The organism is Burkholderia anthina, from assembly GCF_001547525.1.
GTDB lineage: Bacteria > Pseudomonadota > Gammaproteobacteria > Burkholderiales > Burkholderiaceae > Burkholderia > Burkholderia semiarida.
The window spans coordinates 2321619-2435745 of record NZ_CM003768.1; the positions used below are offsets into that span (position 1 = coordinate 2321619).

Below are 114127 nucleotides of genomic sequence, written 5' to 3' on the forward strand. Positions count from 1 at the left end.
TTCGGCGGCCCGCACGCCGCTTACATGGCCGTACGCGACGAATTCAAGCGGCAGATGCCGGGCCGCCTCGTCGGCGTGACGGTCGACGCGCAGGGCAAGCCCGCGCTGCGCCTCGCGCTGCAGACGCGCGAACAGCACATCCGCCGCGAGAAGGCGACGTCGAACGTGTGTACCGCGCAGGCGCTGCTCGCGATCATGGCCAGCATGTACGCGGTCTACCACGGCCCGCACGGCCTGAAGACGATCGCGCTGCGCGTGAACCGCATCGCGGCGCTACTCGCCGCCGGCGTGAAGCAGCTCGGCTTCGCGACCGTCAACGACACGTTCTTCGACACGCTGACGATCGACACCGGTGCGCGCACCGCGCAGATCCACGAATTCGCGAAAGCCAAGCGCATCAACCTGCGCCGCGTGAGCGACACGCAAGTCGGCGTGTCGGTCGACGAAACGACGACGCGCGACGACCTCGCCGATCTTCTCGACGTGTTCGCGCAGGCCGCGGGCGGCACCGCGCCGGCCGTCGACGCGCTGGACGCGGGTCTCGCCGGCATCGCCGCGCTGCCGGCCGGCCTCGAGCGCACGAGTGCGTACCTGACGCACCCGGTGTTCAACCGCCACCATTCCGAAACCGAAATGCTGCGCTACCTGCGCAGCCTGTCGGACAAGGATCTCGCGCTCGACCGCTCGATGATCCCGCTCGGCTCGTGCACGATGAAGCTGAACGCGACGTCGGAAATGCTGCCCGTCACGTGGCCCGAGTTCGGCGGCATCCATCCGTTCGCGCCGGCCGAGCAGACCGTCGGCTACCGCGAGATGATCGACCAGCTCGAACAGATGCTCGTCGCGGCCACCGGCTACGCGGCCGTGTCGCTGCAACCGAACGCGGGCTCGCAGGGCGAGTACGCGGGCCTGCTGATCATCCACGCGTACCACGCGTCGCGCGGCGAAGGCCATCGCGACGTGTGCCTGATCCCGGCATCCGCGCACGGCACGAACCCGGCGTCCGCGCACATGGCCGGCATGAAGGTCGTGGTCGTCGCGTGCGACGCGCAGGGCAACGTCGACATCGCCGACCTGAAGGCGAAGGCCGAGCAGCATTCGGCGAATCTCGCGGCGATCATGATCACGTATCCGTCGACGCACGGCGTGTTCGAGCAGAACGTGCGCGAGATCTGCGAGATCGTCCATGCGCACGGCGGCCAGGTGTACGTCGACGGCGCGAACATGAACGCGATGGTCGGCCTGACCGCGCCCGGCCAGTTCGGCGGCGACGTGTCGCACCTGAACCTGCACAAGACCTTCTGCATCCCGCACGGCGGCGGCGGCCCGGGCGTCGGCCCGGTGGCGGTCGGCGCGCACCTCGCGAAATTCCTGCCGAACCAGCGCTCGACCGGCTACGCCCGCGCGGAAGACGGCATCGGCGCGGTGTCGGCCGCGCCGTACGGCTCGGCGTCGATCCTGCCGATCTCGTGGATGTACATCGCGATGATGGGCGCGAAGAACCTGACCGCCGCGACCGAAACCGCGATCCTCAACGCGAACTACATCGCGAAGCGCCTCGCGCCGCATTACCCGGTGCTGTATTCGGGCCCGGGCGGGCTGGTCGCGCACGAGTGCATTCTCGACCTGCGTCCGATCAAGGAAACGAGCGGCATCACCGTCGACGACGTCGCGAAGCGCCTGATGGACTACGGCTTCCACGCGCCGACGATGAGCTTCCCGGTGCCGGGCACGCTGATGGTCGAGCCGACCGAATCGGAATCGCAGGAAGAACTCGACCGCTTCATCGCCGCGATGATCGCGATCCGCGAGGAAATCCGCGCGGTCGAGGAAGGCCGCGCCGATCGCGAGGACAACCCGCTGCGTCACGCGCCGCACACGGCGGCCGTCGTCACCGCGAACGAATGGCCGCACGCGTACTCGCGCGAGCAGGCCGCGTACCCGGTCGCGTCGCTCGGCACGAACAAGTACTGGCCGCCGGTCGGCCGCGCGGACAACGCCTATGGCGACCGCAACCTGTTCTGCTCGTGCGTGCCGATGTCGGACTACGCATAACGCACGTCTCGCACCGGAGCGTCCGACCGTGACCACCCCGCACGCAGCCACCGGTTGCGTGCGGTTTTTACGTTCGCCGCCCGGCCAACCGTTTCACGCTTGCGCGCCAATCCGGCTAACATCACACGCGATCCAGCCAATGAAGGAGTTCCGCATGGTGCGTCCGATGTTTCCGGGCCATGGCGCAACCGCGCGGCGGCCGCGCGTGCGCGCTGGCCGCTACGTGCCGATGCTCGTCGCATCGCTGTCGCTGGCCGCCGCCGGCCTCGGCGTGTGCGGCAGTGCGCGCGCGGCGATGAATTTCTGCGCGGCGCCCGCACTGCAGGCAAGCGAGACGACGCAGGCCGAGCCGGGCGTGCAGGCGCTGATCCGCAGCGTCGACGCACGCATCGGCGAGCAGCCGAAGGCGATGGCGCGTGTGCATACCGAGGGCACGCTGCCGCATGAAGGCATCCACGACCAGAGTGAAGCCGCGCTCAAGGACATGGACCTGATGCGCGACGCGGCGCTCGCGTGGCGCGTGACGAACGCGCCGCGCTATCTGCAGCTCGTCGACCGCTTCCTGTCCGCGTGGGTCTCGACCTACCAGCCGAGCTTCAACCCGATCGACGAGACGCGCTTCGACAGCCTGATCGTCGCGTACGACATGACCGCGAGCGCGCTGCCGGTGAAAACGCGCAACGCGACGGCCGCGTTCATCGCGAAGCTCGGCGCCGGCTACGTCGCGCAGGTCGACGCGCAGAAACGCCCGCTCACCGGCACCTGGCGCAACAACTGGCAGAGCCACCGGATCAAGCTGATCGCGTTGTCCGCGTTCACGCTCGGCGACCGCAAGATGATGAACGCCGCGCAGCGGCTGTTCGTCGAGCATCTCGCCGACAACATCGGCCCGGACGGCAAGACCTGGGATTTCGAGGAACGCGATGCGCTGCATTACGCGGTCTACGATCTCCAGCCGCTAGTGACGGCCGCGCTCGCCGCGCGCCGCTTCAACCGCAACTGGCTGCGCGAGCGCGGCGCGAACGGCGCGACGCTCGCGGCCGCGCTCGACTGGCTCGTGCCGTACGCGCTCGGCGAAAAGACGCACGAGGAATTCGTGAATTCGCCGGTGCCATTCGATGCGAAGCGCCGCGAGGCCGGCTTGCCGGGTTATACGGGGCAGTGGGACCCGAAAAACGCCACCGAACTCTTTCATCTGGCCGTGCGGCTCGACGGGCGCTATGCCCGCGTCGCGCAGCAGCTTTCCCCAACGCCGCCCGCATGGCTCGCCGCGTGCCTGCCATTGCAGGCGCGCTAGCACCATTCTTACAGCAAGGCAGGTATCGAAATGGCAGTCAGCGTGTTTGACCTCTTCAAGATCGGCATCGGTCCGTCCAGTTCGCACACGGTCGGGCCGATGCGCGCCGCGCTGATGTTCGTCCAGGGCCTCGAGCGCGACGGGCTGCTCGACGCGACGGCTCACGTGAAGGTCGAGCTGTACGGCTCGCTCGGCGCCACCGGCAAGGGCCACGGCACCGACCGCGGCGTGATGCTCGGCCTGCTCGGCGACGCGCCCGACACCGTCGATCCCGACACGATCGACGCGCGGCTCGAAGACGTCCGCAAGACGAAGCAACTCGCGCTGCTCGGCACGCACCCGGTGCCGTTCGTGCTGAAGGAGCACATCGCGTTCTACCGCCAGGCGCTGCCCGAACATCCGAACGGGATGAAGCTGCGCGCGAGCGACGCGAACGGCGCGGTGCTGGTCGAGCGCACGTACCTGTCGGTCGGCGGCGGCTTCGTCGTGACGGCCGGCGCGCCGAACACGAAGGTGCTGAGCGCGGCCGAGCAGATGACGCACCCGTTCCGCACCGGCGCGGAGCTGCTCGCGCTGACCGCGTCGACCGGCAAGTCGATCGCGCAACTGATGTGGGAAAACGAGCGCGCGTGGCACACCGAGGAAGAAACGCGCGACGGGCTGCTGAAGATCTGGGCCGTGATGCAGTCGTGCGTGTCGCGCGGGTGCGGGATCGGCAACCCGGACGCCGACGGCAACCTGCCCGGCCCGTTCCAGGTCAAGCGCCGCGCGCCGCAGTTGTACCGCACGCTGACGGGCAGCCCCGAGCGCGCGCTGCAGGATCCGCTGTCGATGATCGACTGGATCAACCTGTACGCGATCGCGGTCAACGAGGAAAACGCGGCCGGCGGCCGCGTCGTCACCGCGCCGACCAACGGCGCGGCCGGCATCATCCCGGCCGTGCTCCACTACTACACGCGCTTCACGCCCGGCGCGAACGAACAGGGCGTGATCGACTTCCTGCTGACGGCCGCCGCGATCGGCATCCTGTACAAGCTCAACGCATCGATCTCGGGCGCGGAAGTCGGCTGCCAGGGCGAAGTGGGCGTTGCGTGCTCGATGGCGGCCGGCGCGCTCGCGGCCGTGCTCGGCGGCACGCCCCAGCAGGTCGAGAACGCGGCCGAGATCGGGATGGAGCACAACCTCGGCCTGACCTGCGACCCGGTCGGCGGGATGGTGCAGATCCCGTGCATCGAGCGCAACGCGATGGCGTCGGTGAAGGCCGTCAACGCGGCGCGCATGGCGCTGCGCGGCGACGGCTCGCACTACGTGTCGCTCGACTCCGTGATCAAGACGATGCGCGAGACGGGCGCCGACATGAAGACCAAGTACAAGGAAACGTCGCGCGGCGGGCTGGCGGTGAATATCGTCGAGTGCTGATGCGGGACCCGGCGGCAATGCGAGGCCCGTCGGCCGACGTATTGCCGCCGGGCTCGACACCCGACACTAATCGTTCAGCCAGTTCTCCACGCGCAATCCCGGATAGCTGACGAAATCCCGCTCGTTGTTGGTCACCAGGACGACATCGAGCGATACCGCATGAGCGGCGATCAATTTGTCGAGGTGATCCTTCTTCCGTTCGCGGGTGGCCTCGCGGATCGGACCATACGCTTGCGCGGCCGGGGCGTCGAAAGGCGCGACGGGAATATCCTCGATCAACGCCGCGAGGTTGCGGCGCTCGCGTGCGGGATTCGCACATGCGTCCACGCCGTATTCGAGCTCCGCATAGGTGATCGCCGACATGACGACGTCGCCCGTGTAGCACTGCGCAAATCGTCTCGCGACCTGCTCCGGCTGATTTTTCATCAGATAGATGCACATGTTGGTGTCGAGCATGAAGCGCGGCATCACAAGCCCTCGCGTTCGGCCTGTTCATGGTCGCCACGCCCTTCGGTCATGAAGTCCGGCCCGAATTTCGCGAACTTCTCGAGTACGTGCGTCAAAGGCCGCCGCATCGGCCGAATGCGGATTTCGTCACCGACGCGCTCGATTTCCAGCTCGATATCGCTGCGTTCATAGGCAAGGTCCGCAGGAATACGCACGGCCTGCGAGTTGCCGTTTCTGAATACCCTAGTGGTATGCATGTCGATCTCCGCCCGGATGTACATTGTATGTACATTATCCGATGCGGGCCGAGATGTAAATCCATGTGTGTACATAACAGGTGTTCCTTCGGCTGACGAGCCGGCAGTGAATACGCGCGTCACGGCCATTGCCGTCGCGCATGCAGCACGCGGAGGATCTCCACGATGCCCTCGGCCGGCCGGATGCGATACACGAGCACATAGTTCGGCGCGACCACCAGCTCACGCGTGCCGGCCACCCGCCCTCGCCGATACAACTCGGCATGGGCCGGTAACGCCGCCGCCCTTTCTTCCAGCAGTTCGTCGAGTTCGAGGGCGGCCAGCGGGTCGTCCTCGGCGATGGTGTCCATGATCGCGGCGCGATCCTCGTGCGCCTTCGGATTCCAGTGCAACGCAAGGGTCAAGAAGCATCCCCGCGCTTGCCGGCAAGCCGGTCATGCAGCGCCGCACGTCGCGACGCGAAGTCGGCGCTGACTTCGGCGTCCGGAATCGACGCACGCGGGTCGTCCAGCGCCTGCTGCACCTGCTCGCGAAACCAGCGATCGTGGGCCGCCGCCTCGTGTGCCGCCTTCAGCGCCGCCGCGCGATCGGGCCGGGTCGCCCGGCCGGCCGCATCCGGGTCGAATGCCGACGCGTCCACATCGAATCGGCTGATACCGATATCGCGCAGAAAGCCGACCAGCGTTTCAAAACGGCGAAACACCCGAACGTCGCCGCGCTTGGCCGACAGGAAGCGTTCGTGTGCGCCGCACCGGGCCGAGAACGCCCAACCGTTGCCGCAACCGACCACGCGGGCCGCACGCACCGCGCCGGCTGCGACCAGTTCCGTCAGCGTCTTTTGATCAATCGTTTCGGTCGTCATGGCGATTCTCGCCCCCTTTCTCCACGCATTCGCTGAAATTTTACTATTGAGTGGTATCCCAATTTATTGTTATTTGGGGTGCCCGCTCCGGATCGAGACAAGCGTCCGCCCGCCATCCATAGCACTCACTTTCCGCCGTCGCGCCAGTCCGCACAAGCTGGCCGGTCGGCCAACCGAAGGCGGTGCGCCCTCGCCGAACCGCCCGGCGTTCCGACACTTTTCATCGTCCGCCGTACCGGCACGCCGCCAACCGGCGTAAGCTGTACGTCCCGCTACCCAGGGAGACGGCAGCCCATGTCGCATTCCAAGGATCTCGAGCCGCGCGCCACCACCGGTGCGCGCTTGCTCGTCGATGCGTTGCTCGCCAATCACGTCGAACGCGTGTTCTGCGTGCCGGGCGAGAGCTTCCTCGCCGTGCTCGATGCGCTGGCGGACGACACCGCCCGCATCCAGACGGTCGTCTGCCGCCACGAGGCGGCCGCCGCGAACATGGCCGAGGCGGTCGGCAAGCTGACCGGCCGCCCCGGCGTCGCGTTCGTCACGCGCGGGCCCGGCGCGACCCATGCGTCGATCGGCGTGCATACCGCATTCCAGGATTCGACGCCGATGATCCTGTTCGTCGGCCAGTGCGCGCGCGAGCATCTCGACCGCGAAGCCTTCCAGGAAATCGACTACCGCCGGATGTTCGGCCAGATGGCGAAATGGGTCGCGCAGATTGACGATCCGCGCCGCATCCCCGAATACCTGAGCCACGCGTTCCACGTCGCGACGTCCGGCCGGCCCGGCCCGGTCGTGCTCGCGCTGCCGGAGGACGTGCTGTCCGACGCGTGCGCGCCGCAGCCCGTCGCGCCAGCCGCGAAACGCATCGCGGCCGCGCCGTCGGCCGCGCAGATCGACGAGTTGCGCGAGCGGCTCGCGCGCGCGGAACGGCCGTTCGCGATCGTCGGCGGCAGCGGCTGGACGCCGGACGCCTGCGCGAACCTGCGCACCTTCGTCGAACGCTGGCAATTGCCGGTCGCGTGCGCGTTCCGCTTTCAGGACACGATCGACAACGCGCACCCGAACTACGCGGGCGACGTCGGGCTCGGAATCAACCCGGCGCTCGCGAAACGCATCCGCGACGCCGACCTGCTGCTCGTGATCGGGCCGCGCCTCGGCGAAGCGACGACGGGCGGCTACACGCTGCTCGACATCCCGAAGACACGCCAGACGCTGGTCCACGTGCACCAGGGCGCGGACGAACTCGGCCGCGTGTACGCCGCCGACCTGCCGATCGTGTCGGGCATGCCCGAGATCGCCGCGCCGCTGGCCGCGCTCGAACCGCCCGAGCGGCCCGCGTGGGCCGGTACGGCCGCCGACGCGCACCGCGCATACCGCGAATGGCATGCGCCGCTGCCGATGCCCGGCGACGTGCAGCTCGGCGACGTGATGGTGCAGTTGCGCGAGCGCCTGCCGCACGACGCGATCCTGACCAACGGCGCGGGCAATTATGCGATCTGGCTGCATCGCCACTTCGCGTACCGGCACTTCCGTTCGCAGCTCGCGCCGACGAGCGGCGCGATGGGCTACGGGCTGCCGGCCGCGCTCGCCGCGAAGTCGCTGTATCCGGAGCGCGCCGTCGTCGCGCTCGCCGGCGACGGCTGCTTCATGATGGCCGGCAACGAGCTCGCGACCGCGATGCAATACGGGCTGAACATCGTCGCAATCGTCGTCAACAACGGCCATTTCGGCACGATCCGCATGCATCAGGAGCGCAACTACCCGGGCCGCGTGCATGGCACGGGGCTCACGAACCCGGATTTCGCGGCCTATGCGCGTGCGTTCGGCGCGCATGGCGAAACGGTCGAGCGCACCCCCGATTTCGCGCCCGCGCTCGAACGCGCATTGACGTGCGGGCTGCCCGCGGTGATCGAGATCCGCATCCCGCAGGACGCGAGCACGCCGGCCGCGACGCTCGAGCAGATCCGCGAGCAAGGCCGCCGCGCGCGCGGCGCATGACGGCGATGGACATGCACGCCGCACCGCCCGCCGCCGTGCTGTCGCACGACGACGCACTGGCCTGCCCCGGCACGCTGCTCGCGCCCGACGGCACGCTCGTCGCGCCGTACGATCTCGAGCATGGCGACGAGCGCGCCAACGGCTACGTGCCTGCCGCATCCGCACTCGGCCTGCTGCACGCCGCGCACCGGCCGTTCCGGCTCGATTACGGCGACGCGCGGCACGTGCACGTGATCAACGGGATGGGCGTCGCGCTCGGCGATTCGGTGATCGGGCTGACGGCCGTCGCCGCGCTGCGTGCGGCCCATCCGGGCCTGCGCTTCACGCTGTACCGGCCCGCGCGCGCGCCGCGCTATGTCGAGGCGCTGTATGCACTCGCGGCCGACGTCGTCGCGCCGTCGCGCGCGCTGCCGTGCCCCGCGGAAGCGCTGCCCGCCGACGCGCATTGCATCGACGTCGGCAATCACCTGTACTGGCCCGCATTCGCGCGGCTGCCGATGATCGACTTCTTCCTCGACGCGCTCGGCGTCGATCCGGCCGCCGTGCCGGCCGCCGCGAAACGCAACCGCTGGCTCGCGCGGCTATCGCTGCCCGCGCTGCCGGCCGAGTGGCGGCGGCCTTACGTGCTGTTCTGCCCGAATGCGAGCACCGCGGTGCGCAGCGTGCCGCCCGCGTTGCGCGTCGCGTTCGTGGAACGGCTCGCGCAACGTTACGGGTTGCCGGTGGTCGGCTTCGGCCCGATCGCGCATCCGGCTTACGTGGACGTGAGCCGCCACGCGACCGACACCGCGCGCTTCATCGCGTGGATCAAGGGCGCGAGCCTGCTGTTCGCGCCGGACACGGCGGCGCTGCATCTCGCCGACGGTTTCGACGTGCCGACGCTCGCGTGCTTCACGACGATCGGGCCGGCGCTGCGCGTGCGCGACTATCCGCATTGCGTGCCGGTCACGCTCGACGTGCCGGCCGAATTGCACGGGCTGCATCGCAGTGAACAGCCGGACGATCTGGCGGCGGTCGACGCCGCTTACCGTGCAATCGACTGGGACGCGCAGGCGTGGCCCGCGCCGCGCGACGCGGCGGCAGCGGCCACCTGAGCGAAGTGGGCGCGTCGGCGAGCGTGGCGATCGAATCGGCAGCGGCACACGCACTGCGCCGGCACGGGCGCCGCTTCGGCTGCCCGGCTGATCCCGCCAGGCTCGCACCGGCCGCCTGAGCGAAGCCGGCGCGGCGGCGAGCGGAACGATCGAACCGGCAACAGCGCGCGCACGGCACCCCCACCGCCGCGAGCGCCGCGCCGGCCGCTTGGCTCACCGCGCCGAACGCGTCACGCGCGATCGCGCAGCGTCTCCGATGGCCGTTTGCCGAACAGGCGCCGGTAATCGGTCGCGAACTGGCTCAGATGCCAGAAACCCCACGCCTCCGCGACGTCCTGCACCGAGCCGGCCGCGCGCCCGCACAGGTCGCGCCGCGCGCCGTTCAGCCGCAACGTGCGCAGGTAGGTCGCGGGCGCCATCCCGAGCACGTCCTGGAAGCAGTATTGCAGCGTGCGCCGGCTCACGTGCAACTGTTCGCACAGCTCGGGCACGCCCACCGGCCGCGTGCGGTGCGCGAGCACGTAGTCGCGCGCCTGGTCGACGATCCAGCGGCGCGTCGACGGCGCGGCGCCGCTGCCGCCGTCGGCCGGTTGCGCGCACGCATCGAACAGCGCGGCCAGCACTTCGGCCTGCAGGTCGTCGCGCTGCGCATCGGGCAGCGGGCCGGCCATCGCCACCGCGCCGTCGAGCCGGCGGCCGAGCAGCGCGCACAGGCGCGCGAGCCGCGCGTCGCCGACCTGCATCACGCGCTGCGTGAACAGCCGCTCGTCGAGCGCACGGTGCTCGACTTCCTCCGCATAGCGGCGCAGCACGTCGCCGCGCACGACGACGCCGTAGATCGAGAACTGCGCGGGCGTCACCAGTTCGAATTCGACGTTGCCGGGCCGGAACGCGAGCGCGCCGGGGCCGATGCGGCACGCATCGACGCGCGCCGAGCCGTCGCACACGAGCGGGATGCCGAACCAGTACGCATCGCCGCGCACTTCGCAGGCCTGGCGCAGCAGGTGGCTGGTCGATTCGCGGAACAGCTTCATCGTGTCGAGCGGCAGCTCGGTCAGCGTGCCGACGAAGCGGCCGGCCGCGAGCTGGTCGTAGGTCTGCCGCCAGCCGATCAGGTTGCGCGCCTGCTCGTCCGCATCGTGCGCGACGCTGACGACGGCCTGCCCGGCGAACGCGTCGTCGCCCTGCGCGCTGCGCCGCGTGTCTTCGGCGGTCGGCTCCTCCGTACACGCCACATGTCGATTCATCGTGTCCTCCCTCACCTGCGCGGAACCCTGCGTATCACGCAAGTCCCGTGCCGAACCGCACGGCCCGGCGAACCATCCGCCATTGCACGCTGTCCGGCCGATGCCCGCCATGCGGGCGCACCCGAACGCGGCATGCCGCGCACGCCGCCGGTGCGCTCCGCGCGGCCGCCGCGCATGCGCGCCGCTGCCCGCATATGCAGCCCGGGTACCGGGCCGGCTACGGGGCGGGCTACGGGGCCGGCTTCAGCCGCACGACCCGCGTGCCGCAATTGCCGTATGCCTGCGTGATCGCCAGTTCGACGATCGCGCTGCCGGCCGCCCACGGCGCCGCGTCCGCTTCCGGCAGACCCGCGCGCAGCGTGGCGCGACCGTTGATCCGGTAGCGCAGGCCGCGCACGAAATCGACGAACAGCAATCCGACGCCGCGGCCGTCGCAGGCGGCCGCGTCGATCCGGCCGCCGTCGCCGTCATGCGCGGCGGGCAGCGCGAAGCGCAGCGTCTTCGTGTCGATCACGCGCACCACCGGCAGCAGATCGCCGTTCGCGTCGCGCCGGCTCTGCACGATGTCGCAGGTCATCGACGCACCGGCGCCCGATGCCATGCCGACGAACATGAACGGCTGCGATTCGACGAACTGCCGCACGCCGACGCTCAGCCGCGTGGTCACGGCGTCGCTCATCCGCTCGGCTTCGTCGGCGACGCCGAAGCGGTGCTGCGCGTCGAGTTCGCCCGGATGGAATACCGGGTGGCGCGGAAAGGATCGGGGCGGTTCTGCCATGCTGGGAGCGGTTGCATGCATCGGCGCACCGTGCCGCCGCGAACAGGCGGCAGCCGGCGGCGTTGCCGGCGCCGGCCGTGCAGGGAAACGCCGCCGGCGCCGACTGTCGAACAGGGAAATCGAACCGGGCGACGTGCCGGGCCCGACCGGCCACGACACGTCGCCACGGCTTCGGCGATCAGAAGAACCCGAGCGCCTCGGCCTGATAGCTGACCAGCAGGCACTTCGTCTGCTGATAGTTCGACAGCGCCATCTTGTGCGTCTCGCGGCCGATGCCCGACTGCTTGTAGCCGCCGAACGCCGCATGCGCGGGATACAGGTGATAGCAGTTGGTCCACACGCGGCCGGCCTCGATCTCGCGGCCCATCCGGTACGCACGCGTGCCGTTGCGGGTCCACACACCCGCGCCGAGCCCGTAGAACGTGTCGTTCGCGAGTTCGATCGCTTCCTGCTCGTCCTTGAACGTCATCACCGACGCGACCGGCCCGAAGATCTCTTCCTGGAACACGCGCATCTTGTTGTTGCCGAGCAGCATCGTCGGCTTCACGTAGTAGCCCGTGCCGAGCTCGGCGGCCGGCGCCGTGCGCTCGCCGCCCGTCAGGCATTGCGCGCCTTCGCCGCGGCCGATGTCGATGTACGACAGGATCTTGTCGAGCTGCTGCTGCGACGCCTGCGCGCCGATCATCGTCTGCATGTCGAGCGGGTGGCCGGCCTTGATGCGCTCGACGCGCGCGACGGCCTTCTCGATGAAGCGGTCGTAGATCGATTCCTGGATCAGGATCCGCGACGGGCACGTGCACACTTCGCCCTGGTTCAGCGCGAACATCGCGAGCCCTTCGAGCGCCTTGTCGAGGAACGCGTCGTCCTGGTCGAGCACGTCGGCGAAGAAAATGTTCGGGCTCTTGCCGCCCAGTTCGACCGTCGACGGGATCAGGCTTTCGGCCGCCGCGCGCAGCACGTGCTTGCCGACCGGCGTCGAGCCGGTGAACGCGATCTTCGCGATCCGCTTGCTGGTCGCGAGCGCTTCGCCCGCTTCCTTGCCGAAGCCGTTCACGATGTTGATCGCGCCGGCCGGGAACAGGTCGCCGATCAGTTCCATCAGCACGAGCACCGACGCGGGCGTCTGCTCGGCCGGCTTCATCACCACGCAGCAGCCGGCCGCGAGCGCGGGCGCGAGCTTCCACGCGGCCATCAGCAGCGGGAAATTCCACGGGATGATCTGGCCGACCACGCCGAGCGGCTCGTGGAAGTGGTACGCGACGGTGTTGTCGTCGATTTCGGAGATGCCGCCTTCCTGCGCGCGGATGCAGCCCGCGAAGTAGCGGAAGTGGTCGATCGCGAGCGGCAGGTCGGCCGCCATCGTCTCGCGCAGCGGCTTGCCGTTGTCGATCGTCTCGGCCACGGCCAGCAGCTTCAGGTTCTTTTCCATCCGGTCGGCGGCGGCGAGCAGCAGGTTCGCGCGTTCGGCAACCGACGTCTTGCCCCACTTGCGGCGCGCGGCATGCGCGGCGTCGAGCGCCAGCTCGATATCGTCGGCGCCGGAGCGCGGCACGCGGCAGAACGGCTGGCCGTTGATCGGCGACACGTTCTCGAAATACTCGCCCTTCACGGGCGCCACCCACTTGCCGCCGATGTAGTTGTCGTATTGCTGGCGGTACGGGTATTCGACGTCGAGGCCCAGTTGTTTCAGGTCAAACGGGTTCATACATGTCTCCTGTTCATCGTGCTTGTGTGAGTACAGCGCCGGTTGGAATGCGCTGATCCCGTTTACGCAACATGCGTGCCAAACGGAACGGGAGCATGTCGATCGCGGCCGGCGCGCGTGCGCACCGTGCGGTGTTCACGCACGCAACACGACGGGTGTACCGATTCTGAACACCGCGGTTGCGCAGCGCTGCGGCCGGTGTTCGGAATTTCCACAGTGCGCGGCTGGGCGCTGCACGCGGCGAACGCCGCGTCGCGTGGCATGTCGCTTGCGTGCTTGTTGCGGATCCACACGCCACGGCGCACGCGCCGACCGACACCATGAACGATCGCGGCCCCCTGACCGACGACGCCATCGCGTTCATCCGCGAGCAGGCTTTCCTGATCGTTGCGACCGCCGACGCGGCCGGCAACGGCGACTGTTCGTATCGCGGCCGCCAGCCGCGCGCCGACGGTTCGTTCACGCCGCTCGTCGATATCCCGGACCGCCGCACGCTGGTGCTGCCCGACTTCGCGGGCAACAACCTGCTCAACACGATCGGCAACCTGCTGGTGAATCCGGCCATCGCGTTGCTGTTCGTCGATTTCGTGCGCCAGACGACGTGGCTCGTGCAGGGCCGCGCGACGCTCGACGAGGATCCGCGACGCCACGCGGACCTGTGGCCGGATGCGCTGCGGTGTCTGGTGATCGACGTGGAATGCGCGCAGGCGCGAACGGATGCGGACTTGCCGCCGCTCGTGCTGGCGTGATGCGCGGCGGGTGAAGCGCCCGCCGACGGAGGACCATGCGAGCTGCGTCGACCGATGTGCTGATGTGCTGATGTGCTGATGTGCTGATGTGCTGATGTGCTGATACGCCGATGCGTCGATGAGTCGATGAGTCGATGGGCCGACCCGCCGAATCACCGCGCTGCAGCGCTCAACGCCCATGCGTCTCCGCACCGGCCGGCGCGACGCGGCCGCGCGCCGACGCCTCGGCATGCGCGCGGCCGTCCGCATCGTCACCCGCTTCGTCGGCAACCGGCCGCCCACCGAGGAACCCGAACACCACCACCGCGCAGAGCACCGTGACGACGGCCAGCCCGATCAGCAGCCGGTCGAACGCGTGCGCGTAGCTCGCGATCAACGCCGCACGGCCGACACCCGGCAACGCGGCAGCCGCGCCCGCGAGATCGCCGGTCGCAAGCCGCGCGGCGGCGCGCAGCGTCGCGTCCGGCGCGCCGACAGCTCCTGCCGCCTGCGCGAGGCCGGTTTGCGCGAGCGCGGCCAGCACCGCGCCGACGATCGCCAGCGCGATTCCCTCGCCGGCCACGCGCGTCGTGCTGAAAATGCCCGTCGCCATCCCCGCGCGCTCCTTCGGCACGACGCTCACCGACAGCCCGTCCATCAGCCCCCACGGCATGCCGGCGCCGACGCCGATCGCGAGCATCGGCGCGATCGCCGCCGGCCCCGCGCCGCCGCGCAGCGCGATGCCGAGCCACACGAGCCCGCCCGCCGCGACCAGCAGCCCGAGCCCCGAGATCACGCCGGCCGACAGCCAGCGCGTGAGCGTCGCCGCGACGAGCGGCACGAAGAGCATCGGCGCGGAGATCGCGAGCATCAGCCAGCCGGCGTCGATCTCGCTGAAGCCGTCGATGCCGATGAAGCGCAGCGGCAGCACGACGAGCAGCACGATGTAGCAGCAGCAGGTCGACACCGGCAGAACCTGCACGCCGACGAAGCGCGCGATGCGAAACAGCGACAGGTCGAGCATCGGCCGCGCGACGCGCGTCTCGATCGTCACGAACGCGCACGCGCCGAGCGCCGCGCCGGCCAGCAACGCGATCACGAGCGGGCTCGACCAGCCGCGCGCGGGCGCTTCGATCACGCCGAACGTGAACAGCGTCAGCGCGGCCGTGAATGCGGCCGTGCCGGGCCAGTCGAGCCCCGTCGCGTGCGGGTCGCGCGACTCGTGCATGCGCGGCAGCCCGAACGCGAGCGACAGCACGCCGGCCACCGCGCTCGTCACGAAGATCGCGCGCCAGCCGTAATGCCCGATCAGCCCGCCGGCGAGCACGGGCCCGAACGCGAGCCCGATCCCGAAGGTCGTGCCGAGCAGGCTGAACGCACGCGTGCGCGCCGCGCCGTCGAATTCCTGCGCGAGCGCGGCCGTGCCGCCGGCCAGCGCCGCCGCCGCCGCGAGCCCTTGCGCGGCGCGCAGCAAATCAACGGCGAGCATCGACGGCGCGAACGCGAGCGCGACCGACATCAGCGTGAAGCCGCCGACGCCGATCGCGAACAGGCGCTTGCGGCCGAACTGGTCGGCCAGCGCGCCCGACGCCATCAGAAAGCTGCCGAACGCGAGCATGAACGCGTTGGTGATCCAGTTCATCGCAACCGGGCTGCCGTGCAGGTCGCGGCCGATCGCCGGCGTCGCGACCGCGCCGCCGGAAAACGACAGCGGCAGCGCGACGGCGGCCATGCAGACGGCGGCCAGCACCCATGCGCGCCGGCGCGCGGCCAGGGCTGCAGCAGTGGAAACAGGGTGATCCATCATCGCTCCTCGAAAAGCCGGCGCGGATGCGCCATCAGAGCGACAGAAGATAAATCGGATTCAATTCGCGAAAAACCACGCGAAGCTCCGTATATAACGGACTAGAATTCCGCAATTGACCTGCTGGCGTGCGTCGCCGCACGCCCTTCGATTCGATGGAAAACCTCACCGGCATCGTCGCGTTCGTCCGCACCGCCGAAGCGCTGAGCTTCGTCGCGGCCGGCCGCACGCTCGGCATCTCGGCGTCCGCGGTCGGCAAGACGATCGCGAAGCTCGAGCAGTCGCTCGGCGTGCGCCTGTTCAACCGCACGACGCGACGCGTGACGCTCACCGACGAGGGACGGCATTTCTACGAGCGCTGCCAGCGGATCCTCGAGGATTTCCGCGACGCGGAGGCGACCGTGACGGCGTCCGCGCAGCGCCCGCGCGGCAAGCTGCGCGTGAGCCTGCCGGTGATCGGCTACCGCTTCCTGCTGCCGGTGCTGCCCGAATTCCGGCGGCGTTATCCGGACGTCGAGCTCGATCTCGATTTCAACGACCGAATGGTCGACGTGGTCGAAGGCGGCTTCGACGCGGTGATCCGCAGCGGCCCGCTGTCCGATTCGAGCCTGATGTCGCGGCGGCTCGGCCCGTTCGCGTTCGTGCTGTGCGCGACGCCCGCATATCTCGCGCAAGCCGGCACGCCGCGCACGCCGCGCGAACTCGAAGCGCACGACTGCGTGCGCTACTGTTTCCCGACCACCGGCAAGCTGCAGGACTGGGCGCTCGCGGCCGACGACGGCACGCCGCTCACGCTGCGCACCGCGATGACCTGCAACAACATGGAGGCGCTGCGCGGCGCCGTGCTCGCGGGGCTCGGCATCGGCTACATGCCCGACTTCCTCGCGCGCGACGCGCTCGAACAGGGCGCGCTCGTCACCGTGCTCGACGACTACCGGATCGCGCCGGGGCAGTTCTCCATCGTGTGGCCGTCGAGCCGGCAGTTGTCGCCGAAGCTGCGCGTGTTCGTCGATTTCCTGTGCGAGCGGCTGTTCAGGTAGTCGCCCCGATCCGCTCGGCCTGCGCCGGCGGCAACAGCGCGTCGCTGTCGTCCTTCAGCCCGACGCCCGTCAGCCCGAGCCTGCGCGCATGCGTCATCAGGTAATGCAGCTTGTGCGCGGCGGCCGCGTGCGGCAGCCCTTCGGGCCGCACATTCGAGATGCAGTTGCGCAGCGCGTCGTGACAGCCGACCTTCGGCGCCCACGTCAGGTACACGCCGAGGCTGTCGGGCGAGCTGAGCCCCGGCCGTTCGCCGATCAGCACCGCGACCACCTTCGCGCGCAGCAGCTCGCCGATCTCGTCGCCGAGCGCGACGCGCGCCTGCGTCGCGACCACCACGGGGCCGATCCGCCAGCCGTCCGCGTCGAGCCGCGGCCGCACGGCCTGCAACAGCGGCAGCGCCTGCTTCGCGGCCGCGAACGCCGACAGCCCGTCGCCGACCACGAACACGACGTCGGGCGCCTCGTCGAGCGCCGCGCCGTAGCCGGCCAGCAGCCCGCGGCTGTCGTCCGACAGCTTGCGGCCGAGATCGGGCCGGCGCAGGTAGTGGTCGCGGTCGGGCGCGGCGCTCTGCACGCGCAGCGTCGGCAGCAGGCCGGCCGCCTCGATCTCGCGCCGCAGCGCATCCGCGTCGAGCGGCTGGTGCACCGCGTCGCGCGCCTGCGCATGCGACAGGTTGAAGGCCAGCAGCGGCGCGGTCGGCAGGCTGTTGCCCGCACGGCCGAGCGCGATCCGCGCGTTCGTGAACGACTTCAGTTGCGCCCACGGATTCTTCTCGACGGCGTCGCTCATGCGGAAATCCCCATCCAGTCGTTCGCGCCCGCGAGCAGCGGCACGCGTGCCGACGCCGCGCGCAGCGCGCCGTGCGCGTCGGCGATCTCCATCGTCTCCAGCCATTCCTCGAATTCGGGCGCGCGGCGCAGGCCGAGCACCTCGCGCACGTAGAGCTGGTCGTGGAACGACGTGCTCTGGTAGTTCAGCATCACGTCGTCCGCGCCCGGAATCCCCATGATGAAGTTGATGCCGGCCGCCCCCAGCAGCGTCAGCAGCGTATCCATGTCGTCCTGGTCGGCTTCCGCGTGGTTCGTGTAGCAGATGTCGCAGCCCATCGGCACGCCGAGCAGCTTGCCGCAGAAGTGATCCTCGAGGCCCGCGCGAATGATCTGCTTGCCGTCGTACAGGTATTCGGGCCCGATGAAGCCGACCACCGTGTTCACGAGGAACGGCTCGAACTTGCGCGCGACCGCATACGCGCGCACTTCGCAGGTCTGCTGGTCGACGCCGAAATGCGCGTTCGCCGACAGCGCGCTGCCCTGTCCCGTCTCGAAGTACATCAGATTGTTGCCGACCGTGCCGCGCTTCAGCGCCAGCGCGGCCTCGCGCGCCTCGCCGAGCAGCGCGAGCGAGATCCCGAAGCTCGCGTTCGCCTTCTCGGTGCCCGCGATCGACTGGAACACGAGATCGACCGGCGCGCCCTTCTCGATCGCCGCGATCGTGTTGGTCACGTGCGTGAGCACGCACGACTGCGTCGGCACGCCGTAGCGTTCGCGGAAACCGTCGATCATCGCGAGCAGCTTCACGATCGCCGCGAGGCTGTCGGTGGCCGGGTTGATGCCGATCATCGCGTCGCCGCAGCCGTACATCAGCCCGTCGAGCATCGACGCGGCGATGCCCTTCACGTCGTCGGTCGGGTGGTTCGGCTGCAGCCGCACCGACATCCGGCCGGCCAGCCCGACCGTGTTGCGAAAGCGCGTGACCACGCGGCGCTTCCTCGCGGCCGCGATCAGGTCCTGGTTGCGCATCAGCTTCGACACGGCCGCGACCATCTCCGGCGTGAGGCCCGGCGCGATCCGCTCGAGCGCCGCGCCGTCGGCCGCGGGCGACAGCAGCCAGTTGCGGAAATCGCCGACGGTGAGGTGCGAGATCTCCGCGAACGCGTGCGCGTCGTGATCGTCGATGATCAGGCGCGTGACCTCGTCGTCTTCATACGGGATCACCGCGTCGTTCAGGAACGCCTTCAGCGGCACGCCCGCGAGCGCGATCTTCGCGGCGACGCGCTCCTCCTCGCTCGCCGCCGCGACGCCGGCGAGCTGATCGCCGGAACGCAGCGGGCTCGCCTTCGCGAGCAGCGTCTTCAGGTCCGCGAAGCGGTACGTGCGCGGACCGATCGTCTCCGTATAGGACATCGTTCGAATCTCCTTGCCAAAAGCCGACGGCGCGCCCGTTCGACGGGGCGCGCCGGATGCCGTCAGGAACGGCCTTTCACGTTCGCCGTCGTCATCCTGCTCACTCCTCCAGCAGTGCGTCGCCGGGCGCGCTCGCGCGCTGCGATCGGGTCGCGAGGAAGTACGCGTAGCCGACCGCGAGGAAGCCGACGAACACCAGCGCGACCAGCCCGTTGAAATACACCATCGTACCGAGGCAGACGAGCGCCGCCAGGATCGCGAACGCCGGGAAGATCGGGTACAGCGGCGCGCGGAACGGCCGCGCCATGTTCGGCTGCGAGCGGCGCAGCTTGAACAGCGCCGCCATGCTGACGATATACATCACGATCGCCCCGAACACCGACATCGTCACGATATTCGCGGTGAGCGTCTGCCCGCCGAACTGGATCAGCTCGTCGCTATAGATCGCGGCGATCCCGACCACGCCGCCGGCGAGGATCGCGCGATGCGGCGTCTTGAAGCGCGGATGCACCTTCCCGAGCCATTCGGGCAGATAGCCTTCGCGGGCCAGCGCGAAGATCTGGCGCGAATAGCCGAGGATGATCCCGTGAAACGACGCGACGAGCCCGAACAGCCCGAGCCACACCAGCATGTGCATCCAGCCGCTGTTCGCGCCGACGATGTACTTCATCGCCTGCGGCAGCGGGTCGTTGATGTTCGCGAGCTTGGTCCAGTCGCCCGCGCCGCCGGCGAACACCATCACGCCGATCGCGAGCGCCACGAGGGTCAGGATCCCGGCCACGTACGCGATCGGAATCGAGCGCTTCGGGTTCTTCGCTTCCTCGGCCGCCATCGCGACGCCCTCGATCGCGAGGAAGAACCAGATCGCGAACGGAATCGCCGCGAACATCCCGTGGAACGCGCCCAGGCTGAAATGGTCGGCGCCCGACCAGCCGCCCTTCGTGAAATTGCTCCACGCGAAGCCCGGCGACACGACGCCCATGAACACCAGCAGCTCGAAGATCGCGAGCAGCGTGACGACGAGCTCGAAGGTCGCCGCGATCTGCACGCCGACGATGTTCAGCGCCATGAACACGAGATACGCGCCCATCGCCGCGTGTTTCGGCTCGAGCCCCGGAAACTGCACGTGCAGGTACGCGCCGATCGCGAGCGCGATCGCGGGCGGCGCGAACACGAACTCGACGAGCGTCGCCGCGCCGGCCAGATAGCCGCCGGTCGGGCCGAACGCGCGGCGCGCATACGCGAACGGGCCGCCCGCGTGCGGGATCGACGTCGTCAGCTCGGTGAAACTGAAGATGAAGGTGGTGTACATCGCCGCGACGAACAGCGCGGTGATCACAAAACCCAGCGTGCCCGCGCTCGCCCAGCCGTAGCTCCAGCCGAAGTATTCGCCGGAAATCACGAGGCCGACCGCGATGCCCCACAGTTGCCAGGTCCCGAGCGTCTGCTGCAGCGCGGGCTGGCCGGAGGACTTGGCGCCGGCGGCGGGCCGGCCATTCGACTCTGCTTTCATCGGACTCTCTCCTCAAGGGCGCCGGGCCTGCGGGCCCGCGCGACTGAGAATCGATGCTAGAGAGTCATTAAACGACGTGTTATCGAAATTCGGCAAAGATCGCGGCTGACATTTCGCTTGCGGAAATGCTCGCTGAAACGCCAGCCGCGCGGGTTGCCGAAGGCTTGCGGAAACGCCGGCCGCGCGGGCTGGAACGCCGATCCGGCCCTTCCGATGCGGGCCGGATCGCGCGTGCTTACTGGCCGCCGCCGCGCTGGTTGAACCAGCGGTCGAGCAGCTTGCCGGCCGCTTCCCGGCCGCCGAGGCCGAACGACAGCGCAACGGCCACCGCGATCGCGCCGAGCACGAGGCCGAACGCGAGCTGGACGATTTCGTTCGCGATGCCCATCGCGCGCAGCCCCATCGCGAACACGAGGCCGAGGATCGCGAACTGCGCGATGCGCGCGAACAGCACGCTGTGCTCGCGGTCGGCCTGCTCGATCACGCGGCGCGCGAGGCCGGCGAGCCATACGCCGATCACGAGGATCACGCCGCCCATCAGCACGTGGCCGCCGAATTCGATGAACAGCGTGACGACGTCGCGCACCTGCGTGAAGCCGAGCCGGTTCGCGGCCTCGACCGACGCGAACAGCATCGCGAAGAACACGATCAGCCGCGCGACCAGCACCGACGGCTGCAGGATCCCCGAGAACACGCGCTCGACGCCGAGCACGGCCGGCAGCCCGTCGACACCGGCCGCTTCCAGCAGCTTCTGCGCGAGCGACGCGACGAAGCGCGCGAAGTAGAACGTGACCAGCACGATCACGATCGCCGCGACGATGTCCGGCACCGCGCCGAGGAACTGGTTCAGCATGTTGGTGGCGGGGATCGAGATCGCGTCGATCTTCAGCGCGTCGAGCGCGGAGATCAGCGTCGGCACGAACACGAACACGTAGACGATCGTGCCGACCAGGCTCGACACGCGCACGGGCGTCGGGCTGTCGATTCCTTGCGTGAGGCGGTCGGCGCCGGCGGCGACCAGCAGGTTCGTCACGAGGCCGCGCAGCACGCGCGCGACGACCCAGCCGACGAAGCCGATCACCGCGGCCGCGAAAAGGTTCGGCACGATCGCGAGCAGCTTGTCGACCATTCCCTGCACCGGCGACAGCAGGCCCGACAGCGCGAACGAGCCGAGGATCGCCGGCAGGAACATCAGGATCACGAGCCAGAACAGCACGTCGCCGAGATAGCCGCTCATCGGCTGCATGCCGGCGCTTTCGGACAGCGTGGCGTCGACCTTGCTCGCCTTCAGCGCGCGGTTCGCGAGGCTGCGCAGCAGCGACGCGATCAGCCACGCGATCAGCGTCAGCGCCGCGCCGCCGATCAGGTTCGGCAGGTAGTTGACGATGTGCGTGACGAGCAGCGAGAACGGATTGGACACCGCGTACAGGTTGAGCACGTTGAAGATGCCCACCGCGGTGACGAGCAGCACGAGCCAGAACAGGCCGCCGGCGATGATGCGTTCGACGCATGCGCCCTGGCCGGTGCTGTCGGTGATCCGCTGATCGACCTTCAGCGCGTTGAGCAGCCGGAGCGCACCGGCCCGCACCGCGACGGCGATCAGCCAGCCGATCACCAGGATGCCGATCGCGCCGGCGATCTTCGGCAGGTATCCGCCTAGCGTGGTCTGCAGCGACGTGATGAAGCTGGAAGCATCCATTTCTTCTTCTCCCGAAAAACGTGGCGTTGCGATTGAACATCGACGAACTACCTGCGTACTTCGAAATGCGTGCTGCCCCGTGCGAGCAACTTACCCGAGAAAAATGACGCGTTCATCCGATTTCACCGTCTTTAACTTTAGTCATAGATCGCGGAGGGACAAGACCCCATTTCGGTGAAATAAAAAGGGGACGGACTTCGGGCGGCTACGCATTTCCGCAAGATTTGTCCATTCGGCCCGTGCTACCGTGGCGTCGGTTCCAGCCCGGACACGCCGATGCCCCCAGCCGACACAAAAACCGACCCGCCCGCATGGGCCCGCTACGCGGCCAGCGTGGCCCGTGTTCACGCGTACATCGGCGCGCATCTCGACGGCCCGCTCGACCTGAACCGGCTCGCCGAAGTCGCGTGCCTGTCGCCGTATCACTGGCAGCGCGTCTACCGCGCGCTGTACGGCGAATCGATCGTGCTGACGGTGCGGCGGATGCGGATCGTGCGGGCGTCCGAGGATCTGGTCTGCACCGCGCGGCCGCTCGACGAGATCGCGCGGCGCGCGGGCTACGGGTCGACGCACGCGTTCGCGCGGGCGTTTCGCGACGCGTACGGCGTGCTGCCGGCGGAGCATCGCCGCACGGGCACACACCGGCCGATTTATCCACTACAGCGAGGAGAGGAAGACATGTTCAAGCATGAAGTCGAGATCCGGCGTCTGCCGGAACTGCGCGGCTACGCGGTGGCGCATACCGGCGCATACCTGAAGGTCGGCGACGCGTTCGGCCGGATCGGCGCGTGGGCCGGGCAGCACGGGCTGATCGGCCCGGGCGCGAAGATGATCGGGATTTTCTACGACGATCCGGACACGACGCCCGAAGCACAGTTGCGCGCGAAAGCGTGCCTGATGCCGGCCGACGGCGCGCCGGACGTCGCGCCCGTGCCGCCGGTCGAGCGTGCGACGATCGCAGGCGGCGAATACGCGGTGCTGTTGCATACGGGGCCGTATGCGGACCTGAAAACGGCCTACCAGTGGCTCTACGGCGACTGGCTGCGTCACTCGGGCCGCGAAGCCGCCGACGCGCCGCCGTTCGAGCTGTACCTCAATACGCCGATGGACGCGGCGCCGGCCGACCTGCGCACCGAAATTCACCTGCCGTTGCGCTGAGTAAAGGGTGCGTAGAGGGTGCGTCGTGGAGCCGTATCCTGACGGACCGCGACGATATTGCCGGCGCGAGCATGCCGGGGACGACATCGGGCATGCCGGTGCGCCGGCCGTCGAACGAAGCGTGCCGGCCTGTGCTCATGCGCAGCCGGCACGAACGCGCGGAAATCTTCAAGCCGCCTGCGTTCCGCAGCCGGGACAGAACCGCGCGTCGGCCGCCAGCGCCGCGTGACAGCGGCTGCAGGCCTTGCCGCGTTGCGCCGCGCCGCACTGCGCGCAAAAGCGTGCATCGGCCGCGTTGAGTGCGCCGCAGCCCGCGCACGCGAGCTGGCTCAGCGCCAGATTGCCGCCCTGGCCACCGTTGCCCACATCGGCCGGCGCCTGCCAGCCCCAGCCGTGGCGATCGCGGCCGCGCGCATCGTGGCCGCCGTTTCCGCCCTGGCGCGGCCCGCCGTGATGCCCGCCGCCGTGGCCGCCGTGGCCGCCGTGGCCGCTATTGCCGTGCCCGCCGCCGTGGCCGCCGAAGATCCGTTTCAGAAAACTCATCGCCCGCTCCTCAACGCTTGGCCGGTGCGCCGCCGAACGCCCCGGAGGACGACAGCAGCCGCAAGCCGTTGGCCACGACGATCAGGCTTGCGCCCGCGTCCGCGAAGACCGCCATCCACATCGTGCCGAGCCCCGCGACGGTAAGCCCGAGAAACACGACCTTCACGCCGAGCGCGAAGCCGATGTTCTGTACCAGCACGCGGTGCGTCGCGCGCGACAGCCGCACGAACGCGGGAATCTTGCGCAGGTCGTCGTCCATCAGCGCGACGTCGGCCGTCTCGATCGCCGTGTCGGTGCCCATCGCGCCCATCGCGAAGCCGATGTCGGCGCGCGCGAGCGCCGGCGCATCGTTGATCCCGTCGCCGACCATCCCGACCGCGCCCGCGCCGCCCGCGGACAGTTCCTCGACCGCCGCGAGCTTGTCTTCCGGCAACTGGTTGCCGCGCGCGTCGTCGATGCCCGCTTGCTTGGCGATCGCCTGAGCGGTGTGCGGGTTGTCGCCCGTCAGCATCGCGGTGCGGATGCCGAGCGCATGCAGATCGGCGATCGCGGCGCGGCTCGTGTCCTTGATCGTGTCGGCCACCGCGAAGATACCGAGCACGCGCGTTTCGTCGACCAGCACGACGACGCTCTTGCCCTGCCGCTCCAGCGCGTCGAGCTTCGTCTCGAGCGCCGCCGAGCAGCGCTCGAGCTCCTCGACGAGGCGGTGGTTGCCGAGCCAGTAGCGCGCGCCGTCGATCGTGCCGCGCACGCCGCGCCCGACGATCGCTTCGAAGTCCTGCACGTCGGCGAATGCCGTCGTGCCGGCGTCGCGCGCCGCGGCGGCAATCGCCTGCGACACCGGGTGATCGGAGCGCGCCGCGAGGCTCGCGCCGAGGTGCCGCACGCGCGCCGCATCGGCATCGTCCGCATGCACGTCGAAGTCGGTCTGCACCGGCTTGCCGTGCGTGATCGTGCCGGTCTTGTCGAGCGCGAGCCACGCGAGCTTGCGCCCTTCCTCCAGATAGACGCCGCCCTTCACGAGAATTCCGCGCCGCGCCGCGGCCGCGAGCCCCGACACGATCGTCACCGGCGTCGAGATCACCAGCGCGCACGGGCACGCGATCACGAGCAGCACCAGCGCGCGGTAGATCCAGTCGTGCCACGCGCCGCCCATCACGAGCGGCGGCGCCACCGCGACCAGCAGCGCGACCGCGAACACGATCGGCGTGTAGACGCGCGCGAACTGGTCGACGAAGCGCTGCGTCGGCGCCTTCGCGCCCTGCGCTTCCTCGACCGCGTGGATGATCCGCGCGAGCGTCGAGTGGGCCGCGACGGCCGTCACGCGGTATTCGAACGAACCCGATTCGTTGATCGTGCCCGCGTAGACGGCGTCGCCGCTCGCCTTTTCGACGGGCAGGCTCTCGCCGGTGATCGGCGCCTGGTTGACCGTCGAGCGGCCCGCGACGACTTCGCCGTCCAGCCCGATCCGCTCGCCCGGCTTCACGCGCACGACGGCGCCGAGCGCGACCTGCGCGGCCTCGATCGTGCGCCACGAACCGTCGGCCTGCTGCACGGTCGCGGTGTCCGGCGCGAGCTGCATCAGCCCCTGGATCGCATTGCGCGCGCGGTCGAGCGACTTCGCCTCGATCAGCTCGGCGATCGTAAACAGCACCATCACCATCGCGGCTTCCGGCCACTGGCCGATCGCCATCGCGCCCGTCACCGCGATGCTCATCAGCGCGTTGATGTTCAGGTTGCCGTTGCGGATCGCGATCCAGCCCTTCTTGTACGTGGTGAGCCCGCACGCGAGCACCGCGGCGAGCGCGAGCGCCGCCGACAGCCACACCGGCAGCCCGGCCCAGGTCGCGCCTTCGGACGCGATCGCGGCGACGCCGGCGAGCGCCAGCGGCCACCACGGCTTCGCCGGCGGCGGCGCGGCGGGCGCCGACGGTGCATCGGCCGTCGCGGCCTCCGGCGTCATCCCGAGCGTGCGGATCGCGCCTTCGATCGCCGGCTGCGCGCCGGGCACGTGCTCGACGGTCAGCATCCGCTGCATCAGGTTGAATTCGAGCGCCGACACTTCGCTCATCCCGCCGAGCTTCTTGCGGATCAGCGTTTCCTCGGTCGGGCAGTCCATCTGCATGATCCGGAACGCGGAGCGCACGTGGCCCGACGCGGTCGCCTGCGCGACCGGCAGCGGCGCGAGCGTCAGCGCGGCCGGCGCGCAGCAGTCGCCGGCCGCGTGGTCGTGGTCGTGGTCGTGGTCGTGGTCGTGGTCGTGGTCGTGGTCGTGGTCGTGGTCGTGGTCGTGGTCGTGGTCGTGGCCGACATGGTCATGCGCGGCGTGGTCGTGCGAACACGTGGCGCCATGCTCATGCGTATCGTCACGCGCGTCGTCGTGATCGTGGTCATGACCCGCGTCGCCGTGTGCGGCGTGATCGTGCCCGTGGTCGTGGCCATGGCCGTGCGCGCGCGCGCCGGCCGCCGGCACCGCATCGACCACGGCCGCCGTCTGCGTGTCGCGCGCATCGGCGCAGCACGCATCGGCGCCGCCGGCATGACGGTGTCGTGGGTCGGGGGTGCGCTTGGCGTCGGTCATGACAACCTCCTTTGTGGCTTGACGGTGTAGAGTTAACACCCTGAAGCCACTACAAGGTCAACCCTTGCACGGGAGAAAGGCATGAAGATTGGCGAACTGGCCAAAGCGGCCCGCTGCACGCCCGAGACGATCCGTTTCTACGAGAAAGAGGGTCTGATGCCGGACGCGGAGCGCACCGATTCGAACTACCGCAACTACACCGACGTGCACGTCGAGCGGCTGCGCTTCATCCGCAACTGCCGCGCGCTCGACATGGCGCACGACGAAATCCGCGCGCTGCTGCGGCTCACCGATACGCCGGCCGACCGCTGCGATTCGATCAATTCGCTGCTCGACGATCACATCGGACACGTCGATGCGCGCCTCGCCGAACTCACGCATCTGCGCAACCAGCTCACCGAATTGCGCCGCCAGTGCGTGGGCGAGCATTCGGTCGAGGATTGCGGCATCGTGCACGGTCTCGCGACGATGGAAACCGTCGCGCCAGCCGCAAAGCGCTCGCACCTGGGCTGAAACCCTTGTCAAACAAGATAGTCTCCTTGAGAATAGTTATATTATTACTAGACATACTTTAACTATTCATGTCCACGAGCCGCCCGTCCCCACTCGCGCTGGCCGTCCTTGCGACGCTCACCGAAGCGCCGATGCATCCGTACGGGATGCTGCAGCAACTGAAGGCCCGCGGGTACGACGAAGTCGTCAACGTGCGGCAGCGCACGAGCCTCTACCAGACGATCGACCGCCTGCTGCGCGACGGGCTGATCGCCGTGCACGACACCGAGCGCGACGGCGCGTTTCCGGAGCGCACCGTGTATGCGCTGACCGAAGCCGGGCACACCGCGGGGCAGGCGTGGCTGCATGCGTTGCTCGCGGAGCCCGCGCGTGAATTTCCGGCATTCGGCGCCGGTCTCGCGTTCCTGCCGCTGCTCGATGCCGAAGATGCGCGCCACCAGCTCGAGTTGCGCATCGCGCGGCTCGACGCCGAGCGCGAGCGGCTGGAAGCGCTGCGCGCCGCCGCGCAGGCCGACCAGGTGCCGCGCCTGTTCCTGCTGCAGAACGAACATGCGCTCGTGCTGCTCAATGCGGAGCTCGACTGGGCGCGCAGCGTCGTCGAACACCTGAAGATCGGCGCGCTGCGCTGGGTGGACGGTTGACGCGTCGCGCCGACCGTTTTCCGCCGGCGGCGGGCGGCGGGCGACGGGCGCCGGCCGCGTCACAGCACCTTGCCGGGATTCAGGATGCCGCGCGGGTCGAGCGCGGCCTTCAGGCGCCGCATCAGCCCGATTTCCGCGTCGCTGCGCGTGTGCGCGAGATAAGGACGCTTGAGCGCGCCGATCCCGTGCTCGGCCGACACGGAGCCGCCCATGTCGCGCACCGCCGCATACACGCAGTGATCGAGCGCGTCGGCGTCCGCGTCGGTCATGTCGGTCAGCGACACGCCGATATGCACGTTGCCGTCGCCGACATGGCCGAAGAACAGGCACGTGAGCGCCGGCCAGCGCGCGCGCAACGCCGCCTCGCAGCGTTCGGCGAACGCGCCGAGTTCGCCCGTCGGCAAGCTGACGTCGAAGTTGACGAGATTGGGCAGCGCATCGATCGCGAGGCCTTCGCGCAGCGTCCACAAGTCCCGCGCCTGCCGCTCGGAAGTCGCGAGCACCGCATCGTCGACGAGCCCCGCATCGAACCCGGCGGCCAGCCCCGTTTCCAGCGCCTGGTGCGCATCGCCGCCCGGCGCGCTCGTCGCGCATTCGATCAACACCACGAAGCCGCCAGCGCCGACGAACGGCGCCGACACCCCGGGTGTATGGCGCGCGACGTAGTCGTAGAACGCCGGCCACATCGCCTCGAAACTGACGACTTCCGGCAGCGTGCGGACACGATTCCACAGCGCGACCACCGCATCGTAGTCGCGCACGCGGCAAAGCGCCGTGGCCGGCGCCGCCAGCAACGGATGCAGCCGCAGCACCGCGCGCGTGACGACGCCGAGCGTCCCTTCGCTGCCGATGAAGAGCTGCTTCAGGTCGTAGCCCGCGTTGTTCTTCAGCATCCGGTTCATCGACGACACGACCGTGCCGTCCGCGAGCACCGCCTCGAGCCCGAGCACCTGCTCGCGCATCATCCCGTAGCGGATCGCGCGCGTGCCGCCCGCATTGGTCGCGAGCATGCCGCCGATCTGGCACGAGCCGCGCGCGCCGAGATCGACGCCGAACGTGAAGCCCGCCGCTTGCGCGGCTTCCTGCACCGTCTGCAGCGGCGTGCCCGCGCGCACGGTGATCGTGCCGGCCGCCGCGTCGAGCGCGTCGATGCCCGCGAAGCGCTCCATCGACAGCACGACCTCGCCGCCGAGCGCGACCGCGCCGCGCGCGAGCCCCGTCAGTCCGCCTTGCGGCACGACCGGCTGGCCGAGCCGCGTGCACAGCGCGAGCGTGCGCGACACGTCGTCGACGTTGCGCGGGCGCACCAGCGCACGCGGCCGCACGCCGGCCGGCTCGTTGTACGCGGTGAAGTAGCGCGGATCGATATCGGCCGCGCGCGTGACGAGCGCGTCGCCCAGTTCGGCGGCGAGCACGGCATCGACGGCCTCGTCCGGCAGCCGCATGCCGTCCGGTTCGCTGCCCGTGGCGCCCGGGTTCGGGGTCGGCATCGTGCGCGGCCCGCTCACTTCGTCGAGATGTCGATATCGCCGAAATACTTCACGCCGAGCGACTTCACCGTACCGTCCGCCTTCAGCTTGTCGATCGCCGCGTCGAGCTTCGCCTTCAGCGCGTCGTCGCCCTTGCGCAGGCCGAACGCGATGCCGCTGCCGAGGATCCTGTCGTCGTGCACCGGCTGGCCGACGAACGAGAAGCCCTTGCCGTCCGGGCGCGACAGGAAGCCGCGCTGGCCGGACGGCGCGAGCACGAGCGTCGCGTCGAGGCGGCCCGCGACCAGGTCCGCATACGCCTGGTTCTGGTCCTGGTACGCGACGACCGCGACGCCGGCCGGCTCCCAGTGCGCCTTCGCGAAGGTCTCCTGGATCGACGCCTGCAGCACGCCCACGCGCTTGCCCTTCAGCGATTCCGGCGTCGGCAGCAGGCCGCTGCCGGTGCGCGCGATCAACTGGGTCGGCACGCGATAGATGATCGTCGTGAAGTCGATCGCCTGGCGCCGCTGCTCGGTCGCGTTCATCGCCGAGTTGATCGCGTCGAACTTGCGGCCCTTGAGCGCCGGAATCAGCCCGTCGAACGAAGTCTCGACCCATTTGCACGACAGCTTCGCCGTCTGGCAGACGGCATTGCCGACGTCGATGTCGAAGCCCTGCAGGTCGCCGTTCGGCGCTTTCGATTCGAACGGCGGGTATTGCGCTTCGAGGCCGAAGCGCAGCGTCGGCGCATCGGCGAGCGCCGCGCCGGCGCCGCTTGCGCACGCGAGTGCGAACGCGAGTTTGAGGGTAGCCGTGTGCTTCATTGTGATCTCCTGAGTCGGGTCGATGCGACGTCTCCGCCGCCGGTTGTCCTACAGCGAACGCAGCCGCCGCGCGCCTTCGACCAGCGTCGCGTCGTCCTTCGAAAAACTGAGCCGGATCACGCCGGCGTCGGTGCCGTCGGTATAGAACGCCGACAGCGGAATCGTCGCGACCCGCGCGTCGCGGATCAGGCGCAGCACGAAGTCGCTGTCGCTTTCGTCCGAGAAGTGGCGAAAGCGCGCGAGCATGAAGAACGAGCCTTCGCTCGGCAGCAGCTCGAAACGCGACTCGGCCAGCTCGCGCGCGAGCAGGTCGCGCTTGGCCTGGTAGAACGCCGACAGGCCCAGATAGCTATCCGGCCGCGCGAGGATTTCCGCGAACGCGATCTGCATCGGCGTGTCGGCCGAGAACACCATGAACTGATGCACCTTGCGGATCTCGTCCATCAGCTCGGCCGGCGCGAGGCAATGGCCGACCCGCCAGCCGGTCACGTGGAACGACTTGCCGAACGACGACACGATCACGCTGCGCTCGGCCAGCTCGCGGTGGCGCGCGACGCTCTGGTGCCGCGCGCCGTCGAACACGACGTGTTCGTAGACTTCGTCGGACAGCACCACGATGCCCGTGTCGCGCGTGAGCTGCGCGAGCCGCTCCAGATCGTCGGCGGAGAACACGGTCGCGGTCGGGTTGTGCGGCGTGTTGACGATGATCATCCGCGTGCGCGGCGTGATGGCTGCGGCCACCTCGTCCCAGTTCACGCGGAAATGCTCGGGCGACAGCTTGATCGCGACCGGCGTCGCGCCCTGCAGCCGCACGATCGGCGCATAGCTGTCGAACGACGGCTCGAAATAGATCACCTCGTCGCCCGGGTACACGAGCGCGCTGATCGCCGCATAGAGCCCTTCGCTCGCGCTCGCGATCACCGTGATCTCGGTCGCCGGGTCGTAGCGCGCGCCGTACAGCGCCTCGGTCTTCTCGGCGAGCCGCTCGCGCAGCGCGATCACGCCGGCCATCGGCGCGTACTGGTTGTGACCGTCGCGCATCGCGCGCGCGACGCCTTCGACGAGCGCCGGATCGGGCGCGAAATTGGGCGCGCCCTGCGACAGGTTCAACGCGTCGTGTTGAGCAGCCAGTTGGCCGATCACCGTGAAGATCGTCGTCCCGACGTCGGGCAGTTTCGAACGGGGCGCGGTGGCGCTTCGCATGACTCCTCCTCCTGATGTCCTTCGGGCGGGCCGCGCCACGCGCGGCACCGCATCTGCCGCATGATTTAGCCCGAGCCAATATCGGCGGACAATCGAAAGTTCGTCATGACGGCCATGCATTTTTCTCATGGCTCGGCGGGAGAAGCACGCAACGGCAAGGCCGGCTCGACGGGCCGACATGCAAATCCGGCATTTCTCCTACGAAAGGCTAGGCGTCGGCCGCCGCGAAATACGCGAGCAGCACGGCCCGCAGTTCGCGGCGTTGCGCGGCGAAATCGAGCGCGGGCCCGAGCGTCAGCAGCGCCTGCGACAGCCCGCCGTAGCAGATCGTCTGGGCCATCCGCGCGATCCCGTCGAGCCGTTCGGCCGGCGGCGGATCGGCCGCGTGCGCGAGCGCATCGCGCCACAGCGCGACATAGGCGTCGTAATGCCGGCGATACGCGGCCAGCGGCGACACCTGCCGCTCCAGCGCGAACAGCGCGCCCCAGAGCGCCGCGTCGGCGGCGATCGCATCGACCTGGAGGTCGACCAGCGCGGCGGCGAGCGCCGCCCGCGGCGCGCCGCGCAGCCGCTGCGCCGCGTCGCGCAGCCGGTCGGCCAGCGCCAGCACGCGGCGGTGGATACAGAGCGCCGCGAGGCTCTGCTTGTCGCCGAAATACTCGTAGAAGGTGCCGATGCTGACGCCCGCGACGGCCGCGATCTCGCGGATCGTCGCCTTCGCGTAGCCGCGTTCGAGCAAAAGCTGAACGAACGCCTGTTGCAGCGCGTCGGAGCTCGCCTGCGCGCGCGACTGGCGCGGCCGGCGGCGCAACGCGGGCGCGGGTTGCGCCGCCGGCGAGCCGGGCGGCGCCGGAACCTGAACATGTCGCGGCGGCATATTTGCTACTCTGAATTCAACAGGAAACACGTTTTACCGGCACCCGGAACCCGCGCCGAAGCGCCTTGCGCGCGGCGCGACGCCGGCTGACCGCGAAGCACGAGACCGGAGACAACCGCGATGACCGACCCGACTCACGCCGTCACGAACCAGTTCGACGAACTCGTCGACTATAACCTCTTCGCGACGGATCTCGCGCTGCGCGACGCGCTCGTCCGGGCCGGCGCCGACTGGGCCGTGCCGCAGCTCGACGCGTACGGCGCGCGGCTCGGCAGCGCCGACACCGCGCAACTCGCCGACGAAGCGAACCGGCACACACCGGAGTTGAACGCGTTCGACCGGCGCGGCCGGCGCATCGATCGCGTCGACTTCCACCCCGCCTGGCACGCGCTGCTCGGCCAGTACCGCCGCGAAGGCTTCGTGTCGCTCGCGTTCCGCGAGTCGCGCCGCGGCCGCTGGGCCGCGACGGCCGCCGGCTTCTATCTGCACGGCCAGATCGAGGCCGGCACGCTGTGCCCGGCGACGATGACGCAGGCCGCGATCCCCGTGCTGAAAAAGGAACCCGCGCTGTGGGACCTGCTGCGCGACAAGCTCTACAGCGACGACTACGATCCGCGCGACGTGCCGATCGCCGCCAAGCGCGCGATCTGGTTCGGCATGGGCATGACCGAGAAACAGGGCGGCTCCGACGTGCGCGCGAACACGACGCTCGCCACGCCGGTCGGCGCGGGCGGGCGCGGCGGCGAATACCGGCTGCGCGGCCACAAGTGGTTCTTCTCCGCGCCGATGTGCGACGCGCACCTCGTCGTCGCGCGCACCGAAGCCGGCGGCCCGTCGTGCTTCTACGTGCCGCGCTGGCGGCCGGACGGCACGAAGAACGCGGTCGAGATCCAGCGGCTGAAGAACAAGGTCGGCAACCGCAGCAACTCGAGCAGCGAGATCGAACTGAACGACGCGTGGGGAATCATGCTCGGCGACGAAGGCCGCGGCATTCCGACCATCATCGAGATGGCGACGTACACGCGGCTGAACTGCGTGCTCGGCAGCGCGGCGATGCTGCGCCAGGGCGTCGTGCAGGCGATCGCGTACACGCGCCAGCGCCATGCGTTCGGCCGCGCGCTCGCCGAGCAGCCGCTGATGCGCACCGTGCTCGCCGATCTCGCGCTCGAGAGCGAAGCGGCGCTGTCGCTCGCGATGCGGCTCGCCGACGCGTTCGAACGCGACGACTCGCCGCGCGAACGCGCATGGAAACGGATCGTCACGCCCGCCGCGAAATTCTGGGTCTGCAAGCGCGCGGTCGAGCTGACCGGCGAGGTGATGGAAGTATTCGGCGGCAACGGCTACGTCGACGACGGCCCGATCGCACGCCTCTTCCGCGAGGCGCCCGTCAACTCGATCTGGGAAGGCTCGGGCAACGTGATGTGCCTCGACGTGCTGCGCGCGGTGTCGCGCGAGCCCGACGCGGCCGCCGCGCTGTTCGACGAACTGGCCGACCTCGGTGCGGGCGAACCGCGCATTCGCGCGGCGCTCGACGCGCTGCGCGCGATGCTCGCCGCCCCGGCCGACACGCTCGAAGCGTCGGGCCGCGTGTTCGCGCAACGGCTCGCGCTCGTCGCGCAGGCGTGCCTGCTGCGTCGCGATGCGCCGGCGGCGGTCGCCGACGCGTTCGTCGCGACACGGCTCGCCGCGCCCGACTGGGGCCGTATCGCAGGCGGCTTCGATCCGCATGCGACCGACGTCGCCGCGCTGCTGCAGCGCGCGTACCCGGCCTGACGCCGGCCCGTTCACCCGAATTCGCGTTCGTTCGCCCGCCCGGAGCCTCGATGAACCTCGTCGCCGCCCTCGACCGCGCCGCCCGTGCGACGCCCGACAAACCGTTCCTCGTCAGCGAATCCGCGACGATCACGTATGCGGCCGCGCGCGAGCGTTCGCACCGCGCGGCGGCCGTGCTGAGCGCGCTCGGCGTCGCGGCCGGCGACCGCGTCGCCGCGATGTGCTTCAACACGCCGGCCTTCGTCGACCTGATGTTCGGCGCATGGCGGCTCGGCGCGGCGTTCGTGCCGATCAACCACAAGCTGCAGGCGCCGGAAGTCGACTACGTGCTCGAACACAGCCGCAGCACCGCGCTGCTGTTCGACGTGGCGCTCGCGCCGGTGGTCGAGCGCGTCGTGCATCCGGCGCGGCGGCTCGTGACCGAGGGCGAGCTCGACGGCGTGCCGAACTTCGACACGATGTGCGCGACGATGGACGGCCTCGCGGGCATCGAGCCGGCCGACGGCGACATCGCGCAGATCCTCTACACGTCCGGCACGACCGGCCGCCCGAAGGGTTGCGTGCACAGTCATCGCACGGTGACGCTCGCGGCGATGCAGGCGGCGCTCGCGACCGGCATCGGCCGTGACGAACGCACGTTGATGGCGATGCCGATCTGGCATTCGTCGCCGCTGAACAACTGGTTCGGCGGCACGCTGTATGCGGGCGGCACCGTCGTGCTGCTGCGCGAATACCATCCGCTGCGCTTCCTGCAGACCGTCGAGCGCGAGCGCGTGACGCTGTATTTCGGCGCGCCGGTGTCGTACACGCTGCCGCTCGACACGATCGACGGCTTCGCGGCGTTCGACCTGTCGAGCGTGCGCGCGTGGCTGTACGGCGGCGGCCCGATCGGCGCCGCGCAGGCCGAACGGCTTGCCCGTGCGTATCGCAGTCACGCGTTCTTTCAGGTGTACGGAATGACGGAAGCGGGCCCTGCCGGCACGACGCTGTATCCGGACGAGCAGGTCGCGAAGGCCGGCTCGATCGGCCGCCACGGCGGCCCGGGCGTCGACCTGAGGGTGGTGCGGATGGACGGCGTCGATGCGCGGCCGGGCGAGACCGGCGAGATCTGGTTGAAGGCCGACAGCATGATGCTCGGCTATCTCGACGACGCGGCCGCCACGCACGCCGCGTTCGCGCCGGGCGGCTGGTATCGCACCGGCGACATCGCGCGGATCGATCAGGATGGCTATCTGTTCATCGTCGACCGGTTGAAGGACATGATCGTCACCGGCGGCGAGAACGTCTATTCGAAGGAAGTGGAGGACGTGCTCGGCGCGCATCCGGACATCGTGGAAGCGGCCGTCGTCGGCGTTCCGCATCCGGACTGGGGCGAGACGGTCGTCGCGCACGTGGTGATGCGGACGAACGCGGCACCCGATGCGGATGCGCTGCGCACGTTCTGCGGCGAGCGGCTCGCGGCGTACAAGGTACCGCGCGAGTTCGCGTTCGTGCAGGCGCTGCCGCGCACGCCGACGGGCAAGTTGCAGAAGTTCTTGCTGCGCGGGCGGCGTGAATAACGGTGACGCACGAGCGAGTCGCGCAACGGGCGTCGACGTGACACCGGCCATGTCGGTCTTCGCGCAACGACAGGTACTTCGCCGAAGCGCTCCTGATACTTGCCGGCGTATACCCTCGCCCGGTGAATCGAATTGATGCCGGAACAGGCACATCGCCGGCCTTCCGACGAAAAGCGTAAGTGCCCGACTGACGTGGATGTGGGAGCCAGTTGCGCCAACGTCCGTGTGGCCTTCATTTACCGTTTGTGACGTTTCGATCCAGCGACAAGCCGCGTCGGCTCAGGGATTCGCTTCCGTTAGCGCCAATCTCGAAAAATATCCATTCAAGCAATGTATTAACGTCGTTTCTTTCATTTTTATTTCCATATGAGAGAAACGATGCGCGAGGACCACGATGGTGAAGTTCGGGTCATACTGAGCGCGGCCCAGTTGGCTGCCGTACTGAAGCGCCAGACGATCAGTCCGGGCGAGATGTTGAGCAACCGGTTATGGGCCGGCCTGCACGTCGTGGGCGGCGTGCTTGAGATGGCAGGCGCTGCGGCGTTGTGCGTCGCGCCGGAACCGACCGGCCTCACCAAACTCGGTTGTGTCGCGTTCGGCGTACACGGCGCCGACACGGCGGCAGCCGGCCTGAACCAGGTCTGGACTGGGCGACAGACGAGCGCGCTATTGCAACACGGCGTGAGCAAGCTGGTCGAAGCGGCGAAAGCGCCGCCGGAGATGGCCGATCATGTCGGGCTGTCGCTGGATCTCGCGGTGCCGTGCGGGCTCGCGGGCGCGATCAAGGCGATTCGAGCGTCGAGTATCACCGCGGGGCGGATCAATTTGATGCAGCATGAGGCAAGCGCCGCAAACCCGCGGCTGGGTGGCCATACGATTGCCAGGCATGTGGGAAAAAGTGAAGCTTATCTCCGGTCCCGACTCAAAAACGAACCCTCGAAAGAGTTTGTATCGTCATTTTGGAGCCTGGCAGAGGCGGAATGGGCCATTTCGAGTGTCATGCAGCAAAACGCGCCCCGAATTGTTGCGTGGGCTCAGTCCACCTCGAGGGCCCCTCTCGTGCTCAATGAAAACGTCGGACGAAGCGTCGGTTATGGGTTGAGCAGGGACAATGAGATCATCGGAAATCTAAGCCGCGTTCAGATCGTCTTGAGGGCACAGTCATTCAACGGAATGCCTTTCTATATTGTCACGTCGTATTTGACCAAATGAAAATGAACGCACAGGAATACCCCCGACTTTTCACTCTTTTAGGGTCCTATCTGGGGCAGGATTCGGACCTCTGGGGAAGTACTTTCGATGAAATCATCACGTGCTACAAAAACGAAAGCACGCGAGCGGAAGCACTCGAATTGCTGCACGAAACAGAGTTATTTCAGCAGCGTTTTGGTTCCGAGCTGGATGAAGTGTTCCTGGAAACCTATGGGCATGATTTCAATCCCCAACTGTGGGGATTCACCACTGCGTCATTTTTCGACGCCCTGAGGAAAAACCTGCAATAGTAGCCATCAAATTCGCGGCGCAGAACTACTGCCACGTAACGGGAGCATGCGTGACGCCCTCCACGGAATCGCAGGGCCGCGTCAACTGACCAATGCAATCCCGGACGCTGTGATGGCAACTAACGTCATGCTGTCGCCAGCCACGGCGATAACGCATTGACGTCCACATGTGGCGGCCCTGCTTCACCGAAGAAAAAGCCACCCGGCCCAACGGCCGGGTGGCTTTTTCGCATGAATCGCGGAACGACGCATCGCGCCGCCGCCCGCTCTCCACATCACATCGAGCTGCTTACTTCCCGCCGATGCTCTTCAGCGGCTTCCACTCACCCTTCTCGACCTTGTACATCGTGATGCCGCCGTTCTTCAGGTCGCCCTTCGCGTCGTACGCGACGTGCGTCGACGTGACGCCGGCCATGTCGGTCTTCGCGAGCACCGGCAGGTACTTCGCCGGATCGGTCGAATCGGCCTTCTTCATCGCGTTCAGCATCGCCATCGCGCCGTCGTACGCGTACGGCGAGTACGTCTGCACGTCTTCGCCGAAACGCTTCTTGTACTTGTCGGCGTAAGCCTTGCCGCCCGGCATTTCTTCCAGCGGCAGGCCGGCCAGCGACGCGATCGTGCCTTCGGCCGCGTTGCCCGCGATCTTCAGGAACGTCGGCGTCTTCACCATTTCGCCGCTCATCAGCGGAGCGGTGATGCCGAGCGCCTTCATCTGCTTGACCATCGGCGCTGCCTGCGAATCCGCGCCGCCGTAGTAGACGAGGTCCGGCTTCGCCGCCTTCAGCTTCGTCAGAATCGCCTTGAAGTCGACAGCCTTGTCGTTCGTGAATTCACGGTCGACGATCGTCGCGCCGCCGGCTTTCGCGGCCTTCTCGAACTGGTCGGCGAGACCCTGGCCGTAGGCCGTGCGGTCGTCGACGATCGCGATCTTCTTCATGCCGAGATCCTTCGAGGCGAACGTGCCGGCCACCGAGCCCTGCTGCGTGTCGGACGTCATCATGCGGAAGGTCGTCTTGTAGCCTTGCTGCGTGTATTCCGGCGCCGTCGCCATCGCGATTTCCGGAATGCCCGCGTTCGCGTAGATGCGCGAGGCGGGAATCGTCGTGCCCGAGTTGAAGTGGCCGAGCATGCCCTTGATGCCGTCGTCGACGAGCTTCTGCGCGACCGTCGTGCCCGTGCGCGGGTCAGCCTGGTCGTCCTGCGTGCTCAGCACGAACTTCACCGGCTTGCCGCCGATCTTCGGGTTCGTCGCGTTGAAGTCTTCCAGCGCGAGCACGATCCCGTTCTGCATATCCTTGCCGTAGTGCGCCTGCGCGCCCGTCATCGGCCCTGCGTAACCGATCTTCACGTCATCCGCATGGGCCGTCCCCGCCAGCGACATGACCGCGACGAACGTCGCGCCTGCCACCTTTTTCATCGTGTGTTGCATAGCATCTCCTTGGTACCAGGGTAAATGAAGCAGCTTCGGGATCGCCTTGCCGCTTCCTTTGTTTGATCCGAACGGCAAGGATGATCAGCCGATCGTCATCAAATTCGCATTGCCGCCCGCCGCGGCCGTATTCACGCTCACCGAGCGCTCCGTCAGGAGCCGTTCGAGCGCGTAGTCTTCCGCATCGCCGTTCTCGAACGCGCCCGCCGACACGCCCTGCACCGACACGATCGGGCCCGGCCGCTGCGCGACGTCCTTCACGAGCGTCTGCAGCTCGTCGCTGTCGCCCTCGAACAGCACCGCGTCGAACGGCGCGTCGGCCTGCTTGCGCACGGCCGCGTGCGCCTTCAGCGACGCCGGCAGCGCGGCCACCAGCGCCTCGCCCGCCGCGCCGGCGAACAGCGCGCGGTTGCCCGTCGCCAGCACCGCCGCGAACTGCGCACGCGCGCCGCCCGGCGTCGCCGCGACACACAGCACCGTGCCGCGCGGGCCGAGTGTATACGTGTTTCGCTCGCCCGTCGGCCCGCTCAGCACGGCGGTCGCGCCGGCCGGAACCTGTGCGAGGTAGCCGTCGCAGCGTGCGGCCAGCGCCGGCTCGCGCTGCTCGATCAGCCAGTCGCGCAGCGCCGTGAGCGCCGCCGCCGGGTTGCCGCGCGCATCGCTTTCGGTCGCGCCGTCCGCCACCAGCGACTGCGCGAGCGAGCGCGGCAGGCCCGACGGACGCGTCGCGAGCAGGCGCTGCAGGTACAGCGCGCCGCCGGCCTTCGGGCCCGTGCCCGACAGCCCTTCGCCGCCGAACGGCTGCACGCCGACCACCGCGCCGATCACGTTGCGGTTCACGTAGATGTTGCCCACGTGCGCATTCGAGATCACGTGCGCGATCGTCTCGTCGATCCGCGTGTGGATGCCGAGCGTCAGCCCGTAGCCCGTCGCGCGAATCTGCTCGAGCAGCTTGTCGAGCTGGCTGCGGCGGTAGCGCACCACGTGCAGCACGGGGCCGAACACTTCACGCTTGAGCTCGTCGATGCTGCCGATCTCGATCAGCGTCGGCGGCACGAAGGTGCCGTGCGCGCACGCGTCCGGCATCGGCAGTTGCGTGACCGCGTGGCCCTTGTCCTTCATCGCCGCGACGTGCGCATCGATCGTCTGCTTCGCTTCGGCGTCGATCACCGGGCCGACGTCGGTCGACAGGCGGTCGGGGTTGCCGAGCGACAGCTCGTGCATCGCACCCTTGAGCATCGTCAGCGTGCGGTCCGCGACGTCGTCCTGCAGACACAGAACGCGCAGCGCCGAACACCGTTGACCGGCCGAGTCGAACGACGACTGCATCACGTCCGCGACGACCTGCTCCGCGAGCGCCGACGAGTCGACGATCATCGCGTTCTGGCCGCCCGTCTCCGCGATCAGCGGAATCGGCTTGCCGTCCGGGTCGAGGCGCGCGGCGAGCGTCTTGTTGATCAGGCGCGCGACTTCGGTCGAGCCCGTGAACATCACCGCCCGCGTGCGTGGATCGGCGACCAGCGCCGCGCCGACGGTCTCGCCGGTGCCCGGCAGCAGTTGCACCGCGCCGGCCGGCACGCCGGCCTCGCGCAGCAGCCGCACGGCCTGCGCGGCGATCAGCGGCGTCTGTTCGGCCGGCTTCGCGAGCACCGTGTTACCGGCGGCGAGCGCCGCGGCCACCTGGCCCATGAAGATCGCGAGCGGGAAGTTCCACGGGCTGATGCAGACCACGGGGCCGAGCGGACGGTGCGTGTCGTTCGAGAATTCGCCGCGGATCTGCGCCGCGTAGTAGCGCAGGAAGTCGACCGCTTCGCGGATCTCGGCGATCGCGTTCGGCAACGACTTGCCAGCTTCGCGCACGATCAGGCCCATCAGCGTGTGCATCTGCGCTTCGAGCAGGTCGGCCGCGCGCACCAGGCAATCGGCGCGCGCATCGACCGGCGTCGCCTGCCAGATCGGCGCGGCGGCCACCGCGTGCGCGAGCGCCGCGCTCACGTGTTCGGCCGTCGCTTCGCTGACCGTGCCGACCACGTCGCGCTGGTCGGCCGGGTTGCGCACCTCGCGCGCCGGTGCGTCGGCGAGCGCGTCGTCGGCGAGCATCGGCGCCGCGCGCCACGGATGATGCGCGCTCGCGAGCAGCGCGGACGACAGCGACGCGAGACGGTGTTCGTTCGACAGGTCGAGGCCCATCGAATTGGGACGCTCGTCGCCGTACAGGTTGCGCGGCAGCGGGATCTTCGCGTGCGGCGCGCCGAGCGGCACGACCTTCGACGCTTCATCGACCGGGTCGGCGACCAGTTCCTTCACCGACACCGTTTTATCGGCGATGCGGTTCACGAACGACGTGTTCGCGCCGTTTTCCAGCAGGCGGCGCACGAGGTACGCGAGCAGCGTCTCGTGCGTGCCGACCGGCGCGTACACGCGGCACGGGCGGTTCAGCTTGTCGCGGCCCGTGACTTCCTCGTACAGCGGCTCGCCCATCCCGTGCAGGCACTGGAATTCGTACTGGCCCGGGTAGTAGTTCTGGCCGGCCAGGTGATAGATCGCGGCCAGCGTGTACGCGTTGTGCGTCGCGAACTGCGGGTAGACCGCGTCGGGCGCCGCGAGCAGCTTCTTCGCGCACGCGAGGTACGACACGTCCGTGTAAATCTTGCGCGTATAGACCGGATAGCCTTCGAGGCCGTCGACCTGCGCGCGCTTGATTTCGGTATCCCAGTACGCGCCCTTCACGAGGCGGATCATCAGGCGGTGGCGGCTGCGGCGCGCGAGATCGATCAGGTAGTCGATCACGAACGGGCAGCGCTTCTGGTAGCCCTGCACGACGAAGCCGATGCCGTTCCAGCCCGCGAGCTCCGGATCGAAGCACAGCGCCTCGAGCAGGTCGAGCGACAGTTCGAGCCGGTCGGCTTCTTCCGCGTCGATGTTCAGGCCGATGTCGTAGCGGCGCGCGAGCAGCGCGAGCGCGCGCACGCGCGGCAGCAACTCGCTCATCGTGCGGTCCTGCTGCGAGCGCGAGTAGCGCGCGTGCAGCGCCGACAGCTTGATCGAGATGCCCGGGCCTTCGTAGATGCCGCGGCCGCCGGCCGCCTTGCCGATCGCGTGGATCGCCTGTTCGTACGACGCGTAGTAGCGCTGCGCGTCCTCTTCGGTCGTCGCCGCTTCGCCGAGCATGTCGTACGAGTAGCGGAAGCCGCGCGCTTCGTACTTGCGGCTGTTCGCGAGCGCTTCGGAAATCGTCTCGCCGGTGACGAACTGCTCGCCCATCAGGCGCATCGCCATGTCGACGCCCTTGCGGATCAGCGGCTCGCCGCCGCGGCCGATCAGGCGCGTGAGCGCCGACGACAGCCCCGCTTCGCTGTTGGTCGTCACGAGCTTGCCGGTGATCATCAGCCCCCAGGTGGCCGCGTTCACGAACAGCGACGGCGCGTGGCCGACGTGCGAGCGCCAGTCGCCCTTGCTGATCTTGTCGCGGATCAGCGCGTCGCGCGTCGCGCGATCGGGAATGCGCAGCAGCGCTTCGGCGAGGCACATCAGCGCGACGCCTTCCTGGCTCGACAGCGAGAACTCGTGGATCAGCCCTTCGACGCCGCCGCCCGAGCTTTTCTCGCGCAGCGCCTCGACCAGCTTCGTCGCGAGCGTCTGCACGTCCGCCTGCAGGTTCGCGGGCAAGCGCGCCTGGCCGAGCAGGAACGGCACGCACTCCGGTTCCGGGCGGCGGTACGCGGCCGTGATCGCCGCGCGCAGCACCGATTGCGGCTGCACGTTCTGCGCGAACTCGAGGAACGGATGCGGCGAGTTGTCGTCGTCGCCGTCCGCGGACTGACCGTCGGCGAGCTCCGTCACGCCGCTGTGGCCCGACAGCTCGGGCGGCAACTGGCCGTGCTCGATCCGCTCCAGATACGCGAAGATCGCCTGCTTGATCAGCCAGTGGGGAGTGCGCTCGAGACGCGCGGCGGCGTCCTTGAGGCGCGAGCGAAGAAGGTCGTCGACCTTGACGCCGAGAGTCGTGCTTGCCATGGTGGGTTCGTGCGCCGGTGCGAGCCCGGCAGTGTGGTGTAAGAGGATGCGCGAAATCCTACGGCACGCAATAAAAAGGTGCAACCAAATAAAGAGATGGGTTGCACCCATAAGTTAGTCAATATAATCAGCCACTTATGCGGTTGCAACCTAGGGGTTGCCCGTGGTCCGGGGATCGGTGTTTTCCCTGATCGGGCCGGTTCGGCACCCGTGTGCAACCTTCGACACGCGCGAAATCGGCCGAAAGCAGGTTGCACTGGATGAGGTGACGTGCCGCGGCGCCCGCGTTGGGCACGCGTTGGGCACGCGCTGGAGACGTTCGGGGCGGCGCCGCGCGGCCCACGCTTGCGGTATCGGACACCGCGTCGCGCGACGGTCGCGCGGCCCGTCGCTCAGATATCCAGCGGATCGACCTCGACGCTCCACCGCAGCACGCCCTTCAGCGCGCGCAACTCCGGCTGCCAGGCGCGCAGCGCATGCTGCAGCGCCGCCCGCGACGCGCTTTCGAGCAGCAGTTGCGCGCGATGGACGTTCGCGACCTTCACGATCGTCATCGGCACCGCGTCGTACACGGTCACGCGATCGGCGCCCGGCAGCCCCGGCAACGCAGCCGCGGCCTGCAGCAGGAACGCGAGCGCCGCATCGAGCGAGCGCCCTTCGGCGCGCAGCAGCGCCTGGTAGACGAACGGCGGCAGGTGCGCGTCGCGGCGCTCGCCGAGCGTCGAATTCGCGAAGCCCACGTAGTCCTGCCGCCCGAGCGCGTGGTACAGCGCGTGACGCGGGTAGCGCGTCTGCACCATCACTTCGCCCGGCAGCCCGGCGCGCCCCGCGCGGCCGCTCACCTGCATCAGTTGCGCGAACAGCCGCTCGCTCGCGCGGAAGTCGTGCGAGAACAGCGCGGTATCGGCGTTGAGCACGCCGACGAGCGACACGCGCTGGAAGTCGTGCCCCTTCGCGATCATCTGCGTGCCGACCAGGATGTCGACCTCGCCCGCATGCACGTCGGAAAAAAGCGCCTGCGCGCTGCCCTTGCGGCGCGTGCTGTCCGCGTCGATCCGCAGTATCCGCGCGCCCGGCACAGCTTCGGCGAGCGCCTCCTCGATACGCTGCGTGCCGCGCCCGAGCGGCGCGATGTCGACGTTCCCGCACTCGGGGCAGGCGCGTGGGATGCGCGCTTCCCAGCCGCAGTGATGGCAGCGCAGCGCGTGCTCGGGCTTGTGCAGCACGACGTACGCGCTGCAGCGCGGGCAGCCGGCCACCCAGCCGCATGCGTCGCACGCGAGCTGCGGCGCGTAACCGCGCCGGTTCAGGAACACGAGGCTCTGTTCGCCGCGTTCGAGCCGCGCCTTCAGCGCCGCGACGAGCGGCCCCGACAGCCCGCCCATCGACGCGCGCCCGCGCCGCCGCTCCTCTTCGAGATCGATCAGCCGCACGGTCGGCAGCGTGGCGTCGGCCACCGCGCGGCGCGATAGCGTGAGCCGCGTGTAGCGCCCCTGCTCGGCCTGCCACCAGCTTTCGAGCGACGGCGTGGCCGAGCCGAGCACGACGGTGATGCCGAGGTGCTTCGCGCGCCACACGGCCAGGTCGCGCGCCGAATAGCGCAGCCCTTCCTGCTGCTTGTACGCGGGCTCGTGTTCCTCGTCGACGACGATCAGCGCGAGCGTCGGCATCGACGCGAGCACCGCGAGGCGCGTGCCGAGCACGATCCGCGCGCGGCCCGTGTGCGCGGCGAGCCAGTTGCGCGCCCGCTCGCCTTCGGCGAGCCCGCTGTGCAGCGTGACGATCGCGTCGTCGGCGAGCGCGCCCGCGAAGCGCGCGCGAAACGCGGCCTCGAATTGCGGCGTCAGGTTGATTTCGGGCACGAGCACGAGCGCCTGCGCATCCGGCCGCGCGTCGAGCAGCGACGCGAGCGCGTGCAGGTAGACCTCGGTCTTGCCGCTGCCCGTCACGCCGTGCAGCAGGAACGGCGCGAAGCCTTGGGCCGCGCGGATCGCGTCGAGCGCCTCGGCCTGCTGGTCCGTCAACGCCGGCGGCACAGCCCGTCCACTGCTTGTCGACAGGTTATCCACAGGGTTGACCACAGGCGCATCGGCCCAGCCGATCTCCTCGACGTCGACCCAGCCGCGCGCCGCCCAGTCGTCCAGCGTCGCGGCCGCCTTCGGATGCAGTGCGCGCGCGTCGGGCAGCGTCAGCGAGCCGGTGTCGACCAGCGCTTGCGCGAGCCGGCGCAGCGCGGCGCCGCGCGCGGGCAACGCATCGGGCAGCGCCGCGCGGCCGGCTTCGGTCGGCCGGTAGCGCACTTCCGGCGCGAGCAGCCGCCCCCAGCGCCCGGCGTCGCGCAGCGCTTGCGGCAGCGCCGGCAACGCGACCTCGCCACGCCCGCGCTGATAGTAGTCGGCGGCGAACGACACGAGCGCGAGCCAGTCCGCCGACAGCGGCGGCAGGTCGGCACAGATCGCATCGACCGCGCGCAGCCGCGATGGCGGCACATCGGTGTGAGTGGTGACTTCGCAGACGAGCCCGACAGTCTGCCGCTTGCCGAACGGCACCTGCACCAGCGTGCCGGGCACGGGCGCGGGCTGCACGTCGCAGCGGTAGTCGAACAGGGTGGCGAGCGGATGGTCGAGCGCCACACGCAGGTAGGTGCCGCTCATCGGCACGCTCCCGCGGCGGCGACACGCAGGGGACGGACGACGTGCATCCGCGCCCGCATCGCGACGGCGAACTTAAAGTAAAACTTCAGATTCGGCGCTAAGTTTTGGATTCGCATTAGGAATCGCCGTATACCCTGCCCAGCCTGTGGATAACTTTGTTGAGAACTCGCCGCTCAACAGCCGCAACGCGCGCAGGGCCGTGCTTTTCGCTGTTTTCCGCCGCTTCCGGCCGTGTGCCGCGAAGCCTTATTCCATAAGGCTGCTATTCAAATTACCCAACCATAGCGAGACAAATTGACCGATACGGGGCTCTACCGCGCTGCAACGTGGAAAATGTGTATAAGTCAAGTCTTGACAAGCACCGAATCGGCAACGGGAGCGGGGTTGCGTCCTGTTTAGTTTCAGAAACGAAACACCGCCATCCCGCAACGCAGCATGACGGCGCTTGCGTTCAGCCCGCCGCTCGGCTACGGATCGCGCGGCTGTGGGTATGCACTTCGTCGACGAGTTCGGCGACGTGATCGGGCGACGTGAATTGCGAGATGCCGTGCCCGAGGTTGAACACGTGGCCCGGATGGTTGCCGTAGCTGTCGAGCACCGCGCGCGCCTGTTCGCGCACCGCGGCCGGCGGCGCAAACAGGATCGTCGGGTCGAGGTTGCCCTGCAGCGCCACGCGCCCCGCGACGCGCTCGCGCGCGGCGCCGAGGTTGACCGTCCAGTCGAGCCCGACCGCGTCGACGCCGGTCGCCGCGATCTCCTCGAGCCACAACCCGCCGCCCTTCGTGAACGTGATCACCGGCACGCGCTCGCCATCGTGCTCGCGCTTGAGCTGCGACACCACGCGGCGGATATAGTCGAGCGAGAAGCGCTGGTATGCGCCGTCGGCCAGCGCACCGCCCCACGTATCGAAGATCATGACAGCCTGCGCGCCCGCTTCGATCTGCGCGTTCAGGTAGGCGGCCACCGCCTGCGCGTTCACGTAGAGGATCCGGTGCATCAGGTCGGGGCGCGAATACGCCATCGACTTCACCGTGCGGAAATCGTCCGAGCCGCCGCCTTCGACCATGTAGCACGCGAGCGTCCACGGGCTGCCCGAGAAGCCGATCAGCGGCACGCGCTGGCGGCCCTGGCCGTCGGTGAGCGCGCGGCGGATCTCGCGCACGGCGCCCGTCACGTAGCCGAGCGTCTCGTCGATGTCCGGCACCGCAAGCTTCGCGACGTCGGCCTCGGTGCGCACCGGATGCGCGAACTTCGGCCCTTCGCCGGCCTGGAAGTCGAGGCCGAGCCCCATCGCGTCGGGAATCGTCAGGATGTCCGAGAACAGGATCGCGGCGTCGAGCGGGAAGCGCTCGAGCGGCTGCAGCGTCACCTCGGTCGCGTAGTCCGGGTTCTTGGCCAGCCCGAGAAAGCTGCCGGCACGCGCGCGCGTCGCGTTGTATTCAGGCAGGTAGCGGCCGGCCTGGCGCATCAGCCAGATCGGCGTGTAGTCGGTCGGCTCGCGCAGAAGCGCACGCAGGAAGGTGTCGTTGAGCAGGTTATGGGCCACGGTAGGAGCGACGATGCGAAGGCAAAGCGGCATTTTACCGGACAGCCGCGGTCGGACCGCGCAGGCCGATGCAATGGCGGCCATATGACGCGCGCGATAGCTCCGTTATGATCGGACGCTCATATCGAACCGAACGAAGGAGGAGACCGATGAAGACATTCGCCACGCTGGCCGCGGCCGCGTTGCTGTGCTGCACCGCCGCACACGCGCAAACTGCCGCCGGCGCCGCCACGAGCGCGCCGGGCGCCGGCTCGCGGCTCGACGAGGTGCTGGCGCGCGGCACGCTGCGCGTGTGCACGACGGGCGACTACAAGCCGTATTCGTACTACCGCGCGGACGGCCGCTTCGAGGGCATCGACATCGACATGGCCGAATCGCTCGCGAAATCGCTCGGCGTGAAGGCCGATTACGTGAAGACGAGCTGGCCGAACCTCACCCAAGACTTCGTCGCGAAGTGCGACATCGCGGTGGGCGGCGTGTCGACCACGCTCGAGCGTCAGAAGCGCGTGTTCTTCACGCAGCCGTACGTGGTCGACGGCAAGACGCCGATCGTGCGCTGCGCGGATGCCGACAAGTACCAGAGCGTCGCGCAGATCGACCGGCCCGAGACGCGCGTGATCGTAAATCCGGGCGGCACCAACGAGCGCTTCGCGAAGCAGTTCTTCACGCACGCGAACCTGACCGTCTATCCGGACAACGTGACGATCTTCAAGCAGATCCTCGCGGGCAAGGCCGACGTGATGGTGACGGATGCGTCGGAGACGCTGCTGCAGCAAAAGCTGAATCCGGGCCTCTGCTCGGTGCATCCGGACAAGCCGTTCCAGTTCGGCGAGAAGGCGTACATGGTGCCGCGCGGCGACGTCGTGTTCCAGCAATACGTCGACCAGTGGCTGCATCTCGCGCTGTCCACCGGTGAATATCAGGCGCTGTCGGACAAGTGGCTGAAGTAAGCGCGCGTGCAACCGGCGGCCGATGACGGGCACCGCCCGCTACGGTCGCCAAGTGCGGAAATCCCGCCTGCGTCGGCCGCCGGCATGCGTCGCCGTTACACCTTCGCGTCGCGCCGCGGCGCCCATGCGCGGCGCGCGACCCGCCAAATTGGCCGAATGGCCGACTTCCACGCGTCCCGATCACGTTTCAAAATCTTTCTGACGAACGAATCGTCATGCGCGGTATCGATCGTGCCGTGCACTTTCCCGCGTGAAAATCGGCAATTCGTCGCGCCCGATACGCGTGAAAAACGCATCGCGCGCATACCTCGAAAACGCGGCGGAAAATATGGGTAAAAATGACCTTTTTCAGGAGCCCGAAAACAGCAAAAAATCCCGGAAAGCCTTATCTGGCGGGCGTTACAACCTGAAACACTTTGTTACCGCGACGGGTCGTTAATTCGCCCACAATGGGCCTCAACGGTTTCAACACGGATGCGGTCTCGTGTGCCAAGTGTGAGCGGACGCGAAGCGCTGCGAGCCAGTCGGTCACGTACCGAAGCCCTTCCAAGGGGCATCCCTGTTGGAGTCGTTTCCGGCCCCCCGCCGGATCCGGTTTCATCTTTGGTCTCCTCGCGCTAACCCCGTAGCGTGTGGTTTTTAGCGGGCTAATAAGCCCGCTTTTTTTCGTCCATCGAAAACGTAGCGACCGACAGGCCGCCACGTTTTTCCCGCTCCGCTTCAAGCCGTCTTCTGCACGTCGAGCTTCAGTTCCTCGATCATCCGCTCGCGCATCACGAATTTCTGCACCTTGCCGGTCACCGTCATCGGCAGTTCGTCGACGAAGCGGATATAGCGCGGAATCTTGTAGTGCGCGATCTGGCCTTGGCAGAAGGCACGCACGTCATCCTCGGTCATCTGCTCGTCGGCGCGCAGCACGATCCACGCACACAGCTCCTCGCCGTACTTCGCATCGGGCACGCCGAATACCTGCGCGCTCTGGATCTTCGGATGTCGAAACAGGAATTCCTCGATTTCGCGCGGATAGACGTTCTCGCCGCCGCGAATCACCATGTCCTTCAGACGGCCGACGATGTTGCAGTAGCCGTCCGCATCGAGCGTCGCGAGGTCGCCCGTATGCATCCAGCCGTCGACCAGCACCTCGCGCGTCTTCGCGTCGTCGTCCCAATAGCCGAGCATCACCGAATAGCCCTTCGTGCACAGCTCGCCCGTCGCGCCGATCGGCACGATGTCGCCGGCCGGGTCGACGATCTTCACTTCGAGATGCGGCTGGATGCGGCCGACCGTCGTCGTGCGCTTCTCGAGCGGATCGTCGGTCGAGCTCTGGAACGACACCGGGCTCGTCTCCGTCATTCCGTATGCGATCGTGATCTCCGACAGATGCATCTGCGACACGACGCGCTTCATCGTCTCGATCGGGCACGGCGAGCCGGCCATGATCCCGGTGCGCAGTGTCGACAGGTCGAATTTCGCGAACTCCGGATGGTCGAGCTCCGCGATGAACATCGTCGGCACGCCGTGCAGCGCGGTGCAGCGTTCCTCGGCCACCGCCGCGAGCGTCGCGACCGGGTCGAACGCCTCGCCGGGGAACACCATCGCGGCGCCCGTCGACACGCAGGCGAGCACGGCCAGCACCATCCCGAAGCAGTGATAGAGCGGCACGGGGATGCAGAGCGAATCCTGTTCGGTGAAGCGCATCGCCATCGCGATCGAGCGCGCATTGTTGACGACGTTGCGGTGCGTGAGCGTCGCGCCCTTCGGGCTGCCGGTCGTGCCGCTGGTGAACTGGATGTTGATCGGATCGTTGGCCGAGAGCGTTGCGCCGAGCGCGTCGAGCAGCGCGGGATCGACGGTCTGGCGGCCGCGCGCCATCACGTCCGCGAAGCGGAACATGCCGGCCGGCGCCACGTCGCCCATCGACACGATCGTGCGCAGGCTCGGCACGCGCGCCGCGTGGAGGTCGCCCGGCGTCGCGGTCGCGAGCTCCGGCGCGAGGGTCTGCAGCATCTCGACGTACGCGGAGCTCTTGAAGCGCTCGGCCGCGATCATGGCCTTGCAGCCGACCTTGTTCAGCGCGTATTCGAGTTCCGACAGCCGGTAGGCCGGGTTGATGTTGACGAGCACCGCGCCGATCCGCGCGGTCGCGAACTGCGTGAGCAGCCATTCGCTGCGGTTCGGCGACCAGATGCCGACGCAGTCGCCCTTCACGATCCCGAGCGCGGCGAGGCCCGCTGCCAGCACGTCGACCTCGCTCGCGAACGCGCGCCAGGTCCAGCGCACCTGCTGCTCGCGGAACACGACGGCCGGACGGTCGGGAAAGCGGCCAGCCGTGTCGAGCAGAAACCGGCCGATCGTCGCGTCGGATAGCGGCACGTCGGTCGCGCCGCGCACGTACGACAAGCCGTTCTCGGGCGCGATCAGCGCCCCCTTGCCAAGGTCTGCTGCCATCGATGTCTCCGTCCGTTCTTGTCTGATCGGCCCGCGCGCGCCTGCTGCGCGCGCCTTCGCCGCAACGATCGCGACGGGGGCCTCACTGCGGATGATGCCGCGCTCCGCTGACGATACTCTGACATCGAATCGCGACGGGCGGGTGAAATAGCACGACCGGACGGAATGATCCGACCCGCAAAACTCCGACGAAATGCGGACGAAGCGCGGACGAAGCGCGGACGGAACGCGGGCGAAACCGCGGGCGAAACCGCGGGCGAAAAAAAAGCAGCCCGAAGGCTGCTTTCTTTCGCGGGATACGCGGCGCGGCTCAGTGCCGGCTGCGAATCTTCGCCAGACGCTGGATCGCCTCGAGCTGCGCCATCGCGGTCGCGAGCTCGGATTGCGCTTTCGCGAGGTCGAGATCCGACTTCGCGTTCTGCAGCGTTTCCTCGGCACGCTTGCGCGCTTCCTCGGCTTTCGCCGCGTCGAGGTCCTTGCCGCGGATCGCGGTATCGGCGAGCACCGTCACGGCGCCCGGCTGCACTTCGAGAATGCCGCCCGCGACGAACACGAATTCGTCGTTGCCGCCCTCGACTTCGATGCGCACCGCACCCGGACGAATCCGGGTGATCAGCGGCGTGTGGCCCGGCAGAATACCCAGCTCACCCGTTTCGCCCGGCAGCGCGACGAATTTCGCCTCGCCCGAGAAGATCTGCTCTTCCGCGCTGACGACGTCTACTTTGATGGTTGCCATATCGACTCCAATCTCATCCACAGGTTGAGCGTATTGCGGCCGACGCGGGCGGCCGGCATACAAGTCATCGCTGACTCATTGCTCCGGCCGGCACACGCCGGCTTGCGCCCCACTCAAGCCCTTACTGGATCTTCTTGGCCTTTTCGAAGGCTTCGTCGATCGTGCCGACCATGTAGAACGCCTGTTCCGGCAGGTGGTCGCACTCGCCGTCGACGATCATCTTGAAGCCGCGGATCGTTTCCTTCAGCGGCACGTACTTGCCCGGCGAGCCCGTGAACACTTCAGCGACGTGGAACGGCTGCGACAGGAAACGCTGGATCTTGCGCGCGCGCGCGACCGACAGCTTGTCTTCCGGCGACAGTTCGTCCATGCCCAGAATCGCGATGATGTCGCGCAGTTCCTTGTAGCGCTGCAGCGTCTGCTGAACGCGGCGGGTGATCGAGTAGTGCTCTTCACCGATCACGTTCGGGTCGATCTGGCGCGACGTCGAGTCGAGCGGGTCGACCGCCGGGTAGATACCCAGCGAAGCGATGTCACGCGACAGAACGACGGTTGCGTCCAGGTGGCCGAAGGTGGTCGCCGGCGACGGGTCGGTCAAGTCGTCCGCAGGGACGTACACGGCCTGAACGGACGTAATCGAGCCCTTCTTGGTCGACGTGATGCGCTCTTGCAGCTTGCCCATTTCTTCAGCCAGCGTCGGCTGATAGCCCACTGCCGACGGCATACGGCCGAGCAGTGCCGACACTTCGGTACCGGCCAGCGTGAAACGGTAGATGTTGTCGACGAAGAACAGCACGTCGAGGCCTTCGTCACGGAAGTGCTCGGCCATCGTCAGGCCGGTCAGCGCGACGCGCAGACGGTTGCCCGGCGGCTCGTTCATCTGGCCGTACACCAGCGCGACCTTGTCGAGAACGTTCGAGTCCTTCATTTCGTGGTAGAAGTCGTTCCCTTCACGGGTACGCTCGCCCACGCCCGCGAACACGGAGTAACCGCCGTGCTCCTTCGCGATGTTGTTGATGAGCTCCATCATGTTGACGGTCTTGCCCACGCCAGCACCGCCGAACAGGCCGACCTTGCCGCCCTTCGCGAACGGGCAGATCAGGTCGATGACCTTGATACCCGTTTCGAGCAGTTCGGTCGACGGCGACAGTTCGTCGAACGCCGGCGCCTTCTGGTGGATCGAACGCGTCGTTTCGCTTTCGATCGGGCCGGCTTCGTCGATCGGACGGCCGAGCACGTCCATGATCCGGCCGAGGGTCGGCTTGCCGACCGGCACCGAGATCGGCTTCGCCGTGTTCTTCACGGTCAGGCCGCGGCGCAGGCCGTCGGATGCACCCAGACAAATGGTACGGACCACGCCGTCACCCAGCTGCTGCTGGACTTCGAGCGTCAGTTCCGAGCCATCGAGAATGAGCGCGTCGTAGATCTTCGGCATGCTGTCGCGCGGGAATTCCACGTCGATAACGGCGCCGATGCACTGTACGATCTTGCCTTCTACCAAAGCAGCAGTACTCATCGCTTTTCCTTTAAATACCTGATTCTTTACTCGCGCAAAGGCGCAGTTGTCGTCCCGGGCGCGCGCTTAAACAGCGGCTGCGCCGCCGACGATCTCCGACAGTTCTTTCGTGATCGCGGCCTGACGGCTCTTGTTGTATACGAGCTGCAGTTCGCTGATCACCGTCTTCGCGTTGTCGGACGCGGCCTTCATCGCGACCATGCGCGCCGATTGCTCGGACGCCATGTTTTCCGCGACGGCCTGGTACACCAGCGCCTCGACGTAACGCACGAGCAGTTCGTCGACGACTGCCTGCGCGTCCGGCTCGTAGATGTAGTCCCACGACGTCGCCGGCGTACCGTCATCGGCTTCGAAGTGTTCCGACGACAGCGGCAGCAGCTGCTCGATCACGGCTTCCTGCTTCATCGTGTTGACGAAGCGCGTGTAAGCGATATAAACCGCCGACAGCTTGCCTTCCGAGTACAGATCGAGCTGCGTCTTCACGGCGCCGATCAGCTTGTCCAGGTGCGGGGTGTCGCCGAGGTGCACGACCTGCGACATCACCTTCGCGCCGAAGCGGTTCAGGAACCCGAGGCCCTTGCCGCCGATCGCGGTGGCTTCGACCTTCTGGCCCTTCTCTTCCAGCTCCTTGAACTTCTGCACCGTCGCACGCAGCACGTTGGTGTTCAGACCACCGCACAGACCCTTGTCCGTCGTGACGAGGATGATGCCGGCCGTCTGCGCGCCGTCGTTCGCCACCATGAACGGGTGGCGGTACTCCGGGTTCGCACGGCTCATGTGCGCGGCGATGGCACGGACCTTGTCCGCATACGGACGAGCGGCGCGCATGCGTTCCTGCGCGCGACGCATCTTCGATGCAGCCACCATCTCCATCGCCTTCGTGATCTTGCGCGTGTTCTGCACGCTCTTGATCTTGCCGCGAATTTCCTTCATTCCAGCCATAGCTTGCTCCTTTGCGCCCCGAATTAGCGCTTTAGCGCTTTACTCGGGGCTCATGCATCGCTCACCGAAGCGGCGCGGGCGCATCAGCACCCGCGCGGCCTCGGTGTGTCACTCGCGGATCAATAGGCACCGGACTTCTTGAAGGCTTCGATCGCCGCGCGCAGCGCGCCTTCGTCGTCCTTCGAGAGATCCTTGGTGTCTTCGATACGCTTGATGAGGTCAGCGTGGCTGGTCTTCAGGTTGTCGCGCAGGCCCTTCTCGAACGGCAGCACTTGCTTGACGTCGAGATCGTCGAGGTAGCCGTTGTTCGCGGCGTACAGCGACACGGCCAGTTCCCAGACCTGCAGCGGCTGGTACTGCGGCTGCTTCAGCAGTTCCGTCACGCGGCGGCCGCGCTCGAGCTGCTTGCGGGTCGCTTCGTCGAGGTCCGATGCGAACTGCGCGAATGCAGCCAGTTCACGGTACTGCGCGAGGTCGGTACGGATACCGCCCGACAGCTTCTTCACGACCTTCGTCTGAGCGGCGCCGCCGACGCGCGACACCGACACGCCGGCGTTGATTGCCGGGCGGATGCCTGCGTTGAACAGGTCGGTTTCCAGGAAGATCTGGCCGTCGGTAATCGAGATCACGTTCGTCGGAACGAACGCGGTCACGTCGCCTGCCTGCGTTTCGATGACCGGCAGTGCCGTCAGCGAGCCGCTCTTGCCCTTTACTTCGCCGTTCGTGAACTTCTCGACGTACTCTTCCGACACGCGAGCCGCACGCTCGAGCAGACGCGAGTGCAGATAGAACACGTCGCCCGGGTACGCTTCACGGCCCGGCGGGCGGCGCAGCAGCAGCGAGATCTGGCGGTATGCCCAGGCCTGCTTGGTCAAGTCGTCATAGATGATCAGCGCGTCCTGGCCGCGGTCGCGGAAGTATTCGCCCATCGTGCAGCCGGCGTACGGTGCCAGGTACTGCATCGCGGCCGAATCCGACGCCGAAGCGGCGACGACGATCGTGTATTCCAGCGCGCCCGTTTCCTCGAGCTTGCGCACCACGTTCATGATCGACGAAGCCTTCTGGCCGATCGCGACGTAGATACAGATCAGGTCCTTGCCCTTCTGGTTGATGATCGCGTCGAGCGCCACCGCGGTCTTGCCGCACTGACGGTCGCCGATGATCAGCTCACGCTGGCCACGGCCGATCGGCACCATCGCGTCGATCGACTTGATGCCCGTCTGCACCGGCTGCGACACCGACTTGCGCCAGATCACGCCCGGGGCGATCTTTTCGATCGCGTCGGTCAGCTTCGCGTTGACCGGGCCCTTGCCGTCGATCGGGTTGCCGAGCGCGTCGACCACGCGGCCGACGAGTTCCGGGCCGACCGGGACTTCGAGAATGCGGCCCGTCGTCTTGACGATGTCGCCTTCCGAGATGTGTTCGTATTCGCCGAGAATCACCGCGCCGACCGAGTCGCGCTCGAGGTTCAGCGCGAGACCGAACGTGTTGCCCGGAAACTCGAGCATTTCGCCCTGCATCACGTCCGACAGGCCGTGGATACGCACGATACCGTCGGTCACGGAGATCACGGTGCCCTGGTTGCGAACGTCTGCGCTCGCTTCAAGGCCCTGGATCCGGCTCTTGATCAGCTCGCTGATCTCAGAGGGATTGAGTTGCATTATTCGCTCCTGATAGTCAATTCTGTTGCGTGCCGGCGTGGCGCTCAGGCGGTCAAGGCAGCCTGCATCGATGCGAGGCGCGCGCGAACCGAGGTGTCGAGCACTTCGTCGCCGACCGTCACGCGCACGCCGCCAATCAGCGACGAATCGACTTCGACCGTCGGTTTCAGCTTACGCTTGAACTTGCGTTCGAGGCCCGAGACGAGACTGTCGAGATCCGCGCCGTTCAGCGGGAACGCGCTCACGATCTCGGCGTCGGCTGCGCCTTCACGTTCGTTCTTGAGCGCCTCGAACTGCTCGGCGATTTCCGGCAGCAGCGCGATGCGATGATTGTCGACCAGCATCTGCACGAAGTTCTTCGCTTCGGCGCCGGCCGCGAGCGGCGACTTCACCGCAGCAAGCAGCAGCTCGGCTACTTGCGTGCGCGTCACCTTCGGGCTCGACGCGACCGACAGCACTTCCGGCAGACGCGCAACCTGGGCCAGCTCTTGCACGAGCGTGGACCAGGCGGCGATGTCACCGCCCTCGGCCACGCGGAACAGCGCTTCTGCGTAAGGGCGGGCGATGGTTGCAAGTTCGGCCATGATCAGAGCTCGGCTTTCAGTTGATTCAGCAGTTGGGCGTGGGCCGTTTGATCGACTTCGCGCTTCAGGATCTGCTCGGCGCCCTTCACGGCCAGCGCGGCGACTTCGCCACGCAGCGCTTCGCGCGCCTTCACGATTTGCTGTTCTGCTTCCGCCTTCGCCTGGGCGACGATGCGGGCGGCTTCAGCCTGGGCGTTGGCCTTGATTTCCTCGGCGACCGCCTGCGCACGCTTCTCAGCGTCGGCGATGCGCTGCTGGCCGTCGTTGCGGGCCTGCGCGAGTTCCTGGTCCACGCGCTTGTGCGCTGCGTCGAGTTCCGCCTTGCCCTTCTCCGCGGCGGCGAGGCCGTCGGCGATCTTCTTCGAACGTTCGTCGAGGGCGTTGATCAACGGCGGCCACACGAATTTCATCGTGAACCACGCGAGGACCAGGAACACGACCATTTGCGCAAACAGAGTTGCGTTGAGATTCACGGTGTTTCCTTATCTGCTATTCCGGAAAAATGAAACGGTAAGGCGCTCATCGAGTTGCATTCGATCAGCGCCCCAAGTCTCCGTTCCGCCCTGCGCCGGCTCACGCCGGACGCATATTTCCGAGGAACCTTAGCCTGCGAGCTTCGACAGGAGCGGGTTCGCGAACGCGAACAGCATTGCGACACCAACGCCGATCAGGAATGCAGCGTCGATCAGACCAGCCAGCAGGAACATCTTCGTTTGCAGCGGGTTGATGAGTTCCGGCTGACGTGCGCAGGCTTCGATGTACTTGCCACCCATCAGCGCGATACCGATACAGGCGCCGATTGCACCCAGGCCGATGATGATGCCGATACCGATGGCGGTCAGACCCTGGATGTTGGCGATGTAAGCTTGCATGATCACTCCTTTGTGAAAAGACTTGGAACTGAGATTTAAAAAACTAAAACGAAGACTCTTTGTTGCACGCCGCGCTTAGTGCGTGTCGTGCGCCTGGCCGAGATACACCAGCGTCAGCATCATGAAAATGAATGCCTGCAACAGAACAATCAGGATGTGGAAGATTGCCCAGACGCTACCCGCGATCACATGACCAACGAAGCCGAGGAACGTTGCGTCGCCACCGAAGCTCCACATGCTGCCGAGCAGGGCGATCAACAGGAACAACAGCTCACCCGCGTACATGTTGCCGAACAGCCGCATGCCGAGCGAAACGGTCTTTGCCACGTATTCGACGATGTTGAGCGCGAGGTTCGGGATCCACAGCGCCGGGTGGCCGCCGAACGGGGCCGACAGCAGCTCATGCGCAAAGCCGCCCGCGCCCTTGATCTTGATGCTGTAGTAGATCATCAGGACGAACACGCCGAGCGCGATGCCGAGCGTGCCGTTCAGGTCGGCCGTCGGGACGATGCGATGGTGGGAAATCACGTCCGACAGACCGAGCAGGCCGATCACGCGGCCCGGCAGGTCGACCGGGAGGAAGTCGAGGGAGTTCATCAGCGCGACCCACACGAACACCGTGAGGGCGAGCGGCGCGATGAAGGTGCGATTGCCGTGGACGATGGCCTTCGACTGGTCTTCGACCATTTCGACGAGCATCTCGATCGCGCACTGGAAGCGGCCCGGCACGCCCGAGGTCGCCTTGCGGGCGGCCAGACGCAGCAGGACGATCGTCACGATGCCGCATACGATCGACCAGAACAGCGTGTCGAGATTCCAGACGTGGATATCGAAAATCGACGTCTGATGCGAGGTGGAGAAATTCTGCAAGTGGTGCGCAATGTACTCGGACGGATCCGGACCGCGCGTGCCTTCGCTAGCTGCCATATCGTTAATGCCACCCAAATTGTCGAAAATCGTTTTGCCCCGTTCCGCAACACGCTATTGCGGGAACGGGCCGGTGCGGTTCGTTGTCGAAACCGCACGCTGCTTGTTCCTTACCGCCAGGCCAGCGCGATCCAGTACGTCTTCAGCACGACGAGGTACGTGACGAGGAACGGCACCCAGTGCACGCCGGCCCAGCCGAACGCCACCGCAGTGAACATCCCGATCGTCAGAGCGAGCTTCAGGGCTTCGCCCATCACCCAGCTCATCACGGTGGCCGAGCCACCTGCCTTCAGTCGTGCCACGAATACCGCACTGGGCACCCAGCCGATCGCTCCGCCCAGAAACGCGGATTGCGCAGCGGCGCCCGGCGACTTCGAAAACAGCCACCACGCCAGCGTTGCAACCAGGGACAGGACCACTTGCGCGAATACCACCTTGTAGGGAGTCACGCGCGAGGGCTTGCTCACGTTCGGGCCGAACAGCCTTTCGGCCTCTGCCCGCGTCAGCGGAACGATGTTGTTATCTTGCTGCTCGACATCCCAGTCATCGTCGGGTTCACGCCGCTCGCCGGCCGCCGAAGCGGTGCGTTGCGTGCGCTGATCATCGTGCCTGTCGTCCGGCGCCTGACCCGCCATCGCAATCTTCCGCTGAAATCCCTGAACCCGACCCCAAGCTTTCTGAAAGCTTTCAGGGGTGCCTAGCTAACAAATCCGGGCGATTGTAAGCGATAGTTGCAAGTGATTCAAGGCTTTAGACGCGACAAAAACCTGCATAAAACGACGCCTCATGATGTGAAAAAACATGCGATTCGGCGACGTACGATGACAGTTGTAAGGTCGCTTTTCCGCACCGGTATTTCTTGCGCGAGAAAGCCAGGTGACGGGGAAACGGCGGGAAACGATACCCGATACGGGCCAGGACGAAGCGGCGCGATCGCCGTCGGGAATTCGCTGCAACGCAGCCGGCGGAAACGATTCGCCCCCGTTGCCCGGGAACAAGCGAAACGCCGCGGCCCAACCCTCGCGCCGCGCGCGAAATTCGACCGGATGTTCACGCAGCGATTCATCCGGTCAGTTGTCGCGCCGCCACAGATGTTCGACTGTGGATGGCGGCACTTATCAACAACCGTTGATCAGCGTGAATGCCGTGCGCCTGCTCCGTCGCTCGAACGGCTTCCCCGCGCCGCCGCCGTTCAACCGTGCATGAGCAGCCACGCGCCGAGCGCCGCGCTCACCAGCGCGAACGGAATCGACACGAGGTGGAACGGCAGCCACATGCGCGGCTCCTTCGCGAGACGCACCGCGATCAGGTTCGCGAGCGAACCGATCGCGAACCCGAAGCCGCCGACCGATACGCCGAATGCAAGCGCGCGCCAGTCGTGCGTGAACTCCGACAGCAGGATCGCGGCCGGTACGTTGCTGATCACCTGTGACAACACGGCGCCGGCCGCATAGACGCGCAGCGGCGAATCGAGTTGCGCGTGCGCGATCGCGTCGTGCACGACGGGCAGCGCGGCCGCGCTGCGCAACACGACGAACATCAGCACGAAGATCAGCAGCAGAAGCCAGTCGATCTTCAGGACTGCGTCGCGTTTGACGGCAAGCAGCACGACGGCGACGCCGACGAGGCCCGGCAGCGGATGATGCGCATCGGCGAGCAGCACGAACGCGGCGAACAGCACGGCCGCGATCAGCGCGTGCATGCGCTGGACGGGAAGCGCAACGGCGTCGCCGGACAGGTCGAGCGGCTTCGCGCGGAACATCGATGCGGTCAGCGCGAGCAGCAGCGCCATCAGCGCGAGGGCGAGCGGGCCGAGCGTGACCACGAAACGGCCGAACGACACGCCGCTCAATTGCCACAGGAACAGATTCTGCGGATTGCCGAGCGGTGTCGCGACGGACCCCGCGTTGACGGCCAGCGCGACGACGATCACGAGCCGCCGGAACGGCAGCGGCGTCAGCGCGCGCAGCGATACCATCAACGGCACGACGACGAACAGCGCGACGTCGTTGGTGAGCCACATCGACAGCACCGCGGCGAAGCCGACGAGCAGCATCGCGAGCCCGCGTTCGGAATGCACGTGATGCACGATGCGATGCGCGAGCCACATCAGGCAGCCGGACAGCTCGAGCGCCTTGGTCAGCATCAGCAGGCCCGCGAGTGTCGCGACCGTCTGCCAGTCGACCCGATCCGCGAGCACCGAAAATGGTTGCGGACGCACCCATTGCAGCACGATCAGGCCAAGCGCAAGCACCGACAGTACCGGTTCCTGCGCAAGCCAGCCGAGCCACCGGCGCGGCGCCGGTGCACCCTTTTGCGTCATGGGTTGCCCGTTACTCTTCGGTCGCGACGTTGCCGCGCAGACGCGCGAGAATACCCTCGAGCGCGTCGAGGTTGCCGAAGTCGATCAGCACCTGCCCTCGCCCGCGGCGGCCGAGCTTGATCTTCACCGTCGACGCGAGCAGGTCGGACAACTCCTCTTCGAGGCGACGCGTATCGCGGCCGCCATCGTCCTTCGCACGCGCCTTCACGGCCGGTGCTTCCTTCGTCGTGTGCGCGACGAGCTTCTCGGTCTCGCGCACCGACATGCGCTTGTTGACCACCTGATGCGCGAGCGTGATCTGCGTGGCCGCGTCGACGGCCAGCAGCGCGCGCGCGTGCCCCATGTCGAGATCGCCGGCCAGCAGCATCGTCTGCACCGGCGACGCGAGGTTCAGCAGGCGCAGCAGGTTCGATACCGCGCTGCGCGAACGGCCGACCGATTCGGCCGCCTGTTCGTGCGTGAAACCGAACTCGTCGAGCAGACGCTGGATGCCGTGCGCCTCTTCAAGCGGATTCAGGTCCTCGCGCTGGATGTTCTCGATCAGCGCCATCGCGGCAGCAGCCTGATCGGATACGTCCTTCACGAGCACCGGCACTTCGTCGAGGCCGGCCAGGCGCGCCGCGCGGAAACGCCGCTCGCCCGCGATGATCTCGTATTTGTCTGATGAAATGGGCCGTACCAGGATCGGCTGCATGACGCCCTGGGCGCGAATGCTTGCCGCCAGCTCCTGCAGGCTGCCCTCGTCCATCCGCGTGCGCGGCTGGTACTTGCCGGCTTGCAGCTTGCCGAGCGCGAGCGTGTTCGGTGCCCCTTCGATCTTCACCGCTTCGGTGATATCGGCACTGCCGCCGAGCAGCGCTTCGAGGCCACGTCCCAAGCCCTTCTTCTTTGGTACCGCGTTCATGTCTTTCTTCCTCGCTTCGCTCATGTCCGGATCACGACACCTCGAACGCGCGCACGCGCTCGATCATCTCGGCACCGAATTGGAGATACGCTTGCGCACCGCGCGAGCTGCGGTCGAATACGACGCCCGGCAACCCGTAACTCGGCGCTTCCGCCAGGCGCACGTTGCGCGGAATCACCACGTCGAACACCTTGTCGCCGAAGTGCGCTTTCAGTTGATCGGAGACTTGCTGCTGCAGCGTGATGCGCGGATCGAACATCACGCGCAGCAAGCCGATGATCTTCAGGTCGCGGTTCATGTTCGCGTGAACCTGCTTGATCGTGTTGACGAGGTCCGACAACCCTTCCAGTGCGAAGTACTCGCACTGCATCGGGATCACGACGCCATGCGCCGCGCACAGGCCGTTCAGCGTCAACAGCGACAGCGTCGGCGGGCAATCGATCAGGACGAAATCGTAGTCGTCGGCGACGCGCTCGAGCGCGGCCTTCAGGCGGCGCTCGCGGTTGTCGATGCTGATCAGTTCGATCTCGGCGCCGGACAGCTCGCGGTTCGCGGGGAGCACGTCATAGGTGACGCCTTCCGGACGCACGCGCGCGTCGGTCACCGACACGCCGTCGACCAGCACTTCGTACACGGTCGCTTCGCAGGCGGCCTTGTCGATCCCGCTGCCCATCGTCGCGTTGCCCTGCGGGTCGAGATCGATCAACAGGACGCGTTGCTCCTGCGCTGCAAGGCTTGCGGCGAGATTGACCGATGTCGTCGTCTTGCCGACGCCCCCCTTCTGGTTCGCAACGCAGAAGATCTTTGCCATCGTTGGTGTGTTCCCTTTACCTTCAAACAAACGGCGCGCTACCGCGCGCCTTCAATTCGCGTCGTCGACGGCCACTTCGAACAAATGCCGCTCCGCATCGAGCATCGGTACCGCCAGCCGGATCGTCTGCTTGACGCGGCTGCCTTCCGGCAACCGCGCAATCTCGTCGTCCGGGTGAACGCCCTTCATCGCCCAGATCGATCCGCCCGGCGCGACCAGATGACGAGCAAGTTTAACGAAGTCGGACAGATCCGCGAAAGCGCGGGATACGATGATGTCGAATTTTTCCGGCACTTCGCCCCCCGGCCGCAGCGATTCGACACGGCCGGTCACGACCGACAGGTTCGCGAGCTTCAGCTCCGCGCGCATCTGCGTCTGGAAGGCCGACTTCTTCTGCACGATATCGTTCAGCGTGACCTGCCAGCCCGGCTCGACGATCGCCAGCACGATACCGGGCAGCCCGCCGCCCGAGCCGACGTCGAGCACACGCGCCGACGCACGGCCACGCAGATGCGGGATGATGGAAAGCGAATCGAGAATGTGCTGGATCAGCATCTGCTTCGGGTCGCGGATCGCGGTCAGGTTGTAGACCGCGTTCCACTTGCCGAGCAGCGCGACATAGTCGAGTAGCTGGTTGCGCTGCGTATCCGTCAGCGCGAGGTCCAGTGCCGCCGTGCCTTCGACGAGCATCTGTTCCAGTACGTCCCGATTAACCGCCGGCGCGCGACGCGCCGTCATCGTTGTGTCGGGACGGTGCCGCCCCCCTGCTCCGCGGCCTCTGCGGCCATGCCGTTACGGCGGCCCAGGCCGCGACGCTTCAGGTGCACCATCAGCAGCGAGATTGCCGCCGGCGTGACGCCCGAGATACGCGACGCCTGCCCGATCGTTTCCGGCCGGAACTCGTTGAGCTTCTGGCTCACCTCGAACGACAGGCCGCGAACCTCGCGGTAGTCGATACCGTCCGGCAAGCGTGTGTTCTCGTTCGCGTCGTTGCGTTCGATCTCGGATGCCTGGCGCTCGATATAGCCCTGATACTTGATGCCGATCTCGACCTGTTCCTTGATCTGCTCGAGCAGCACCGGGTCGTCCGTCAGCGGCTCCGCGGGGCCACACTCTCCGCCCTTCAGCCCGCACACACCGTCGTAGCTGACACCCGGGCGACGCAGCAGCTCCGCGAGGCTGTATTCGTGGTCGATTGCCTTGCCGAGCAACGCCGTCGCTTCTTCCGCCGGCAGCGTCTTCGGCGTGACCCACGTCGACTTCAGGCGTTCGGTTTCACGTGAAACAGCGTCGCGTTTCCGGCTGAAAGCGTCCCAGCGGACGTCGTCGACCAGCCCAAGCTCGCGGCCAATCTCGGTCAAGCGCATGTCGGCATTGTCTTCACGCAGGCTCAGGCGATATTCGGCCCGGCTCGTGAACATCCGGTACGGCTCGGCCACGCCGCGCGTGACGAGATCGTCGACCAGCACGCCCAGATAGGCCTGGTCGCGACGCGGGCACCACGCATCCTTCTCCTGCACGTAGCGACCCGCGTTGAGGCCGGCCAGCAAGCCCTGCGCAGCTGCTTCTTCGTAGCCGGTCGTACCGTTGATCTGGCCCGCAAAGAACAGCCCGTTGATCGCCTTCGTCTCGAGCGACGCCTTCAGCGCACGCGGGTCGAAGTAGTCGTATTCGATCGCGTAACCGGGGCGCAGGATGTGCGCGTTCTCCAGGCCGCGCATCGAATGCACGAGCTCGAGCTGGACGTCGAACGGCAGGCTCGTCGAGATTCCGTTCGGATAGAACTCGTTGGTCGTCAGCCCTTCCGGCTCCAGGAAGATCTGGTGGGATTCCTTCGACGCGAACCGGTGGATCTTGTCTTCGATCGACGGGCAATAGCGCGGGCCCACGCCTTCGATCACGCCTGTATACATGGGCGACCGGTCAAGGCCGCCGCGAATGATGTCGTGCGTGCGCTCGTTCGTATGCGTGACCCAGCACGGCAATTGCCGCGGATGCTGCTCCGCGCGGCCCAGGAATGAGAACACGGGGATCGGATCGAGGTCGCCCGGCTGCTCGTCGAGCTTCGAAAAGTCGATCGTGCGGCCGTCGATACGCGGCGGCGTACCGGTCTTCAAGCGGCCCTGCGGCAGCTTCAGTTCCTTCAGGCGCGACGACAGCGACACGGCCGCCGGATCGCCCGCGCGACCGCCCGTGTAGTTGTTCAGGCCGACGTGGATCTTGCCGTCGAGGAACGTGCCAGCCGTCAGCACGACCGCGCGCGCGCCGAAACGGATGCCGATTTGCGTGACGGCGCCGACCACGCGGTCGCCTTCGACCATCAGGTCGTCGACGGCCTGCTGGAACAGCCACAGGTTCGGCTGATTTTCGAGGCGATGACGGATCGCGGCCTTGTACAGGATGCGGTCGGCCTGCGCACGCGTCGCGCGCACGGCCGGGCCCTTCGATGAATTGAGGATCCGGAACTGAATACCGCTTTCGTCCGTCGCGGCGGCCATCGCGCCGCCCAGCGCGTCGACTTCCTTGACCAGATGGCCCTTGCCAATGCCGCCGATCGACGGATTGCAGCTCATCTGCCCGAGCGTTTCGATGTTGTGGGTCAGCAGCAGGGTCTTCGCGCCCATGCGGGCGGACGCGAGCGCGGCTTCCGTGCCGGCATGACCGCCACCGACGACGATGACGTCAAATTCTGTGGGAAAAAGCATGGTGGATTCCGTACGCAGAGCTGCGTACGAACCTATCAGAGAAATGTATGGGCCGAATTATAGCGGGTTCGCTTTTCCCCCGAAGGCCGTCCGAATGGTAGGGTCTGTGCATTTCGGGGCGATTTTTTCGCTGGGGGCGGGCGAATTCGTCGTGGCGGGCCTGCTTGCGCGGTGTGATGCGTGGTTCGACGCCCATTGTCGTCCATGTGCACGAGCCCGCCGGTTCGTCTGATCCGCGTCCGTGGCAAGGACACAGTATTTCTCTCGATTACCTCGGGGCTTATCCCCCAATCCCGAGCGACCGATGCATCGAACGCACCAGCCAACCTCACAAACAAAAGCGGCGTGTTTCACGTGAAACACGCCGCCCGTTTCCTCCACCGCATCAGCAATCAAGCCGTCTTCTTCGTCAACCCGAGATACGTCTCGATCACCCGCGGATTCTGCGCAAGCTCGGCAGCCGCCCCTTCCAACGCGAACTCGCCCGTCTCCAGCACATAGCCGTAGTCGGAGATCTGCAACGCCGCCCGTGCGTTCTGCTCGATCAGTAGCGTGGCCACGCCGGTGCCGCGCAACGCGCTGATGATATGAAAGATCTCCTTCACGATCAGCGGCGCCAGCCCGAGGCTCGGTTCGTCGAGCATCAGCAGGTCGGGCTTGCCCATCAGCGCACGGCCGACCGCCAGCATCTGCCGCTCGCCGCCGGACAGCGTGCCGGCCGCCTGCCTGCGGCGCTCCTTCAGCCGCGGGAATAGCGCGAACACGTGGTCGAGCTGATCGAGGAAGTTCGCTTCGCCCGCCTGCTTGCGCCGGTACGCGCCGAGCACGAGGTTGTCTTCGACCGTCATCGTGCTGAACAGCTCACGCTTTTCCGGTACGAGGCACATCCCGCGCGCGACGCGCTGCTCGACCGGCAAGGCGCCAACATCGTTGCCGCGATATACGACCGCGCCCGACGCGTGCCCCGTTACCGGCAGCGCCCCCATGATCGCGTTCAGCAGCGTCGATTTGCCGGCACCGTTCGGGCCGATCACGCTGACGATCTGCCCCGCCCCGACCTTGATCGCGGCACCGTGCAGCGCTTCCACCTTCCCGTACCGCACCGCCAGCCCGCGTACTTCGAGAATCGGCATCGTCGTGTCCGTCATCACTCCACCCCGCCCAGATACGCTTCGAGCACGGCCGGGTCCTGCTGCACATCCTGCGGCAGCCCTTCCGCGATCCGCGTGCCGAATTCCATCACCACCAGCCGGTCGGTGAGGTTCATCACGAAATCCATGTCATGTTCCACGAGCAACACGCTCATGCCCTCGGCCTTCAGCCGCCGCAGCAGGTCGGCGAGCTGCTGCTTCTCCTGGTAACGCAGGCCCGCGGCCGGCTCGTCGAGCAGCAGCAGCGTCGGATCGCAGCACAGCGCCCGCGCGATTTCGAGAATCCGTTGCTGGCCAAGCGCGAGGCTGCCCGCTTCGTCGTACATGTGCTTCTCGAGCCCGACGCGGCGGATCTGGCGCGCGGCTTCGGCCAGTAACTGCGCTTCCTCATGCGCATTGAGCCGAGCAATGCTGCGCCACACGCCCGTATGACCCCGCAGATGGGCACCGATCGCGACGTTCTCGAGCACCGTCATCGCCGGCAGCAGCTTCACATGCTGGAACGTGCGACCGATGCCGCGGCGGACGATCTGACGCGACGTCAGCCCGTCGATACGCTCGCCGCGGAACGTGATCGCGCCGCTGGTTGGCTTCAGCACGCCGGTCACGAGGTTGAACGTGGTCGACTTGCCCGCGCCGTTCGGGCCGATCAGCCCGATGATCTGCCCCGCTTTCACGTCGAAACTGACGTCGTTGACGGCCACGAGCCCGCCGAACTGCTTGCGGGCGTTGTCGACCACGAGCAGCGGCTCGCCGGCCACCGGCTTGGCGCGCTGCGGCAGCGGGTCGGCCTGCGCCGGCACGTGCGCGCGCGGCCCGCGTGGGAACAGTCTCGCGACGAACGGCCATACGCCCTGGCGCGCGTACTGCAGCAACAGCACCATCAGCACGCCGAACACGATGATCTCGAAGTTGCCTTCCGAGCCGAGCAGCTTCGGCAGCAGCGTCTGTAGATAATCCTGCAGCACGGTCAGGATCGCCGCGCCGAGCACCGCGCCCCACACGTGCGACACACCGCCGACCACGGCCATGAACAGGAATTCGATCCCGTGGTTCAGGCCAAACGGCGTCGGGTTCACCGCGCGCTGCAGGTGCGCATACAGGAAGCCGGACACGGCCGCGAGCACGGCCGCGTAGATGAAGATCACGACACGCATCCACGCGGTATTCACGCCCATCGCCTCGGCCATCACGCCGCCGCCGCGCAGCGCGCGGATCGCGCGGCCGGGCCGGCTGTTGAGCAGGTTCTGCACCGACACGATCGCGGCCAGCACCACGGCCCAGATCAGGAAATACAGGCTGCGCCCGCTTTCGAGCACGATGCCGAACAGGTTCAGCGCTGGAATCCCGTTGATCCCGTCGTATTTGCCGAGCAGTTCGAGGTTGCCGAACAGGTAGAACAGCGCGAGCCCCCACGCGATCGTGCCGAGCGGCAGGAAGTGCCCGGACAGCCGCATCGTCACGACGCCGAGCACGAGCGCCACGAGCGCCGTCAGCACCACGCCGACGATCAGCGCGAGCCACGGCGACACGCCGTACCGCGTCGTCAGGAACGCGGTCGCATATGCGCCGATGCCGACGAACGCGGCCTGCCCGAAGCTCGTCATCCCGCCGACGCCCGTCAGCAGCACGAGCCCGATCGCGACGATCGCATACAGGCCGATGTAGTTCAGCAGCGTGATCCAGTACTCGGGCACCTGCAGCGCGCCGGGCAGCACCGGCAGCGCGAACAGCACCACGAGAAACAGCCAGAAGGCCTTGTTGCGTACCATCGTCTTCATCGCGTCACTCCTCTTCCTCTTCCGCATGCGGCGTCACGAAGCTGCGCCACAGCAACACCGGAATGATCAGCGTGAACACGATCACCTCCTTGTACGCGCTCGCCCAGAACGACGAATACGATTCGAGCACGCCGACGAGCAGCGAGCCGGCGGCCGCGAGCGGATAGCTGACGAGCCCGCCGATGATCGCGCCGACGAAGCCCTTCAGGCCGATCAGGAAGCCCGAGTCGTAGTAGATCGTCGTCAGCGGGCCGACGAGGATCCCGGACAGCACGCCGAGCCCCGCCGCGAACGTGAATGCGAGCCGCCCGGCTTCGGTGGTGCCGATGCCGACGAGCCGCGCACCGAGCCGGTTCACCGACGTCGCACGCAGCGCCTTGCCGGCGATCGTGCGGCCGAAGTACACGTAGAGCGCGCCGATCAGCACGAGCGCCGTGACGACGACCAGGATGCTCTGCACCGACACCGTCAGGCTGCCGATCGCGAGCGACGCGTCCGAGAACCCGTTGGTGCGAGAGCCTTCCGCGCCGAACATCACGAGGCCGAGGCCGACCATCGCGAAATGGACGGCCACCGACACGATCAGCAGCAGCAGCGTCGTTCCTTCGGCGATCGGCTGGTACACGAGCCGGTAGACGAACGGCCCCATCGGCACGACGATCGCGAGCGTCAGCGCGATCTGCGCGAGCATCGGCATCGGCTGCGCGGCAAAGCTGCGCGTGATCGCGAACACCGCAAGCGGCAGCAGCACGTAGCGGCTGCCGAGCGTCGCGAGCGTGCGGCCGAGCTGATGGCGGCGTTCGCGATGCCGGATCAGGCCGCCGGCCTCGAGCAGGAAGCATGCGATGCCCATCACGAACAGCAGCCAGCAGGTGGCGGGGAATTTCTGCGCCTGCAACGCGGCCAGCGTCAGCGCACCGTAGGCGACGAATTCGCCCTGGGGAATGAAGATCACCCGCGTGACGGAAAATACCAGCACGAGCGCCAGCGACAACAATGCATAAATGGCGCCGGTCGTGATGCCGTCTTGCGCGAGGATCGCCGCAATCGAGAGATCCATACGTTTCGTGTATCGAGAGAATGCTGCGGAGAAACGAAAGGCGGAAACGGCCGGGGTGCGCGCGACACGATCGGCACGTCGCGCGCCACGCGGCGGGCACCGGGGTTCCACGCGGCACGGGTGCGGCCGTCATGCGCGCCACCCTGCCGACGGCATGCGCGGCGCCGTTCGCGCCGTGCATGCCGGTTTCACGTGATGCTTACTCGGCCTGCAGCTTCCACTTGCCGTCGACGATCTGCACCATCACGCGCGCACGCGTGTCGAAGCCATTGTGATCGGTCGCCGTCATGTTGATCACGCCGTGCGAGACGGGCAGATCCTTCACGCTTTCGATCGATGCGCGCAGCGCTTCGCGGAACGCCTCGGTGCCCGGCTGGCCCTTCTTCAGCGCTTCCGGAATCGCCCGCTGCAGCAGCAGGCCCGCGTCCCACGCATGGCCGCCGAACGTCGACAGCGAACCCGCGCCGTACGCCTTCTCGTACGCGGCCTTGTAGCCGAGCGCCGGCTTCTTCACCGGATTCGAATCGGGCAGCTGGTCGGTCACGAGCACGGGGCCGGCCGGCAGGATCTCGCCTTCGCAATCCTTGCCGCACACGCGCAGGAAATCGTTGTTCGCGACGCCGTGCGTCTGGTACACCTTGCCCTTGTAGCCGCGCTCCTTCAGCGTCTTGGCCGGCAGCGCCGCCGGCGTGCCGGAGCCGGCGATCAGCACCGCATCCGGGTTCGCGCCCAGCAGCTTCAGCACCTGCCCCATCACCGACGCGTCGGTCCGGTTGTAGCGCTCGTTCGACACGAGCTTCAGCCCGTTCTTCGCGGCTGCCGCGTCGAACGTCTTGTACCAGCTGTCGCCGTACGCATCGGCGAAGCCGATGAAGCCGACCGTCTTCACGCCGTGCTTCGCCATGTAGCCGGCAATCGCGTCGGCCATCAGCTGGTCGTTCTGCGGCACCTTGAACATCCACGCGCGCTTCGCGTCCATCGGCGCGATGATCTGCGCGCTCGCCGCGAGCGAGATCGTCGGCGTCTTGCCCTGCGACACGGGGTCGAGCATCGCGAGCGAGTTCGGCGTGACCGACGAACCGATGATCGCGTCGACGTGATCCTCGTCGATCAGCTTGCGCACGTTCTGCACCGCGCGGCTCGTGTCGGACGCGTCGTCGAGCACGATGTACTGCACGCTCTTGCCCGCGATTTCCTTCGGCAGCAGCGCGATCGTGTTCTTTTCCGGAATCCCGAGCGAGGCGGCCGGGCCGGTGGCCGACAGCGTCACGCCGATCTTGACCTGCGCCGACGCCGTGGCCGCCGCACACACGAGGCCCGCGGCAAGCAGGGCCTCCATCCATCGATTCATCTTCATTTACGTTGTCTCCAAACGCTGCTCGAAAAAACCACGGTTGCTCGGGCGGCTTCCGGTCCCCAAACAAGTTAATATCTTAATTATCTCGTCCATCCGCGCCCATGCTCGTTTTCCCGTGAAACGCCGCACCCATGCGCCGCATGCCGATCGAAACGGCCGTTCGACCGTCACGATGCGCAGCAGCGGTGTCGTCAGGATGAAGAAGGCGAAGAAATGAGAAAGCGTGCGGAAGCTGGTTGCGCGCGCATCGATGGTCGGCACGCGCGGCGAGCGATGCAACATCGGGAAGCCGGCCGCTCATGCGAACGAGAATACGGATGCAGAGACGGATGCGAGTGCAACGACCCGCACGGGCGCCGGGACGCGCATACAGGCCGCGGAGCGGCTCGGAAATGCCGCGATGCCTCGTCGCGCACCCGATGACGAACGAACGGCGCCCGCCGCCTCTGCTGCCCCGATCCACCGTGCTGCGCTGCTCATCCAACCGTACTCCCTGTTCTGCATTGTGCTTGTAGGAGAACTGCCGACCGATTTTCCCGACCGCACGGTCGGCGAAAGCCGAGTGTAACGGACGCCTTTCGCGCACGCCAACCGGGTAAGCCCGAAGCGCCTGTGCAGGATTGCGCATCGTCGGCGAACGAATCGCGGGAAAGGAAAAGCGGAGAGGCGCGAAGCGCGGAAAAGACGCGGTGCGAACGCAAACGCGGGAAGCGGCCGTCACGCCGGCCGATGCACCATCGATGGAATCCGTGCACGCAAATGAAAAAGCGCTGTTGGATTCCGTCCAACAGCGCTTTAGGGTCCGGGCACTTTGTGCCTCGATTGTCTCCTCGTTCTCCACCTGCAAATTCGTTTCGCGGTGCATCAGAACTAGGTTGAATCTTAAAGAGGCTTAAGCACCACGACAACTTAGCATTTACCCCTATGGTGCATCGCCGCACGAAAATGGGGCACCAGCGGGCCGCGCGGAGCAGGCCCCAGCCGCCGCGCCGCCCTTCCCGGGCGGGCCGGATGGTGCTGCGCATCAACGCGCGGCGACGCGCACGGCACGCTCACGACGTCGCCCTGAGCGGTTTGATCCGCGCGACCATCTCGCCGACGATGCCGCGCCGGAACGCGAGCACGCATGCGATGAAGATCAGCCCGGTGACGATCGTCGCCGATTCGCCGAGCGAATGGAACCACGCGACGCCCGTCGTCGACGCGAGCCATTCGCCGATGTCGCCGAGCCGGTCTTCCAGCGCGACGATCAGCGCGGCGCCCAGGAGCGGCCCGAACAGCGTGCCCATCCCGCCGACGAGCGTCATCAGCACGACGAGGCCCGACATCGTCCAGTACGCGTCCGACAGCGTCTCGAAGCCGAGCACCAGCACCTTCAGCGAACCGGCCAGCCCCGCGAGCGCGGCCGACAGGATGAACGCGAGCAGCTTGAAGCGGTCGGTGTCGTAGCCGAGCGAGATCGCACGCGCTTCGTTCTCCTTGATGGCGACGAGCACCTGGCCGAACGGCGAATGGACGACCCGCACGATGAACGCGCATGCGGCCACGACCACCGCCAGCACGACGTAGTACAGCGCGACGTCGTTCGACAGGTCGAGCAGCCCGAACAGGCGGCCGCGCGGCACGCCCTGCAGGCCGTCCTCGCCGTGCGTGAACGGCGCCTGCAGATAGATGAAGTAGACCATCTGCGCGAACGCGAGCGTGATCATCGCGAAGTAGATGCCTTGCCGGCGGATCGCGAACAGCCCGACGACGAGCCCGAGCAGCGTCGCGGCGACCGTGCCGACCAGCACGCCGAGCTCGGGCGTGAAACCGAGCGTCTGCATCGAATAGCCGGTCGCATAGCCGGCCGTCGCGAGGAACATCGCATGGCCGAACGACAGCAGCCCCGTATAGCCGATCAGCAGGTTGAACGCGGCCGCGAACAGCGCGAACGCGAGCACCTTCATCACGAACACCGGATACGCGCCGATGAACGGTGCGGCGAGCAGCGCGGCGAGCAGCACGCCGTAGAGCACTTTTCTCTGCATCATTTTTCCTTGCCGAAGAGGCCCGCCGGGCGGAACAGCAGCACGATCGCCATGATCACGAACACGACGGTGGCCGATGCTTCGGGATAGAACACGCGCGTGAAGCCCTCGATCACGCCGAGCAGCAGGCCCGTGACGATCGAGCCGAGGATCGAGCCCATCCCGCCGATCACGACCACCGCGAACACGGTGATGATCATCGGCTGGCCCATCAGCGGCGACACCTGGATCACCGGCGCGGCCAGCACGCCCGCGAACGCCGCGAGCGCGACGCCGAAGCCGTAGGTGAGCGTGATCATCATCGGCACGTTCACGCCGAACGCCTCGACGAGCTTCGGGTTCTCGGTGCCCGCGCGCAAGTACGCGCCGAGCCGCGTCTTCTCGATCACGAACCACGTCGCGAGGCACACCGCGAGCGACGCGACGACCACCCACGCGCGATAGTTCGGCAGGAACATGAAGCCGAGATTGGTCGCGCCGGACAGCTGCGACGGCACGTCGTACGGCTGACCCGACGATCCGTAGATCGACCGGAACACGCCTTCGACGACCAGCGTGAGCCCGAACGTGAGCAGCAGCCCGTACAGGTGATCGAGCTTGTACAGCCAGCGCAGCATCGAGCGCTCGATCGCGATCCCGAACACGCCGACGATCAGCGGCGCCAGCACGAGCATCGCCCAGTACGGCAGCGCGAGATACGACAGGCCCATCCACGCGAGCATCGCACCCAGCATGAACAGCGCGCCGTGCGCGAAGTTGATCACGTTGAGCAGCCCGAAGATCACCGCGAGCCCGAGGCTCAGGATCGCGTAGAACGAGCCGTTGACGAGCCCGAGCAGCAACTGGCTCAGCATCGCCGGCAACGGAATGCCAAAGATTTCCATCGACTTAGCCGTCAGAATGAGTTTCGTTGCGCACGCAACTTTCATGCAGCGCGCATGCCGGCGGCGCAGCGGGCACGTCGCTGCAGCCGCCACCGTGCGACGCGCCCGTGCGCGCCGCTACGCGATGCCTACTTCCACAACGCGCAGCGCGTCTCCTGCTTGGTGCCGAACGCCTGTTCGCCCGGAATCGTCGCGAGCACCTTGTAGTAGTCCCACGGCTCCTTCGATTCCGACGGCTTCTTCACTTCCATCAGGTACATGTCGTGGATCATGCTGCCGTCCTGGCGGATGTAGCCCTTCGCGTAGAAGTCGCTGATCTTGATCTTCTTCAGCTCGGCCATCACCTTGTCGGAATCGGTCGTGCCGGCGGCCTGCACGGCCTTCAGGTAGGTCGTCACCGACGAATAGTCGGCCGCCTGCAGGCTCGACGGCATCTTCTTCATCTTGCCGAAGTAGCGCTGCGCCCACTGGCGCGACGCCGCGTCGCGGTTCCAGTACCAGCTGTCGGTCAGCACGAGGCCCTGCGTCGTTTCGAGACCGAGGCTGTGCACGTCGTCGATGAACATCAGCAGCGCGGCGAGCTTCATCGTCTTCATGATGCCGAATTCCTTCGCGGCCTTGATCGAGTTGATCGTGTCGCCGCCCGCGTTCGCGAGGCCGAGGATCTGCGCCTTCGACGATTGCGCCTGCAGCAGGAACGACGAGAAATCCGACGCGGACAGCGGGTGGCGCACCGCGCCGAGCACCTGGCCGCCGTTCGCCTTCACGACGTCCGACGTGTTCTTCTCGAGCGCCTTGCCGAACGCGTAGTCGGCCGTCAGGAAGAACCACGTCTTGCCGCCCTGCTTCACCACCGCCGAGCCGGTGCCTTTCGCGAGCGCCATCGTGTCGTATGCGTAGTGGACCGTGTACGGCGTGCACTGCTCGTTGGTCAGCGTGTCGGCGCCCGCGCCGATGTTGATGTAGACCTTCTTCTTCTCGGCCGCGACCTGGTTCATCGACAGCGCGGTGGCCGAGTTCGTGCCGCCGACCAGCAGGTCGAGCCCGCCGCGGTCCATCCATTCGCGCGCCTTCGACGCGGCGATGTCGGCCTTGTTCTGGTGATCGGCATAGACGACCTCGATCGGCTTGCCGAGCACCTTGCCGCCGAAGTCCGCGACCGCCATGCGGATCGCCTCGAGACCGCCCTGCCCGTCGATATCCGCGTAAAGCCCCGACATGTCGGTGATGAAGCCGATCTTCACGGTATCCGCCGCGTGGGCGGCGCCGGCGGTGAACGCGGCGCTCGCGAGCGCGAGACAGGCCTGTGCGAGGGTCTTCATTTTCATTGACGTCTCCTGTTGTTCTGATGCGTTGTGGTTGTTCGAGGGCCGCCACGGCCAGCGGCAAGGGAAACGGGGGGCGTCATACGCCGAGCAGGTCGTGCAGGGTCGGCATCTTGCTTTCCAGTTCGGCTGCGCGGAAATGCTCGACGATGCTGCCGTGCTCCATCACGTAGAAGCGGTCGGCGAGCGGCGCGGCGAAGCGGAAATTCTGTTCGACCATCACGATCGTGTAGCCGCGCGCCTTCAGCGCGACGATCATTCGCGCGAGCGCCTGCACGATCACCGGCGCGAGGCCTTCGGAAATCTCGTCGAGCAGCAGCAGGTTCGCGCCGGTGCGCAGGATCCGCGCGACCGCGAGCATCTGCTGCTCGCCGCCCGACAGCCGCGTGCCCTGGCTCTGCCGGCGCGACGCGAGGTTCGGGAACATCGCGTAGATCTCGTCGAGCGACATCGCATGCTCGCGCGGCCCGATCAGCGGCGGCAGCATCAGGTTCTCCTCGCACGACAGGCTCGAGAAGATCCCCCGCTCCTCCGGGCAGTAGCCGATGCCGTAATGCGCGATGCGATGCGTCGAGAGGCCGATCGTCTCGTGGCCGGCGACCTTGATCGACCCGCTGCGGCGGCCCGTGAGGCCCATGATCGCGCGTAGCGTCGTCGTACGGCCCGCGCCGTTGCGACCGAGCAGCGTGACGACCTCGCCGCGATGCACGGTCAGGTCGACGCCATGCAGGATGTGGGATTCCCCGTACCAGGCCTCCAGGCCCGTGATCTCCAGCGCAGGCGTACCGCTCTCGACGCCGCTCAATTCGCGTTCCTCCCGTTCGCTGTGCTTCATGCGTGCGCCCCCGCGAGCGCCGCGTCGGCGCTGCCCATGTAGGCTTCGATGACGAGCGGATTCTTCGACACTTCCGCATACGAGCCTTCGGCCAGCACCTCGCCGCGTTGCAGGACGGTGATCGTGTCGGAGATCCCCGCGATCACGTTCATGTTGTGCTCGACCATCAGGATCGTGCGGCCGCTCGCGACCTTCTTGATCAGCGCGGTCACGCGGTCGACGTCCTCGTGGCCCATGCCCTGCGTGGGCTCGTCGAGCAGCATCAGCTCGGGCTCCATCGCGAGCGTCGTCGCGATCTCGAGCGCGCGCTTGCGGCCGTACGCGAGCTCGACGGTCGGCACGTGCGCGAAATCGGTGAGGCCGACCTGCGTGAGCAGATCCATCGCGCGATCGTCGAGCCGCTTCAGCGTGCGTTCGCTGCGCCAGAAATGGAATTCGGTGCCGAGCGCGCGCTGCAGGCCGATGCGCACGTTCTGCAACGCGGTCAGGTGCGGGAACACGGCCGAGATCTGGAACGAGCGGATGATGCCGCGCCGCGCGACCTGCGCGGGCCGCTCGTCGGTGATGTCGATGCCGTTGAAGACGATCTGGCCGGCCGTCGGCGTCAGGAATTTGGTGAGGAGGTTGAAACAGGTGGTCTTGCCCGCGCCGTTCGGCCCGATCAATGCATGGATCGCACCGCGCCGCACACGCAGGTTGACGCCGTTCACGGCGGTGAAGCCCCTGAATTCCTTCGTCAGTCCGCGTGTTTCCAGAATCGTGTCGCCGAGAATCATGTTCCCTTCCGTACGAAGTCAGGCGAAGCACCGGGAAGCCTGGCGCAAGCGGCCGCGAACAGGTCAGCGGATCAGCCGGCTGCCCCCGGGCGCCGTGGTACGCCTCGAGGGTGGTCTCCCGCGCCGACGCGTATGCACATTGCGCAACATTGTCGCGCCGTTGGTGCAGTGCAATCATCGGGATTTGCACTTATAGGGATGGCCACCCTGTCGGATGCGACCGCGCGCGAATTTCACCGTGCTTTTTTGACACGTGCATCATTACCGGTTGAGCTGCTGCAGGACATGGTACGCACGCGCCGAAAAAAGCCGCGCGACGACGCGCGGCTCGCACGGATCTTGCGCACCGGCAGCTTGTTTCGCATCGCGAATCAGCGGGCGTTCGCGCAACCGCCCGCTCGTGCGCATGTCAGCGGGCCTTCATGCCGCCGTCACCGCGGCCTCGGTTCGCACCGACGTCGTTTCGCGCGCCGCACGGCGGTCGGCGCGGATCATGTCGCTCGCGCGCTCGGCGATCATCAGCGTCGGCGAATTGGTGTTGCCCGACGTGATGAACGGCATCACCGACGCATCGACGATCCGCAGCCCGGCGATGCCGCGCACGCGCAGCCGGCTGTCGACCACCGCCCGCTCGTCGTCGGCGCGCCCCATCCGGCACGTGCCGACCGGGTGGAAGATCGTCGTGCCGACGACGCCGGCCGCATCGACCAGTTCGGCCTCGGTCCGGTACTGCGTGCCCGGCAGGATTTCCTCGGGGCGATAGCGCGCGAGCGCCGGCGCGGACGCGATGCGGCGCGTGAGGCGCAACGCGTTCGCGGCGACGTGCCGATCGTGATCGGTCGACAGATAGTTCGGCGCGATCGCCGGTGCGCTGCGCGGATCGGCGCTCGTCACGTGCACGCTGCCGCGCGAGCTCGGCCGCAAGTGGCACACCGACGCCGTGAAGGCGTTGAACCCGTGCAGCGGCTCGCCGAAGCGTTCGAGCGACAGCGGCTGCACGTGGTACTGGAGATCGGGGCGCGTGAGCGCGGGATCGTCCGGATCCGATTTCGCGAACGCGCCCAGTTGCGACGGCGCCATCGACATCGGCCCGCGCTGCAGCAGCGCATATTCGGCGCCGATCATCAGCTTGCCCCACCAGCGCGCGGAGAGTGTATTGAGCGTACGCACGCCGTCGACCCGAAACGCCATCCGCAATTGCAGGTGATCCTGCAGGTTTTCGCCGACGCCCGGCAGATCGTGCACGACGTCGATGCCGAGCGCCTGCAGCCGCCGGCCGTCGCCGATACCCGACAGTTCGAGCAGTTGCGGCGAATTCACCGCGCCCGACGTCAGCAGCACTTCCGCGCTCGCCCGCGCGACGTAATCGGTGCCGCCGCCGTGGTATTCGACGCCGACCGCGCGCCGCCCGTCGAAAATCACGCGCTGCGCATGCGCGCCGGTGACCACGGTCAGGTTCGGGCGCGCCATCGCGGGCCGCAGGAACGCCTTCGACGTATTCCAGCGCACGCCGCGCTTCTGGTTCACCTCGAAGTAGCCGACCCCGGCATTGTCGCCGCGGTTGAAATCGTCGGTGGCGGGAATGCCCGTCTGCTGCGCGGCCTGCGCGAACGATTCGAGGATTTCCCAGCGCAGCCGCTGCTTCTCGACGCGCCAGTAGCCGCCCGCGCCGTGCGCGTCGCTCGCGCCCGCATGGTGGTCCTCGCTGCGCTTGAAGATCGGCAGCACGCTGTCCCACGACCAGCCGGCGTCGCCGGTTTCCTGCGCCCAGTTGTCGTAGTCCTCGCGCTGGCCGCGCATGTAGATCATCCCGTTGATCGACGAGCAGCCGCCGAGCACGCGGCCGCGCGGATACGACAGCGCACGGCCGTTGAGCGCCGCTTCGGGCTGGGTCTTGTACAGCCAGTCGGTGCGCGGGTTGCCGATGCAATACAGATAGCCGACCGGGATATGAATCCAGTGATAGTCGTCCTTGCCGCCCGCTTCGAGCAGCAGCACGCGGATGTCGGGATCCTCGGTCAGGCGGTTCGCGAGCACGCAGCCCGCGGTGCCCGCGCCGACGATCACGTAGTCGAATTCGCCCTCGAGCGTGCGTGGTGTACTCACGGTGTTGTCTCCTTCGTTCTTGTGTGCCGCGCGTGTGTTCCCGCGCGTCATTTTCAGCATAGTGCGTCGGGGCCGACGCGACCGATGAAGCGTACTCCCGCCGCCGTCCGCCGATCCAATGAGTTATGCTGAACTGCGTTATAAGCCGCGCTCATATCACGACGATGGATCTCACCCTGCTCCGCGCGTTCGCGACGGTCGCGCGCGAAGGCAACCTGACGCGCGCCGCTGCACAGCTGCATCTGACACAGCCGGCCGTCAGCCTGCAAATCAAGCATCTGCAGGAAACGCTGGGCGTCGTGCTGTTCATGCGTACGTCGCGCGGGCTCGCGCTCACCCGCGACGGCCAGACGCTGCTGCCGCATGCGGAACGCGCGCTCGCCGCGGCCGCCGACGTGCAGCGCGCCGCTGCCGCGCTGCGTCACGAGGTGCGCGGCCGGCTGCGGATCGGCACGATCCTCGATCCGGCGTTCCTGCGGCTCGGCGGCTTCCTGCGCGCGCTGGTCGAGACCCATCCGCAGATCGAGACCGCGCTGCGGCACGGGATGTCGGGCTGGGTGCTCGAACAGGTGCGCGCGCAGGCGCTCGACGTCGGCTACTACATCGGCCGGCCCGACGAGGACGCGCCGCGCGACAACGCGCTGTTCCACACCGTCACGCTCACGCATTTCCAGTACCGCGTGCTCGCGCCGGCCGGCTGGAAGGAGCGCGTGCAGCGCGCGCACGACTGGCGCGCGCTCGCCGCGCTGCCGTGGATCTGGACGCCGCCCGCGTCCGCGCACCACCGGCTGCTGTCGCGGCTGTTCGCGGCGGCCGGCGCGCAGCCGGTCAAGGTGGCCGAGGTCGACCAGGAGCAGTCGATGCTCGACCTCGTGAAATCGGGGATCGGGTTGACGCTCGCACGCGATTCGACCGCGCTGGCCGAGGCGCACGCGCATGCGCTGACGATCGTCGAACGCGTGACGGTGCCCACCGAACTGACGTTCGTGACGCTCGCCGAGCGGCGCGACGAGCCGGCGATCGCGGCCGCGCTGCGGCTGATCGAGGCGCAGTGGGCGATATGAGCGGCGCTCATCGTGCGTGACCGGGCTGGCGGGTGGAAAGATTGGCCGCCCTGCCCGATCGAACAAGCCTGTCAACTTTCGTTCCGGTCCAATTGATACGACTGAAAGACATTTGTAATCTCGCTGATTCGCGTATCGAAAACGGGATATCCGAACATGACCGGTCCGCTCGCCGACCACGCCCGCTCGCAAGGCTTCGCGGTGTGCGATGCATTGCGACGCCATCGCCGCACGCTCGCTGAAAACCTGCCTCCCCATACCAGCGCTCGCACGCATCGACGCAACGGCTGGTTGATCGGCGACGATTCCTTCAGTGGCGACTTCGATCTCGATCCGCATCTTGCGGGCGAGCTTCTGCACGCGCTCGTTGCATCGGGCCAGTGTTCCGCGTCCGACTGGATGCATGACTTCGCAGGCTGCGGGCATACCGGCGATTCAGGAACACTCGCCCGTCTTTACGAAGAAGGCCGCAACAACCTGGTGGGCCCGGGAAGCATCGTCGGCAATCTCAACACCGGGCTCGGCGCGGCCCATGCGGCGCATGCGCTGTCCCTGAAACGCAACATCGACGCGGGCACGCAGACGTTGATCCGCCGCGCGGCGCCAAGCGTGAAGATCAACCATTACGTCACGCTCTATGACGGCAACCCCACCGGCAACGGAAACCCGCGCCCGAAACTGCGGATACGCAACCTGCCGATCCAGAGCGTCCAGCCGGCGCTCGGCCCGCATGCGAAGCACAATCCGCGCACCCGGACCACCACTGCAGCGCTCAAGGCGGCGGATCTCGACAAGCTGACGCCCAGGCTCTCGCCGCTCAGGCACCTGTACGCGGGCGGCCTGATCGGAAGCGGCGTACTGACGTTTGCACCGAGTCTGGCACTCGACATCGCGGCCAATGTCAGTCGGGATACGCAGGGCGCGTTGAGATTCGATAGCCGCGGATTCATGCTCGCGTCTGCGCGGAGTCAAAGCGGGAATGCGGTCGGGTTTGGCGTTTCGACGGTTATGTCCATCGCCCTGCTCTGGAGTGGTCTTCACGCCCTCCCGGTCATTCTGATCGCATTCGGAACCGGATTCATCGCGCAAGTCGCCTGGAACATATCCCCAGGTCCCGACCTCGCGGAATCGCGGGTTCAACGTCTGGTGGATAACTAACATGATGTTTCCCGACCTCGAACGCGCCCGGCCGCTTCTCTGCCATGCCCCGCTTTGCCTCGGCCCCGGCAGCTTCATGATCTTCGGACTCTTCCTGAGCGTCATCGCGAAAGCAAATGGCGTGGCATTCCAGCTCACGAGCTGGCCCATGCTTGCACTCCTTGTCGCAGGGCTGGCTGCCGGATACCAGATCAAATACCGCTCCACGCTGTCCGTACGCTCACTAGCGACCATTCTGGCGTATATCGTTGTTGTAGCGGGTCTTCTGCCGGGTACCACCCTATTGAGTGCGTGGTCGCTCATCGAAAAACCAACGTCCAGCAAGCCGTACCTGCTTTTCGTCTTTCTTTATCACGCAACCATATTGACCTCGCTCGCGTTGCCGTTTGCCCTCAAACTCCGCGAACTCAAGCGCCATCCCGGTCGCCGTTTCAGAAACAACGAATACCTCGCTGATATCCGTTCGTTCACGATCGATCCCAATTGCGGCAAGACAGTTCCCACTAACAGGCTCGCACCGGCGACCATCGCCTTGACCGTCAATTTGCCGATCGCGTTGAACACCTACATCGGCAAAAACAGTAGCGCGCTTCTGATCGCAGCATCGCTGTACGCGCTGTTATTTTCTTACGTCGCCGCCGTCTTCATTGGGCCGAAACTGGCCTACCTGTACGAGCTATACCGGTACGAACGCCAAACCGGCCGACGCTTCATCAATCAGGAATACGAGAAAGTCCACGCGCTCCGCCGCACCTTCCTGCTGTGCCGCCTGTCGGCGAAACTGGCATCGCTTCGGCGCGCGCGCTGATCCCTGCACGCCCCGCACTGCGCCCCTACCCTCCGCAGCAGTCGACTCACCGCCCACGTCACGCCACCTTCCCAGGCTTTTTGCTAGATTGTGCGTTCGCACACCGCGAGACCCCGATTGAAGGAGACCCGCATGGCCCGCAACATCGAGATCAAAGCCCACGCCCGCGAATTCGACCGGCTGCGCGAACAGGCGGCGAAGCTCGCGACCGAAGCGCCGCTCTTCTACCGTCAGCAGGATTTCTTCTACGACGTGCCGCGCGGCCGGCTGAAGCTGCGCCGCTTCGAGGACGGCACGCCGGCCGAACTGATCTTCTACCAGCGCGACGACCGCGACGGCCCGAAAGCGTCGTACTACACGCGCAGCCCGGTGACGAACCCCGACGCGATGCATGCGCTGCTCGCGACCGCGCTGACCACGCGCGGGATCGTGACGAAGGAGCGGCACGTGTACCTCGCGGGCCGTACGCGCATTCACCTCGACCGCGTCGACGGCCTCGGCGATTTCATCGAGCTGGAGGTCGTGCTCGGCCCGGACGACGACGAAGCCGGCGGCGAGGCCGAGGCGCATGACGTGTTCGCGAAGCTCGGCGTCGCGCAGGAGGACCTCGTCGCGGTCGCTTACGTCGACCTGCTGAACGCCGACGCGCAATCCGAAGCGGCCTGATCGGGCCCCATGAACGGCGGGGCCGCGCGCCCTGCCGTCAGCGTCGGCGCGCCGTCACGCGGCCCCCGGCGCCAGGTGCGCCAGCGGCAGCGCACCGTTGCGCTTAAAGGTCGTCAGCACGATGTTCGAGCGCACGCTGTCGACGCCCGGCACCCGCATCAGCTTCTTCATCACGAACTGCGACAGCGCGTTGAGATCGGGCGCGACGATCCGCAGCAGGTAGTCGGCATCGCCCACCACCGCGTGGCATTCGAGCACTTCGGGCAGCACGTCGATCTGCTGCTGGAACTGCTCGATGATCGAATCGCCGTGATGCTTGAGCTTCAGGCTCGTGAACGCGGTCACGCCGAGCCCGAGCTTTTCGGGGCGCAGCATCACGCGGTAGCCTTCGATCACGCCGGCCGCCTCGAGCCGCTGCAGCCGTCGCCCGATCTGCGACGGCGACAGCGGCACCTCCTCGCCCAGCTGCTGATGCGTCGCGCGACCGAAGCGCTGCAGCACGTCCAGCAGCGCGAGATCGAAGTGATCGAGTTCCAGCATGAGTGTTCTCCGCATTGATTCGTGATTTGATGCGCGATTATCGCATTATCATGCCAATCTTCGCCAACTATGCGCCCAATCCGCGCGCATCCCGCTCTACACTTGCATGGTTCCCAACCACAGCGTGCAGAGCCTGATCATGTCCACCGTCGTCACCGCGAAACTGCAGGAGCAGTTCGACGCGGGCCTCGAAACCCGTGCCGATTTCACCATCGACCAGCCACTGCAGCGCTACGGCCAGGTCGACCACGCGGTGTGGAAGCAGCTCTATGCGCGCCAGTCGGCGCTGCTGCGCGGCCGTGCGTGCGACGCGTTCGTCGCCGGGCTCGGCAAGATCGCGCTGCCGGCCGATCGTGTGCCGTCGTTTGCCGACGTGAACCGCCAGCTGAAGCCCCCGACCGGCTGGGAAATCGTCGCGGTGCCGGGCCTCGTGCCCGACCGCGTGTTCTTCGCGCACCTCGCGAACCGGCGCTTCCCGGTCACCTGGTGGATGCGCCGTCCCGACCAGCTCGACTACCTGCAGGAACCCGACTGCTTCCACGACCTGTTCGGCCACGTGCCGCTGCTGATCGAGCCGGTGTTCGCCGACTACATGCAGGCGTATGGCCGCGTCGCGCTCGCGGTCGCCGACGACGAAGCAGCGCTCGCGCGGCTCGCGCGCCTCTACTGGTATACGGTGGAATTCGGGCTGATTCGCGACCCGCGCGGGACGAACGGCCTGTCGATCTACGGCGCCGGCATCGTGTCGAGCAAGGGCGAAAGCCTGTACAGCCTCGAAAGCGCGGCGCCGAACCGGCTGGGGTTCGACCTCGAGCGCGTGATGCGCACGAAGTACCGGATCGACACGTTCCAGAAGACCTACTTCGTGATCGACGATTTCGCGCAGTTGTTCGCGCTCGCCGACGTCGACGGCCGCGCGCTGGCCGACCGGCTCGCGGCGCTGCCCGAATTCGCGGCCGGCGCGGTGCTCGAAACCGACCGCGTGCTGCATCGCGGCACGGGCGAAGGCTGGCCCGACGACGCCGACGCATAACGCGCCGGGCGCCCGCGCGAACCGCCGCCCGCCCGTCGTCCTTCGCGCAACTATGAAACAATGAACGATGCCGGCTGCGCCGCGCGGCGCAGCCGCGCGCGGGCGCCGTTACCGAACGAGAGGTGCAAGATGATCCACAAGCTCACATCCGAAGAACGCAAGACGCGGCTCGAAGGCCTGCCGCTCTGGACGGCCGTGGCGGGCCGCGACGCAATCCAGCGCCGCCTGCGCTTCGCCGATTTCAACGAGGCATTCGGCTTCATGACGCGTGTCGCGATCAAGGCGCAGGAGATGAACCACCATCCGGAATGGTTCAACGTGTACAACCGCGTCGACGTCACGCTGTCGACCCACGACGCCGACGGCCTGACCGAACGCGACATCGAACTCGCGCGGTTCATCGACGGCGCCGCCGCGCACGCGCAACCGGGCGCCTGAGTCCCGCCTGCACCGCCGCGCATCGTTCGTTGCGCGGCGCGTCAACTTTTCATTTCGCTGAACGTTTTCTAGGATGTACTCAGCGAAAGCCTTCAGCTTTCCAAGCCATCCTTAAGGCGCACGTAAGTCTCGTACGCTTTCCGCGCCTTGGGGTCCAAACCTTCCAGTTGCAGCGCGCTTTCGCGCTGTACAATCAGCAGCGCATACGGCTTGGAAAGCGCGCTAGCCTCTTCGCAGAGTTTGAGTTCGTCGCCGCTCGACGGCGAGCGGGCGCGCCAGAAATTGATCGCGGCTTCGAGGTCGTGGATCGAAATATCGGACATGATTGGATTTAATCGTTCGCTGGCCGCCATGCTTGATGTCAGGCGATGCGGCGCCCCTGTGGAAACGGCTTCGTGCTGTCCGCGTGCCTGAACCGCCAACCCATTGTACTTGAGCGAACTTCATGCGACTCCTTCTGATCGAAGACGACCGCCCCATCGCACGCGGTATCCAGAGCAGCCTCGAGCAGGCTGGCTTCACCGTCGACATGGTGCATGACGGCATTTTTGCCGAACAGGCGCTGGCACAGAACCGCCACGAACTCGTGATCCTCGACCTCGGCCTGCCGGGCATCGACGGGATGACGCTGCTCACGCGCTTTCGCCAGACCAACCGCCACACGCCCGTGATCGTGCTGACCGCACGCGACGAGCTGAACGACCGGATCCAGGGCCTGAACTCGGGCGCCGACGACTACATGCTCAAGCCGTTCGAGCCGGCCGAGCTCGAAGCGCGCATCCGCGCGGTGATGCGCCGCAGCGGCCCGCACAGCGACATGCCGCGTCCGGAAGTGTCGCTCGGCGGCGTCCGCCTGTCGGGCGTCGACCGCCGCATCTTCAACGACGACAAGCCGCTCGAACTGTCGCCGCGCGAATTCGCGGTGCTGGAAATGCTGCTGCTGCGTCACGGCCGCGTCGTCAGCAAGGCCCAGTTGCAGGATCACCTCACGCACTTCGGCGGCGATCTCGGCGACACCGCGATCGAAGTCTACGTGCACCGCGTCCGCAAGAAACTCGAGCAGTGCCGGGTCGAAATCGTCACGGTGCGCGGCTTCGGCTACCTGCTGCAGGAAATCCGCCAGACCGCGAGCGTCTGAGCGACGCCGCGCGCCGGCCGGCCGCGTGCGGACCGCTCCGCATCGCCGCCCGGCGCACGACCGCGCCGCTCTCCGTGAGCGGCGCTTATCCATTTGCCCGTCGAAATGTCTTCTGATCCGGCTGTGACCACCAGCCTGCGCCGCTCGCTGCTCCGGCGCCTCGCCGCCCCGCTGTCGATGCTCGCGCTGATGAGCGGCCTGATCGCCTACTGGCTCGCGTGGCAATACACGCAGCACGTGATCGACCGCTCGCTCGCCGATCTCGCGACCGCCATCTCCAAACAGATCCAGATTGCCGGCCCGGATGCGCCATTCACGGTGCCGCCGCTCGCGCAGGCGATGTTCTCCGATCCCGCCGAAGCGTTGATCTACCGGATCAGCGACGGCGAGCAGGAACTCGCCGGCGACCCGAAGCTGCCGCTGCAGGGCATCAACGTACGCCGCATGCATCACGCGTACGTGTTCGAGGCCGAGTACGACAACCGCGCGGTGCGGGTCGCGCAGGTGCGCGTCGACGACGTCGAGGGCGGCAAGCCGATGGTCGTCGAAGTCGCTCAGCCGGTACGGCACCGCTACCGGATCGCGGCCGAATTCCTCGTCGCGATCATGATGCCGTTGCTGCTGCTGCTGCTCGCGGGCTGGGGCATCGTATGGCGCGTTGTGAACCAGCAGCTGGGCCCGCTCACGCATCTCGCCGATTCGCTGAACCGGCAGACCCACACGTCGCTGGAGCCCGTGGACGAAACCGACGTGCCGCTGGAGATCCGGCCGCTGACGAGCGCGATGAACGCGCTGCTCGGCCGGCTGAAGACCGCGCTCGACGCGCAGCGCAAGTTCATCGCCGATGCCGCGCACCAGCTGCGCACGCCGCTCACCGCGGTGAAGCTGCATGCCGAGCAGGCGGCCGTCGCGCGTGATCCGCAGCAGACCTTCGCCGCGGTGCGCGAGCTGCGCGCGGCCGCCGACCGCGCGGTGCGGCTGTCCAACCAGCTGCTGTCGCTCGCGCGTGCCGAGCCGGGCGAACAGGCCGCCCGCTTCGTCGATGTCGATCTCGCGGCGATGGCGTTCGAGACGGGTGCCGAATGGGTGCCGCGCGCGCTCGCATCGCATGTCGACCTCGGCTTCCAGCGCAGCGACGACCCGGGCGACGACGAGAAGCTGAACGTGCGCGGCAACCCCGTTCTGTTGCGCGAGGTGATCGCGAACCTGCTCGACAACGCACTGAAGTACGTGCCGCTCGCGCGGCCGGACGGCGCGCGGATCACCGTCAACGTCGCGCGCGGTGCGCTCGACGACGGCCAGCCGGCCGCGGAGATCGTGGTCGAGGACAACGGCCCGGGCGTGCCCGCGAACCAGCAGGCCGACCTGTTCAAGCGCTTTTTCCGCGGCGACGCGCAAAGCGGCAACGGCGTTGAAACGGGCGCCGGGCTCGGGCTCGCGATCGTGCACGACATCATCGCGATGCACGGCGGCACCGTGTCGTACGAGGATGCATCGGAAGGCGGCTCGCGCTTCGTGGTGAGGGTGCCGCTCGCCACGCGCACGGAAAAACCGGCCAGCGAAACGCCGGCCGCGGCGCCGACGCACTGAACGATCACCGGTCGATTCGCGGCGGGCAACCGCTGGCCCGTTGCTCGGGCCGCGCGCCGGAAAGGAACGGAAAGACGGAAGGCGGATGACGGGCCGCCACGACGCGGCAACCGACGGCTGAAACGACGGCGGCAGCGCGCGATGCGCTGCCGCCTGCATCACTTCCTGTTCTTCTTGTCCTTCGACCCGGAGGTGGACTTGCCGTCCTTCTTGTCCTTCTTCTTTTTCTTCTTCCCGCCTTCGTCGGACGTCGCGAGCAACGTGCCGCGGCACGACTCGGCGCCGCAGTGGCACGCGTATTCGCGCTTGAGCTTCTTCGTCAGCTTCGCGTCGATCACGAGGCCATAGTCGTAGAACAGCTCCTCTTCCGGCCCGATGTCGCGCAGCGCGTGGATGTATACGCGGCCCTTGACTTCCTCGGCCTCGCAGTTCGGCGCGCACGAATGATTGATCCAGCGCGCGCTGTTGCCGTCGACCTTGCCGTCGATCACGCCGCCTTCATCGAGTGCGAAGTAGAACGTATGATTCGGCTCGCTCGGGTCGTGCGGATGACGGCGCAGCGCTTCCTTCCACGAGATTCGCTCGCCCTTGTATTCCACTACGCGCTCGCCGGCCTTGATCGGCGCCACGGCAAACACGCCCTTGCCGTGTACTCCCGAGCGGCGCACCGCGATCCTGCGTGAACTCATCGAACCAATCCTTGTGAAGACGACTTGAATGGAAGCGGCCGCGATCGCGGCCGGGCGCCGCGCCAAACGAAAACGCGGCACCGGTCGGTGCCGCGTCGGGGAGGCGGCGAATCACCCGCATCCTACACGTTCACGATTGCTTCGTTCAACATCGCGCGCAATATTGCGCGATGTACTCAGCGCTGGCCGAACGCGACGTCGCCGAACAGCGCCTTGTGCTCGCGCGGCTGCGAGCGCCAGTACTGCGGCGGCGCCGTCACCTGCGCGCCGAGCTCGGCCGCCGCGTGCCACGGCCAGCGCGGGTCGTACAGCATCGCGCGCGCCATCGCGACGAAATCGGCATCGCCGGCCTCGATCAGCCGGTTCGCATGCGCGGGCTCGTTGATCAGGCCGACCGCGATCGTCGGCATGCCGACCGCCCGCTTCACCGCCTGCGCGAACGGCACCTGGTAGCCGGGCGACAGCGGAATCTTCTGCAGCGGCGACACGCCGCCGGACGACACGTCGATCCAGTCGCAGCCGCGGCGCTTCAGTTCGTGCGCGAACGCGATCGTATCGTCGAGCTCCCAGCCGCCTTCGACCCAGTCGGTCGCGGACACGCGCACGCCGACCGGGCGGTCTTCCGGAAACGCGGCGCGCACGATCTCGAAGATCTCCAGCGGAAACCGCATCCGGTTTTCGCGCGAGCCGCCGTATTCGTCGGTGCGCCGGTTCGCGAGCGGCGACAGGAACTGATGCAGCAGGTAGCCGTGCGCCGCGTGCACTTCGATCGCGTCGATGCCGAGCCGCGCGGCCCGTCTGGCCGACGCCGCGAACGCGTCGCGAATGCGGTTCAGGTCCGCCGCATCGAGCGCGAGCGGCGGCGTCTCGCCGTCCTTGTGCGGCACGGCCGACGGGCCATGCGGCAGCCAGCCACCGTCGGCGACCGGCACGAGCTGACCGCCCTCCCACGGCGCCGCACTCGACGCCTTGCGCCCCGCGTGCGACAACTGCATCGCGACGCGGATCGGCGAATGCTTGCGGATCGCGGCCAGCACCGGCTTCAGCGCGGCTTCGGTCACGTCGTCCCACAGGCCGAGGTCGCCATGCGTGATGCGTCCGTCGGGTTCCACCGCGGTCGCTTCGATGCACAGCAGCCCCGCACCCGACAGCGCGAGATGGCCGAGATGAATCATGTGCCAGTCGGTCGCTTCGCCGCGTTCGGCCGAGTACTGGCACATCGGCGAAATCACGATCCGGTTCGGAAGGGTCACGCCGCGCAGCGTGAACGGAGAAAACAGCGCAGTCATGGAAGCCGCTCGCCAGGAAAGGGAAAGAGCGGACGAGCGTAGCACGCAGGCTCGAAGCGTGCAGACGGCGTGCTCGGCAGTAAGCGGATGGTCAGGTACGGCCGGCCGGATGCCGACGGTGCGGAGAACGTGCGGTGTACGGCGATGCGCCGGCCCGCACCGGATGCAGGCCGGGCCAGCGCTTTGCCGCGAGCGGCGCCGCCCGCGGCGTCAGAGCCCGACGCTGTCGAGCCACTCGGCGAACATGCGGCGCGCGGCCGTCTCGAGCGCGGGGCCGTGCTGCGCGGTATCGGCGCGCAACCGGCGCGCGTCGACGCCGGGCGTCGCGGCGATTTCGCCGGCGTTCGCGATCAGCCACGGTTCGAAGCGATCGGTACGGATCTCGGGGTGACATTGCAGCGCCAGCACGTGCTGCCCCCAGGCGAACGCCTGGTGGCGACAGGCCGGCGTGGACGCGAGGTGGATCGCACCGCCCGGCAGGTCGAACGTATCGCCATGCCAGTGCAGCATCGACGTCGTCGCGCCGTCGAGATGGCGCAGCGGCGACGCACGGCCGGCGTCGGTGAGCGTCAGCGGCGCCCAGCCGAGTTCGTGCTGCGCGGCCGGATAGACGCGCGCGCCGAGCGCCCGTGCGATGAACTGCGCGCCGAGGCAGATGCCGAGGATCGGCAGCCCCGCGTCGATGCGCTGGCGCACGAGCGCCAGGAGCGGCGCGATCGACGGGTACTGCGCATCGTCGTACACGCTGAGCGGCCCGCCGAGCACGACGAGCAGCGACGGCTCGAGCACGTCGAGCACCTCGACCCGCGACGATCCGACATCGACATAGCGCACCCGTCGACCGCGTTCGCCGAGCACCTGCTCGAAGCTCCCGAGATCCTCGAAATGCACGTGGCGGATCGCCACGACTTCAGCGTTCATCATCGGCCTCCCGGTCGATCGACGGACGTCAGCCGGCGAAAATCTTCCAGGTCTTCTTCTGCGTCGCCGCGTCGGCCTCTTCCTGCCCCGAGCAGTCGAGACGCAGATCGCTGTCGGACATCGCGACGTCGAACACCGCGCAGTGATGCACCGTCTTCTTCGACGGCTTGCCCGGCTGGAAGTGGCTGCACGTCAGGCACATACGCTGCGGCGGCGTCGCGCCGGCCACCTGCAGTTCGCGCAGCGTCTTCAGCAGCGCGCGATACAGCGCGCCCTGCTCGTCCGCGCCGAGCTTGCCGACCGCTTTCGTCAGGAATTCAGGCCATTGCAGCGCCTTCTTCGCGGCCGTACGGCCACGCGCCGACAGGCGCACGGCCAGTGCCCGGCCGTCGTCCAGCGCACGGCGCTTTTCGACGAGCCCCTTCGTCTCGAGCGTGCTGACCGCATCGCTCGTGGTGGCCGCGGTGAGCTGCGTCTCGCGCGCGATCTCGCCGAGCCGCATCGGGCCCTTGCGCTGCAGCAGCAGCACGAGAATCTCGCCCTGCGTCGGCGTGAGGCCGGCGCCTTCCGCCCAATCCCATGCCTCGCTCCGCATGGCCGTGCTCAACCGCAGCAGGCTATGGGTCACACGTCCCGCAGCCTGGTTCCCGTAAACGCCTTCGCTCATAGTCTTTTCGCTTTGCCGCCGCCCGGTTGGCCGAGCGGCCGTAGTGTGGAGATCGAATCTATCTCAAAACAGCCGCGCTCTGTCGAGCGCGTCGACACGGCCGTCGCGAGGCACACGCGGCGGTCGCGTTCGCGGCGACCGGAGAGACACGCATCGTTCCGGCGTCCGCAAAGCCGACATTCTAAGCGAGAGCGGAAAATCGCACAGCTAAGTTATCCCCTGCGCGCTGTGGAAAATCGCTGAATAACCGTAATTTTTCGTTGTGCGCGCAATGCCGCGCGCCCGCGAGACGGGGCGCGCCGACGTTGTCCTGTCAGGATCGGCCATCGGCCGCCTGGTGATGATCCACCGGGTTATCCCGCCCGCAGAGCGTTGACTTTGCAGCGGAATATCCGGTTATCCACAGATTTTCAGGAGGCCTGCCGACGATTGCGGGCCGACCCGGCGCGGACTGCCGTTCAGCGAATCGCGGCGCGGTCGATCCTGCAATCTGCAAAACATATTTTCACTCACGCCAACGTAAGCACTGCTGCCGGACCGTCTCGTTCAGCGATTTTTCCTGTTTGAAAACGGTTCTCAACCACGATGCGTCGTTCACGCGCGCCTTCGCGAGCGCGCCGATCTCGTCGAGCGCCGCGCGCGAACCGAGGGCCGCCGCATGCGGCGCGATCCGGTCGAGCGTGTCGAGGATGTCTTCCGCGATCGTGCGGCGCTCGCCCGTCTGAGGATTCACGCAGGTGCCCTCGAGCCCGAAGCGGCACGCTTCGAAACGGTTGAACGTGTAGACGAGGTAATCGTCCTCCGACAGCTTCAGCGGCCGGTCGGTCAGCAGGTAGCGTGCGAGCGTCTGGATGTAGCAGGCGATCGCCGCCGCGCGATCGACCGACAGCGGCGTGTCCATCACGCGCACCTCGATCGTGCCGTAGCCGGGCTTCGGCCGGATGTCCCAGTAGAAGTCCTTCATCGAGTTGACGACGCCCGTGTTCACCATCTTCGTGAAGTATTCCTCGAAGCTGTCCCAGGTCAGCACGAACGGCGCGCGGCCCGACAGCGGGAACGCGAACACCGAATTCAGGCGCGCCGAATGGAAGCCCGTGTCGACGTTCTGCACGAACGGCGACGACGCGGACAGCGCGATGAAGTGCGGAATGAAGCGCGACATCGAGTGCAGCAGGAACAGCGCGCTGTCGGGATCGGGGCAGCCGATGTGCACGTGCTGGCCGAACACGGTGAACTGCTTCGCGAGATAGCCGTACAGCTCGGAGATGTACTGAAAGCGCGGCGCATCGTAGATCTGCCGGTCGCTCCATTGCTGGAACGCATGCGTGCCGCCGCCGGCCAGCCCGACGTTGAGCTGGTCGGCCGCCTTCACGAGCACGTCGCGGATCGCATGCAGCTCGCTGACGGCCTGCTCGTGCGAATGGCAGATGCCGGTCGACAGCTCGATCATGCTTTCGGTGATTTCCGGCGTGATGTTGCCCGGGAAAGTTTCGGCCTGGATCAGGCGCATCAGGTCGGAGGCCGCTTTGGTCAGGTCATAGTTGTGCGTGTTGACGACCTGGATCTCCAGTTCGACGCCGAACGTGAACGGCTCGGAATTGACGAAGGTTTCGAGTGCCATGGCAGGTTCCGGAATCAGTTGCTGTCGCTGCGTTCGCCGACGGCCGACAGGCAGCGGTAGACGACGAACGGGCTGACGAGCTGCAGGATCACGATCGAGCACATCACGATCGCGCGCAGGTGCGGGTCGAAATTCGGATAGAGCTGGTAGGTATCGTCGACGAGCAGGTACGACAGCGCGGACATCGGCGTGAGCGCGATGCCGAGCGCGACGCCCTGCTTCATCCCGAGGCCGCTCGGCTTCGCGAACGCGACGACGCCGGCCAGCTTCGCGGCGAGCCGCGTGACGATCAGCACGATCGCGAGCAGCCCGCCGAGCGCGATGTCGCCCCACGTAAACGACGTGAGCGTCAGCACGAACAGCACCACCGTCAGCAGCCAGCCGGCCGTGCCGAAGTGCTCGGGCCACAGCTGCGGGCGCGCCTCGAGGTTCTTCACGATGATGCCGGCGAGCAGCAGCGTGAGCAGCGTCGACAGCTTCAGCGCCTGCGCGACGGCGATCGCGAGCATCACGAGCCCGAACAGCGCGACGAACGAATGCTCGTCGCGCATCGTCGCGGTCATGTGGCGGAACAGGTAATTGCACGAACGCGCGACCAGATACGCGACGATGAACGAACCGGCGATCAGGTAGACGGGCTGCAGGATCGTCGCGAAAACGTTGCCGTACGCTTCCTGGTGCAGCCAGCTCGTCACGAGCTTGGTCAGCACGATCGCGTACACGCTGTTGAGCGCGGTGAGCGTGATCAGGCGTTGCGACACCTGCCCTTCCGCGCGCAGTTCCGTCTTGAGCTGGATCACCATCGACGGCGATGTGGCAATCGCGATCGCCGACAGCACGAGCGCGACCATCCCCGATACGCCGAGCGCGAGCATCACGAACAGCACGAGCACGAACGTGAGCGTGGCTTCCGCGAGGCTCGACGCGACGAGCCACGGATTGCGGCGGATCCAGCGCAGGTCGAGGCGGCTGCCGAGCTCGAACAGCAGCAGGCCGAGCGCGACGTCCATCAGCAGCCGCGACGTTTCGTCGGTGCTGGTGTCGATCACGCCGAATCCGAACGAACCGGCGATCAGGCCGATCACGGCATAGCCGGTGATGCGCGGCAGCCGCCACGCGCGATAGCACAGCTCGCCGCACAGGCCGGCTGCGAACAGCGCGAGCCCGGCCCAGAACACGGCATCCGGCGCGAGCGGCCAGTTGGGCAGGAATGAGAACGCCGACTTCATCGTGGTGACTTCTCCTTTGGAAGCAACCGCCAGCGACGCGGGTCAAGCGACAGGAATGGATGCGCGCCGGCTGGGTATCGCCCCGAATGTGATTGTTGTGCTCGACGACGGCGGTACATGGGATCCGCCTGTTCCACCACAGGGCGGAACGTCGTTCAGGTTGCCGATCTGGATTGTCGGCCTGGTGTGTGAATGGACTGCGCAGTCCCGAAGATTCAGATTCGAAACCGTGCCGACCGTTCCATTGAAGCATGTCCGGCGCCTGGCCGAACGAACGCGAAGGAAACCGATTGTGCCACAGCTTTTTCGCTCCGGAACCGATTGAATCGACTCGCGGCGCTGTGCGGCACCGCAGGTCTTTGGTTTCAAAGGTTTACCTGTATATATACGTAGTAGAAGTTAACAAAGGGCGCACAGTTCTGTGGATAACTCCGGTTTACATCGGCGGATCAATGGGTTGGCGAAACCATAACCGGTTGCACAGGCTGTTCGCGCACAGGCATTTGAGTTGAGCAACTTTCGGGCCGCCGCACAGCTGTGCCGAGTTGCCCAGTTTACGTCCACTGTGATTGCACACGAAGTGCGTACGGATTCCACGCGGTTATCCACAGCGTCGCGTGGATAACCTTGCACGGAAAAATCGGGAAACTGTGAAGAAGGTGCGCGATCGGTCAGCCGGCCGAGCCCACGCGGCGGGCGCGCAGTGCGCGGATCAGGAAGCGGGCGGGATCGACCGCGTCGGCGAGTTCGCGCTCGAGCGGCCAGGGCTCGCCCTCGAGTTGCGAGGCGATCAGCTCGGCGCCGAGCGCCGCCCACACGAGGCCGCGCGAGCCGAAGCCGAATGCGCCGTAGAGCCCGGGCAGGCGCGGCAGGTCGCGCGCCTGCGCACCGGCCAGCGCACGTGCGTTCGCGGTGGCCTGCGCTTCGTCGGCGAGCGGACCGACGAGCGGCAGGCGGTCGCCGACGACCCAGCGGAACGCCACGCGGCCGCGCAGCGTGGCGGGATCCGGCACCTCGCCGATCAGGCCCGGCAGCAGGCGCCGCACGCGCTCGAGGTTTTCGGCGTGGCCGGCCGCGCGCATCGCGGGATCGGTATCGTCGGGTTCGAACGTGGCGCCGATCAGCAGCGTGCCGTCGTCGAGCGGGACCGCGTAACCGTCGCCGATCGCCGGGCACGGCAGCGGCGCCGTCGTGCCCGGCGGCAGCAGCGTGAGCTGGCCGCGCACCGGTTGCAGCGCGACATGCTGGAGCCCGGCAAGGCGCGCGGCGTCGCCCGCGTTCGCGAGCACGACGACGGGCGCGTCGGCCAGCGTGGCGCCCGTCTCGTCGAGCGCATGCCAGGTGTCGCCCCGCCGTTCGAGCCGCGCGACGCGGGTGGACGCGAGCAGGCGCACGCGCTCGCCGGCCGCCGCATATTGCGCGGCGCACAGCCCGGCCGGCCAGACGGCGCCGCCGTGCGGAAACAGCAGGCCGCCGTGCGCGACCGGCAGGTTCAGATGCGCGCGCGCGGCGGCGGCGTCGAGCAGCGTCACGTACTCGGCAGGCGCGCCGAACGCCTCGAACGCGTCGCGCATCCGCGCGAAGTCGTCGGCCGATTCGGCGAGATGGATCATCCCGTGCGTGCTGCGTGCGAACGCGTGGCCCGCGTGTTCGAGCGCGCGCCAGCGTGCGATCGCGTGCAGGAAGCCGCTGCGTGTGAGCCGGCTCGCGACGTTGTCGTCGCGCGTCATCAGCGGATGGAATACGCCGGCCGGATTACCCGATGCTTCGCTCGCGATTCGTTCGTGCCGTTCGATCAGCGTCACGTCCCAGCCGCGCGCGGCCAGGCGTTCGACCACCGCGCAGCCGGCGAGGCCCGCGCCGATCACGATCGCGCGGCGCGTCGCGACGGGCAGCGCGCGTGGCGGCTCGTGCCGGCGCGAGCGCCAGCGCGGCGCATATTCGCCGACGAGCATCGCGTACTTGCCGGCGAGCCCGGGCATCTTGCGATACGTGAATCCCGTTTCGATGAGCGCTTTTTTCACCATGCCCGCGCTCGAGTAGGTCGCGAAGGTGGCCTCTTCCGCGGCGACGCGCGCGAGCGCGCGGAACGCGTCGACCGACCAGAGATCCGCATTTTTCGCCGGCGCGAAACCGTCCAGATAGAACGCATCGGCGCGCGCGACGAGTTTCGGCAGCAACGCGCACGCGTCGCCGAAACCGAGCGTCAATACGACCCGTCCCGCGTCGAATTCGAGCCGGTGCAGACCCGGCACGAGCATCGGCCACGCGTCGGCCAGCAAGGCGGCTTCCGCCGAGATCGTTGTGTTCGCAACGATATGGGAAAGCGCGCGGCGCAGGTCGTCGCGCGAAAAGGGGTGTTTCTCGAACGAGACGAAGTGCAGCCGCCCGCAGCGCGCGGGATCGTCGCGCCACGCGGCCCAGGTTGCGAGGAAGTTGGCGCCCGCGCCGAACCCCGTCTCGACGATCGTGAACGTGCGGCGGCCTTGCCAGCGCGCCGGCAGCCCGTTGCCGGCGATGAACACGTAGCGCGCCTGCGCGAGCGCGCCCGCGACGTTGTGATAGATGTCGCCGAACTCGGGCGAGACGAGCGTGCCGTCGTCGCGAACGGCGAACGTGGCGGGAACAAGTCGGTCGGGCATGCGAAACAAAAAACGTGGCAGCCAAGCCTGGCAAGGGATTGCGGGCGGCCGTCCGAGCGGCCGTTGGAAAGGGGCAACGGCGCGACGCTCGGGCGGACCGCGCTGCGCATCCCGTCCGGTTGGCGCAGGTCAAAAAACGGTCAATCGACGATTCATTCGGCGAAATACCGATGAAAATCTTTGAAACCCTTGTCGTTATTGGGTTTGCGCTGCGCTATCATAGCAACGCCGTACCGCGGGGTGGCCGCCGGCAAGCCGGAGGGCGCGTCGCGCGGGCCAGGATTCGGCGCTGTGTCGTCGGAGTCTGACTCTCGACGGCACGGTTCGCGCACGTATAATCGGCGCGTTCGCGCTGTTCGTGTCAACCTAACCTGATAAAGGAACCTTAATGAACAAACAGGAACTGATCGACGCCGTCGCCGCCCAAACGGGCGCCAGCAAGGCTCAAACCGGCGAAACGCTGGACACGCTGCTCGAAGTCATCAAGAAGGCCGTGTCGAAGGGTGATGCGGTTCAGCTGATCGGCTTCGGCAGCTTCGGTTCGGGCAAGCGCGCAGCACGTACGGGCCGCAACCCGAAGACGGGCGAAACCATCAAGATCCCGGCAGCCAAGACGGTCAAGTTCACGGCCGGCAAGGCGTTCAAGGACGCCGTCAACAAGCGTTAAACCCGCGCCTGTTCCGGAAAAACCCGCCTCTCGGCGGGTTTTTTGTTGGGCGCGCGCGGCATTTTCGCCACAGTTCGCGCCGCTCTTGCAAAAGTTAACGGTTACTTTTACAAGCCGTTACCAACGCGATCATGCATGGACGATCTGCGTGTCGCCGTGATCGTCGTCGTCGTGGGAATCGACGTCCCACGCCGGGAACGGATCGTCGAGCGCCGCCCATCCCGCCGCGCCGAGCGCGAACTCCGCATCGGTGAGCAGGCACGCATCGAGTTTCGCACGCCATGCATCGGCGTCGAGCGCGATGCCGATCAGCACGAGCTCCTGCCGGCGATCGCCGACCGTGCGATCGTCGAGATCGCCGAGCCATTCGGTGCGGATTTCGGCGAGCAGCTCGTCGTCGTCCGGCCATTCCGCGCGATCCTGCGCCGCCCACCACAAACCCGCCGGGCCATGCCGGCATACGCCGCCCGCCTGCGACAGCGAACCGGCGATGTCGTTGCGCGTCGCGAGCCAGAAGAAACCCTTGCTGCGCAGCACGCCCGGCCACTCCTGGTGCAGCAGCGCCCACAGCCGTGCCGGGTGAAACGGACGGCGCGCGCGGTAAACAAAATTGCCGATCCCGAATTCGTCGGCTTCGCCGTGCACGTGCGCATGATGGTCGTCATGGCAGTCGGGATCGTCGCAATGCGTGTGGTCGCGATCGAGCGACGCGAGCCAGCCCGGCGCATTCGCGGCTTCGTCGAAATCGAAGCGGCCGGTGTTCAGCACTTCGTCGAGCGGCACGTTGCCGAACGTCGATACGACCTGATGCGCGCGCGGATTCAGGCGCGCGAGGATGTGCTGCAGGCGCGCGAGATCGTCCGCGCCGACGAGGTCGGCCTTGTTGATCACCAGCACGTCGCAGAATTCGATCTGCTCGATCAGCAGCTCGACGAGCGTGCGGTCGTCGTCTTCCGACGCGGCGATGCCGCGCGTCGCGAGCGCGTCGTCGGAGCCGTAGTCGCGCAGGAAGTTGTACGCGTCGACCACGGTGACGAGCGTGTCGAGCCGCGCGATGGCCGACAGCGACGCGCCGTCGTCGTCGACGAACGTGAACGTTTCGGCGATCGGCATCGGCTCCGCGATGCCGGTCGATTCGATCATGATCGCGTCGAAGCGGCCTTCGGATGCGAGGTTGCGGATCTCGACGAGCAGATCGTCGCGCAGCGTGCAGCAGATGCAGCCGTTCGACATTTCGACGAGGCGCTCCTCGACGTGCGACAGCGCCTGCGCATCGCGTACGAGCGACGCGTCGATGTTGACCGCCGCGAGATCGTTGACGATCACCGCGACTTTCAGGCCCGCGCGGTTCGCGAGCACGTGGTTGAGCAGCGTGGTCTTGCCGGCGCCGAGGAAGCCGGACAGCACGGTGACGGGCAACGGCTGTTTCATTGCCGGATTCATGATGATTTGCACCAACGGAAAAGATGAAAAAGCGGCCGCGGCGCCCTGGCGGGGCGCGATCGGCCCGCGCACGGGCGAAACGGCGGCGTCAGCCCGCATTGTGCATCAAACGCGCGCGGCCGGCCCGGCGCCGGCCGGCATCGGCCGGCGACGCGGCGCGGAATCACTGAGCGGACTGAGTGGTCTGCGCGGCCTGAGTGGACTGAGTCGTCTGCACGGGCGGCAGCAGCTTCCATTGCGCGAGGATGCCGGCGATCTGCCGCGCGTACTTGTCGCGCAGCGACGGCGTTTCCGAATGATAGGCGCCGACCGCCTGCCACGTGTTGCCGTAGCGGTTCATCTTCTGTTTGAGATGCCACGCGGCGATGTACACGTTCTTGCACGGCTCCATCAGCGTGTCGCGGCCGATCCCGTAGCGCGACAGCGTCGGCAGGTGGATCGAATTGATCTGCATCAGGCCGTAGTCGACCGAGCCGTTCGTGTTCTTGTTCAGCGCATCGGGCCGGTTGCGCGACTCCTGCCAGGCGATCGCGCGCAGGATCAGCGGATTGACCTGCTGATACCTGGCCGCTTCGTCGAAACAATCCGCGCGCGCGTTACCGCTGGCGAACCATGTGCCAGCGGCGATCAACGCGATGGAAGCGAACCGTCTGTTCATCGTGCGAAAAACGAAAAGGAATGGCGCGAAGCTCGGGAAAACCCGTGCGTGTTATTAGTGCGACGAGAAACGTGCCGCCCGTATCATACCGGCAGACCGTCGAATTGCGACAGGCAGGAATACGGCAGCCCGGTTATACCGTATTTTCGTGTCGGCTCATCGCAAAAAGCGTGAGGGCCGCCGCGCGAAGGGTTGCGCCGATCCTTACATATTGCATACGATTTACCGCACGCATGTCGTATGTGAGACAGTCTTCGGATCAATGTGATATTTCGGACATGAAAAACTGCTAATGTCGCCCTTTTCGGACTTGGATCTCAGCACTACCGCCGGAAGTGGCCTGAGCCGGCATCGACCCATTCATCCATGACAAGAAATCGCTTCGTTATGCGGCGTGTTGCCACGACCCTGCTCGTGGCCGGCATCATCGTCTCGCAGGCCGCCTACGCTCAGGTCACGCTCAACTTCGTGAATGCGGACATCGACCAGGTCGCGAAAGCGATCGGCGCCGCGACCGGCAAGACCATCATCGTCGACCCGCGTGTGAAGGGTCAGCTCAACCTCGTGGCCGAACGGCCGGTGCCGGAAGACCAGGCGCTGAAGACGCTGCAGTCCGCGCTGCGCATGCAGGGCTTCGCGCTCGTGCAGGATCACGGCGTGCTGAAGGTCGTGCCGGAAGCCGACGCGAAGCTGCAGGGCGTGCCGACCTACATCGGCAACGCGCCGCAGGCGCGCGGCGACCAGGTGATCACGCAGGTGTTCGAGCTTCGCAACGAATCGGCGAACAACCTGCTGCCCGTGCTGCGGCCGCTGATCTCGCCGAACAACACGGTGACGGCCTACCCGGCGAACAACACGATCGTCGTGACCGACTATGCGGACAACGTGCGCCGCATCGCGCAGATCATCGCGGGCGTCGACAGCGCCGCGGGCGCGCAGGTGCAGGTCGTGCCGCTGCGCAATGCAAACGCGATCGACCTCGCCGCGCAGTTGCAGAAAATGCTCGACCCGGGCGCGATCGGCAACAGCGACGCGACGCTGAAGGTGTCGGTCACGGCCGACCCGCGCACCAACGCGCTGCTGCTGCGCGCGTCGAGCGCGTCGCGCCTCGCGGCCGCGAAGCGCCTCGTGCAGCAGCTCGACGCACCGAGCGCGGCGCCCGGCAACATGCACGTCGTGCCGCTGCGCAACGCCGATGCGGTGAAGCTCGCGAAGACGCTGCGCGGGATGCTCGGCAAGGGCGGCAACGACAGCGGCTCGTCGGCGTCGTCCAACGATGCGAACAGCTTCAACCAGAACGGCGGCTCGTCGTCGAGCGGCAACTTCTCGACCGGCACGTCGGGCACCCCGCCGCTGCCGTCGGGCGGCCTCGGCGGTTCGTCGTCCTCGTCCGCGTATGGCGGCGGCTCGTCCGGCGGCGGCCTTGGCACCGGCGGCCTGCTCGGCGGCGACAAGGACAAGAGCGGCGACGACAACCAGCCGGGCGGGATGATCCAGGCCGACTCGGCCACCAATTCGCTGATCATCACCGCGTCCGATCCGGTTTACCGGAATCTGCGCTCGGTGATCGACCAGCTCGACGCGCGGCGCGCGCAGGTCTACATCGAAGCGCTGATCGTCGAGCTGAACTCGACGACGCAGGGCAACCTCGGCATCCAGTGGCAGGTCGCGAGCGGCCAGTTTCTCGGCGGCACGAACCTGAACCCCGGGCTGGGGCTGGGCAACAGCATCATCAACCTGACGGCGGGCGGCGTGACCAACGCCGCCGGCGGGATCACCGGCGGCGGGCTGGCCTCCAACCTCGGCTCGCTGAGCCAGGGGCTCAACATCGGCTGGCTACACAACATGTTCGGCGTGCAGGGGCTCGGCGCGCTGCTGCAATACTTTGCCGGCGTGAGCGACGCGAACGTGCTGTCGACGCCGAACCTGATCACGCTCGACAACGAGGAAGCGAAGATCGTCGTCGGCCAGAACGTGCCGATCGCGACCGGCTCGTATTCGAACCTGACGAGCGGTACGACGAGCAATGCATTCAATACCTACGACCGTCGCGACGTCGGCCTGACGCTGCACGTGAAGCCGCAGATCACCGACGGCGGCATTCTCAAGCTGCAGCTCTACACGGAGGATTCGGCGGTCGTCAGCGGCACCACCAACGCGCAGACCGGGCCGACCTTCACGAAACGCTCGATCCAGTCGACGATCCTGGCCGACAACGGCGAGATCATCGTGCTCGGCGGCCTGATGCAGGACAACTACCAGGTGTCGAACAGCAAGGTGCCGCTGCTCGGCGACATCCCGTGGATCGGTCAGTTGTTCCGCTCGGAATCGAAGCAGCGCGCGAAAACCAACCTGATGGTGTTCCTGCGCCCGGTGATCATCTCCGATCGCAGCACCGCGCAGGAAGTCACCGCGAACCGCTACGACTACATCCAGGGCGTGACGGGCGCGTACAAGTCGGACAACAACGTGATTCGCGACAAGGACGACCCGGTCGTCCCGCCGATGCCGCTGGGCCCGAGCCAGGGCGGCACGCCGGCCGGCAACCTGTTCGATCTCGACAAGATGCGCCGCCAGCAGTTGCAGCGCCAGGTCGCGCCCGTGCCGGCGCAGCCGTTGCCCGAAGCGACGCCCGCGCAGCCGCAAAGCGTGCCGCAGCAGGCGGTGCCGCAACAGCCGCTGACCACCGCGCCGGGAGCCTCGCAGTGAGCGACGTGCTCGCGTCCTCCGCTCACGACGGCGCGCCGGCCGAGCGCCAGCCGCCGTCGCCGCTGGCCGCGCGCCTGCTGCCGTACGGCTTCGCGAAGAGCGGACAGGTGCTGATCGCGCACCAGCTCGACGACACGCTCGAGGTGTGGATCAGCGAACGCACGAGCGACGCCGCGCTCGCGGAGATCGCGCGCAACTTCGGCTCGATCGCCGTGCACCGCGTGCCGGCCGACGAGCTCGCGCAGGCGATCAACCAGGCCTACGCGCGCCAGGACGGCAGCGCCGCGCAGGTGGTCGGCGAGGTCGAAGGCGAAGTCGACCTGTCGCGGCTGATGCAGGACATCCCCGAAGTCGAAGATCTGCTCGAATCGGAAGACGACGCGCCGATCATCCGGATGATCAACGCGCTGCTCACGCAAGCGGCGCGCGAACAGGCATCCGACATTCACATCGAGCCGTTCGAGAATGCGTCGGTCGTGCGCTTTCGCGTCGACGGCACGCTGCGCGACGTCGTGCGCCCGAAGAAGGCGCTGCACGGCGCGCTGATCTCGCGGATCAAGATCATGGCGCAACTCGACATCGCGGAGAAGCGCCTGCCGCAGGACGGCCGCATCACGCTGCGCGTCGGCGGCCGGCCGGTCGACGTGCGGGTGTCGACGCTGCCGACCGGGCACGGCGAGCGCGCGGTGCTGCGTCTGCTGGAAAAGGACGCGCAGCGCCTGAACCTCGAAGCGCTCGGGATGGGCCGCGACACGCTCGTGCAGTTCGACAAGCTGATCGCGCGCCCGCACGGCATCGTGCTCGTCACCGGCCCGACCGGGTCGGGCAAGACGACCACGCTGTACGCGTCGATGTCGCGGCTCGAAACCGCGACGACCAACATCATGACCGTCGAGGACCCGATCGAATACGATCTCGCCGGCATCGGCCAGACGCAGGTGAACGAGCGGATCGGGATGACTTTTGCCCGTGCGCTGCGCTCGATCCTGCGCCAGGATCCGGACGTGATCATGATCGGCGAAATCCGCGACCTCGAAACCGCGCAGATCGCGGTGCAGGCGTCGCTGACGGGCCACCTCGTGCTCGCGACGCTGCATACGAACGACGCGGCGTCCGCCGTCACGCGTCTGACCGACATGGGCGTCGAGCCGTACCTGCTCGCGTCGTCGCTGCTCGGCGTGCTCGCGCAGCGCCTCGTGCGCCAGCTCTGCCCGGTCTGCAAGGAAGAGCGGCACGAGGAAGGCCGTACCGTGTGGCATCCGGTCGGCTGCGACAAGTGCGGGCATTCGGGGTATTCGGGCCGGCGCGGCGTCTACGAACTGCTGCTGGTCGACGAGTCGATCCGCGCGCTGATCCACCGCAACGCGGCCGATGCCGAGATCCTGGCCGCCGGCCGCGCGGAAGGCATGCGCACGCTGCGCGACGACGCGGAGCGCTGGCTCGCGGCCGGCGCGACGTCGCTCGAGGAAGTGCTGCGCGTGACGGGAGGCGCATAGCGCGATGCCGGCATTCCGTTTCGAAGCAATCGATGCGGCGGGACGCGCGCAGAAAGGCGTGATCGATGCCGACAGCGCGCGCGCCGCGCGCGGCCAGTTGCGCACGCAGGGGCTCACGCCGCTCGTCGTCGAGCCGGCCGCGAGCGCCACGCGCGGCGCGCGTTCGCAGCGGCTCGCGTTCGGCCGCAAGCTGTCGCAGCGCGAACAGGCGATCCTCACGCGCCAGCTCGCGAGCCTGCTGATCGCGGGGCTGCCGCTCGACGAGGCGCTCGGCGTGCTGACCGAGCAGGCCGAACGCGACTACATCCGCGAACTGATGGCCGCGATCCGCGCCGAAGTGCTCGGCGGCCATTCGCTCGCGAATGCGCTGGGCCAGCACCCGCGCGATTTTCCGGAGATCTACCGCGCGCTGGTCGCGGCCGGCGAGCATACGGGCAAGCTCGGCATCGTGCTGTCGCGCCTCGCCGATTACATCGAGCAGAGCAATGCGCTCAAGCAGAAGATCCTGCTGGCGTTCACGTATCCGGGTATCGTCACGCTGATCGCGTTCGGCATCGTCACGTTCCTGCTGAGCTACGTCGTGCCGCAGGTCGTCAACGTGTTCGCGAGCACGAAGCAGCAGTTGCCGATCCTCACGGTCGTGATGATGGCGCTGTCGGAATTCGTGCGGCACTGGTGGTGGGCGATCCTGATCGCGGTCGCGCTCGTCGTGTGGTTCGTGAAGGCGACGCTGTCGCGCGCCGGGCCCAGGCTCGCGTTCGATCGCTGGGTGCTGACCGCGCCGCTCGCGGGCAAGCTCGTGCGCGGCTACAACACGGTGCGCTTCGCGAGCACGCTCGGCATTCTGACCGCGGCCGGCGTGCCGATCCTGCGTGCGTTGCAGGCGGCCGGCGAGACGCTGTCGAACCGCGCGATGCGCGCGAACATCGACGACGCGATCGTCCGCGTGCGCGAAGGCTCCGCGCTGTCGCGCGCGCTGAACAACGTGAAGACGTTTCCGCCGGTGCTCGTGCACCTGATTCGTTCGGGTGAAGCGACGGGCGACGTGACGACGATGCTGGATCGCGCGGCCGAAGGCGAGGCGCGCGAGCTGGAGCGCCGCACGATGTTCCTGACGAGCCTGCTAGAGCCGCTGCTGATCCTCGCGATGGGCGGCATCGTGCTCGTGATCGTGCTGGCCGTGATGCTGCCGATCATCGAGCTGAACAACATGGTGCAGTGACGTGGCGGCCCGATCGCGCGTGCCGGGCCGCGGCCGTCAGCGCATGTAGATCGCGGGGGACGGCGTGTTCGCCGGGAGCTGGACTTCGGCGCGCGCGCCGTTGCGGTCGACGATGATCGAGCGGCTGCGCACTTCGGCGAGCTTCGCGCCGGGCGCGAGCTCCGCGCCGAGCGACACCGCGCGCGGCGGTTCGCCGCCGATGCCGACGATCGCGGCGCCGCCATGATCGAGCGCGAGAATGCCGAAGAGGTGGATGTCCTGGACGGGATTCTTGTCGAGCTGGCCGCCGAAGAGCGCGGCGGCGTCCTCGGTGCGGATCGGCAGCCGCGCGGCGGCGGCGGGCAGCGGCGCTTCGCGGGCCGACAGCGTGACGACCCAGTAGGTGGCCGTCGCGCACAAACCCGCGAAGAGGGCGAGGGAAAGGATCCGGATCGAGAGCGCGTTCATGCGCGCTATTGTACGGATGTATGTGAAATTTGCGTTGGGTGAAAGCCCTCGGCGATGCGCGCCTTACAATGCGGGCTCCGCGCCCGGGGTATCGGAAGCCTGTCGTCAGGCCGGCATTCCGGAATGCCTGTCGGGTGCGTCACTCAATCGACGACATTTTTTGGAAAGAGGTAGTCAGTCATGCAAACGTGGATCACTCGCCGCAACGCGGCCGTGCGTCGTCAGCGCGGTTTCACGCTGATCGAGATCATGGTGGTGGTCGCGATCCTCGGGATCCTGGCGGCGCTGATCGTGCCGAAGATCATGAGCCGCCCGGACGAGGCGCGCCGCATCGCCGCGAAGCAGGACATCGGCACGATCATGCAGGCGCTCAAGCTGTACCGTCTGGACAACGGCCGCTATCCGACGCAGGAACAGGGCCTGAACGCGCTGATCCAGAAGCCGACCACCGATCCGATCCCCAACAACTGGAAGGACGGCGGCTATCTCGAGCGCCTGCCGAACGATCCGTGGGGCAACGGGTACAAGTACCTGAACCCGGGCGTGCACGGCGAGATCGACGTGTTCAGCTACGGCGCCGACGGCAAGGAAGGCGGCGAAAGCAACGACTCCGACATCGGCTCGTGGCAATGAGCCGGCGCTGATCGCCCCGACGTTTCCTTCCCGTTCTTCATGCTCGCCATTCGCACGACCTCCCGCTGCGGCCGCGATTGCCGTGTGCGTCGCGGTGCGGTGCCGTCCGTCCCGGCGGGTGCCGATGGCGGCTTGACGACGCCCCGCGCGGCGCGGCGTCGCGCGCGCGGTTTCACGCTGCTCGAAATGCTGGTCGTGCTCGTGATCGCGGGGCTGCTCGTGTCGCTCGCGTCGCTGTCGCTGACGCGCAATCCGCGCACCGACTTGCGCGAGGAAGCGCAGCGCATCGCGCTGCTGTTCGAGACGGCCGGCGACGAAGCGCAGGTGCGCGCGCGGCCGATCGCGTGGCAGCCGACCGCGCACGGTTTCCAGTTCGACGTGAGCTCGCCCGACGGCTGGCGCACGCTGCGCGACGACTTGCTGCGCCCGCGTGACTGGGACGGCGGCGTCACGGGCGCGGACATCGATTACCCGGGGTCGGACACGCGCGCGAACCGCGTCGTGTTCGGCACCGAGAGCATCGACACGCCGGTGCGCGTGACGCTGCATTCGGCCGCCGGTAGCGCGACGATCGTCGGCACCGGCAACGGCCGCTACGAGGTGCAATGACGATGCGTCGTCGCCTGCCCTTCCCCGCTTCTTCCGCCCGCGGCTTCACGATGATCGAGGTGCTGGTCGCGCTCGCGATCATCGCGGTCGCGCTCGCCGCGTCGATCCGCGCGGTTGGCACGATGGCGACCAATGCGTCCGACCTGCATCGCCGCCTGCTCGCCGGCTGGAGCGCCGACAACGCGCTCGCGCAACTGCGGCTCACGCATGCGTGGCCGGAGGTCGGCGAGCAGAGTTTCGACTGCTCGCAAGGCAACGTGCAGCTCGTCTGCACGCAGCGCGTGAGCACCACGCCGAACCCGGTGTTCCGGCGCGTGCGGATTTCGGTGAGCATGCCCGGCCGTTCCGGCGTGCTCGCGCAGATGGTGACGGTGGTCGCGAATGAAACCAGCCGTCCGCTCTGACGCGCCGATGCGACGCCCGTCCGCCCGTGCCGGCCGCCGCGCCCGCGGCTTCACGCTGATCGAGCTGATGATCGCGATCGCGATCCTCGCGGTGGTGGCGATCCTCGCCTGGCGCGGGCTCGACCAGATCATGCGCGGCCGCGACAAGGTGGCCGCCGCGATGGAGGACGAGCGCGTGTTCGCGCAGATGTTCGACCAGATGCGCATCGACGCGCGGCGCGCCGCGACCGACGACGAGGCCGGCCAGCCGGCGATCGGCGTCGCCGGCAATACGCTGCAGATCGTGCGCGAGCTCGACGTGCCGGGCGTCGCGCCGCGGCTGCAGGTGGTCCGCTACCGGATCGCCGGCGGGCGCGTCGTGCGCTATGCGTCGCCGCCGGTCGACGACACGAACCGGCTGCGCACGATGCTGAAGGACAGCAGCGTCGAAGGCTGGAGCTGGGTCGCGCTGATGGGCGGCGTCGGCGCGATCGACGCGAAGCTGTACGTGCCGCGCGTGGGCTGGACCACCAACCTGCAGACGGCCGACGAAGCGCTCGCGCAGAACAACGACGCGCTCAAGGTGCCGCAGCTCGGCAACGCGCCGCCCGCGCGCGCGGTGACCGGGCTGCAGGTCAGCATCGGCGCGACGTCGCTGCGCGTGCCGGTCACGCGCATCTTCCTCGTCGGGGAATGACGATGCGCGCGCGCCCGCCCCGCCGAATGCCTCGCCGCCGCCAGCGCGGCGCCGCGATCATCACCGCGCTGCTCGTGGTCGCGCTGTCGGCGATCCTCGTGTCGGGGATGCTGTGGCGCCAGCAGGTGCAGATCCGCCGCATCGAGAACCAGCGCGTGATCGCGCAGGCACAGTGGGTCGCGCGCGGCGCCCTCGACTGGACGCGAATGATCCTGCGCTCCGAAGGCGACACGGCGCCCGGCATCACGTATCTCGGCGGGATCTGGGGCGTGCCGATCGCGAAGACGAAGCTGTCGGATTTCCTCGGCCGGATCGGCGCGCCCAACGAGACGGGCGGCGACGACACCTACCTGTCCGGCTCGATCGAGGACGCGCAGGCGAAGTTCAACCTGCGCAACCTCGTGTCGTCGCCGGCGCCCGGCGTGCTGCAGTTGAACGTCACGCAGATGCAGGCGTTCCAGCGCCTGCTGACGACGCTCGGCTACGACAGTGCCTTCGCGAAGCGCATCGCGCTGCAGGTGCGCGCGGGGCTGCTGCATTCGGCCACGCGGTTCCAGATGCCGAACCTGCCCGGCGGCGGCGGCACCGCGGCGAATGCCGCGACCGCACCGGTGACGAGCGGCGACATGCAGGGCAGCGGCTTCACCGACGATCCCGGGATGGCCGGCGGCGAGCGCGGGCCCGCGCCGCTGATGATGACGCGCGTCGACAGCCTGCTCGACGTCGACGGCGTGACGCCCGAAATGGTCGCGCGGCTGCGCCCGTTCGTCACCGTGCTGCCGACCACGACGCCCGTGAACATGAACACCGCGCCGGCCGAAGTGATCGCCGCGCTGATACCCGGGATGAGCGTGTCGTCCGCGCAGGCGCTCGTCGCGCGCCGCGAGACCGTGTTTTTCCGGAACGTCGGGGACGTGCAGCTCGCGCTGCGCGGCGCCGGCGCGCCGCCGAACGTGACGATCGACTCGAGCCTCGTCGACGTCAATTCGAGCTATTTCATCGTGCATGGGCGGATCCAGCACGAACGCGCGGAGGTCGACCGTACCTCGCTCGTGTATCGTGATCCGACCACGCACTCGACGCGGATCGTGCGCATCCGCGATCAGCTATAACGACGCCAATCGGGAGAGGAGCGCTTGTGAGCACGTTGATTGTTTCTTTGCCGCCGCGCGAGCCGGCCGTGCCGCTGCAGGAATGGCAGTGGCCCGAGCTGCCGTTCATGCTCGTCGACAAGGCCGGCCAGGTGCAGCGCGCGGGCCGCGCCGCGCTCGCGCTGTTGCCGCGCGCGAACGCAACGGTGCTGATCGTCGCCGCGCGCGACGTGCTGCTGCTGGCCGCGACCGTGCCGCCGCTGAAGGGGCCGAAGCTGCGTCAGGCGCTGCCCAACATCGTCGAGGATCAGTTGATCCAGGATCCGCTCGGCTGCCACATCGCGCTCGATCCGGCCGCCCTGCCCGACGGGCGCCGCGTGCTGGCCGTCGTCGATCGCGCGTGGTTCCGCACGATCTGCGACGCGTTCACCGCGGCCGGCCACCGGCACCTGAGCGCGGTGCCCGCGACCCGCTGCCTGCCGGCGCCGCGCGCGCCGGCCGAAGCGGCATCCGCCTCGGCGCTGGCCGACGGTGAGGGTATCGACGCCGCCGCGCTCGCCGCGGACGCCGCCGCGCCGCTCGCCCGTCCGGCCACGGTCGCCGCGGTGCTCGGGCTCGCGACGGCGGTCGAGCCGGTGCTCGTCGAAGCCGGCGCGCTGCCGGCGGCGGCCGGTGCGCCGCGCCTCGAGCTGGCGGTCGCGCGCGGCGCGCTCGGCGAAGGCTTCGCGGCGCCCGCGTCGCGCGCGGCCGGCACGCTGGCCGCGCTCGCGGGCGGCGGCGCCATCGAACTGTACGAACTCGGCGAACCGGGCGCGGAGCCGCGGCTCGCGTCGGTCGGCCGCGCCGACGCGCCGCTGCTGCCGGGCGCCGCGCCGCTGTCGTTCGACACGTTCGCGCGCCGGGCGCTCGCCGAGCCATTCGATCTGTGCCAGTTCGAATTCGAATCGCAGCCGTGGCGCTTCGATCGCGCGACGCTCAAGCGCCTGCGCGTGCCGATCGCGCTGGCCGCGGCGACGCTCGGCGTCGCGGTGATCGGGATGAACCTGCACTGGTGGAAGCTGTCGCGCGAGCGCGATGCGCTGTCCGCGCAGATCACCGAGACGCTGTTGTCCGCGTTCCCGAAGACGACCACCGTGCTCGATCCGCCCGCGCAGATGCAGCGCCAGCTCGACCAGTTGCGGCTCGCTGCCGGCGAGCTGTCGCCGAACGATTTTCTCGCGCTGTCGAGCGGCTTGTCGCGCTCGATGGGCGCGCTGCCGCTGAACGGCATCGCGTCGCTCGACTATCACGACCGGCGGCTCGACGTCGGCTTCAAGCCGGAGGTCAAGGTCGATCCCGATTTCACGCAGCGCCTCGCGCGCAACGGACTGTCCGGCGAAGTCGACAGCAACACGGGCAAATGGACGATCCGGAGCCGCTCATGAAAACCGAACAACTGAACCAGACGCTCGCCCAGTTCTGGGGCGAGCGCACGCCGCGCGAGAAGACGCTGCTCGGCTGGGGCGGCGCCGTGCTGGCGGTCGCGATCGCGTATTCGGTGCTGTGGTCGCCCGCGCAGGAAGGCCGGGCGCGGATCCAGCGCGAGCTGCCGGCGATGCGTCACGAACTCGCGCAGATGACCGCGCAGGCGAACGAGGCGAAGTCGCTGGCGGCCGCCGCGCAGGGTGTCGCGCCGACCGGCCTCGCGCTGAAGGATGCGCTGACCGCGTCGCTGTCCGACCATGGGCTGCAAGGCGCGCAGGTGCAGATCGTCGGCAATGGCGTGCAGATCCAGATGAAGAACGTGTCGTTCCAGGCGTGGACCCAGTGGCTCGACGATGCGCGCCGGCAATTCAAAGTGCAGGTCGGCGAGGCGCATGCGACGGCGCTGAAGGAGGACGGCCAGGTCGACCTGACGGCCGTGATGCAACCTTCCGTCCAGAAATAGATGACGGCAGTGGATGACGCATACGAAGGCCGGCCGATGCGGCCGTGGGCGAGACGGCTCGTCACCGTATTGCCGTGGGTGCTGGCAGGCGGTCTGGCGACGGCGGTGACGCTCGTCGCGCTCGCGCCGGCCGCATGGATCGCGCCGCAGTTCGCGCGTGCGACCGGCGGCCACGTGAATCTCGTCGATCCGGAAGGCTCGCTGTGGCACGGCTCGGGCACGCTGATGCTCGCGCCGGGCGCCGACCAGAGCGCGGCGACGCTGCTGCCGGGCCGGGTCGAATGGACCACGCGCTTCTGGCCGTTGCTGACCGGGCGCGTGCAGATGCGCATGCGGCAGACCGAAGCGATGCCCGATGCGGTCACGCTCGATGCGACGTGGCGCGGCGCGGTGCTGTCGGCGGGCGCGATGGCGGTGCCGGCGTCGCTGCTCACGGGGCTCGGCACGCCGTTTAACACGCTGGATCTGCAGGGCGACGTGCGGCTCGCCTGGAGCGACTGGCGGCTCATCGGCAGCAACGCGTTCGGCCAGCTGACGGTGACGATCGATTCGATGAGTTCGCGCGTGTCGCGCGTGAAGCCGCTCGGTTCGTACCGCGCGGTATTGCAGGCGAAGGGCGCGGGCGCCGATCTCGACCTGTCGACGACGCAGGGCCCGCTGTTCCTCGACGGGCACGGCAGCTTCGGCCCCGGCCAGGGCTCGTTCCGCGGGACCGCGCACGCGGCGCCCGAGCAGCAGGCGAACCTCGCCGGGCTGCTGAACCTGCTCGGCCACCCGATCGGCAACAACCAGGTTTCGCTGATCTTCGGCGACGCGCAGCGCTGAACGCGCGCGTCGCCCGCTTCCCTTCTACTTCTGCGCGAGCGGCGCGGCGGCCGACGGTGCGGTGGCCGCGGGCGCGGCCGCACCGGACGCCGGCAAAGGCGCCGGCGCCGCCATGTCGCCGTTCTCGCGCGCCATTTCCGATACGTTCCAGCCGCCGCCGAGCGCCTTCACGAGCCCGACCGACGACACCATCCGCTGCCCGGCGATCGTCGCGAGCTTCTGCTGCGCGGTGAACGCGGTGGTCTGCGCGGTCAGCACGTTCAGGTACGCGACCGTACCGGCCTTGTACTGGTTCGTGACGATCGCGAGCGCGTGCTCGGCGCTGTCGACGGCTTGCCGCTGCACGTCGATTTCCTGCGCGAGGATGCGCTGCGACGCCAGGTTGTCCTCCACGTCCTGGAATGCGGTGAGCACCGCGAGACGATAGGCGGCGACGTCCTGGTCGTAGGTCGCGCGCGCGGCGTCGGTCTGCGCGGCGCGCAAGCCCGCGTCGAACAGCGTGGCCGCGAGCTGCGGGCCGACCGTCCAGAAGCGTGCCGGCAGCGTGAACAGCTGCGACCACACCGAACTCTGGAAGCCGCCGCTGGCCGACAGCGTGAGCGTGGGGAAGAACGCCGAGATCGCGACGCCGATCTGCTCGTTCGCGGCCGCCGCGCGGCGCTCGGCCGCCGCGACGTCGGGCCGGCGCTCGAGGATCGCGGACGGCACGTCGACCGGCGTGACCGGCGGCTCGGCCGCGAGCGGGTTCGGCGGCAGCGAGAAGGTCGACGCGGGCTCGCCGATCAGCGTCGCGATCGCATGCTCGTACTGCGCGCGGGCGACGCCGTTGTCGATCTGCGCGGCCTGCGCGCTCTGCAGCTGCGTCTGCGCCTGGATCACGTCCGCGCGCGCGGCGACGCCCTGCGCGTACTGGTTCTGCGTGAGCTGCAGCGACCGTTCGTACGATTTCACGGTGTCGTCGAGCAGCTTTTGCAGCGCATCGGACGTGCGCAACTGGAAATAGGTCTGCGCGAGCAGCGCCTGCTGCGACAGCCGCGCGTTCGCGAGATCGGCCGCGGCGGCCGCTTCGCCGGCGCGCTGCGCGCTGACGGTGCGGCTCACCTTGCCCCATAGATCGGGCTCCCAGCTGGCGTCGAGGCCGACGCTGTAGCTGTTGTTGATCGATCCGGTCGACCCGCTGCCGAAACTCGACGACGAGCCCGACGACAGCGACGTGCGCGGCGTCCGCGCGCGCGAGCCCGATGCGCTCAGCCCGACGGTCGGGAAATACGCGGCGCGCGCCTCGGTGACGAGCGCGCGCGCCTGCCGGTAGGCGGCGGCCGATTGCGCGATGGTCTGGTTCGACGCGTTGAGCTTGCCGATCAGCGCATCGAGCTGCGGATCGTTGTAGACCGTCCACCACGCGCCGCGATCGGCCCGATCGGCGGGCTGCGCGACTTTCCAGCCGGCCGGCGCTTCCTTGAAGGCGGCGGGGATCGACGTGTCGGGCCGGTGATAGTCGGGCCCGACGGCGCAGCCGGCGAGCAGCACGGCCGTCGCAATGGCGACGGCGGCGCTCAGCGGGCGAACGGCGCGCGGGAGGGAGGCGTACGGCATGGTGGTTTTCCTGTCTGGGCACGACGGCCGGCGAGCGGCGCCGCGCGATGCGGTCATGCGGTGCGGTCGTTGGCCGCTGGCGGACAAATGGTAACTGACGGCGGGAAAGCCGCGCAGCCCTAAGGGTAAGGTGCGTGGCGGCCCGAATGTGTTACCGGTGCGGGCGGCCGGTTTACCGGCCATTACGGCCGGCTTGCGGGAAAACGGGCATGCGAATGGGCATCCAACGGACGACAGCGACCCGCGCGCGACGCGGCCGGCGATCGGGCGGGACAGTGTGGAAAGCGGGCGCGCGGCGGCGTCAGTGTGTCAGTGGCAGCGCACGGGCACCGCGACGGGTTTGGCGGCGGCCGGCCATGTCGACGGCTCCGTCGCGGCCGGCTGGCTCGTGCGGCGGGCGCCGCCCTTCGCGTTGCGCTGCCGGCGATGATCGAACCACGCGAACCCGAGCGCCGCGAGCGAGCCGCCAGGCACGACCAGCATCGTCACGTACAGCGCGATCTTCCAGCCGCGGTGCGGCCCGGAGAACACATGATGAGCGGTATCGGTCAGGTTGCGGCGCAGCGCGCCGGCGGCATTTTTCAGGAACAGCATCGCGAACATCCTCGGGTGCCCGGCAGTGCGGGCCAATCGGTCAGAACATAGTCTCCGGCGGTGCAACATGCACGTCGTAACTGGTTGACTTAAATAATATTGACTAAGCAATCATTTTTCAAGATACTGGGCGCGTTTTAACCCGAAACGCACTATTGCTGCGCGCGCAATCGTATGACCGGCGGCCTCTACGATCCCGAGAACATCGCGCTGGAAACGAGCCTCGGCTATTACCTGTCGAAGGCGAAGCAGGCGCTCGTCGAGCGGATGGATCGCGCGCTCGAACCGCTCGACCTCACCGCGCAGCAGATCGGCGTGATCCTGCTGCTGTCGCGCGGTTACGCGCGCACGCCGTTCGAACTGTCGCGCAAGATGTCGTACGACAGCGGCTCGATGACGCGCATGCTCGACCGGCTCGAACGCAAGGGGCTGATCGCACGCGCGCGCAGCGAGCAGGACCGCCGGATGATCGAGCTGACGCTGACCGACCGCGGCATCGAAGCCGCCCGCGCGCTGCCGTCGCTCGTCGCGACCGTGCTCAACGCACAGCTCGAAGGCTTTTCGGCCGACGAACTCGCGACGCTCACCGGCCTGCTGCAACGCTTCATCGCCAACGGGCCCGGCTCGACCGGCTGCCCGAAGCCCGACGAACCCGACTGCTGATGCACGCGGAGCCCCCATGTCGCAGTTAAACATTCGCTTATTTCTCTGTCTGGGCAGAAGATGACAAGGCACCCGCTCCGCTTTTCCCCTTTTTCCTTCCACCCGGCCGGGCCGCGCTGCGTCGCGCGTCCGTGCGTTGTGCCGGCGCGTCGCGCGCGCCGCGTCTAGGAGATTCCGATGTCCGCCACCACGGCATCCGCCCCCTCCCCCGCCGCCGAACCGGCGCCGCTGACCGGCGGCGCGCTCGCGCTGCTCACCGTCGGGCTCGCGCTCGGCACCTTCATGGAAGTGCTCGACACGTCGATCGCGAACGTCGCGGTGCCGACCATCTCGGGCAGCCTCGGCGTCGCGACGAGCGAAGGCACGTGGGTGATCTCGTCGTACTCGGTCGCGTCCGCGATCGCGGTGCCGCTCACCGGCTGGCTCGCAAGGCGGGTAGGCGAAGTGCGCCTCTTCACGCTGTCGGTGCTCGCGTTCACGATCGCGTCGGCGCTGTGCGGCCTTGCGTCGAACTTCGAGACGCTGATCGCGTTCCGATTGCTGCAGGGCCTCGTGTCGGGGCCGATGGTGCCGCTGTCGCAGACGATCCTGATGCGCAGCTACCCGCCCGCGAAACGCGGGCTCGCGCTCGGGCTATGGGCGATGACGGTGATCGTCGCGCCGATCTTCGGCCCGCTCCTGGGCGGCTGGATCAGCGACAACTACACGTGGCCGTGGATCTTCTACATCAACCTGCCGATCGGCGTGTTCTCGGCGACCTGCGCGTACTTCCTGCTGCGCGGCCGCGAGACGAAGACGACGAAGCAGCGGATCGACGCGATCGGCCTCGCGCTGCTCGTGATCGGCGTGTCGTGCCTGCAGATGATGCTCGACCTCGGCAAGGACCGCGACTGGTTCAACTCGTCGTTCATCGTCGCGCTCGCGCTGATCGCGGTCGTGTCGCTCGCGTTCATGCTCGTGTGGGAGGCGACGGAGAAGGAGCCGGTGGTCGACCTCACGCTCTTCAAGGATCGCAACTTCGCGCTTGGCGCGCTGATCATCTCGTTCGGCTTCATGGCGTTCTTCGGCTCGGTCGTGATCTTCCCGCTGTGGCTGCAGACGGTGATGGGCTACACGGCCGGCAAGGCGGGCCTCGCGACCGCGCCGGTCGGGCTGCTCGCGCTCGTGCTGTCGCCGCTGATCGGCCGCAACATGCACCGGCTCGACCTGCGGATGGTCGCGAGCTTCGCGTTCATCGTGTTCGCGGGCGTGTCGCTGTGGAACGCGACGTTCACGCTCGACGTGCCGTTCAACCACGTGATCCTGCCGCGGCTCGTGCAGGGCATCGGCGTCGCTTGCTTCTTCGTGCCGATGACGACGATCACGCTGTCGAGCATCTCCGACGAGCGGCTCGCGAGCGCGTCGGGGCTGTCGAACTTCCTGCGCACGCTGTCCGGCGCGATCGGCACGGCCGCCAGCTCGACGTTCTGGGAGAACGACGCGATCTACCACCATGCGCGGCTGTCGGAATCGGTGAGCGTCTATGCGCAGAACACGACCGATTACCAGGGCGCGCTCGCGCAGCTCGGCATCGTCGGGCAGACGGCCAATGCGCAGCTCAACCAGCTCGTCACGCAGCAGGGCTTCATGATGGCGACCAACGACTTCTTCCACCTGTCGGCGGGCGTGTTCATCGCGCTCGCGGCGCTCGTGTGGATCACGAAGCCGAAGAAGGGAGCGGGGCCGGCGATGGGGCATTGAGGGCCCGACGGGCGGCCGTCACGGCCGCCCTTTTTGTTTCACTGTCCGCTTCATCGCCCGGCGGCCCCACCCTCACTCCCGCGCTCGTAATCCCCCGAACGCCAGATCGTCGGCCGGCGCGAGCGGCAGCGTCG

The 114127-nt window shown here is 67.5% G+C and carries 102 protein-coding genes (2 of these 102 only partly in view); 39 read left to right on the forward strand and 63 right to left on the reverse strand.

Going from position 1 to position 114127, the window contains the following annotated elements; all coding sequences use genetic code 11:
- The 3 genes from gcvP to WS64_RS10645 all read left to right on the forward strand — a co-directional run.
- Nucleotides 1-2055: the 3' portion of an aminomethyl-transferring glycine dehydrogenase gene (gcvP, locus tag WS64_RS10635; protein WP_060966421.1), read on the forward strand. 873 nt of this gene lie to the left of the window's left edge; the window shows 2055 of its 2928 coding nt (coding positions 874-2928); the start codon falls outside the window, past its left edge; it ends in the stop codon at nt 2053-2055.
- 154 nt (nt 2056-2209) lie between these two features.
- Complete coding sequence (locus WS64_RS10640; protein WP_059638578.1) at nt 2210-3352, forward strand: alginate lyase family protein; 1143 nt, start codon at nt 2210-2212, stop codon at nt 3350-3352.
- 30 nt (nt 3353-3382) lie between these two features.
- On the forward strand, nt 3383-4771 hold the full coding sequence (locus WS64_RS10645; RefSeq protein WP_059638442.1) for an L-serine ammonia-lyase: 1389 nt from the start codon (nt 3383-3385) through the stop codon (nt 4769-4771).
- A gap of 66 nt (nt 4772-4837) precedes the next feature.
- On the opposite strand, the gene WS64_RS10650 is transcribed toward WS64_RS10645, so the two are convergent.
- The 4 genes from WS64_RS10650 to WS64_RS10665 all read right to left on the reverse strand — a co-directional run bounded on the left by WS64_RS10650 (nt 4838) and on the right by WS64_RS10665 (nt 6337).
- Nucleotides 4838-5239 (reverse strand): type II toxin-antitoxin system VapC family toxin, encoded by a 402-nt coding sequence (locus WS64_RS10650; protein ID WP_060966422.1) that lies wholly within the window; start codon nt 5237-5239, stop codon nt 4838-4840.
- Entirely contained in the window at nt 5239-5475 is a 237-nt protein-coding gene (vapB, locus tag WS64_RS10655; protein WP_059638580.1) for a type II toxin-antitoxin system VapB family antitoxin, read from the reverse strand. Before vapB ends, WS64_RS10650 begins: the two co-directional genes overlap by 1 nt.
- A gap of 119 nt (nt 5476-5594) precedes the next feature.
- Nucleotides 5595-5879 (reverse strand): type II toxin-antitoxin system RelE/ParE family toxin, encoded by a 285-nt coding sequence (locus tag WS64_RS10660; protein ID WP_060966423.1) that lies wholly within the window; start codon nt 5877-5879, stop codon nt 5595-5597.
- The gene (locus WS64_RS10665) at nt 5876-6337 is read right to left on the reverse strand and encodes an antitoxin PaaA2 family protein (RefSeq protein ID WP_060966424.1); all 462 of its coding nucleotides are present in this window, start codon (nt 6335-6337) and stop codon (nt 5876-5878) included. The genes WS64_RS10660 and WS64_RS10665 overlap by 4 nt, the downstream gene beginning before the upstream one ends.
- A 294-nt stretch (nt 6338-6631) precedes the next feature.
- On the opposite strand from WS64_RS10665, the gene WS64_RS10670 reads away from it, so the two are divergent.
- Entirely contained in the window at nt 6632-8335 is a 1704-nt protein-coding gene (locus tag WS64_RS10670) for a thiamine pyrophosphate-binding protein (protein ID WP_060966425.1), read from the forward strand.
- The gene (locus WS64_RS10675) at nt 8332-9429 is read left to right on the forward strand and encodes a glycosyltransferase family protein (RefSeq protein WP_060966426.1); all 1098 of its coding nucleotides are present in this window, start codon (nt 8332-8334) and stop codon (nt 9427-9429) included. The genes WS64_RS10670 and WS64_RS10675 overlap by 4 nt, the downstream gene beginning before the upstream one ends.
- A 230-nt stretch (nt 9430-9659) precedes the next feature.
- On the opposite strand, the gene WS64_RS10680 is transcribed toward WS64_RS10675, so the two are convergent.
- The 3 genes from WS64_RS10680 to exaC form a co-directional block, all read right to left on the reverse strand.
- Nucleotides 9660-10676: a helix-turn-helix domain-containing protein gene (locus WS64_RS10680; RefSeq protein ID WP_059638453.1), complete on the reverse strand. Its 1017-nt coding sequence runs from the start codon at nt 10674-10676 to the stop codon at nt 9660-9662.
- 229 nt (nt 10677-10905) lie between these two features.
- On the reverse strand, nt 10906-11454 hold the full coding sequence (locus WS64_RS10685) for a hypothetical protein (RefSeq protein ID WP_060966427.1): 549 nt from the start codon (nt 11452-11454) through the stop codon (nt 10906-10908).
- A 178-nt stretch (nt 11455-11632) separates the two neighbouring features.
- Nucleotides 11633-13159, reverse strand: a complete 1527-nt coding sequence (gene exaC, locus WS64_RS10690; RefSeq protein ID WP_059580582.1) for an acetaldehyde dehydrogenase ExaC — start codon at nt 13157-13159, stop codon at nt 11633-11635.
- 320 nt (nt 13160-13479) lie between these two features.
- Between exaC and WS64_RS10695 the strand changes: the two genes are divergently transcribed.
- Nucleotides 13480-13908 carry a pyridoxamine 5'-phosphate oxidase family protein gene (locus tag WS64_RS10695; RefSeq protein ID WP_060966428.1) on the forward strand — a complete coding sequence of 143 codons (429 nt, stop codon included), beginning with the start codon at nt 13480-13482 and terminating at the stop codon, nt 13906-13908.
- A 169-nt stretch (nt 13909-14077) separates the two neighbouring features.
- Here WS64_RS10695 and WS64_RS10700 read toward each other — a convergent pair whose 3' ends face one another.
- Nucleotides 14078-15691 (reverse strand): MFS transporter, encoded by a 1614-nt coding sequence (locus WS64_RS10700; RefSeq protein WP_060966429.1) that lies wholly within the window; start codon nt 15689-15691, stop codon nt 14078-14080.
- A gap of 155 nt (nt 15692-15846) precedes the next feature.
- Here WS64_RS10700 and WS64_RS10705 point away from each other — a divergent pair, with 155 nt between their 5' ends.
- Nucleotides 15847-16731, forward strand: coding sequence for a LysR family transcriptional regulator (locus tag WS64_RS10705; RefSeq protein ID WP_059638463.1), 885 nt, complete (start codon nt 15847-15849; stop codon nt 16729-16731).
- On the opposite strand, the gene eutC is transcribed toward WS64_RS10705, so the two are convergent.
- The 4 genes from eutC to WS64_RS10725 all read right to left on the reverse strand — a co-directional run bounded on the left by eutC (nt 16724) and on the right by WS64_RS10725 (nt 22127).
- Nucleotides 16724-17521: an ethanolamine ammonia-lyase subunit EutC gene (gene eutC / locus WS64_RS10710; protein WP_059580566.1), complete on the reverse strand. Its 798-nt coding sequence runs from the start codon at nt 17519-17521 to the stop codon at nt 16724-16726. The two genes, WS64_RS10705 and eutC, sit on opposite strands and share 8 nt — an antisense overlap.
- Entirely contained in the window at nt 17518-18915 is a 1398-nt protein-coding gene (locus WS64_RS10715; protein WP_060966430.1) for an ethanolamine ammonia-lyase subunit EutB, read from the reverse strand. Before WS64_RS10715 ends, eutC begins: the two co-directional genes overlap by 4 nt.
- A gap of 100 nt (nt 18916-19015) precedes the next feature.
- Entirely contained in the window at nt 19016-20428 is a 1413-nt protein-coding gene (gene eat / locus WS64_RS10720) for an ethanolamine permease (protein ID WP_059638470.1), read from the reverse strand.
- Between the two features lie 235 nt (nt 20429-20663).
- Nucleotides 20664-22127, reverse strand: a complete 1464-nt coding sequence (locus WS64_RS10725; RefSeq protein WP_060966431.1) for a mechanosensitive ion channel — start codon at nt 22125-22127, stop codon at nt 20664-20666.
- Nucleotides 22128-22403: 276 nt separating this feature from the next.
- On the opposite strand from WS64_RS10725, the gene WS64_RS10730 reads away from it, so the two are divergent.
- Entirely contained in the window at nt 22404-23285 is an 882-nt protein-coding gene (locus tag WS64_RS10730) for an AraC family transcriptional regulator (RefSeq protein WP_060966432.1), read from the forward strand.
- Between the two features lie 168 nt (nt 23286-23453).
- Here WS64_RS10730 and WS64_RS10735 read toward each other — a convergent pair whose 3' ends face one another.
- Both WS64_RS10735 and WS64_RS10740 read right to left on the reverse strand, forming a co-directional pair.
- A complete protein-coding gene (locus WS64_RS10735) occupies nt 23454-23828 on the reverse strand; it encodes a zinc ribbon domain-containing protein (protein WP_060966433.1) in 375 nt (124 codons plus the stop codon).
- 10 nt (nt 23829-23838) lie between these two features.
- The gene (locus WS64_RS10740; protein WP_060966434.1) at nt 23839-26409 is read right to left on the reverse strand and encodes a heavy metal translocating P-type ATPase; all 2571 of its coding nucleotides are present in this window, start codon (nt 26407-26409) and stop codon (nt 23839-23841) included.
- A gap of 81 nt (nt 26410-26490) precedes the next feature.
- On the opposite strand from WS64_RS10740, the gene cadR reads away from it, so the two are divergent.
- On the forward strand, nt 26491-26922 hold the full coding sequence (gene cadR, locus WS64_RS10745; RefSeq protein WP_059580548.1) for a Cd(II)/Pb(II)-responsive transcriptional regulator: 432 nt from the start codon (nt 26491-26493) through the stop codon (nt 26920-26922).
- 68 nt (nt 26923-26990) lie between these two features.
- Nucleotides 26991-27563 (forward strand): PadR family transcriptional regulator, encoded by a 573-nt coding sequence (locus WS64_RS10750; RefSeq protein WP_060966435.1) that lies wholly within the window; start codon nt 26991-26993, stop codon nt 27561-27563.
- A gap of 59 nt (nt 27564-27622) precedes the next feature.
- Here WS64_RS10750 and WS64_RS10755 read toward each other — a convergent pair whose 3' ends face one another.
- The 4 genes from WS64_RS10755 to WS64_RS10770 all read right to left on the reverse strand — a co-directional run bounded on the left by WS64_RS10755 (nt 27623) and on the right by WS64_RS10770 (nt 31936).
- The gene (locus WS64_RS10755; protein ID WP_060966940.1) at nt 27623-29053 is read right to left on the reverse strand and encodes an FAD-binding oxidoreductase; all 1431 of its coding nucleotides are present in this window, start codon (nt 29051-29053) and stop codon (nt 27623-27625) included.
- A 14-nt stretch (nt 29054-29067) separates the two neighbouring features.
- The gene (locus WS64_RS10760; RefSeq protein ID WP_060966436.1) at nt 29068-29856 is read right to left on the reverse strand and encodes an ABC transporter substrate-binding protein; all 789 of its coding nucleotides are present in this window, start codon (nt 29854-29856) and stop codon (nt 29068-29070) included.
- A gap of 48 nt (nt 29857-29904) precedes the next feature.
- Nucleotides 29905-31059 carry a pyridoxal phosphate-dependent aminotransferase gene (locus WS64_RS10765; protein ID WP_060966437.1) on the reverse strand — a complete coding sequence of 385 codons (1155 nt, stop codon included), beginning with the start codon at nt 31057-31059 and terminating at the stop codon, nt 29905-29907.
- A gap of 208 nt (nt 31060-31267) precedes the next feature.
- Nucleotides 31268-31936 (reverse strand): TetR/AcrR family transcriptional regulator, encoded by a 669-nt coding sequence (locus WS64_RS10770; RefSeq protein ID WP_060966438.1) that lies wholly within the window; start codon nt 31934-31936, stop codon nt 31268-31270.
- Between the two features lie 120 nt (nt 31937-32056).
- On the opposite strand from WS64_RS10770, the gene WS64_RS10775 reads away from it, so the two are divergent.
- From WS64_RS10775 to WS64_RS10790, 4 genes are all read left to right on the forward strand, one after another.
- Nucleotides 32057-33709 (forward strand): acyl-CoA dehydrogenase family protein, encoded by a 1653-nt coding sequence (locus WS64_RS10775; protein ID WP_060966439.1) that lies wholly within the window; start codon nt 32057-32059, stop codon nt 33707-33709.
- A gap of 50 nt (nt 33710-33759) precedes the next feature.
- Complete coding sequence (locus WS64_RS10780) at nt 33760-35268, forward strand: class I adenylate-forming enzyme family protein (RefSeq protein WP_060966440.1); 1509 nt, start codon at nt 33760-33762, stop codon at nt 35266-35268.
- A gap of 378 nt (nt 35269-35646) precedes the next feature.
- A complete protein-coding gene (locus tag WS64_RS10785; RefSeq protein ID WP_060966941.1) occupies nt 35647-36480 on the forward strand; it encodes an RNase A-like domain-containing protein in 834 nt (277 codons plus the stop codon).
- A gap of 2 nt (nt 36481-36482) precedes the next feature.
- The gene (locus tag WS64_RS10790) at nt 36483-36770 is read left to right on the forward strand and encodes a contact-dependent growth inhibition system immunity protein (RefSeq protein WP_244166547.1); all 288 of its coding nucleotides are present in this window, start codon (nt 36483-36485) and stop codon (nt 36768-36770) included.
- Nucleotides 36771-37059: 289 nt separating this feature from the next.
- On the opposite strand, the gene WS64_RS10795 is transcribed toward WS64_RS10790, so the two are convergent.
- The 4 genes from WS64_RS10795 to hemE form a co-directional block, all read right to left on the reverse strand.
- Nucleotides 37060-38199, reverse strand: coding sequence for a branched-chain amino acid ABC transporter substrate-binding protein (locus WS64_RS10795; RefSeq protein WP_059638492.1), 1140 nt, complete (start codon nt 38197-38199; stop codon nt 37060-37062).
- A gap of 84 nt (nt 38200-38283) precedes the next feature.
- Nucleotides 38284-42216: a trifunctional transcriptional regulator/proline dehydrogenase/L-glutamate gamma-semialdehyde dehydrogenase gene (putA, locus tag WS64_RS10800; RefSeq protein ID WP_060966442.1), complete on the reverse strand. Its 3933-nt coding sequence runs from the start codon at nt 42214-42216 to the stop codon at nt 38284-38286.
- Between the two features lie 392 nt (nt 42217-42608).
- Nucleotides 42609-44870, reverse strand: coding sequence for a primosomal protein N' (locus WS64_RS10805; protein WP_060966443.1), 2262 nt, complete (start codon nt 44868-44870; stop codon nt 42609-42611).
- Between the two features lie 451 nt (nt 44871-45321).
- Nucleotides 45322-46416: a uroporphyrinogen decarboxylase gene (hemE, locus tag WS64_RS10810; RefSeq protein WP_060966444.1), complete on the reverse strand. Its 1095-nt coding sequence runs from the start codon at nt 46414-46416 to the stop codon at nt 45322-45324.
- A 149-nt stretch (nt 46417-46565) separates the two neighbouring features.
- On the opposite strand from hemE, the gene WS64_RS10815 reads away from it, so the two are divergent.
- Nucleotides 46566-47366, forward strand: a complete 801-nt coding sequence (locus tag WS64_RS10815) for a transporter substrate-binding domain-containing protein (protein ID WP_060966445.1) — start codon at nt 46566-46568, stop codon at nt 47364-47366.
- A 250-nt stretch (nt 47367-47616) separates the two neighbouring features.
- The gene (locus tag WS64_RS34265) at nt 47617-47805 is read left to right on the forward strand and encodes a hypothetical protein (RefSeq protein ID WP_155720411.1); all 189 of its coding nucleotides are present in this window, start codon (nt 47617-47619) and stop codon (nt 47803-47805) included.
- A gap of 281 nt (nt 47806-48086) precedes the next feature.
- On the opposite strand, the gene WS64_RS10825 is transcribed toward WS64_RS34265, so the two are convergent.
- From WS64_RS10825 to WS64_RS10945, 26 genes are all read right to left on the reverse strand, one after another.
- Nucleotides 48087-49814, reverse strand: coding sequence for an AMP-binding protein (locus WS64_RS10825; RefSeq protein ID WP_060966447.1), 1728 nt, complete (start codon nt 49812-49814; stop codon nt 48087-48089).
- 310 nt (nt 49815-50124) lie between these two features.
- Nucleotides 50125-50550 (reverse strand): F0F1 ATP synthase subunit epsilon, encoded by a 426-nt coding sequence (locus tag WS64_RS10830; protein WP_006477288.1) that lies wholly within the window; start codon nt 50548-50550, stop codon nt 50125-50127.
- 121 nt (nt 50551-50671) lie between these two features.
- On the reverse strand, nt 50672-52066 hold the full coding sequence (atpD, locus tag WS64_RS10835; RefSeq protein WP_031397079.1) for a F0F1 ATP synthase subunit beta: 1395 nt from the start codon (nt 52064-52066) through the stop codon (nt 50672-50674).
- Between the two features lie 66 nt (nt 52067-52132).
- On the reverse strand, nt 52133-53008 hold the full coding sequence (atpG, locus tag WS64_RS10840; RefSeq protein WP_034209645.1) for a F0F1 ATP synthase subunit gamma: 876 nt from the start codon (nt 53006-53008) through the stop codon (nt 52133-52135).
- A gap of 119 nt (nt 53009-53127) precedes the next feature.
- Nucleotides 53128-54669 (reverse strand): F0F1 ATP synthase subunit alpha, encoded by a 1542-nt coding sequence (gene atpA / locus WS64_RS10845; protein WP_059580508.1) that lies wholly within the window; start codon nt 54667-54669, stop codon nt 53128-53130.
- Between the two features lie 44 nt (nt 54670-54713).
- Nucleotides 54714-55253, reverse strand: a complete 540-nt coding sequence (locus tag WS64_RS10850; RefSeq protein ID WP_034188172.1) for a F0F1 ATP synthase subunit delta — start codon at nt 55251-55253, stop codon at nt 54714-54716.
- 2 nt (nt 55254-55255) lie between these two features.
- Nucleotides 55256-55726 carry a F0F1 ATP synthase subunit B gene (locus WS64_RS10855; RefSeq protein WP_006477283.1) on the reverse strand — a complete coding sequence of 157 codons (471 nt, stop codon included), beginning with the start codon at nt 55724-55726 and terminating at the stop codon, nt 55256-55258.
- Between the two features lie 129 nt (nt 55727-55855).
- A complete protein-coding gene (gene atpE / locus WS64_RS10860) occupies nt 55856-56125 on the reverse strand; it encodes a F0F1 ATP synthase subunit C (protein WP_006482730.1) in 270 nt (89 codons plus the stop codon).
- Between the two features lie 75 nt (nt 56126-56200).
- Nucleotides 56201-57052: a F0F1 ATP synthase subunit A gene (atpB, locus tag WS64_RS10865; protein ID WP_006477281.1), complete on the reverse strand. Its 852-nt coding sequence runs from the start codon at nt 57050-57052 to the stop codon at nt 56201-56203.
- Between the two features lie 110 nt (nt 57053-57162).
- On the reverse strand, nt 57163-57687 hold the full coding sequence (locus tag WS64_RS10870; RefSeq protein WP_059580504.1) for an ATP synthase subunit I: 525 nt from the start codon (nt 57685-57687) through the stop codon (nt 57163-57165).
- A gap of 557 nt (nt 57688-58244) precedes the next feature.
- Nucleotides 58245-59375 (reverse strand): SLC13 family permease, encoded by a 1131-nt coding sequence (locus tag WS64_RS10875; RefSeq protein ID WP_060966448.1) that lies wholly within the window; start codon nt 59373-59375, stop codon nt 58245-58247.
- Nucleotides 59376-59385: 10 nt separating this feature from the next.
- Nucleotides 59386-60279 carry a ParB/RepB/Spo0J family partition protein gene (locus WS64_RS10880; RefSeq protein WP_006482728.1) on the reverse strand — a complete coding sequence of 298 codons (894 nt, stop codon included), beginning with the start codon at nt 60277-60279 and terminating at the stop codon, nt 59386-59388.
- A gap of 31 nt (nt 60280-60310) precedes the next feature.
- Nucleotides 60311-61090, reverse strand: a complete 780-nt coding sequence (locus tag WS64_RS10885; protein WP_059580499.1) for a ParA family protein — start codon at nt 61088-61090, stop codon at nt 60311-60313.
- A 51-nt stretch (nt 61091-61141) separates the two neighbouring features.
- Entirely contained in the window at nt 61142-61828 is a 687-nt protein-coding gene (rsmG, locus tag WS64_RS10890; RefSeq protein ID WP_060966449.1) for a 16S rRNA (guanine(527)-N(7))-methyltransferase RsmG, read from the reverse strand.
- The gene (gene mnmG / locus WS64_RS10895; protein ID WP_060966450.1) at nt 61825-63795 is read right to left on the reverse strand and encodes a tRNA uridine-5-carboxymethylaminomethyl(34) synthesis enzyme MnmG; all 1971 of its coding nucleotides are present in this window, start codon (nt 63793-63795) and stop codon (nt 61825-61827) included. Before mnmG ends, rsmG begins: the two co-directional genes overlap by 4 nt.
- A gap of 392 nt (nt 63796-64187) precedes the next feature.
- Nucleotides 64188-64943 (reverse strand): ABC transporter ATP-binding protein, encoded by a 756-nt coding sequence (locus WS64_RS10900; RefSeq protein WP_059580489.1) that lies wholly within the window; start codon nt 64941-64943, stop codon nt 64188-64190.
- Complete coding sequence (locus WS64_RS10905; RefSeq protein ID WP_060966451.1) at nt 64943-66727, reverse strand: branched-chain amino acid ABC transporter ATP-binding protein/permease; 1785 nt, start codon at nt 66725-66727, stop codon at nt 64943-64945. The genes WS64_RS10900 and WS64_RS10905 overlap by 1 nt, the downstream gene beginning before the upstream one ends.
- Nucleotides 66728-66731: 4 nt before the next feature.
- Nucleotides 66732-67787 carry a branched-chain amino acid ABC transporter permease gene (locus tag WS64_RS10910; RefSeq protein WP_060966452.1) on the reverse strand — a complete coding sequence of 352 codons (1056 nt, stop codon included), beginning with the start codon at nt 67785-67787 and terminating at the stop codon, nt 66732-66734.
- A gap of 199 nt (nt 67788-67986) precedes the next feature.
- Nucleotides 67987-69144 (reverse strand): ABC transporter substrate-binding protein, encoded by a 1158-nt coding sequence (locus tag WS64_RS10915; protein WP_059580480.1) that lies wholly within the window; start codon nt 69142-69144, stop codon nt 67987-67989.
- The gene (locus tag WS64_RS34270; protein WP_155720412.1) at nt 69145-69426 is read right to left on the reverse strand and encodes a hypothetical protein; all 282 of its coding nucleotides are present in this window, start codon (nt 69424-69426) and stop codon (nt 69145-69147) included.
- A gap of 770 nt (nt 69427-70196) precedes the next feature.
- Nucleotides 70197-71174, reverse strand: a complete 978-nt coding sequence (locus WS64_RS10920; protein ID WP_059580695.1) for a branched-chain amino acid ABC transporter permease — start codon at nt 71172-71174, stop codon at nt 70197-70199.
- On the reverse strand, nt 71174-72058 hold the full coding sequence (locus tag WS64_RS10925) for a branched-chain amino acid ABC transporter permease (RefSeq protein WP_059580692.1): 885 nt from the start codon (nt 72056-72058) through the stop codon (nt 71174-71176). Before WS64_RS10925 ends, WS64_RS10920 begins: the two co-directional genes overlap by 1 nt.
- Before the next feature lie 128 nt (nt 72059-72186).
- Nucleotides 72187-73386, reverse strand: a complete 1200-nt coding sequence (locus WS64_RS10930; protein WP_059580476.1) for an ABC transporter substrate-binding protein — start codon at nt 73384-73386, stop codon at nt 72187-72189.
- Nucleotides 73387-73462: 76 nt separating this feature from the next.
- Nucleotides 73463-74218, reverse strand: a complete 756-nt coding sequence (locus WS64_RS10935) for an ABC transporter ATP-binding protein (RefSeq protein WP_060966453.1) — start codon at nt 74216-74218, stop codon at nt 73463-73465.
- Entirely contained in the window at nt 74215-74994 is a 780-nt protein-coding gene (locus WS64_RS10940) for an ABC transporter ATP-binding protein (protein WP_006477266.1), read from the reverse strand. The genes WS64_RS10935 and WS64_RS10940 overlap by 4 nt, the downstream gene beginning before the upstream one ends.
- Before the next feature lie 420 nt (nt 74995-75414).
- Nucleotides 75415-77100 (reverse strand): GMC family oxidoreductase, encoded by a 1686-nt coding sequence (locus WS64_RS10945; protein WP_155720413.1) that lies wholly within the window; start codon nt 77098-77100, stop codon nt 75415-75417.
- A 164-nt stretch (nt 77101-77264) separates the two neighbouring features.
- Between WS64_RS10945 and WS64_RS10950 the strand changes: the two genes are divergently transcribed.
- The 4 genes from WS64_RS10950 to WS64_RS10965 all read left to right on the forward strand — a co-directional run bounded on the left by WS64_RS10950 (nt 77265) and on the right by WS64_RS10965 (nt 80796).
- Nucleotides 77265-78164 (forward strand): LysR family transcriptional regulator, encoded by a 900-nt coding sequence (locus WS64_RS10950; RefSeq protein ID WP_060966454.1) that lies wholly within the window; start codon nt 77265-77267, stop codon nt 78162-78164.
- A gap of 156 nt (nt 78165-78320) precedes the next feature.
- Nucleotides 78321-79322 (forward strand): hypothetical protein, encoded by a 1002-nt coding sequence (locus WS64_RS10955; RefSeq protein WP_060966455.1) that lies wholly within the window; start codon nt 78321-78323, stop codon nt 79320-79322.
- A 1-nt stretch (nt 79323) separates the two neighbouring features.
- Entirely contained in the window at nt 79324-80130 is an 807-nt protein-coding gene (locus WS64_RS10960) for a hypothetical protein (RefSeq protein WP_060966456.1), read from the forward strand.
- A gap of 132 nt (nt 80131-80262) precedes the next feature.
- Nucleotides 80263-80796, forward strand: coding sequence for a class IV adenylate cyclase (locus tag WS64_RS10965; RefSeq protein WP_059580462.1), 534 nt, complete (start codon nt 80263-80265; stop codon nt 80794-80796).
- A 54-nt stretch (nt 80797-80850) separates the two neighbouring features.
- On the opposite strand, the gene WS64_RS10970 is transcribed toward WS64_RS10965, so the two are convergent.
- The gene (locus WS64_RS10970) at nt 80851-81336 is read right to left on the reverse strand and encodes an Lrp/AsnC family transcriptional regulator (RefSeq protein WP_006408082.1); all 486 of its coding nucleotides are present in this window, start codon (nt 81334-81336) and stop codon (nt 80851-80853) included.
- A gap of 106 nt (nt 81337-81442) precedes the next feature.
- Between WS64_RS10970 and phhA the strand changes: the two genes are divergently transcribed.
- Nucleotides 81443-82369, forward strand: a complete 927-nt coding sequence (phhA, locus tag WS64_RS10975; RefSeq protein ID WP_081103809.1) for a phenylalanine 4-monooxygenase — start codon at nt 81443-81445, stop codon at nt 82367-82369.
- A 129-nt stretch (nt 82370-82498) separates the two neighbouring features.
- The gene (locus WS64_RS10980) at nt 82499-82807 is read left to right on the forward strand and encodes a 4a-hydroxytetrahydrobiopterin dehydratase (protein ID WP_059638592.1); all 309 of its coding nucleotides are present in this window, start codon (nt 82499-82501) and stop codon (nt 82805-82807) included.
- A 92-nt stretch (nt 82808-82899) separates the two neighbouring features.
- On the opposite strand, the gene WS64_RS10985 is transcribed toward WS64_RS10980, so the two are convergent.
- Nucleotides 82900-83130, reverse strand: a complete 231-nt coding sequence (locus WS64_RS10985) for a DUF3717 domain-containing protein (protein WP_006401493.1) — start codon at nt 83128-83130, stop codon at nt 82900-82902.
- A 122-nt stretch (nt 83131-83252) separates the two neighbouring features.
- Here WS64_RS10985 and WS64_RS10990 point away from each other — a divergent pair, with 122 nt between their 5' ends.
- Nucleotides 83253-83945 carry a response regulator gene (locus tag WS64_RS10990; RefSeq protein ID WP_006401494.1) on the forward strand — a complete coding sequence of 231 codons (693 nt, stop codon included), beginning with the start codon at nt 83253-83255 and terminating at the stop codon, nt 83943-83945.
- A gap of 105 nt (nt 83946-84050) precedes the next feature.
- On the forward strand, nt 84051-85535 hold the full coding sequence (locus WS64_RS10995) for a sensor histidine kinase (protein ID WP_060966457.1): 1485 nt from the start codon (nt 84051-84053) through the stop codon (nt 85533-85535).
- Nucleotides 85536-85693: 158 nt separating this feature from the next.
- Here the strand turns inward: WS64_RS10995 and WS64_RS11000 are convergent, their stop codons facing one another.
- The 6 genes from WS64_RS11000 to WS64_RS11025 form a co-directional block, all read right to left on the reverse strand.
- Nucleotides 85694-86224, reverse strand: a complete 531-nt coding sequence (locus WS64_RS11000) for an SET domain-containing protein (RefSeq protein WP_059638532.1) — start codon at nt 86222-86224, stop codon at nt 85694-85696.
- Nucleotides 86225-86400: 176 nt separating this feature from the next.
- On the reverse strand, nt 86401-87513 hold the full coding sequence (locus WS64_RS11005) for an NADH:flavin oxidoreductase/NADH oxidase (RefSeq protein WP_060966458.1): 1113 nt from the start codon (nt 87511-87513) through the stop codon (nt 86401-86403).
- 210 nt (nt 87514-87723) lie between these two features.
- Nucleotides 87724-88434: a glutamine amidotransferase gene (locus WS64_RS11010; protein WP_059638594.1), complete on the reverse strand. Its 711-nt coding sequence runs from the start codon at nt 88432-88434 to the stop codon at nt 87724-87726.
- A gap of 28 nt (nt 88435-88462) precedes the next feature.
- Complete coding sequence (locus tag WS64_RS11015) at nt 88463-89101, reverse strand: MarR family winged helix-turn-helix transcriptional regulator (RefSeq protein WP_059638537.1); 639 nt, start codon at nt 89099-89101, stop codon at nt 88463-88465.
- A gap of 505 nt (nt 89102-89606) precedes the next feature.
- Nucleotides 89607-90722 (reverse strand): YbdK family carboxylate-amine ligase, encoded by a 1116-nt coding sequence (locus WS64_RS11020; protein ID WP_059580447.1) that lies wholly within the window; start codon nt 90720-90722, stop codon nt 89607-89609.
- 14 nt (nt 90723-90736) lie between these two features.
- On the reverse strand, nt 90737-91951 hold the full coding sequence (locus WS64_RS11025) for a cation:proton antiporter (protein ID WP_060008864.1): 1215 nt from the start codon (nt 91949-91951) through the stop codon (nt 90737-90739).
- A 1-nt stretch (nt 91952) separates the two neighbouring features.
- Between WS64_RS11025 and WS64_RS34275 the strand changes: the two genes are divergently transcribed.
- Entirely contained in the window at nt 91953-92276 is a 324-nt protein-coding gene (locus WS64_RS34275; protein ID WP_155720414.1) for a hypothetical protein, read from the forward strand.
- A gap of 346 nt (nt 92277-92622) precedes the next feature.
- On the opposite strand, the gene mnmC is transcribed toward WS64_RS34275, so the two are convergent.
- Nucleotides 92623-94593 carry a bifunctional tRNA (5-methylaminomethyl-2-thiouridine)(34)-methyltransferase MnmC2/FAD-dependent 5-carboxymethylaminomethyl-2-thiouridine(34) oxidoreductase MnmC1 gene (gene mnmC, locus WS64_RS11030; protein WP_060966459.1) on the reverse strand — a complete coding sequence of 657 codons (1971 nt, stop codon included), beginning with the start codon at nt 94591-94593 and terminating at the stop codon, nt 92623-92625.
- 388 nt (nt 94594-94981) lie between these two features.
- Here mnmC and WS64_RS11035 point away from each other — a divergent pair, with 388 nt between their 5' ends.
- Complete coding sequence (locus WS64_RS11035) at nt 94982-95260, forward strand: HU family DNA-binding protein (RefSeq protein ID WP_006401505.1); 279 nt, start codon at nt 94982-94984, stop codon at nt 95258-95260.
- A 129-nt stretch (nt 95261-95389) separates the two neighbouring features.
- Here WS64_RS11035 and WS64_RS11040 read toward each other — a convergent pair whose 3' ends face one another.
- Entirely contained in the window at nt 95390-96703 is a 1314-nt protein-coding gene (locus WS64_RS11040) for a GTP-binding protein (RefSeq protein ID WP_060966944.1), read from the reverse strand.
- Nucleotides 96704-96866: 163 nt separating this feature from the next.
- Nucleotides 96867-97361 carry a lytic transglycosylase domain-containing protein gene (locus WS64_RS11045; protein ID WP_059638543.1) on the reverse strand — a complete coding sequence of 165 codons (495 nt, stop codon included), beginning with the start codon at nt 97359-97361 and terminating at the stop codon, nt 96867-96869.
- Between the two features lie 366 nt (nt 97362-97727).
- Between WS64_RS11045 and gspD the strand changes: the two genes are divergently transcribed.
- The 3 genes from gspD to gspF are packed head-to-tail and all read left to right on the forward strand — an operon-like array spanning nt 97728 to nt 102788.
- Nucleotides 97728-100070, forward strand: coding sequence for a type II secretion system secretin GspD (gspD, locus tag WS64_RS11050; protein ID WP_060966460.1), 2343 nt, complete (start codon nt 97728-97730; stop codon nt 100068-100070).
- Nucleotides 100067-101566 carry a type II secretion system ATPase GspE gene (gene gspE, locus WS64_RS11055; RefSeq protein WP_060966461.1) on the forward strand — a complete coding sequence of 500 codons (1500 nt, stop codon included), beginning with the start codon at nt 100067-100069 and terminating at the stop codon, nt 101564-101566. The genes gspD and gspE overlap by 4 nt, the downstream gene beginning before the upstream one ends.
- 4 nt (nt 101567-101570) lie before the next feature.
- Nucleotides 101571-102788, forward strand: a complete 1218-nt coding sequence (gspF, locus tag WS64_RS11060) for a type II secretion system inner membrane protein GspF (RefSeq protein WP_059638548.1) — start codon at nt 101571-101573, stop codon at nt 102786-102788.
- Between the two features lie 36 nt (nt 102789-102824).
- On the opposite strand, the gene WS64_RS11065 is transcribed toward gspF, so the two are convergent.
- A complete protein-coding gene (locus WS64_RS11065) occupies nt 102825-103235 on the reverse strand; it encodes a hypothetical protein (RefSeq protein ID WP_011882773.1) in 411 nt (136 codons plus the stop codon).
- 180 nt (nt 103236-103415) lie between these two features.
- Here WS64_RS11065 and gspG point away from each other — a divergent pair, with 180 nt between their 5' ends.
- From gspG to WS64_RS11105, 8 genes are read left to right on the forward strand one after another with little or no spacing between them, the layout of a single operon-like run.
- A complete protein-coding gene (gene gspG / locus WS64_RS11070) occupies nt 103416-103868 on the forward strand; it encodes a type II secretion system major pseudopilin GspG (protein ID WP_027783126.1) in 453 nt (150 codons plus the stop codon).
- 39 nt (nt 103869-103907) lie between these two features.
- Nucleotides 103908-104477 (forward strand): GspH/FimT family pseudopilin, encoded by a 570-nt coding sequence (locus WS64_RS11075; RefSeq protein WP_059580429.1) that lies wholly within the window; start codon nt 103908-103910, stop codon nt 104475-104477.
- On the forward strand, nt 104474-104881 hold the full coding sequence (gspI, locus tag WS64_RS11080) for a type II secretion system minor pseudopilin GspI (RefSeq protein WP_059580427.1): 408 nt from the start codon (nt 104474-104476) through the stop codon (nt 104879-104881). Before WS64_RS11075 ends, gspI begins: the two co-directional genes overlap by 4 nt.
- Nucleotides 104859-105557, forward strand: a complete 699-nt coding sequence (locus WS64_RS11085; protein WP_081103812.1) for a PulJ/GspJ family protein — start codon at nt 104859-104861, stop codon at nt 105555-105557. Before gspI ends, WS64_RS11085 begins: the two co-directional genes overlap by 23 nt.
- 2 nt (nt 105558-105559) lie before the next feature.
- Nucleotides 105560-106669 carry a type II secretion system minor pseudopilin GspK gene (gspK, locus tag WS64_RS11090; protein ID WP_059638600.1) on the forward strand — a complete coding sequence of 370 codons (1110 nt, stop codon included), beginning with the start codon at nt 105560-105562 and terminating at the stop codon, nt 106667-106669.
- A gap of 26 nt (nt 106670-106695) precedes the next feature.
- Nucleotides 106696-108072 (forward strand): type II secretion system protein GspL, encoded by a 1377-nt coding sequence (gspL, locus tag WS64_RS11095; protein ID WP_060966463.1) that lies wholly within the window; start codon nt 106696-106698, stop codon nt 108070-108072.
- Complete coding sequence (gene gspM, locus WS64_RS11100; protein WP_060966945.1) at nt 108069-108575, forward strand: type II secretion system protein GspM; 507 nt, start codon at nt 108069-108071, stop codon at nt 108573-108575. Before gspL ends, gspM begins: the two co-directional genes overlap by 4 nt.
- 36 nt (nt 108576-108611) lie before the next feature.
- A complete protein-coding gene (locus tag WS64_RS11105) occupies nt 108612-109400 on the forward strand; it encodes a type II secretion system protein N (protein ID WP_059638602.1) in 789 nt (262 codons plus the stop codon).
- A 24-nt stretch (nt 109401-109424) separates the two neighbouring features.
- Here the strand turns inward: WS64_RS11105 and WS64_RS11110 are convergent, their stop codons facing one another.
- Complete coding sequence (locus WS64_RS11110; protein WP_060966464.1) at nt 109425-110996, reverse strand: efflux transporter outer membrane subunit; 1572 nt, start codon at nt 110994-110996, stop codon at nt 109425-109427.
- A 309-nt stretch (nt 110997-111305) separates the two neighbouring features.
- Nucleotides 111306-111590, reverse strand: coding sequence for a hypothetical protein (locus WS64_RS11115; RefSeq protein WP_059638559.1), 285 nt, complete (start codon nt 111588-111590; stop codon nt 111306-111308).
- 174 nt (nt 111591-111764) lie between these two features.
- Here WS64_RS11115 and WS64_RS11120 point away from each other — a divergent pair, with 174 nt between their 5' ends.
- Together WS64_RS11120 and WS64_RS11125 are read left to right on the forward strand one after the other, a co-directional pair.
- Complete coding sequence (locus WS64_RS11120) at nt 111765-112253, forward strand: MarR family winged helix-turn-helix transcriptional regulator (protein ID WP_059580411.1); 489 nt, start codon at nt 111765-111767, stop codon at nt 112251-112253.
- 177 nt (nt 112254-112430) lie between these two features.
- Nucleotides 112431-113993: a DHA2 family efflux MFS transporter permease subunit gene (locus WS64_RS11125; protein ID WP_059580409.1), complete on the forward strand. Its 1563-nt coding sequence runs from the start codon at nt 112431-112433 to the stop codon at nt 113991-113993.
- 72 nt (nt 113994-114065) lie between these two features.
- Here WS64_RS11125 and WS64_RS11130 read toward each other — a convergent pair whose 3' ends face one another.
- Nucleotides 114066-114127, reverse strand: partial view of a LysR family transcriptional regulator gene (locus WS64_RS11130; protein WP_059580406.1) — the 3' portion only. It continues 865 nt past the right edge of the window; the window shows 62 of its 927 coding nt (coding positions 866-927); its start codon lies off the right edge, out of view; the stop codon is at nt 114066-114068.

Excerpts from the sequence above, each read along its gene's own strand:
- WS64_RS10950 (WP_060966454.1), top strand. The coding sequence starts at position 77,265 with ATGGATCTCACCCTGCTCCGCGCGTTCGCGACGGTCGCGCGCGAAGGC.
- atpA (WP_059580508.1), bottom strand. The coding sequence starts at position 54,669 with ATGCAACTCAATCCCTCTGAGATCAGCGAGCTGATCAAGAGCCGGATC.
- WS64_RS10740 (WP_060966434.1), bottom strand. The coding sequence starts at position 26,409 with ATGACCGACGCCAAGCGCACCCCCGACCCACGACACCGTCATGCCGGC.
- vapB (WP_059638580.1), bottom strand. The coding sequence starts at position 5,475 with ATGCATACCACTAGGGTATTCAGAAACGGCAACTCGCAGGCCGTGCGT.
- WS64_RS10930 (WP_059580476.1), bottom strand. The coding sequence starts at position 73,386 with ATGAAAATGAAGACCCTCGCACAGGCCTGTCTCGCGCTCGCGAGCGCC.
- WS64_RS10780 (WP_060966440.1), top strand. The coding sequence starts at position 33,760 with ATGAACCTCGTCGCCGCCCTCGACCGCGCCGCCCGTGCGACGCCCGAC.
- WS64_RS10995 (WP_060966457.1), top strand. The coding sequence starts at position 84,051 with ATGTCTTCTGATCCGGCTGTGACCACCAGCCTGCGCCGCTCGCTGCTC.
- WS64_RS10725 (WP_060966431.1), bottom strand. The coding sequence starts at position 22,127 with ATGGATGCTTCCAGCTTCATCACGTCGCTGCAGACCACGCTAGGCGGA.
- exaC (WP_059580582.1), bottom strand. The coding sequence starts at position 13,159 with ATGAACCCGTTTGACCTGAAACAACTGGGCCTCGACGTCGAATACCCG.
- WS64_RS10785 (WP_060966941.1), top strand. The coding sequence starts at position 35,647 with ATGCGCGAGGACCACGATGGTGAAGTTCGGGTCATACTGAGCGCGGCC.
- WS64_RS10850 (WP_034188172.1), bottom strand. The coding sequence starts at position 55,253 with ATGGCCGAACTTGCAACCATCGCCCGCCCTTACGCAGAAGCGCTGTTC.
- atpB (WP_006477281.1), bottom strand. The coding sequence starts at position 57,052 with ATGGCAGCTAGCGAAGGCACGCGCGGTCCGGATCCGTCCGAGTACATT.
- eat (WP_059638470.1), bottom strand. The coding sequence starts at position 20,428 with ATGAAAGCAGAGTCGAATGGCCGGCCCGCCGCCGGCGCCAAGTCCTCC.
- WS64_RS10935 (WP_060966453.1), bottom strand. The coding sequence starts at position 74,218 with ATGAAGCACAGCGAACGGGAGGAACGCGAATTGAGCGGCGTCGAGAGC.
- WS64_RS10750 (WP_060966435.1), top strand. The coding sequence starts at position 26,991 with ATGTCCACGAGCCGCCCGTCCCCACTCGCGCTGGCCGTCCTTGCGACG.
- WS64_RS11035 (WP_006401505.1), top strand. The coding sequence starts at position 94,982 with ATGAACAAACAGGAACTGATCGACGCCGTCGCCGCCCAAACGGGCGCC.
- WS64_RS11115 (WP_059638559.1), bottom strand. The coding sequence starts at position 111,590 with ATGCTGTTCCTGAAAAATGCCGCCGGCGCGCTGCGCCGCAACCTGACC.
- WS64_RS10980 (WP_059638592.1), top strand. The coding sequence starts at position 82,499 with ATGATCCACAAGCTCACATCCGAAGAACGCAAGACGCGGCTCGAAGGC.
- phhA (WP_081103809.1), top strand. The coding sequence starts at position 81,443 with ATGGTTCCCAACCACAGCGTGCAGAGCCTGATCATGTCCACCGTCGTC.
- WS64_RS10910 (WP_060966452.1), bottom strand. The coding sequence starts at position 67,787 with ATGGATCTCTCGATTGCGGCGATCCTCGCGCAAGACGGCATCACGACC.
- rsmG (WP_060966449.1), bottom strand. The coding sequence starts at position 61,828 with ATGACGGCGCGTCGCGCGCCGGCGGTTAATCGGGACGTACTGGAACAG.
- WS64_RS10970 (WP_006408082.1), bottom strand. The coding sequence starts at position 81,336 with ATGCTGGAACTCGATCACTTCGATCTCGCGCTGCTGGACGTGCTGCAG.
- WS64_RS10670 (WP_060966425.1), top strand. The coding sequence starts at position 6,632 with ATGTCGCATTCCAAGGATCTCGAGCCGCGCGCCACCACCGGTGCGCGC.
- WS64_RS10825 (WP_060966447.1), bottom strand. The coding sequence starts at position 49,814 with ATGGCAGCAGACCTTGGCAAGGGGGCGCTGATCGCGCCCGAGAACGGC.
- gspK (WP_059638600.1), top strand. The coding sequence starts at position 105,560 with ATGCGCGCGCGCCCGCCCCGCCGAATGCCTCGCCGCCGCCAGCGCGGC.
- WS64_RS11025 (WP_060008864.1), bottom strand. The coding sequence starts at position 91,951 with ATGAAGTCGGCGTTCTCATTCCTGCCCAACTGGCCGCTCGCGCCGGAT.
- WS64_RS11010 (WP_059638594.1), bottom strand. The coding sequence starts at position 88,434 with ATGAACGCTGAAGTCGTGGCGATCCGCCACGTGCATTTCGAGGATCTC.
- WS64_RS10755 (WP_060966940.1), bottom strand. The coding sequence starts at position 29,053 with ATGCCGACCCCGAACCCGGGCGCCACGGGCAGCGAACCGGACGGCATG.
- WS64_RS10695 (WP_060966428.1), top strand. The coding sequence starts at position 13,480 with ATGAACGATCGCGGCCCCCTGACCGACGACGCCATCGCGTTCATCCGC.
- WS64_RS10880 (WP_006482728.1), bottom strand. The coding sequence starts at position 60,279 with ATGAACGCGGTACCAAAGAAGAAGGGCTTGGGACGTGGCCTCGAAGCG.
- WS64_RS10680 (WP_059638453.1), bottom strand. The coding sequence starts at position 10,676 with ATGAATCGACATGTGGCGTGTACGGAGGAGCCGACCGCCGAAGACACG.
- WS64_RS10705 (WP_059638463.1), top strand. The coding sequence starts at position 15,847 with ATGGAAAACCTCACCGGCATCGTCGCGTTCGTCCGCACCGCCGAAGCG.
- WS64_RS10830 (WP_006477288.1), bottom strand. The coding sequence starts at position 50,550 with ATGGCAACCATCAAAGTAGACGTCGTCAGCGCGGAAGAGCAGATCTTC.
- WS64_RS10760 (WP_060966436.1), bottom strand. The coding sequence starts at position 29,856 with ATGAAGCACACGGCTACCCTCAAACTCGCGTTCGCACTCGCGTGCGCA.
- WS64_RS10900 (WP_059580489.1), bottom strand. The coding sequence starts at position 64,943 with ATGACGGACACGACGATGCCGATTCTCGAAGTACGCGGGCTGGCGGTG.
- WS64_RS10805 (WP_060966443.1), bottom strand. The coding sequence starts at position 44,870 with ATGAGCGGCACCTACCTGCGTGTGGCGCTCGACCATCCGCTCGCCACC.
- WS64_RS11045 (WP_059638543.1), bottom strand. The coding sequence starts at position 97,361 with ATGAACAGACGGTTCGCTTCCATCGCGTTGATCGCCGCTGGCACATGG.
- WS64_RS10960 (WP_060966456.1), top strand. The coding sequence starts at position 79,324 with ATGATGTTTCCCGACCTCGAACGCGCCCGGCCGCTTCTCTGCCATGCC.
- mnmG (WP_060966450.1), bottom strand. The coding sequence starts at position 63,795 with ATGCTTTTTCCCACAGAATTTGACGTCATCGTCGTCGGTGGCGGTCAT.
- WS64_RS11020 (WP_059580447.1), bottom strand. The coding sequence starts at position 90,722 with ATGGCACTCGAAACCTTCGTCAATTCCGAGCCGTTCACGTTCGGCGTC.
- WS64_RS11075 (WP_059580429.1), top strand. The coding sequence starts at position 103,908 with ATGCTCGCCATTCGCACGACCTCCCGCTGCGGCCGCGATTGCCGTGTG.
- cadR (WP_059580548.1), top strand. The coding sequence starts at position 26,491 with ATGAAGATTGGCGAACTGGCCAAAGCGGCCCGCTGCACGCCCGAGACG.
- WS64_RS10770 (WP_060966438.1), bottom strand. The coding sequence starts at position 31,936 with ATGCCGCCGCGACATGTTCAGGTTCCGGCGCCGCCCGGCTCGCCGGCG.
- WS64_RS11125 (WP_059580409.1), top strand. The coding sequence starts at position 112,431 with ATGTCCGCCACCACGGCATCCGCCCCCTCCCCCGCCGCCGAACCGGCG.
- WS64_RS11040 (WP_060966944.1), bottom strand. The coding sequence starts at position 96,703 with ATGAATCCGGCAATGAAACAGCCGTTGCCCGTCACCGTGCTGTCCGGC.
- WS64_RS10765 (WP_060966437.1), bottom strand. The coding sequence starts at position 31,059 with ATGCGAAGCGCCACCGCGCCCCGTTCGAAACTGCCCGACGTCGGGACG.
- WS64_RS10665 (WP_060966424.1), bottom strand. The coding sequence starts at position 6,337 with ATGACGACCGAAACGATTGATCAAAAGACGCTGACGGAACTGGTCGCA.
- gspG (WP_027783126.1), top strand. The coding sequence starts at position 103,416 with ATGCAAACGTGGATCACTCGCCGCAACGCGGCCGTGCGTCGTCAGCGC.
- WS64_RS11015 (WP_059638537.1), bottom strand. The coding sequence starts at position 89,101 with ATGAGCGAAGGCGTTTACGGGAACCAGGCTGCGGGACGTGTGACCCAT.
- WS64_RS10920 (WP_059580695.1), bottom strand. The coding sequence starts at position 71,174 with ATGCAGAGAAAAGTGCTCTACGGCGTGCTGCTCGCCGCGCTGCTCGCC.
- WS64_RS11110 (WP_060966464.1), bottom strand. The coding sequence starts at position 110,996 with ATGCCGTACGCCTCCCTCCCGCGCGCCGTTCGCCCGCTGAGCGCCGCC.
- WS64_RS10735 (WP_060966433.1), bottom strand. The coding sequence starts at position 23,828 with ATGAGTTTTCTGAAACGGATCTTCGGCGGCCACGGCGGCGGGCACGGC.
- WS64_RS11120 (WP_059580411.1), top strand. The coding sequence starts at position 111,765 with ATGACCGGCGGCCTCTACGATCCCGAGAACATCGCGCTGGAAACGAGC.
- WS64_RS10905 (WP_060966451.1), bottom strand. The coding sequence starts at position 66,727 with ATGAAGACGATGGTACGCAACAAGGCCTTCTGGCTGTTTCTCGTGGTG.
- WS64_RS11085 (WP_081103812.1), top strand. The coding sequence starts at position 104,859 with ATGAAACCAGCCGTCCGCTCTGACGCGCCGATGCGACGCCCGTCCGCC.
- WS64_RS11000 (WP_059638532.1), bottom strand. The coding sequence starts at position 86,224 with ATGAGTTCACGCAGGATCGCGGTGCGCCGCTCGGGAGTACACGGCAAG.
- WS64_RS34270 (WP_155720412.1), bottom strand. The coding sequence starts at position 69,426 with ATGTTGCATCGCTCGCCGCGCGTGCCGACCATCGATGCGCGCGCAACC.
- WS64_RS10685 (WP_060966427.1), bottom strand. The coding sequence starts at position 11,454 with ATGGCAGAACCGCCCCGATCCTTTCCGCGCCACCCGGTATTCCATCCG.
- WS64_RS10815 (WP_060966445.1), top strand. The coding sequence starts at position 46,566 with ATGAAGACATTCGCCACGCTGGCCGCGGCCGCGTTGCTGTGCTGCACC.
- WS64_RS10675 (WP_060966426.1), top strand. The coding sequence starts at position 8,332 with ATGACGGCGATGGACATGCACGCCGCACCGCCCGCCGCCGTGCTGTCG.
- WS64_RS10965 (WP_059580462.1), top strand. The coding sequence starts at position 80,263 with ATGGCCCGCAACATCGAGATCAAAGCCCACGCCCGCGAATTCGACCGG.
- mnmC (WP_060966459.1), bottom strand. The coding sequence starts at position 94,593 with ATGCCCGACCGACTTGTTCCCGCCACGTTCGCCGTTCGCGACGACGGC.
- WS64_RS10940 (WP_006477266.1), bottom strand. The coding sequence starts at position 74,994 with ATGATTCTCGGCGACACGATTCTGGAAACACGCGGACTGACGAAGGAA.
- WS64_RS10700 (WP_060966429.1), bottom strand. The coding sequence starts at position 15,691 with ATGGATCACCCTGTTTCCACTGCTGCAGCCCTGGCCGCGCGCCGGCGC.
- WS64_RS10875 (WP_060966448.1), bottom strand. The coding sequence starts at position 59,375 with ATGACGCAAAAGGGTGCACCGGCGCCGCGCCGGTGGCTCGGCTGGCTT.
- WS64_RS10990 (WP_006401494.1), top strand. The coding sequence starts at position 83,253 with ATGCGACTCCTTCTGATCGAAGACGACCGCCCCATCGCACGCGGTATC.
- WS64_RS11105 (WP_059638602.1), top strand. The coding sequence starts at position 108,612 with ATGCGGCCGTGGGCGAGACGGCTCGTCACCGTATTGCCGTGGGTGCTG.
- atpD (WP_031397079.1), bottom strand. The coding sequence starts at position 52,066 with ATGAGTACTGCTGCTTTGGTAGAAGGCAAGATCGTACAGTGCATCGGC.
- WS64_RS10985 (WP_006401493.1), bottom strand. The coding sequence starts at position 83,130 with ATGTCCGATATTTCGATCCACGACCTCGAAGCCGCGATCAATTTCTGG.
- WS64_RS10730 (WP_060966432.1), top strand. The coding sequence starts at position 22,404 with ATGCCCCCAGCCGACACAAAAACCGACCCGCCCGCATGGGCCCGCTAC.
- WS64_RS10775 (WP_060966439.1), top strand. The coding sequence starts at position 32,057 with ATGACCGACCCGACTCACGCCGTCACGAACCAGTTCGACGAACTCGTC.
- WS64_RS10645 (WP_059638442.1), top strand. The coding sequence starts at position 3,383 with ATGGCAGTCAGCGTGTTTGACCTCTTCAAGATCGGCATCGGTCCGTCC.
- eutC (WP_059580566.1), bottom strand. The coding sequence starts at position 17,521 with ATGAGCGACGCCGTCGAGAAGAATCCGTGGGCGCAACTGAAGTCGTTC.
- gspD (WP_060966460.1), top strand. The coding sequence starts at position 97,728 with ATGACAAGAAATCGCTTCGTTATGCGGCGTGTTGCCACGACCCTGCTC.
- WS64_RS11005 (WP_060966458.1), bottom strand. The coding sequence starts at position 87,513 with ATGACTGCGCTGTTTTCTCCGTTCACGCTGCGCGGCGTGACCCTTCCG.
- WS64_RS10955 (WP_060966455.1), top strand. The coding sequence starts at position 78,321 with ATGACCGGTCCGCTCGCCGACCACGCCCGCTCGCAAGGCTTCGCGGTG.
- atpG (WP_034209645.1), bottom strand. The coding sequence starts at position 53,008 with ATGGCTGGAATGAAGGAAATTCGCGGCAAGATCAAGAGCGTGCAGAAC.
- WS64_RS10870 (WP_059580504.1), bottom strand. The coding sequence starts at position 57,687 with ATGGCGGGTCAGGCGCCGGACGACAGGCACGATGATCAGCGCACGCAA.
- WS64_RS10790 (WP_244166547.1), top strand. The coding sequence starts at position 36,483 with ATGAACGCACAGGAATACCCCCGACTTTTCACTCTTTTAGGGTCCTAT.
- gspM (WP_060966945.1), top strand. The coding sequence starts at position 108,069 with ATGAAAACCGAACAACTGAACCAGACGCTCGCCCAGTTCTGGGGCGAG.
- putA (WP_060966442.1), bottom strand. The coding sequence starts at position 42,216 with ATGGCAAGCACGACTCTCGGCGTCAAGGTCGACGACCTTCTTCGCTCG.
- WS64_RS10915 (WP_059580480.1), bottom strand. The coding sequence starts at position 69,144 with ATGAAGATGAATCGATGGATGGAGGCCCTGCTTGCCGCGGGCCTCGTG.
- WS64_RS10715 (WP_060966430.1), bottom strand. The coding sequence starts at position 18,915 with ATGTCCTATACGGAGACGATCGGTCCGCGCACGTACCGCTTCGCGGAC.
- gspF (WP_059638548.1), top strand. The coding sequence starts at position 101,571 with ATGCCGGCATTCCGTTTCGAAGCAATCGATGCGGCGGGACGCGCGCAG.
- WS64_RS10650 (WP_060966422.1), bottom strand. The coding sequence starts at position 5,239 with ATGCCGCGCTTCATGCTCGACACCAACATGTGCATCTATCTGATGAAA.
- gspI (WP_059580427.1), top strand. The coding sequence starts at position 104,474 with ATGACGATGCGTCGTCGCCTGCCCTTCCCCGCTTCTTCCGCCCGCGGC.
- atpE (WP_006482730.1), bottom strand. The coding sequence starts at position 56,125 with ATGCAAGCTTACATCGCCAACATCCAGGGTCTGACCGCCATCGGTATC.
- WS64_RS11065 (WP_011882773.1), bottom strand. The coding sequence starts at position 103,235 with ATGAACGCGCTCTCGATCCGGATCCTTTCCCTCGCCCTCTTCGCGGGT.
- WS64_RS10640 (WP_059638578.1), top strand. The coding sequence starts at position 2,210 with ATGGTGCGTCCGATGTTTCCGGGCCATGGCGCAACCGCGCGGCGGCCG.
- WS64_RS10885 (WP_059580499.1), bottom strand. The coding sequence starts at position 61,090 with ATGGCAAAGATCTTCTGCGTTGCGAACCAGAAGGGGGGCGTCGGCAAG.
- WS64_RS10795 (WP_059638492.1), bottom strand. The coding sequence starts at position 38,199 with ATGCAACACACGATGAAAAAGGTGGCAGGCGCGACGTTCGTCGCGGTC.
- WS64_RS10925 (WP_059580692.1), bottom strand. The coding sequence starts at position 72,058 with ATGGAAATCTTTGGCATTCCGTTGCCGGCGATGCTGAGCCAGTTGCTG.